At 41.2% G+C, this 88,044-nt stretch carries 76 protein-coding genes, 1 other RNA gene and 1 riboswitch; of the genes, 38 read left to right on the forward strand and 39 right to left on the reverse strand.

What is annotated here, in order from left to right:
- Positions 1 to 70: 70 nt before the first annotated feature.
- From C2M30_RS21035 to C2M30_RS21045, 3 genes are all read right to left on the reverse strand, one after another.
- On the reverse strand, positions 71 to 1,147 hold the full coding sequence (locus C2M30_RS21035; protein ID WP_100914273.1) for a trypsin-like peptidase domain-containing protein: 1,077 nt from the start codon (positions 1,145 to 1,147) through the stop codon (positions 71 to 73).
- 155 nt (positions 1,148 to 1,302) lie between these two features.
- Complete coding sequence (locus tag C2M30_RS21040; protein WP_105173202.1) at positions 1,303 to 2,667, reverse strand: DegQ family serine endoprotease; 1,365 nt, start codon at positions 2,665 to 2,667, stop codon at positions 1,303 to 1,305.
- A 118-nt stretch (positions 2,668 to 2,785) separates the two neighbouring features.
- Positions 2,786 to 3,244 carry a ZapG family protein gene (locus C2M30_RS21045; protein WP_054978160.1) on the reverse strand — a complete coding sequence of 153 codons (459 nt, stop codon included), beginning with the start codon at positions 3,242 to 3,244 and terminating at the stop codon, positions 2,786 to 2,788.
- Positions 3,245 to 3,350: 106 nt separating this feature from the next.
- Here C2M30_RS21045 and zapE point away from each other — a divergent pair, with 106 nt between their 5' ends.
- Positions 3,351 to 4,445 (forward strand): cell division protein ZapE, encoded by a 1,095-nt coding sequence (zapE, locus tag C2M30_RS21050; RefSeq protein ID WP_105173203.1) that lies wholly within the window; start codon positions 3,351 to 3,353, stop codon positions 4,443 to 4,445.
- A 46-nt stretch (positions 4,446 to 4,491) separates the two neighbouring features.
- Here the strand turns inward: zapE and C2M30_RS21055 are convergent, their stop codons facing one another.
- Together C2M30_RS21055 and C2M30_RS21060 are read right to left on the reverse strand one after the other, a co-directional pair.
- Positions 4,492 to 5,049: a hypothetical protein gene (locus tag C2M30_RS21055; protein ID WP_105173204.1), complete on the reverse strand. Its 558-nt coding sequence runs from the start codon at positions 5,047 to 5,049 to the stop codon at positions 4,492 to 4,494.
- Between the two features lie 442 nt (positions 5,050 to 5,491).
- Positions 5,492 to 6,166 (reverse strand): hypothetical protein, encoded by a 675-nt coding sequence (locus C2M30_RS21060; protein ID WP_234004812.1) that lies wholly within the window; start codon positions 6,164 to 6,166, stop codon positions 5,492 to 5,494.
- A 1,110-nt stretch (positions 6,167 to 7,276) separates the two neighbouring features.
- Between C2M30_RS21060 and rplM the strand changes: the two genes are divergently transcribed.
- The 8 genes from rplM (at position 7,277) to C2M30_RS21100 (ending at position 14,534) form a co-directional block, all read left to right on the forward strand.
- On the forward strand, positions 7,277 to 7,705 hold the full coding sequence (gene rplM / locus C2M30_RS21065; protein ID WP_010561590.1) for a 50S ribosomal protein L13: 429 nt from the start codon (positions 7,277 to 7,279) through the stop codon (positions 7,703 to 7,705).
- 12 nt (positions 7,706 to 7,717) lie between these two features.
- Positions 7,718 to 8,107: a 30S ribosomal protein S9 gene (gene rpsI / locus C2M30_RS21070; RefSeq protein WP_010561591.1), complete on the forward strand. Its 390-nt coding sequence runs from the start codon at positions 7,718 to 7,720 to the stop codon at positions 8,105 to 8,107.
- Between the two features lie 224 nt (positions 8,108 to 8,331).
- The gene (locus tag C2M30_RS21075) at positions 8,332 to 10,407 is read left to right on the forward strand and encodes a TonB-dependent receptor plug domain-containing protein (protein WP_105173205.1); all 2,076 of its coding nucleotides are present in this window, start codon (positions 8,332 to 8,334) and stop codon (positions 10,405 to 10,407) included.
- Between the two features lie 414 nt (positions 10,408 to 10,821).
- Positions 10,822 to 11,412, forward strand: coding sequence for a ubiquinol-cytochrome c reductase iron-sulfur subunit (petA, locus tag C2M30_RS21080; RefSeq protein WP_100914267.1), 591 nt, complete (start codon positions 10,822 to 10,824; stop codon positions 11,410 to 11,412).
- Positions 11,412 to 12,677, forward strand: coding sequence for a cytochrome b (locus C2M30_RS21085; RefSeq protein WP_100914266.1), 1,266 nt, complete (start codon positions 11,412 to 11,414; stop codon positions 12,675 to 12,677). Before petA ends, C2M30_RS21085 begins: the two co-directional genes overlap by 1 nt.
- On the forward strand, positions 12,674 to 13,411 hold the full coding sequence (locus tag C2M30_RS21090; RefSeq protein ID WP_105173206.1) for a cytochrome c1: 738 nt from the start codon (positions 12,674 to 12,676) through the stop codon (positions 13,409 to 13,411). Before C2M30_RS21085 ends, C2M30_RS21090 begins: the two co-directional genes overlap by 4 nt.
- 77 nt (positions 13,412 to 13,488) lie before the next feature.
- Positions 13,489 to 14,112 carry a stringent starvation protein SspA gene (gene sspA, locus C2M30_RS21095; protein ID WP_010561596.1) on the forward strand — a complete coding sequence of 208 codons (624 nt, stop codon included), beginning with the start codon at positions 13,489 to 13,491 and terminating at the stop codon, positions 14,110 to 14,112.
- Positions 14,112 to 14,534: a ClpXP protease specificity-enhancing factor gene (locus tag C2M30_RS21100; RefSeq protein ID WP_010561597.1), complete on the forward strand. Its 423-nt coding sequence runs from the start codon at positions 14,112 to 14,114 to the stop codon at positions 14,532 to 14,534. The genes sspA and C2M30_RS21100 overlap by 1 nt, the downstream gene beginning before the upstream one ends.
- Before the next feature lie 63 nt (positions 14,535 to 14,597).
- Here the strand turns inward: C2M30_RS21100 and C2M30_RS21105 are convergent, their stop codons facing one another.
- The 7 genes from C2M30_RS21105 to C2M30_RS21135 are packed head-to-tail and all read right to left on the reverse strand — an operon-like array spanning position 14,598 to position 20,727.
- Positions 14,598 to 15,860 carry a TRAP transporter large permease gene (locus C2M30_RS21105; protein WP_105173207.1) on the reverse strand — a complete coding sequence of 421 codons (1,263 nt, stop codon included), beginning with the start codon at positions 15,858 to 15,860 and terminating at the stop codon, positions 14,598 to 14,600.
- Positions 15,847 to 16,311, reverse strand: a complete 465-nt coding sequence (locus tag C2M30_RS21110) for a TRAP transporter small permease (RefSeq protein WP_158683613.1) — start codon at positions 16,309 to 16,311, stop codon at positions 15,847 to 15,849. The genes C2M30_RS21105 and C2M30_RS21110 overlap by 14 nt, the downstream gene beginning before the upstream one ends.
- A complete protein-coding gene (locus C2M30_RS21115; RefSeq protein WP_105173209.1) occupies positions 16,301 to 17,266 on the reverse strand; it encodes a TRAP transporter substrate-binding protein in 966 nt (321 codons plus the stop codon). Before C2M30_RS21115 ends, C2M30_RS21110 begins: the two co-directional genes overlap by 11 nt.
- A 44-nt stretch (positions 17,267 to 17,310) precedes the next feature.
- Positions 17,311 to 17,874 (reverse strand): division/outer membrane stress-associated lipid-binding lipoprotein, encoded by a 564-nt coding sequence (gene dolP / locus C2M30_RS21120; protein ID WP_010561601.1) that lies wholly within the window; start codon positions 17,872 to 17,874, stop codon positions 17,311 to 17,313.
- Positions 17,874 to 18,461 carry an SIS domain-containing protein gene (locus C2M30_RS21125; RefSeq protein WP_010561602.1) on the reverse strand — a complete coding sequence of 196 codons (588 nt, stop codon included), beginning with the start codon at positions 18,459 to 18,461 and terminating at the stop codon, positions 17,874 to 17,876. Before C2M30_RS21125 ends, dolP begins: the two co-directional genes overlap by 1 nt.
- 1 nt (position 18,462) lies before the next feature.
- Positions 18,463 to 18,834 carry a YraN family protein gene (locus tag C2M30_RS21130; protein ID WP_010561603.1) on the reverse strand — a complete coding sequence of 124 codons (372 nt, stop codon included), beginning with the start codon at positions 18,832 to 18,834 and terminating at the stop codon, positions 18,463 to 18,465.
- Between the two features lie 15 nt (positions 18,835 to 18,849).
- Positions 18,850 to 20,727, reverse strand: coding sequence for a penicillin-binding protein activator (locus C2M30_RS21135; RefSeq protein ID WP_158683614.1), 1,878 nt, complete (start codon positions 20,725 to 20,727; stop codon positions 18,850 to 18,852).
- Positions 20,728 to 20,790: 63 nt separating this feature from the next.
- Between C2M30_RS21135 and rsmI the strand changes: the two genes are divergently transcribed.
- From rsmI to rnpB, 4 genes are all read left to right on the forward strand, one after another.
- Positions 20,791 to 21,672: a 16S rRNA (cytidine(1402)-2'-O)-methyltransferase gene (gene rsmI / locus C2M30_RS21140; protein ID WP_105173211.1), complete on the forward strand. Its 882-nt coding sequence runs from the start codon at positions 20,791 to 20,793 to the stop codon at positions 21,670 to 21,672.
- A 76-nt stretch (positions 21,673 to 21,748) separates the two neighbouring features.
- Positions 21,749 to 22,117 (forward strand): hypothetical protein, encoded by a 369-nt coding sequence (locus tag C2M30_RS21145; RefSeq protein WP_105173212.1) that lies wholly within the window; start codon positions 21,749 to 21,751, stop codon positions 22,115 to 22,117.
- 87 nt (positions 22,118 to 22,204) lie between these two features.
- Positions 22,205 to 23,248, forward strand: a complete 1,044-nt coding sequence (locus tag C2M30_RS21150) for an OmpA family protein (RefSeq protein ID WP_105173213.1) — start codon at positions 22,205 to 22,207, stop codon at positions 23,246 to 23,248.
- Positions 23,249 to 23,320: 72 nt separating this feature from the next.
- Positions 23,321 to 23,684: RNase P RNA component class A (rnpB, locus tag C2M30_RS21155), an RNA gene on the forward strand.
- A gap of 58 nt (positions 23,685 to 23,742) precedes the next feature.
- On the opposite strand, the gene C2M30_RS21160 is transcribed toward rnpB, so the two are convergent.
- The 6 genes from C2M30_RS21160 to C2M30_RS21185 form a co-directional block, all read right to left on the reverse strand.
- A complete protein-coding gene (locus tag C2M30_RS21160; RefSeq protein WP_105173214.1) occupies positions 23,743 to 24,165 on the reverse strand; it encodes a group I truncated hemoglobin in 423 nt (140 codons plus the stop codon).
- Positions 24,165 to 24,986: a DUF3034 family protein gene (locus C2M30_RS21165; protein WP_105173258.1), complete on the reverse strand. Its 822-nt coding sequence runs from the start codon at positions 24,984 to 24,986 to the stop codon at positions 24,165 to 24,167. Before C2M30_RS21165 ends, C2M30_RS21160 begins: the two co-directional genes overlap by 1 nt.
- Positions 24,970 to 25,791, reverse strand: coding sequence for a putative bifunctional diguanylate cyclase/phosphodiesterase (locus C2M30_RS21170; RefSeq protein ID WP_158683615.1), 822 nt, complete (start codon positions 25,789 to 25,791; stop codon positions 24,970 to 24,972). The genes C2M30_RS21165 and C2M30_RS21170 overlap by 17 nt, the downstream gene beginning before the upstream one ends.
- Positions 25,743 to 27,299, reverse strand: coding sequence for a sensor domain-containing diguanylate cyclase (locus C2M30_RS21175; RefSeq protein ID WP_105173216.1), 1,557 nt, complete (start codon positions 27,297 to 27,299; stop codon positions 25,743 to 25,745). Before C2M30_RS21175 ends, C2M30_RS21170 begins: the two co-directional genes overlap by 49 nt.
- A complete protein-coding gene (locus tag C2M30_RS21180) occupies positions 27,277 to 27,930 on the reverse strand; it encodes a methylamine utilization protein (RefSeq protein ID WP_105173217.1) in 654 nt (217 codons plus the stop codon). The genes C2M30_RS21175 and C2M30_RS21180 overlap by 23 nt, the downstream gene beginning before the upstream one ends.
- A gap of 152 nt (positions 27,931 to 28,082) precedes the next feature.
- Entirely contained in the window at positions 28,083 to 29,267 is a 1,185-nt protein-coding gene (locus C2M30_RS21185) for an MFS transporter (protein ID WP_105173218.1), read from the reverse strand.
- 114 nt (positions 29,268 to 29,381) lie between these two features.
- Between C2M30_RS21185 and C2M30_RS21190 the strand changes: the two genes are divergently transcribed.
- A complete protein-coding gene (locus C2M30_RS21190) occupies positions 29,382 to 30,269 on the forward strand; it encodes a LysR substrate-binding domain-containing protein (protein WP_105173219.1) in 888 nt (295 codons plus the stop codon).
- A 6-nt stretch (positions 30,270 to 30,275) separates the two neighbouring features.
- Here C2M30_RS21190 and C2M30_RS21195 read toward each other — a convergent pair whose 3' ends face one another.
- From C2M30_RS21195 to glnA, 5 genes are all read right to left on the reverse strand, one after another.
- Positions 30,276 to 34,535: a PAS domain-containing protein gene (locus C2M30_RS21195; protein WP_105173220.1), complete on the reverse strand. Its 4,260-nt coding sequence runs from the start codon at positions 34,533 to 34,535 to the stop codon at positions 30,276 to 30,278.
- A 143-nt stretch (positions 34,536 to 34,678) separates the two neighbouring features.
- Entirely contained in the window at positions 34,679 to 36,073 is a 1,395-nt protein-coding gene (gene glnG / locus C2M30_RS21200) for a nitrogen regulation protein NR(I) (RefSeq protein WP_105173221.1), read from the reverse strand.
- Positions 36,073 to 37,149, reverse strand: a complete 1,077-nt coding sequence (gene glnL, locus C2M30_RS21205; protein ID WP_105173259.1) for a nitrogen regulation protein NR(II) — start codon at positions 37,147 to 37,149, stop codon at positions 36,073 to 36,075. Before glnL ends, glnG begins: the two co-directional genes overlap by 1 nt.
- Positions 37,150 to 37,249: 100 nt before the next feature.
- On the reverse strand, positions 37,250 to 37,780 hold the full coding sequence (locus tag C2M30_RS21210; RefSeq protein WP_105173222.1) for a DUF4124 domain-containing protein: 531 nt from the start codon (positions 37,778 to 37,780) through the stop codon (positions 37,250 to 37,252).
- 224 nt (positions 37,781 to 38,004) lie between these two features.
- Positions 38,005 to 39,411, reverse strand: coding sequence for a glutamate--ammonia ligase (gene glnA, locus C2M30_RS21215; protein ID WP_010561620.1), 1,407 nt, complete (start codon positions 39,409 to 39,411; stop codon positions 38,005 to 38,007).
- 461 nt (positions 39,412 to 39,872) lie between these two features.
- On the opposite strand from glnA, the gene typA reads away from it, so the two are divergent.
- Positions 39,873 to 41,699 (forward strand): translational GTPase TypA, encoded by a 1,827-nt coding sequence (typA, locus tag C2M30_RS21220; protein WP_100914247.1) that lies wholly within the window; start codon positions 39,873 to 39,875, stop codon positions 41,697 to 41,699.
- 242 nt (positions 41,700 to 41,941) lie between these two features.
- Here typA and C2M30_RS21225 read toward each other — a convergent pair whose 3' ends face one another.
- From C2M30_RS21225 to dapA, 5 genes are all read right to left on the reverse strand, one after another.
- Complete coding sequence (locus C2M30_RS21225; RefSeq protein ID WP_105173223.1) at positions 41,942 to 42,946, reverse strand: phospholipase A; 1,005 nt, start codon at positions 42,944 to 42,946, stop codon at positions 41,942 to 41,944.
- A 108-nt stretch (positions 42,947 to 43,054) separates the two neighbouring features.
- Positions 43,055 to 44,167, reverse strand: a complete 1,113-nt coding sequence (locus C2M30_RS21230; protein ID WP_105173224.1) for a succinylglutamate desuccinylase/aspartoacylase family protein — start codon at positions 44,165 to 44,167, stop codon at positions 43,055 to 43,057.
- Positions 44,168 to 44,169: 2 nt separating this feature from the next.
- On the reverse strand, positions 44,170 to 45,375 hold the full coding sequence (locus tag C2M30_RS21235) for a PLP-dependent decarboxylase (RefSeq protein ID WP_105173225.1): 1,206 nt from the start codon (positions 45,373 to 45,375) through the stop codon (positions 44,170 to 44,172).
- Positions 45,375 to 46,115, reverse strand: coding sequence for a 2,3,4,5-tetrahydropyridine-2,6-dicarboxylate N-succinyltransferase (locus tag C2M30_RS21240; protein WP_010561625.1), 741 nt, complete (start codon positions 46,113 to 46,115; stop codon positions 45,375 to 45,377). The genes C2M30_RS21235 and C2M30_RS21240 overlap by 1 nt, the downstream gene beginning before the upstream one ends.
- Before the next feature lie 12 nt (positions 46,116 to 46,127).
- On the reverse strand, positions 46,128 to 47,009 hold the full coding sequence (gene dapA / locus C2M30_RS21245; protein WP_100914243.1) for a 4-hydroxy-tetrahydrodipicolinate synthase: 882 nt from the start codon (positions 47,007 to 47,009) through the stop codon (positions 46,128 to 46,130).
- A 125-nt stretch (positions 47,010 to 47,134) separates the two neighbouring features.
- A riboswitch (Lysine riboswitch) is annotated at positions 47,135 to 47,329 on the reverse strand.
- Between the two features lie 175 nt (positions 47,330 to 47,504).
- Here dapA and C2M30_RS21250 point away from each other — a divergent pair.
- A complete protein-coding gene (locus C2M30_RS21250) occupies positions 47,505 to 48,443 on the forward strand; it encodes a Solitary outer membrane autotransporter beta-barrel domain (RefSeq protein WP_082428454.1) in 939 nt (312 codons plus the stop codon).
- Between the two features lie 186 nt (positions 48,444 to 48,629).
- Positions 48,630 to 49,679 carry an energy transducer TonB gene (locus tag C2M30_RS21255; protein ID WP_105173226.1) on the forward strand — a complete coding sequence of 350 codons (1,050 nt, stop codon included), beginning with the start codon at positions 48,630 to 48,632 and terminating at the stop codon, positions 49,677 to 49,679.
- Positions 49,680 to 49,729: 50 nt separating this feature from the next.
- Here the strand turns inward: C2M30_RS21255 and C2M30_RS21260 are convergent, their stop codons facing one another.
- Both C2M30_RS21260 and C2M30_RS21265 read right to left on the reverse strand, forming a co-directional pair.
- On the reverse strand, positions 49,730 to 50,350 hold the full coding sequence (locus tag C2M30_RS21260; RefSeq protein ID WP_105173227.1) for a hypothetical protein: 621 nt from the start codon (positions 50,348 to 50,350) through the stop codon (positions 49,730 to 49,732).
- Positions 50,351 to 50,441: 91 nt separating this feature from the next.
- Complete coding sequence (locus C2M30_RS21265) at positions 50,442 to 51,338, reverse strand: TraB/GumN family protein (protein WP_105173228.1); 897 nt, start codon at positions 51,336 to 51,338, stop codon at positions 50,442 to 50,444.
- Positions 51,339 to 51,868: 530 nt separating this feature from the next.
- Here C2M30_RS21265 and ilvG point away from each other — a divergent pair.
- From ilvG to C2M30_RS21305, 9 genes are all read left to right on the forward strand, one after another.
- A complete protein-coding gene (gene ilvG, locus C2M30_RS21270; RefSeq protein ID WP_105173229.1) occupies positions 51,869 to 53,518 on the forward strand; it encodes an acetolactate synthase 2 catalytic subunit in 1,650 nt (549 codons plus the stop codon).
- A complete protein-coding gene (gene ilvM, locus C2M30_RS21275; RefSeq protein WP_010561632.1) occupies positions 53,515 to 53,763 on the forward strand; it encodes an acetolactate synthase 2 small subunit in 249 nt (82 codons plus the stop codon). Before ilvG ends, ilvM begins: the two co-directional genes overlap by 4 nt.
- A 25-nt stretch (positions 53,764 to 53,788) precedes the next feature.
- Entirely contained in the window at positions 53,789 to 54,703 is a 915-nt protein-coding gene (locus C2M30_RS21280) for a branched-chain amino acid transaminase (RefSeq protein WP_010561633.1), read from the forward strand.
- 64 nt (positions 54,704 to 54,767) lie between these two features.
- Positions 54,768 to 56,624, forward strand: a complete 1,857-nt coding sequence (gene ilvD / locus C2M30_RS21285) for a dihydroxy-acid dehydratase (protein WP_105173230.1) — start codon at positions 54,768 to 54,770, stop codon at positions 56,622 to 56,624.
- The gene (ilvA, locus tag C2M30_RS21290; protein ID WP_105173231.1) at positions 56,624 to 58,171 is read left to right on the forward strand and encodes a threonine ammonia-lyase, biosynthetic; all 1,548 of its coding nucleotides are present in this window, start codon (positions 56,624 to 56,626) and stop codon (positions 58,169 to 58,171) included. The genes ilvD and ilvA overlap by 1 nt, the downstream gene beginning before the upstream one ends.
- Positions 58,172 to 58,276: 105 nt before the next feature.
- Entirely contained in the window at positions 58,277 to 58,588 is a 312-nt protein-coding gene (locus tag C2M30_RS21910) for a hypothetical protein (protein WP_234004813.1), read from the forward strand.
- Positions 58,589 to 58,599: 11 nt separating this feature from the next.
- A complete protein-coding gene (locus C2M30_RS21295; RefSeq protein ID WP_234004816.1) occupies positions 58,600 to 59,451 on the forward strand; it encodes a methyltransferase in 852 nt (283 codons plus the stop codon).
- Positions 59,452 to 59,476: 25 nt separating this feature from the next.
- Complete coding sequence (can, locus tag C2M30_RS21300) at positions 59,477 to 60,127, forward strand: carbonate dehydratase (RefSeq protein ID WP_010561637.1); 651 nt, start codon at positions 59,477 to 59,479, stop codon at positions 60,125 to 60,127.
- Complete coding sequence (locus C2M30_RS21305; protein WP_157813514.1) at positions 60,078 to 60,851, forward strand: substrate-binding periplasmic protein; 774 nt, start codon at positions 60,078 to 60,080, stop codon at positions 60,849 to 60,851. The genes can and C2M30_RS21305 overlap by 50 nt, the downstream gene beginning before the upstream one ends.
- 8 nt (positions 60,852 to 60,859) lie before the next feature.
- Here C2M30_RS21305 and ubiK read toward each other — a convergent pair whose 3' ends face one another.
- Entirely contained in the window at positions 60,860 to 61,120 is a 261-nt protein-coding gene (ubiK, locus tag C2M30_RS21310; protein ID WP_010561639.1) for a ubiquinone biosynthesis accessory factor UbiK, read from the reverse strand.
- A gap of 130 nt (positions 61,121 to 61,250) precedes the next feature.
- Between ubiK and rep the strand changes: the two genes are divergently transcribed.
- Entirely contained in the window at positions 61,251 to 63,263 is a 2,013-nt protein-coding gene (gene rep / locus C2M30_RS21315) for a DNA helicase Rep (RefSeq protein WP_010561640.1), read from the forward strand.
- A gap of 3 nt (positions 63,264 to 63,266) precedes the next feature.
- Here the strand turns inward: rep and C2M30_RS21320 are convergent, their stop codons facing one another.
- The 4 genes from C2M30_RS21320 to elbB all read right to left on the reverse strand — a co-directional run bounded on the left by C2M30_RS21320 (position 63,267) and on the right by elbB (position 67,262).
- Positions 63,267 to 63,755 carry an EAL domain-containing protein gene (locus C2M30_RS21320; protein ID WP_158683617.1) on the reverse strand — a complete coding sequence of 163 codons (489 nt, stop codon included), beginning with the start codon at positions 63,753 to 63,755 and terminating at the stop codon, positions 63,267 to 63,269.
- Positions 63,756 to 63,796: 41 nt separating this feature from the next.
- On the reverse strand, positions 63,797 to 65,779 hold the full coding sequence (locus tag C2M30_RS21325) for a sensor domain-containing diguanylate cyclase (protein ID WP_105173233.1): 1,983 nt from the start codon (positions 65,777 to 65,779) through the stop codon (positions 63,797 to 63,799).
- Between the two features lie 279 nt (positions 65,780 to 66,058).
- On the reverse strand, positions 66,059 to 66,454 hold the full coding sequence (locus C2M30_RS21330) for a c-type cytochrome (protein WP_100914232.1): 396 nt from the start codon (positions 66,452 to 66,454) through the stop codon (positions 66,059 to 66,061).
- 157 nt (positions 66,455 to 66,611) lie between these two features.
- Entirely contained in the window at positions 66,612 to 67,262 is a 651-nt protein-coding gene (gene elbB / locus C2M30_RS21335; protein ID WP_105173234.1) for an isoprenoid biosynthesis glyoxalase ElbB, read from the reverse strand.
- Positions 67,263 to 67,753: 491 nt separating this feature from the next.
- Here elbB and polA point away from each other — a divergent pair, with 491 nt between their 5' ends.
- On the forward strand, positions 67,754 to 70,492 hold the full coding sequence (gene polA, locus C2M30_RS21340; protein WP_105173235.1) for a DNA polymerase I: 2,739 nt from the start codon (positions 67,754 to 67,756) through the stop codon (positions 70,490 to 70,492).
- Between the two features lie 282 nt (positions 70,493 to 70,774).
- On the opposite strand, the gene yihA is transcribed toward polA, so the two are convergent.
- Positions 70,775 to 71,422, reverse strand: coding sequence for a ribosome biogenesis GTP-binding protein YihA/YsxC (gene yihA / locus C2M30_RS21345; protein ID WP_105173236.1), 648 nt, complete (start codon positions 71,420 to 71,422; stop codon positions 70,775 to 70,777).
- A 343-nt stretch (positions 71,423 to 71,765) separates the two neighbouring features.
- On the opposite strand from yihA, the gene C2M30_RS21350 reads away from it, so the two are divergent.
- The 5 genes from C2M30_RS21350 to hemN all read left to right on the forward strand — a co-directional run bounded on the left by C2M30_RS21350 (position 71,766) and on the right by hemN (position 76,234).
- Positions 71,766 to 72,398, forward strand: a complete 633-nt coding sequence (locus C2M30_RS21350; RefSeq protein WP_054978105.1) for a c-type cytochrome — start codon at positions 71,766 to 71,768, stop codon at positions 72,396 to 72,398.
- A gap of 578 nt (positions 72,399 to 72,976) precedes the next feature.
- On the forward strand, positions 72,977 to 73,624 hold the full coding sequence (locus C2M30_RS21355) for a class I SAM-dependent methyltransferase (RefSeq protein ID WP_105173237.1): 648 nt from the start codon (positions 72,977 to 72,979) through the stop codon (positions 73,622 to 73,624).
- Positions 73,625 to 73,660: 36 nt separating this feature from the next.
- A complete protein-coding gene (gene yihI / locus C2M30_RS21360; protein ID WP_105173238.1) occupies positions 73,661 to 74,242 on the forward strand; it encodes a Der GTPase-activating protein YihI in 582 nt (193 codons plus the stop codon).
- Positions 74,242 to 74,745 carry a DUF2489 domain-containing protein gene (locus tag C2M30_RS21365; RefSeq protein ID WP_010561649.1) on the forward strand — a complete coding sequence of 168 codons (504 nt, stop codon included), beginning with the start codon at positions 74,242 to 74,244 and terminating at the stop codon, positions 74,743 to 74,745. The genes yihI and C2M30_RS21365 overlap by 1 nt, the downstream gene beginning before the upstream one ends.
- 118 nt (positions 74,746 to 74,863) lie before the next feature.
- Entirely contained in the window at positions 74,864 to 76,234 is a 1,371-nt protein-coding gene (gene hemN, locus C2M30_RS21370; RefSeq protein WP_105173239.1) for an oxygen-independent coproporphyrinogen III oxidase, read from the forward strand.
- A 4-nt stretch (positions 76,235 to 76,238) separates the two neighbouring features.
- Here the strand turns inward: hemN and C2M30_RS21375 are convergent, their stop codons facing one another.
- From C2M30_RS21375 to C2M30_RS21385, 3 genes are all read right to left on the reverse strand, one after another.
- Positions 76,239 to 76,730 (reverse strand): DUF1285 domain-containing protein, encoded by a 492-nt coding sequence (locus tag C2M30_RS21375; RefSeq protein WP_105173240.1) that lies wholly within the window; start codon positions 76,728 to 76,730, stop codon positions 76,239 to 76,241.
- A gap of 31 nt (positions 76,731 to 76,761) precedes the next feature.
- Complete coding sequence (locus C2M30_RS21380) at positions 76,762 to 77,331, reverse strand: YceI family protein (protein ID WP_105173241.1); 570 nt, start codon at positions 77,329 to 77,331, stop codon at positions 76,762 to 76,764.
- Between the two features lie 68 nt (positions 77,332 to 77,399).
- Positions 77,400 to 77,867 (reverse strand): DciA family protein, encoded by a 468-nt coding sequence (locus C2M30_RS21385; protein WP_010561653.1) that lies wholly within the window; start codon positions 77,865 to 77,867, stop codon positions 77,400 to 77,402.
- 348 nt (positions 77,868 to 78,215) lie between these two features.
- Here C2M30_RS21385 and secA point away from each other — a divergent pair, with 348 nt between their 5' ends.
- The 5 genes from secA to nagP all read left to right on the forward strand — a co-directional run bounded on the left by secA (position 78,216) and on the right by nagP (position 87,617).
- Positions 78,216 to 80,927 (forward strand): preprotein translocase subunit SecA, encoded by a 2,712-nt coding sequence (gene secA, locus C2M30_RS21390; RefSeq protein WP_105173242.1) that lies wholly within the window; start codon positions 78,216 to 78,218, stop codon positions 80,925 to 80,927.
- Between the two features lie 68 nt (positions 80,928 to 80,995).
- A complete protein-coding gene (gene mutT / locus C2M30_RS21395) occupies positions 80,996 to 81,385 on the forward strand; it encodes an 8-oxo-dGTP diphosphatase MutT (protein ID WP_105173243.1) in 390 nt (129 codons plus the stop codon).
- Between the two features lie 143 nt (positions 81,386 to 81,528).
- Positions 81,529 to 83,217 carry a gamma-glutamyltransferase gene (gene ggt / locus C2M30_RS21400; RefSeq protein WP_442792819.1) on the forward strand — a complete coding sequence of 563 codons (1,689 nt, stop codon included), beginning with the start codon at positions 81,529 to 81,531 and terminating at the stop codon, positions 83,215 to 83,217.
- Positions 83,218 to 83,420: 203 nt separating this feature from the next.
- Positions 83,421 to 86,006 carry a family 20 glycosylhydrolase gene (locus C2M30_RS21405; protein WP_105173244.1) on the forward strand — a complete coding sequence of 862 codons (2,586 nt, stop codon included), beginning with the start codon at positions 83,421 to 83,423 and terminating at the stop codon, positions 86,004 to 86,006.
- A 312-nt stretch (positions 86,007 to 86,318) separates the two neighbouring features.
- Positions 86,319 to 87,617 carry an N-acetylglucosamine MFS transporter NagP gene (gene nagP / locus C2M30_RS21410; RefSeq protein ID WP_105173245.1) on the forward strand — a complete coding sequence of 433 codons (1,299 nt, stop codon included), beginning with the start codon at positions 86,319 to 86,321 and terminating at the stop codon, positions 87,615 to 87,617.
- Positions 87,618 to 88,044: the final 427 nt, after the last annotated feature.

The following is an 88,044-nucleotide window of genomic DNA, read 5'->3' on the forward strand; positions in this document are numbered from 1 at the left end:
TAATAACCTAGATTATTGAAGAATCAAAAAAGGCCGCATATGCGGCCTTTTTGTTTATAGAGTCACGATTTTAGAACTGTAACTCACCAACAGTGACTGGCACTTCAATAACTTTACCTTCACGAATAATTGTAAAGTTTAATACGCTACCTGGAGGTGTGTTCGTTACTAATTCCAATGTTGTATTGGTATTCACGACTTTTTTACCGTCGATTTTTGTCACGATATCGTTGAGTTCAAAGCCGGCTTGCCATGCAGGGCCTAACGGGTCAAGGCGAGCAATGCGCATGCCATATACAGGAGTGTGATTGTTTCTCACAAAACGACCTGAACTGTCTACAGGATCGGCATCAAAGCCAATATAGCCACGAATAACACGGCCATACTTGATGATTTTATCCATCACTTCTTTGGCAAGCGAGTAGGGCACAGCAAAGAAAATACCTTGCACTTCTAAATTGCGTGCATGCTTAAACTTAGCTGAGGTAATGCCCACTAGCGTACCGTTAGTATTAATCACTGCGCCACCCGAATTACCGGTATTAACCGCGGCATCCATTTGTAAAAAGCGGGTATGGCGGGTTTGCGCAATATTAGTTTTATCGGTGGCACTAATAATGCCTTGCGTAATTGTTTGACCTAAGTTTAATGGATTACCAATTGCTAAAATAACGTCGCCCACTTGTGGAACAAAGTCGTTATTGGTTGGGATTTCCGGTAGATGTTCAGCGGTTATTTTTAATAATGCCAAATCCGTAGGCACGTCAAAACCAATAAGCTGTACATCAGTAAATTGTCGGCCATCGTTTAGTACAACTAAAATTTGGTCCGCGTTATTAATAACGTGATAGTTAGTGAGAATATAGCCTTTTTTGGACATGATAATGCCAGAGCCAAGCTCTCTTACAGGCGTTGATGGACGCAGGCTGCGAGGGCGATTGCTAACTGATTCTGAATATATGTTCACAACAGCAGGCGATGCGGCTTTTACCGCGTTAGCAAAGCTTAAATGACTAGCATTAAGTGGCGCTTTATTTGTTGAAAGCTGTTCACGCAATAACTCTGGTGAAAATACCAATAGGTAGATAAAGGCAAAACCAAGTCCTAACAAAATAGGGGTGAGCAAAAACTGTAGCTTCTTTAACACGCTGCGCCGTTAATTATTATTTTCAAAGGGTGTTTATTGTGGCAAGAATATGACTATTCGGCAAGTTGCAGGTTTTAACACTAATCCATAAAAAACGCCCAAATTACTTTGGGCGTTTGGATTAGCAAGTTGTATGATTTTTTGAACCGCAGAGATTACTGAATTTGTACGTTAAAAATACGAGAACCACGTTGAACTCGTAGGAAAATATAACCTTGTACATCTTCAACTGCCTTGGTTAAGTCGCGCACAGAATCTACACGGGTGCGGTTAACCATTAAGATTACATCGCCTTCCTCTAATCCTACGCGTGCAGCTGGTGCACGGTTAGAATCAATCGATTTAACCAACACACCTTCTTTACCATCGCTCGTTTCACCGGCCTCTAGCGTTGCACCTGTTAAATTGCGATGTAGTTTATCTGCAGAGGTTGCAACATCTGAAATCCCGCCAAGTTTAACCTTAACGGTTTTGCTCTTACCGTCACGAATAATTCCCAACTTAACCGTTTTACCTTCGCCAGCGGTTGCGATTTTACTGCGTAGCTCTAAGAAACTATGGATTTTCTTACCATCGATACTGGTGATTACGTCATTCACCTTTAAACCTGCTTTTTCAGCAGGGCTATCTTCATCAACCGCGTTTACGAAAGCGCCCTGTTTTGTTTCTAGGTCAAATGCTTCCGCTACGCCTGCATTCACATCACCACCGCGAATACCTAAGCTACCGCGGCGAACTTCACCGAACTCTAAAATTTGGTCTACAAGACTTTTCATCATGTTTGATGGAATCGCAAAACCAATACCAACGTTACCGCCAGAAGCGCCTAAAATTGCAGTGTTAATACCGATTAGTTGACCGTTTAAATTTACCAGTGCACCGCCAGAGTTGCCTTGGTTAATTGCCGCATCGGTTTGAATAAAGTCTTCGTAACCTTCAATGTTTAAGCCCGAGCGACCAAGCGCACTTACTATGCCTGAAGTTACTGTATGGCTTAGCCCAAATGGGTTACCAATCGCCACTGAAAAATCACCGACACGTAGCTCGTCTGAATCAGCCAGTTTTACTTCAGTTAAATCATCGCCTTCTACTTCAAGTAATGCGATATCAGACTGAGGATCGCTACCAACTAACTTGGCTTCAAATTCACGGCCATCTTGTAAGGTTACAATAATTTTTTCAGCGTCTTGAATAACATGGTTATTAGTAACAATATGACCGTCTTTTGCGTCGATAATTACGCCAGAGCCTAAGCCACTAAACGGGCGTTTTTCGGCGCGGGGTTGGCGCTGCGGGTTACCAAAAAAGAAATCAAACGGGTCAACGCGTTGGCGTACTTGTTTTGAACCAGAGACGCGAATACTTACAACACCCGGGGTTACGCGTTCTAGCATAGGCGCTAGCGTTGGCAGTTGTTGTCCGTTAACCGAAACAGGTAATTTTGCATGGCTAATTGCCGGTGAAACTAAAAGAGTTGCAGATAGTATTGCTGCACTTAAAACGGTAAATTTAGTTTTCATAGTCAAAATAACGCTCCTTAAATCAAAAGGGTAGCTGATTTGCTTTTTGTTGTTAGCGGCAAACCAGCCAGTTACTTATAATGACTATGGGGTCAAAAAAAAGTTCATCAAGATGCGATTAAGCACTTTCTGTTTGCTTGTTTTCTGAGCTGTTACCTCTAAAAATGCCCGATTCGCCAGTGACAAAGTCGGCTGGTGCTGCTTGTAATTCAGCGTTTCGTGCTAATAACTCAGAGCGAGTTTTGTCGTTATTACGTGTCTCAGACAAAATCTCGGTCGCTTCTTGTGAGAAGAAAGGCACGACTTCTACGTTTTTTTCAGCAACTAATAACTTGTTAGTTTCTTCCATATGCTTAACTAGCTGCACGTAGCTGTCTTGCATTTTATTAACAAGTTTATTGGTGTGAGCAACGTGGTCGGCCACATCTTGTTTAAATTGCTCAAGGTCACCTTGTGCTTTTTCTACTTCTTTTTCGAGCTCATCATGTTCGTATTGACGTTTGGTAATTAGGCTTCCGATAAAAAAGCTAGCAACGGCAGTGACTACTAATAGGGTGATCCAAATGGCTGTACTCATACTATTAAGCCTTATAATTTTTCAAAATAGATAGTTTAAATATACGCTTTGATTGCGCTCGTGTTAATATTTTACATCAAAATTTCAGTAACGCTTTGTATTTATCATGACCCCTTGGCAAAAATATCAACAAGATTTAACTCGCGATGACTTCCACCATGATGCTGCGCAGGAAAATGCAGTGCGTCATTTGCAACGTTTGTACGACGATTTAACTGCACAGCCACCGGCTAAAAAAGGCTTTTTTGCCAGCCTTTTTTCAAAACAAGAAGTAAAGCCGATCAAAGGCCTGTATTTTTGGGGCGGGGTTGGGCGTGGTAAGACTTATTTGGTTGACACGTTTTTTGATTCGCTGCCGTTTGAGCGTAAAATGCGAGTGCACTTTCACCGTTTTATGCACCGTGTACATGATGAATTAAAGCAGCTAACAGACGTAAAAGATCCGCTTGAAAAAGTTGCTGATAAATTTAAAAGCGAAGCGGATATCATCTGCTTTGATGAGTTTTTTGTGCAAGATATTACCGACGCCATGCTATTGGGCGGTTTAATGCAAGAGCTGTTTAAGCGCGGCATAGTACTCGTTGCTACATCCAATATTGTGCCTGATGAGCTCTATCGCAATGGTTTACAGCGTGCACGCTTTCTGCCAGCAATTGATTTAGTTAATGCGAATACTGAGGTGGTTAATGTTGATTCGGGCATTGATTACCGTTTGCGTACGCTTGAGCAAGCAGAAATTTATCACAGCCCGTTAGATGCGCAGGCAGATAAAAATTTATTTGAGTACTTCGATAAATTATCGCCTGAAGCCGGTTGCTTGGATAAGGTGATTGAAATTGAGGGACGTAACCTTACGACGCGCAAAGAAGCTGACAGCATAGTGATGTTTGAGTTTAAGGAGTTGTGTGAAACTGCGCGCAGCCAAGTAGATTACATGGAGTTAAGCCGCATTTATCATACTGTGCTACTTTCAAACGTAAAATACATGGGCTCAGAGCATGCAAATGATGATGCAGCGCGCCGCTTTATTGCATTAGTCGATGAGTTTTACGAGCGTAATGTTACCTTAATTATTTCTGCCATCGCACCATTAGAAGAGCTTTATACTGGCGGTATTTTAGACTTTGAATTTAAACGCTGTATTAGCCGCTTACAAGAAATGCAAAGCTTAGAGTATTTAGGGCGCGAGCACTTAGCTTAATCTCCAAAAAGAAGCGAGATCTGACGATCTCGTTTCTCAATACTTTTTATTCTTGATTCAACTTTACGTTTTTTATTTTTATCCAGGCGTTGCCGCCTTTCTCATCGGTTATATTTGGCACAAAATAAAGTGCAGAAACATTGGCTTTTAAAATGCCTTTATCCTTTGACCAGCTTGGCGTCCAATCTGGGCGGTTGAAATTATCTAAGGTTAACGTGTGCGTTTGCCATTGATTAGCGCTTGGTAAAAGCGCTTGATAGTGTGCATAGCTTTTATCACCTTTTCCACCATAATCTTTCTGCGATAACTTAACCACAAGCGGTTTATCACTTTGATAAGTGAGCTCAATACTATTAATGCCGTTTAATGATTTTTTAGGCAGATCGTAAATTAACTCTACCCACGAATTATTCTGAGCATCAACGCGAGGTACACGGTTGAACGCTATACCCACATACTCTTCTTTAACTAAGGGCTTTTCATAACTCGCAGTACTGCCATGCGGGTCTACAGCGTAACGCCATTGTTTCGCATCGAGTGTGTGTGCCTCGTAAAGCGCAGAGCTTGAAAATAGTATTGCTGTAAGCAGTGATTTTAAATACATGATCTTTTTCTTATGGTGATTATTTTATGTTAGTAGCAATACAGGGGAGGTTGCTGGGTGAGCATTCGATTGTAGGGGAAGTTAGGTTTTAGTAGAAGTAAGCGTTTAGTCGTAGCGGTAGGGTTTGTTTTTGAATTTACTTCCCTGTAATTATCTTGCGCCATCCATGGCGCACTCGTTCTTTCTTTTTAAGCGGCCAAAAAGAACGAACCAAGAAAAAGCCCCCCCGAAATCAAACTTTTTCCAAGCGAAATTATTTTATTCAAAGCTAAACGTCATAAATCGATATCCCTATCTCAGTATGACTTGTTCGACTCGCTACGCTTCCTGTCTCACATTAGCAATAAAATAACCCCACTTGGGTTTGATTTAAGGGGAAGTTGAAGCCCTTGAATGAAGTTCGCATATTGAAAAGCTTGGCTTTAGTCATGCTCGGTACCATTTAATTTGTTTTGATATATGCAACTTCGTTTGGGTAATCGACAATTACATGCAGATATTTGAGAAGTGAGCCACCAATAGCGCCATCGATTTTTCTGTCCATCATTGACGACATATAACTATGGAAGTTGTGATCTTGACGTCGCGTAAACCAAACAGGACCAATAGTTTTACCAGCTATTGAAAGCTTTGGAACTTGGATCATGGATTCCCCTGCTAGTAGGTCGCCGTTTTCGATTACAAGCCATTGAGGGTTAGATTGTCGCCACCTTTCAAATGTTGATGCGCTAATAAAAGATGTGCCAATTTTTTGAGCTTTGGTGTTCAGTGTTTTCTGAGCGTTATTTGAAAGGTGTGCCGTTGCGCCTGTATCAAATAACATAGGAATGATCTCGTTATCTACGGTTATCTCGATACTTGGAAAGGCGGTTGTATAATTACCTGAACTGTCTTTTTGAAATCCTAATTCTATCTTTGTAAAAGACTTAATGTTTAGAGATTGTATTTCAGTATAAACAGCCATTGTGCGATTGAGATAATTAAACCCAATGACTTTTTCAGCATGCCAGCGACCACCTAAAAAGCCATCTTTACCGTCAATTTCTTCGCGATTCACTAGGAATAAGTTTCCTTTCATAAAGTTATTTAAGCCACCTAAAGGAATTCCTTTACTCAATTTATAATTCGGCATAGGTGTAAGAAGTAAGGTCTCATTGCCTTCTTTTTCTGTAATCGTTGGCCACTTATATTTAGTGTGAAAGTCTTTTGCAATGGCATTGAAGCCACCGCCTGTATCGGTAAAAAAAGTAATTTCTTCACCGCTATCTAAAGTGGGGTTAAATAAATTAACTGGTTATCGAACTTGGCTGGCAATTCTTTGCCAAACACATTGAAAGTTAAAAAAAAGGTGATTAATAAGACAATTGATTTCATAAACATTTCTTTGTTAGCTGTAATCAAATTTATGGGTTAATACTATTTTATCAAGGTCATAAATCGCGATGGGAGCCCTTCCCCCTAATCAAACCTGAGAAAGAAATTTAAATGGTTAATGCGAGACAAGGCGCGAAGCGGTCGAGCAAGCCATGCTGAGGCATAGGGGAATAGCGTTTTTAAACCAACTAATTTCGGCTAGTCATTCCGTTTCAATCAAACCCGATAAGTGGGTTTTAATTGATAATACGAGACAGGAAGCGGAGCGTATCGAGTAAGTCATACTGAGATAGGGATATCGATTTATGACGTTTATCTTTAAATTAAAAGCTGCTTTGAGGACTAAGTTTGATTGTACGGTCGCGTTTCTTTTACTAAATACATCCCTATATTTCGCCCTACGGGCCAGCTTCGCTGTTCAAATTTATTCCCTATAAATTTGTGGTTACTTTATCTTTGGCGAAGCACTAATTTGTCGGGAGCAAATTAGAATGCCGTAGGCAGTCTTTAGATGTAAAGAGGGACCTTGCAATAAAGAAAAGTGACATGAGCCCCATGGATGGGGTTTATTAAAATACAAGGAAGTAAATGCTGAGGTTTTGTTCAATCTTTCAAAATCCTACCAAACCCCATGCTAGTAGCCAAAAACCTTTATTTTCCTCAAATTATTAGTAGAAAAACTATCCAGCTCTTGCTATACTCCGCGTCCGCCACTTACCGTTCTACCTCGGTTAGTTTAGCCACAGCTGAGGGTTTTAAGTCTTGAGCTCGAAGGGGTTGAAGCAAGTGTAATAGAGCAGCAGAAATTTTTCTGCTTGTGGTTTTTAAATTGTAAACATTGGATTTTTAATAAATGAAAACGTTTGTTGCTAAGCCAGAATCTGTAAAACGTGACTGGTACGTAGTTGACGCTGAAGGCAAAACTTTAGGTCGTATCGCTACTGAAATCGCTCGCCGTCTACGCGGTAAGCATAAAGCTGAATATACTCCTCACGTAGATACTGGTGATTACATCATCGTTATTAACGCTGAGAAAGTTACTGTAACAGGTAACAAAACGACTGATAAAATGTACTATGCTCACACTGGTTTCCCAGGTGGTCTTAAGTCTATCACTTTCGATAAGCTTCAAGCTAAAAAGCCTGAAATGATCATCGAAAAAGCAGTTAAAGGTATGTTACCAAAAGGCCCTCTAGGTCGTGAAATGTACCGTAAACTAAAAGTATACGCAGGTTCAGAGCACGCACACGTTGCTCAACAGCCTCAAGTACTGGACATTTAAGGAGCATAACTCATGGCAAATCAATACTACGGTACAGGTCGTCGTAAAAGTTCAAGTGCTCGCGTATTCTTACGCCCAGGTACTGGCAACATCGTAATCAATCAACGTTCTATCGAAGAATACTTCGGTCGCGAAACTTCTCGCATGGTTGTTCGTCAGCCACTAGAGCTAGTTGAAATGACTGAAAAGTTTGACCTTTACATCACTGTTGAAGGTGGTGGTTCTACTGGTCAAGCGGGTGCTATCCGTCACGGTATTACTCGTGCGCTTATGGAGTTTGACGAGTCTCTTCGTTCTTCACTTCGTAAAGCTGGCTTCGTTACTCGCGACGCTCGTAAAGTTGAGCGTAAGAAAGTAGGTCTTAAGAAAGCACGTAAGAACACTCAATTCTCAAAACGTTAATTTTTTACGTTTACAAGAATTACAAAACCCGGGTTTATACTCGGGTTTTTTATTGCCTAAAATTTATGTTTGTCAGCGAGTTACTGTTATTAAAAGTTACTATTTAAAGGCTTTGTTACGGCACCCTACATTTCTCAACATTTTCCCACAGTCACTTACAGAGAGTATGGGTATTATTTCCCGCGTTAACTTCTTACTCAACTAATCCGTATCAAGGAAGTGATATGACTTCATTTAAACCGATCTCTTTAGTCGCGCTGGCTGTGACGAGCGTATTTGCTACTAGTGCCTTGGCTGAACAAGCTAAAGGCGAAGAAATTGAACGTATTCAAGTAGTATCGAAGCGTTCAAGTGTACTTACTGAAATTACCGAAGATGCTGAAAAGCTGATTAATATGCCGGGTGCTTTGGGCGATCCTTTGCTAGCTGTATATGCATTGCCTGGTGTAGTAGCGGCTGGAGGCTCAATGGGTGAACCCGCTGTACGTGGTTCGTCGCCAGATGATAATTACTTTGAAGTCGACTTTATGCCTGCTGGCTATATTTTCCATGACTTTGGCAGCTCGATTTTTAACAAGTACTTAGTGCAAGATTTTCGCCTTTATTCTGCTGGTTATGGCACTAGCTTTAGTGATGCAACAGGCGCTGTATTTGATGTCACACTGCGCAACCCAAAAAATCAGGATATTAAAACCACGCTTGATTTTACTATGTTTAAAGCGGGGGTTTTTGTTGAAGGTGCAATCACCGACGATATTTCATTTTATCTTTCTGGGCGAAAAAGTACGCTTCCGTTGTTTTTCTCAGAGGGTGAGGAAATTGAAGACGAAGATGGCGAAAACACAGGCATTACAATAAACGATGCTCCCGATGACTATGATTACCAGAGTAAATTTGTTTGGGATATTAATAACAACAATGTGTTAAGTGTGTTGTTTACTGGCGCAGAAGACAGTGCGGCAGCAAGTTTTAGTGAACGCGCGGATTTATCACTTAAGAATCCTGATTTTCAAGGCGATGCAGATTTTGCGCGTTCCTTCGATAGCCAAAATGTTATTTGGGATCATTATGGTAAAGGTTATCAAGCAAAAGTGGGGATTGGCTCGTTAACACATTCGGGCCGATTAGATTATGGCCGCAGCAAGTTAACACCCAAAGGGTATTTTGAAGAAGAAAAAGAAGAACTACTTACCTACAAAGGGCGTGTAAGTGTAAATGTGGTGGGTGATGACTTACTTACATTTGACGCTGCTTATTTTGATAAAACGATAAGCTATGAATATGATACTTTTTTGTACGTGTGTACTGAATTAGATCCAGATTGCGAGCTTGCTAAAGGAGAGCGCATAACAGGGAAAAGAGAGGTGGATATCGGTAGTTATTTTGTTGGTGCAAATTATCAATACACGATAACCGACTCGCTAATTGCCGACATTGGCGTACAACATCAAAAAAATGATTACAGCGATGAGTCGTTTACTCACCCGCGTTTAGGATTGACCTACCACATTAATCAAGATCAATCAGTGTGGGTTAAATATGGCAGTTACAATCGCCTGCAAGATATTGGTACGATCTTAGAAGACACAGGTAACCCCAACTTAAAGTCGCAAACAGCAAATCAGTCGGTTGTTGGTTATCAGCAGTTTTTGGCGGATGATTGGAGTTGGTCAATTGAAACCTATTACAAAACCATGGATGACTTACCATTAGCACTGACTGAAAACGATGTGGATCAGCATTTACGTTATAGCAATGATGTTACGGGTAGAGCTTATGGTATTGATTTACTGATTAATAAAAACAAAACCGATCGTTGGTACGGCTGGATGAGTTTAAGTTACGGTAAAAGTGAACGTACTGATGAGCGCCGTGATATCACTCGTGACTACTATGCCGACACACCGCTTGTGTTTAATATGGTGTTTAACTACCAAATTAGCGAACGCTGGAATGGTGGCTTTAACTTCACAGCGCGCAGTGGTCAATCTTACACGCCTATTGTAGGTGTGCGTGAAAACCCTGAATTTGAGGGGAATTTTTTACCGGAATACGGTGAACCATTTTCTGAGCGTTTTGATGCTTATCACCGTTTAGATTTACGCTTTGAACGCAAAACGGATTTCTTTGGACTCAATGCCTTGCTGATTTTAGAAGTAATGAATTTATACGCTAAAGACAATACTGCGTATATCGACCTTGATTACGCTAAGGTGAAGTCGACCGATGATTTGATTTTGCAAGAACAGAGCGATGACTTTGAAATGCGCCCGTCAGTTGGTTTTAGTTTCACATTTTAGTCACAAATTAGTCTAAAGCGAGGAATTTCCTCGCTTATTTCATTGGTTAATCCTCCCGCAGGTTGCTATACTCTGGCATGCATCAAATGTGGCTCGAAAAGCATAATTTAGCGACTAATTACTTTGAATTTCACGCACACTTCTACGGAGTTTTGATCTCTATCAGGACACGCTCACTCAATTTTGGGTAAGCTCTGTAAAAGCACAGAATTTTCACAGTTTTAGGCTGTGTGTTCGTGATTTCAAATAAATCGAACTAAAATACAATTTAATTGTGCTTGAAGACCGGTATAACCTTGTTTTAATCAAGGCTTTTATTTATGATCGCACCTATTTTGTAAAGTCAAAATTTAAACTGCTGTAACTGATGTTCTCAATATGGCAAGTGTTGAGAATCATAGTGGAGATGAGTGGATGAGCAATGCGCCAGTAGACAATAGCCGCCGTCGCTTTCTAACTATCGCAACTTCTGTTGTTGGTGGTGTGGGAGCTGTAGGGGCTGCTGTTCCTTTTATCGCGTCTTGGAACCCAAGTGAGAGAGCAAAATCTGCAGGCGCGCCTGTAGAAGTTGATATCTCGAAGCTTGAGCCAGGACAATTAATTCGTGTTGAGTGGCGAGGTAAGCCTGTTTGGGTTATCAATCGTACACCAAAAATGCTTGAGCAGATGAAAGCTCACGAAGGTCAACTTCGTGATCCTAATTCTGAAGAGCCACAACAACCTGAGTTCGCAAAAAATGCGTACCGTTCGCAAAAAGAGAATATCTTTGTTGCTGTTGGTATTTGTACTCACCTGGGTTGTTCACCAACTTTCCTTAACGGTGGTTTTGGTGAAAAGGTTGAAGGTACTGAAGATGGTTTCTTCTGTCCTTGTCATGGTTCTAAGTTTGATATGGCTGGCCGTGTTTTCCAAGCTGTACCAGCGCCATTAAACCTAGAAATCCCTCCTTACTCATTCATTGATGACACCACTATTATTGTTGGTGTGGAAGAAGGGGCTGCGTAATGTTTGCAAATATTATCGATTGGATTGATCAACGTATTCCGATGACACGCGTATGGAATATGCACATTGCTCAATATCCTGCGCCGAAAAACTTTAACTTCTGGTACTTCTTTGGCTCATTAGCCATGTTAGTACTTGTTAACCAAATCGTAACGGGTATTTGGTTAACAATGAACTTCGTACCATCAGCTGAAGGTGCATTTGCATCAGTTGAATACATCATGCGTGATGTTGAATACGGCTGGTTACTGCGTTATTTACACTCAACGGGTGCTTCTGCATTCTTCGTTGTTGTATACCTGCACATGTTCCGTGGCATGATCTACGGTTCTTACCAAAAACCACGTGAACTACTGTGGTTATTCGGTATGTTTATCTTCCTAGCGCTAATGGCTGAAGCATTTATGGGTTACTTACTACCTTGGGGACAAATGTCTTTCTGGGGTGCGCAGGTAATCATTTCACTATTCGGTGCGATTCCGGTAATTGGTGATGACTTAACGCTTTGGATCCGTGGTGACTACGTAATTTCAGGTGCAACGCTTAACCGCTTCTTCGCACTACACGTAATTGCATTACCATTAGTACTTGTTATCTTAATTTTCTTACACATTATTGCACTTCACGAAGTGGGTTCAAACAACCCAGACGGCGTTGAAATCAAACGTAAGAAAGGCACTGTTGCTGAAGAAGATAAAGCTAAATTCAAGTTCCATGAATACTACACAGATAAGAAAGATATCGTTGACGCGATTCCGTTCCACCCTTACTACACAGTAAAAGATATTGTGGGTGTGGTTGGCTTCTTAATCTTGTTCTGCTGGGTTGTTTTCTTTGCACCAGAGATGGGTGGTTTCTTCCTAGAGGCGCCAAACTTTGAAGCGGCAAACCCGTTGAAGACGCCTGAGCATATTTTCCCTGTTTGGTACTTCACACCATTCTACGCAATCTTACGTGCTATCCCTGATAAGCTACTAGGTGTAATCGCGATGGGTGCATCAATTGTTGTGCTTGCGTTACTACCTTGGATTGACCGTGGTAAAGTGAAATCAATTCGTTACCGTTGTGGCTTCCACAAGTTAAACATTGCTCAGTTTGTTGTTACTTTCATCATCCTAGGTTGGGTTGGTGCGACACCACAAACAGACTTTAAAACTGTGTTATCACAAATTACGACTGTAACTTACTTCATGTTCTTCGTATTACTGTTCTTCTACAGTAAAAACGAAAAGACTAAGCCAGTGCCAGAGAGGTTAACGAAATGATGAAAAAGCTAATTATTGGTTTATTCGCTTTGTTGCCTTCACTAACAATGGCAGCAGGCCCGTCGGTTCCACTTTTAGAAGCGAATCATGATCTAACGGACGAAGCATCGTTACAACGTGGTGCTAAAACGTTCATGAACTACTGCTTAGGTTGTCACCAAATGCAGTACCAGCGTTATGAGCGTACATTCCGTGATATCGGTATTCCAACTAAAGTGGGCGAAGAGCAACTTATTTTTGATGGTTCAAAAGTAGGTAGCCACATTCTTAACGCAATCGAGCAAGACGATGCTGCAAAATGGTTTGGTGCTGCGCCACCAGATCTAACGTTAGTAGCACGTGTTCGTGGTGCAGATTGGATTTACACTTACCTGAAGTCTTTCTATGTTGATGAAAGTCGTCCATTTGGTGTAAACAACACTGTATTCCCATCGGTTGGTATGCCACACGTATTGCAAGAGTTGCAAGGTGTACCTACTGCGCGTTTCGAAGAAGTTGAAGAACACGGCGTTAAAGTTAAGAAAGTTGTTGAAATTACGACTGATGGTTCAGGCGAAATGAGCGATGACGAGTACGACCAAGCGGTACGTGACTTAACTAACTTCTTAGCGTATGTTGGTGAACCAACACGTTTACAGTCAGAAGCGATCGGTTATAAGGTATTAGGTTTCCTAGTAATCCTGTTTATCCTAGCGTTCTTACTGAAGAAAGAATACTGGAGAGATGTGCATTAATTTGCACACTTTTTAGCGCAAAATTTGTAATAGGGGCTTAAGCCCCTATTGCTGTTTTTAATATACTGGAGGAAAGCATGGCTGTAGCTGCCAATAAGCGCCCTGTGATGACACTGTTTTCTGGTGAAAACTGTATGTATAGCCACCAAGTGCGTATCGTACTTGCAGAGAAAGGCGTAAGTGTTGATATTCACCTAGCAGAAAAGGACAATTTGCCAGAAGCGTTACATGAAATTAACCCTTACGGCACTGTACCAACATTGATCGATCGTGAGCTTGGTTTATACGAAGCAAACATCATCATGGAATACCTTGACGAGCGTTTTCCTCACCCACCACTAATGCCTGTATACCCAGTTATGCGTGGTCGCAGCCGTTTAATGATGCACCGCATCGAAAACGACTGGTATAGCCTTGCTAAGAAAATTGAAGCAGGTGTTGATGTTGACGCGTCACGTCGTGAATTAACAGAAGGTTTATTAGCGATTGCACCTATTTTTGGTGAAGCGCCTTACTTTATGAGCGAAGAGTTTAGCTTAATTGATTGTTACCTAGCACCACTACTATGGCGCTTACCTGAGTTCGGTATTGAACTTACAGGTCAAGGTAGCAAAGAGCTTAAAGACTACATGATGCGTTTATTTGAGCGTGAGTCGTTCCAAGCATCATTAACTGAAGCTGAGCGCGAGATTCGACTTTAATGACTTCTAATCGCCCTTATTTACTGAGAGCTTTCTTTGATTGGATTGTAGATAATCAATGTACGCCGCATTTAGTGGTGAATGCTGAATTTCCAAATGTCACTGTGCCAATGCAGTTTGTGCAAGACGGACAAATTGTGTTGAACATCAACCCAAGTGCGGTTGCACAGTTTCATATGGATAATCATGAAGTAAGCTTTAATGCACGTTTTGGTGGTCAACCAATGCGTGTGGTGGTACCAATTGGCGCCGTACTTGCTATTTACGCAAGAGAAAATGGCGAAGGTACAGTGTTTACCCCTGAAGACTTTTCAGAATATGAAGAACCAGCAGAGGTTGAATCACAAGAAACACCATCTGAGGGTGATGGTAATGATGAACCACCGAAAAAGCGTGGTTCTCATTTAAAAGTGGTTAAGTAATCGAAAAAAAACCGGCAATAGCCGGTTTTTTTATAACCTGCGATTTTACAACCTACTATATTGCTATCTTGTAACAATCTCTGGAAACATCACTAATAAACCAAGCATTAGTAGCATAATCAAAAAATACGGTAAGCAGGCTTTTGCCAGCTGAGCCAAAGAGGCATTGGTGAGTGACTTTAAAACAAACAAGTTAAAGCCAATTGGCGGCGTGATTTGCGATATTTCTACCACCACAACCAAGTAAATACCAAACCAAATGAGATCGATGCCAGCTAGCTCTACAATAGGTAAGAGTATGGCTGCGGTCAGCACAATAATCGAAATACCATCTAAAAATAACCCTAATAAAATAAATGCCAAGGTTAAATAGATTAGCAGTTGATAGTTACTAAGTTCTAGACTGGCTATCCAAGTGGCAAGTGTTGCAGGTAATTGCAAAAAGCCCATTGCGATGGTAACAAAACTCGCACCGAGTAAAATTAGTAAAATCATAGCTGTGGTCATCGCCGCATCAATTAAGCTTTGCTTAACCAGCTCTAGTGTCAGTCGTTTTTTTGCTTTAATTAAAATAAAACTACCCAGGATACCTAACACTGCCGACTCACTAGGTGTCGCAAAGCCGAAGTAGATGGCAGTAATAACAAATGTGATTAACGAGATAATTGGAAGTAACGTTAGTGGATTACCTGAGCTTGCAATGAGTTGGCTTTTATCTACCGGTTTTAAGTAGCTGCGAATCGCAATATAGGTGGAAAACAGCGCTAATAAAATTAACCCGGGCAGAATGCCGGCAATAAATAGGTCTGCAATGGAAATATCCGCAGCAACGCCATACACAATCAAAATAATCGATGGTGGAATTAGCAGCCCAAGAGTAGCAGAGCCAGCAAGCGAGCCATAAATATCTTGCTCGTTATAACCGCGTTTTTTTAGCTCTGGAATAGTCATACGGCCAATTGTTGCGGCTGTCGCCGCAGAAGAGCCTGAGAGCGCAGCAAAAATACCAGAGCCAAACACATTAATGTGCAAGTGTCCCCCCGGTAACTTTGCCAGTATCGGGCTTAAACCATTAAATAAGTCATCGGCTACTTTGGCTTTATATAGCAGTTCGCCCATCCAAATAAATAGCGGTAAAGCGATTAATGACCACGGTGTTAAATGCGCAAATGCAGTGCCTGAAAATATCAGGTCGATAGCCGAATTGTTATTAAGAATAAGTGCTACCAAAGCAACGCCGATTAAACTAAAACCAATCCATACGCCTGTTAACAGTAAAACGGCAAAAATAACCGCCAAAATAGCGCTAAGGCTAACTATGTCCACGTAGTACCTCCAATCCCTTAAATGCAATGGTAATCGTTGTTACGCAGCTGGCATAAGCCATAATAGCTTGAATGGGCCATTCTAAAATAGCAATCTCACCGCTCGACACTTCATGAAAATGGTAAGAGTCGATCGTTAGCTGAATACATGCATAGCTAATAAAGGTGCAAATTAAGGTCGCTGTTAAATAGCTAACTACTTGGGCGTAATGACTTAGATTAGGGTTGTCGAATTCAAACACCAGAGCCACACGAATATGTTTCTCTTGTTCAAAGCTATAGCCTAGCGCCAAGAAAAAGCTGCTGATCAGCAAATATCCGCATATTTCATTGAGTGACGGAATGTACAAATTAAACAAACGTAATACGATTTGGCTGAGCACTAACAAAAAAATCGCAACGATGAGTAAAATGCTCACTTTCATGTTGAACGCATTTAATTTATTGAGCATTTTGTTGCTCCTTAAATTTTTGCAATACGTGTAACTCGCTTTGCGTTGCATTGAGTGCCCATTCTTGTGCCATGTTAGCGCCAACAATTTTTAAACTCTGCGATAAACTATCGCTCACAGGCGAAATAATCATGCCGTTATCCGCTAATAGCTTGGTCATCTGTGTGGTTTGCTGCTCAGCTTGTTGCCACGCGCGCTGCTGATACTTGTTCACGACTTGCTTCAGTTTCTGTTTTTGCGTTGGGGTTAAAGATTGATACAAGGCATGGTTCATTAGCACCATATTTTTTGGGATCCATGCATTGATTGGTGTGTAATAGCGACTAAATTGCCATGCTCTGCTCGAAACTCCCGTCGCTGGCGAGGTGATCATTGCTTCAATCATACCGGTAGCAAATGCCTGTGCAATCTCAGCGCTTGAAACGGCGGTTGGGATCATTTTAAGGTGGTTTGCTAATTTTGCCGTCATTGCACTATAGCTTCTAACCTTAAGGCCACTTAGGTCGTTTGCAGTTTTGATTGCTTTACTAGTAAATAAGCCCTGTGGCGGCCAAGGGTTGGTAAATAACAGGTGTAATCCGTGCTCGGCAAATTGGCTGCGTAATTCAACGGCTTGTTGGTTAGCTAGTTGTTGAGCGCTGCTAAAATTTGTGGCTAAAAACGGTAAGTTGTCGAGTTGATAGATAGCGGCGTGATTGCTCAAACGCGCGATAAATATTTCACCAAGTTGTATTTGGTTTGTGCGCAGTGCGCGGTAAATTTCATTGTGCTTATAAAGGCTTTCGCCGCTATGAAAAACAATGTTAAGCCCTAACTCTCGATTTACTTCATCAGCAAATGCTTTGGTGATTTGGGTAACATAAACACGTTCGCTATAGGGAGTTGCGAAATGCTGCTTGGCGTGTAGGGTGAATACTGCAAATAGCAGTAACGGTAAAATTAAATAATGGCGCATGTTTTTATTCTTATTTTTATAATAAAAAAGGCGCTAACTGCGCCTTAAAGGTATTCAAATACTTTTATTACTTTTTCGACTCCCGAAACATGACGGGCAACGTCGGCTGCTAAATTAGCTTCTTGTTCGGTAACGAGTCCCATTAAAAAGACTTCCCCGTTTTCGGTAATCACTTTGATATCATTAGCACTGACACTTTCTTCAGATACCAACATGGTTTTAACCTTTGAAGTTAGCCAAGTATCGTGTGTTTTGGTGCTAACACCTGTGATATTACCTATGCGAATCTGATTATGGATTTTTTCAACGCCACGTATTGGTTTTACTATCGCTTCGGCTTTCGCGCGCATTTCTGTGGTTGGTGTTTGGCCAATCAGTAATACACGGCCATTTAAGCTCACCACAATAATATTGCTAAATTTCGCTAACTGCTCGTCGTCTTTTAAGGCCAGCGTGGCTTTGATCTCAAGGTTGTTATCATCAATCTGCGTGCCAAGCGTGCGGCGATCGGTTGCTGATGTTACTGCACCTGCAGTACCAGCGACAATGGCAGCGCTACACCCTTGTAAAAGAACAATAGATGCAACAACAGCTAATTTAAATTTCATTAACTATCATCCTGTGGAAAAAGGGTTAAATCGATAAGCTCACTTAAGCAATGGATATTAAACAAGTGAGATTCGATAATTCGGCTTGGTCTTTTTGAGGGCACGCGTATTTCAACATCGTTTGGCCCTAATAGTCCTGCCAGCTCGCCGCCATCATCACCACTTAATACAATTACTTGCATATCTTTGGTTAGAGCAGCTTCAACGGCGCTGATCACTTCTTTCTCGTTACCAGTTACCGTGATCACCACAAGCAAGTCACCGCTTTGTCCGTAGGCACGTACTTGGCGTGAAAAGCTTTCGTTGGCATCGGTTGTGGCATAGCTCGACAGGTGTGTTAATTCGTTGCTTAATGCAATTGCTGGCAAGCACGGGCGCTCAGTTTCATAAAAATTAACTAGCAAATTGGCAAAATGCGCTGCTAACATATGATTATTGCTGCCACCGCAACACAGTACTTTATTGCCGTTAATTAGGCTTTGCACTATGGTAAATGCCGCAGCTTCTAAAGCGCTAGGTAATGCTTCACCAGCGGCAATTTGAGCTTGAATGCTTTCTGTGTATATTTCTTTAACGAGTTCTTGCATACTAAAATGCGCTTTTAATCCAAGTAAATTGTTCTGAGTTCTGCCCGCTTATTGCGACATAGTCGACTCTATATGGACAATCCTCTAGCCTATTTTGTTTCAAATAATAAAACAAGGTGCGTGTTAATTTTTGCTGTTTAGCGTGTGATAACGCGTTAATTGCACCGCCAAACGCTTCTGACTTGCGGTATTTAACTTCAACAAACACTAAAGTGTTACCGTCTTTCATTATCAAGTCGAGCTCACCGTAACGGCAATTATAGTTACGTGTTACCGGTGTTAAACCTTGTTTCTTTAAATATTGTTCAGCTTGCAGTTCGAAAAAGTTTCCCTTTTCTTTACTGTTTTTAAATAACTTAGAGGTCCATCCCATGCTATTCCTTTTGCCTTACAAAGCCGCTTCCTGCGTTTCTTGTTGGTGATTTTTAATAAACAACGGCGTTGGTTTTTGCGATTTAATATCGAGCGTTACGATTTGTTTTTCTCGATATTGTGCCCACTTTAATGCGCGTTCAATGTCGCCATCTTGATTGACCGTTAGATCACCTGTTAGGCCTGTTAATGTTTTGCCAGGTACCATTTGTAGTTGGCGCAATTGCGGAATTAACTTAACCGCATCAAAACCCATGGCGAACAACTGTTGCTCTAAGGTTGTATGCTCAGGCCAGATTTGATCAAATTCACTGCGTAAAGACTGTTGTTCGCCTGTTAATGGCAGCATCCACGGAATTTCTGAAAAATACAAACCGGCTAAGTCTTTTTTGTCGGTTTTGTCGGATTTAATATCGTGGCTACGTGAGCTGGCAAAAATAGGAATGCGCTTAGCAAAGGTTGAAATATTCACATCAAAAGACGGTTTCAGCAGTCGTGTTTGTGCGGCATCGGCAATAATATAAATCGCATCAATATCACGGCGAGAGCGCGTTTCTTCATGCAGCTTGCCTCTGAACATTAGACTGATTTCTCTGATGCGTTGTTTACTCTTATCGACTTCAAGTAGCTCTTGCACCAGCTTTTGCATATCACGCTTGTTTGCATAAAAACCTACTTCCGGCTCATTATCAGAAAACTCCAACCACTGGTTGGTAAAATGGTTGGCTAATCGTTTACCTAAACGATTGCCCGGTGCAATAACAAGTGGCTTTTTAAACTCTTTATTTACAAAGTGATAAACCGCTTGCGTTACTTCATGCTCAGGATTAAGTGCAAAGGCAAAGTGGTCAATTGACTCAAGTGCCTGTGGTGTGGTGTTAAGGTACATAGCCGGGTAAGCATCGAGCGTACCCGCTTGTTGTAACTTATCAATGTTTTCTTTTAAAAGTGGGCCAATAACAAAATCAGGCGCAAGTTCATTTAGTTGCTCTGCGATTTGTTCTGCGCTCAATGCTGAATTAATAAAGTGCAATTCACGGTCAGGATGTTTTTCTGATGCCGCTAAAATGCCCGCCTTTAATGATTGCGATAATGCTTTTTGTTTACTTTGATTGCTTGGTAAAATAATTGCGATGCGGTTCACATTAATCGGTTGTACATCGATAATCTGCTGCATGTTATCAGGTAGAGCAAAGCTTGCCGGGTGGTTTGAATAGGCATAATTCCACTTATTTAACGCGGCTTGTAATGAGGTTGCATCGCCAATATAAAGCTGGGTATAAAGTGCCAAACTAACCCATCCTCGTTGAATACTGCTACCTGAGTTAAGTGCTTCAAGCTGTTTAATTGAAAGTTGGTTTAACACCTGCCACAGTGCTTTATTTACTTTGTCGGCCTTAAAGTCGTGTTTATTTGCGGTTTCTGACGCGCGAATTAAATACGGTGCCGCCTGATGAGGTAAGGCTTGAGCTGAGTATATATTGCCGTAAATTTCTTGGTGTAGAAAAAAATGCATTGGGGATGTGAGTTTGGCATTGAGTGACTCAAGCGTTTTTAATGCCGTGTGATAATCTTTTTGCTGGGTGTAAGCCAAGGCAATATAAAGCTGATTACGCACACTATCTGGGCCACCCGATTCGATTAGTTGTTCGCAAATGGTAATAACAAGCTGCCAGTTTTGCTCTTCAATTGCACGGTCGCGTGCAGTATAAAGCAACTGAATCTTATCAAAATCACGTTTTGATAAGGCTTTTTGATATAAATCTTGTGCGCTGAGATCGACCTCAACAGCGGGTTTGGCTTTTACCGTTTCAACAACCGGTGTTTTTTCGGTTGTACTACACGCTGATAACAAGGAAAATATAGCTGTTAACCCTAATAGTTTTAGTCGCACGCTGATCTCAGTATTTTTCTATCCAATTAGGTCATATATTACAAACTGTTGTAGGAGAGCTCAATGGCAAATAGCCAGAAACCAACCGATTTAGGAACATCAAATCACCAAAGCGCTAAAGGGCAGTTATTTGTAGTAGCAACACCCATTGGTAATTTAGAGGATATTACGCAACGTGCACTCAGTGTTTTATCAAGTGTTGATATTATTGCAGCAGAAGACACACGCCATACCAACAAGCTATTAAGCCACTTTTCAATTAAAGCAAAAGTGATTGCGGTACATGATCATAATGAAAAGCAAAAAGCGAGCGAGCTACTAGATTGGTTGGAGCAAGGATTAAATGTGGCGCTTGTATCGGATGCAGGCACGCCGCTGATTAGCGATCCTGGTTATGCCGTGGTTAACTTATGTCGTGAAAAAGGCGCAAAAGTAAGCCCAATTCCAGGAGCATGTGCTGCAATTGCTGCGGTTTCATGTTCTGGCCTAGCGACAGATCGCTTTCAATTTATTGGTTTTACACCAGCTAAAAGCAAAGCGCGCCAAGAGTTCTTTATTGATGCGTACAATTCAGGCATGACAAGCATTATGTACGAAAGTACACACCGTATTATGGCCAGCTTAGATGACTTAAAGCTCGCGCTTGGTGATGAGCAAAAAGTAGTGTTGGCAAAAGAGTTAACGAAGAGCTTTGAAACTTTCTTTAGTGGCACAGTGGTGGAATTAATCGACTTCCTAACGGAAGACACTGCACGTCAGAAAGGTGAAATTGTGTTAATGTTGCCTGGAAAACAAGCGGATAAAAATGCAATACCACCTGAGGCGATAAAACTGATTCAATTGCTACAAGCAGAAATGCCACTGAAAAAGGCTTGTGGTATTGCCGCAGACTATTTAGATTTAAAGAAAAACGCGCTGTATAAAGCAATGCTCGAACTGGAGTAAAAAACACATATTCACATGTAAAGCGCATTAACCCTGCGCTTTTAAATATTAAACAGCAATAGATTAAGGAAGATAGATGTTTAAAAAAGCACTCGCATATTCATGCACACTCTTACCATTGGTTGCAATGGCCAGCTCAGATGGCTTAGTCGTGGCAAAAAATGAGAGCGCCAAAACTCTTAGCAGTGCGCAATATGCGTATGTACCTATTGTAATAATGATGGACAATGAAGGTAAGCAATCTGTTGAAATTACAGGTCAATACAAGTCTTATGTTCAAGAACAAAAAAGTCAGCCTAGCATTAGTTACTCGCATTACCTTAAAGAATTAGCAAATAACCTAATTGCAGACGGTTTTACGATTGCCACAAAATGCCTTACAGATTGCAGTACAAAACCTTACCTGAAAACGGTTGAAAACAGCTTTCGTTATAACAATATTTAACAATTAGGTTACAAAAATGTCAGAAAAAATCGCTTTGGTTACCTTTCGGCGGTAAAAGAAGAGAAAGGTGGTCGCCAAGCAATTCAAGTGTTTGCAAAAAATGATTATCGAGATGCATTAAAGTATACCTATGAACAGATTGTTGAAACGAAAATGCCAGATATTGGTATATCTATTGATAACAATTTTGAAATACAATCGCTTGATTTTTCGAATTTAAAAGCGTTTAAAAAAGATGCCAAAGGCAGTGCAGACCACCCAATGATAGAGCGCTTTCCTGGCAGTTATATTGTTCATTCAGCGGTTAATGATTTTGAGTCATACCCTTTAATAATTGGCCCGTATAAAAAGTCGATACCGACTAAAAAAGTAAGTGGTAAAATTACAACGATTAACTACAGTATCGATAAAAATGTTGGCCCCTACGCAGTGCACCAGAATTACATTAATGCATTACAAAAAGCAGGGTTTAATTTAATTTATGAGTGCAGTGCAGTCGATTGTGGCAACTATATTCTTCGCGATAACCTTCAAGACACAATTCATGCCAAGAATCACCGCTCCGATTTGCATAATTTGACCCGCAAGAGTCATTACTATTTATTTAGTGCTGAGAAAGTAACACCTCAAGGTAAGATTTATATAACCATGTATAGCACTCAAAAACGCGCTCAATTTAATGTAGACATGGTGGTTGATATTATTGAAGAGCGTGCAATGAGCCAAGTTGCACTTAATATTGATAGCGATACCCTAAGCAAGCAAATTCAAGCGACAGGCAGCGTGTCTTTGTATGGCATCGAATTTGATTTTGATAAGCACACACTAAAAGCCAGTTCAGATAAGCAACTAGCAGAAATAGCAGACTTTTTGAAAAAGTCGAAGCAAGTGTCGTTATATGTGGTGGGACACACAGATAACAAAGGACAATATGATTACAACCATGATTTGTCTAAACGCCGTGCTGCAGAGGTGGTTAATACGCTGGTATCAAACTACAAAATTGATAAGCAACGTTTGACGCCTGTAGGTGTAGGCCCAGTAGCGCCAAAAGCAGCAAACGATACCGAGTCGAATATGCAGCAAAATAGACGTGTTGAATTAGTTTTAAAATCGCCGCAGTTTCTTTGATTTAAGATGAATGGTTTTACGGGGGCGCTAATAAAACTAGCCGCAGACGTTAAAATCCGTATAATGGCGCCCTGAGTCAGCCAGATAATCGCTGCTTTATCGTTGTATCTTCGGATATACGGGTAAAGGGGAGGAAAGTCCGGGCTCCACAGGGCAGGGTGCCAGCTAACGGCTGGGAGGCGCGAGCCTACGACAAGTGCAGCAGAGAGGAGACCGCCAACTTCGGTTGGTAAGGGTGAAAGGGTGCGGTAAGAGCGCACCGGGCCACTGGTAACAGTTGGTTGCAAGGTAAACTCCACCCGGAGCAAGACCAAATAGGGTTCCTTATGGTGTGGCCCACATCGGAACCGGGTAGGTTGCTTGAGCTTAAGAGTGATTTTAAGCCTAGACGAATGATTATCCACGACAGAACCCGGCTTATAGGCTGACTCAACAAATACAATAAAAAAGCCCAAGCGTTTTAGCTTGGGCTTTTTTATGCGTGGAATTAACCACTAGCGCTTAATAACTTCAGCGCGATGCGGTGCGAGCTTTGCAAGTACTTGGTTTTGGACTGGGTAGCTTATGTTGTTGTCTTCCATTGCTTTTACCAATAGCTCGACAATGCGGTTAAAGTCGGCTTCATTAATATTCATGCCGGTGTGAATGTCGACCATATTATCGCCTTTGTATTCACAAGGTCCGCCTGTGACATCACATAAGTGCGTAATAAACCCAGCACGGAAGTGGCTTACGCTGGCTTTTGCAAAGTAATGAAATATTTGTTCATCATTAGCGATATGTTGAATAAAACTATCAACAATATTTTCTAGCCCTTGTTCGCCTTTTAATTGGCTATAGAGTGTTTGATTTGCGTTATTGGCGGCACATGCTGTTAGCAGGATAGCTGTAAGAAAAAGTGTTAAGAGCTTAGCCATTAATAATACCCCGTGAGAGAAAGATACCAGCCACGTTGCTTTTCGATACCCGCAATCGTGCCTAAATTGATATAGGCCGCGGTAACGCTAATGTGTTTGTTGGGAAACCAAGCGACAAACACATCATGCCAATCATCTTCTTTTAGCCCCAGGTTGTCAGGCTTTTGCCGATACTCAGTGCCAATGGCAAGGTGTTTATTGACTAAAATGGCTGCGGAGGCTTCAAACTGAATGTGGCTTTTTTGTTGTGGTCCACCAAAACCAAGCAACCCAATTTCATTTGCGCGTGTGTGTCTAACGGTGGCGTTCCATAACAGGTTATAGCCGGCGACCGCGCCTAAATGTAATTTGCTGGCGGCAAGGTAAAAGTCAGTAGCAGAATCATCTTTTGCACCTAGGGCAAAGGCAATATCCGCAGTCTCGAGTCGCTTGTGTTGCATACCAAATGATACTTGTGGGTAGCGACTGTAAACAAGGTCGCCGTAGAGTTTCACTTTAGCGCCATAAATTGATTGCTCGAGTGTTGTTGCAAGCGGCAGAACATCAAAGCGTTGTGCTGTATAAGAGAGCTCAATACGGTCATACAAGTTACCTTGTACGCCACAAGTACTCAATTCAAAGTCATCAACATTTGCCTGTGTGCAATATCCTGAAATCGATACTTCATCTTCGCTTGCGTAGCCCGCGAGTTGCGCCCATGGCACTAAGCCCCCGCCAGCGGCCCCTTCAATTTGTGAAACGCCCGGCGTTGCCAGTAATTTACCGTTGCCATAACAACTCGTGGCAATCAGTAATAATATAAAGCTAATGATTTTTGACATAGTGTGCATACCATTCGCTAAGCTGCTCCGCCTTTTGCGGTTTAGCTAAGTAGTAACCTTGGATATAGTCGCAGTTAAATTGTGTTAATAAATCTAAACTTGGCTGATTTTCAACCCCTTCAGCAACTACACGCAGCCCTAGTTTGTGACCAAGCGTAATGGTTGATTCGACAATATCTTGATCTTGTGAAGACTCATTTAGTTTAAGAATAAAACACTTATCGATTTTTAGTTCATCAACAGGTAAGTTTTTTAACTTGGCAAGTGACGATTGCCCGATACCGTAGTCATCGACTGAGATTTCAAAACCGAGTGATTTTAAGTGGGTTAATTTGGCGATTACTAATGCTTCGTTTTCGGCAATGTCGCGCTCGGTTAGCTCCAAGATTATACTAGAAGGGTCAACACAATAGTGCGTTGTTGTTTCTAATAAAAAATGCACAAATTGCTCATGCTGAATATCTTGCGCAGAAAGGTTGACCGATACATTAAAATAAAGCCCTTGCTGGTTCCAAATTTGTATTTGATGCGCGGCTTGGCGAATAACCCACTGGGTTAAGGTAACAATAAGGCCCGATTGTTCGGCGAGCGCAATAAACATTTCGGGATTTACAAACTCATTGTTTTTATCGACCCAACGAATAAGCGCTTCGGCTTTATCTACTTGTTTTGTTTTTAAGTTGAGCTTAGGTTGATAGGTTAAAAATAAATTTCCGCTATCTTGCTCTAAGGCGAGTTTTAACTCTTCAATTAAATTCAATTTATATAGGTAAGCTTCGTCGTCGCCAGTTTGGTAAAACTGCAACGTGTTATTACTTTTAACTGCATTTGCTGCGGCCAAGAGGCACGGCGAATTAACTTTTCTCCATCGTTACCGTGTTCAAGCGAGTTTGCAATGCCGTAATAAATTTGCAGTGATAAATCGATGCCATCTAAATAAAAAGGACGCTCTAATTCATTACGTAGTTGAGATATAAGGCCATTAATTTGCTGTTCTTCTGAAATGGTTATCGCAACAATAAACTCATCAGCGTTGGGGCGTGAAAGCAAGCAGTGTTTAGGTATTTGGCTTTGTTTATGAAAGTTGCCAAGCCTTAGTGCCATTTCTTTTAAAATGATATCACCATTGGTAATGCCAATAGTGTCGTTAAGTGCTTTAAAGCCTTTAATATTCAGGTTAATTAAGGCTATTTGCAGGTTTAGCTTAAGCAATACATCAATATCATTGATTATTTTGTAGCGGTTGTATAAGCCAGTCAGTAAGTCGCGTTCAGCTTGGTAGGTGATTTTTTCTTCCCTTTGTTTAATCGCGCTGCTCATCAGGGAAAAGCCACCATAAAGTTTCTCTAGTTCTTTAGGAAAGCGGCTCTCTAATTTTGGTACTAAAAAATTACCATCACTGATGCTTTTTGTGACACTCATTAACTTATCAAGTGGTTGTGTAATACGTTTCGATAAAATGCGCGATAAGCTTATAGCGATAAATAAGACAAATAAAATAGCCAGCACAGTAGCGACAATAAGCCGTTTTATATCGCGGTGCAGCGTATCAAGCGATGCTGACAATACGGCAGAAATATTGTTAGCTGTCGCAATCTCAATTGGTTGATGAAAAAAAGAAGCTGATGATAACAGCAGGCGAATGCCTGTTAAGTTTTCGCCAAGTACATTTTCATTCGCTAATACCTCTTTTGAAAGGCTTGATTGAACAATATGCTGATTAGCTAAGAACGTGATGTCTAAAGATAATAGTTCACGTAATTGCGATAAGGTATTTTGATCAATACGAAAACCAATTATTGCGTAGGCAATGGTGCGGGGCGCTTTTACTGGGGCAAGTATGATTTGATATATACTGTCGTTAATTGCGAGCATTTGCGCGTTAACCGCTTTCAGTGGAAGTGCATTAAGGTGTTTACTCAGTTGCTCTAAAGAATATGAATTATTGTTGCTGGCAATAAACTCGCCGTTTAGATCAATTAACACCATAAGATCTGCATTTATACGCTGACCATGGTTAAGCAGCGCGCTTTGTAGTGTTTTGGTGTCTTGTGTCGCAACAGCTTGCTTAAAGCCAAAGTCGGCAGTCAGTACGTTGGCCGATGTAATCAGCACTTGCTCTTGTTGTTTAAGATTTTGCTTGAGTACATTCTGTGCAAAATACATCTGTTGCTGTAATTGTTGTTCGACATAACTTGCCGTGGTTAGCCAGTAATTAATGGTTAGCAATAAGGTTGTCATAATAATAAGACTGGCAGCTAGCCATGTAATTTGCGCCCGCAGGCTAAGTTTAATTAGCTGTTTTAAAAACATCTTGGAAGCTACCTGTTGCTTTTGCAGGTGAAACTGTTAACGCCAACTTTATAGCCCCTTTTGATTGTTTCAGCTTGGTAAGATCAATCACTTGTTTATGATTTACCCCCTTTGCGTTTCTCGGATGCCAAAGCCAAGCTTTTTTTATTTCAGAGGGTGCTAAATCAATTATTGCTTCGCCTTTAGTACCCGATATATAAGTGCGATTATTGTTGTGCACATAAATATATCCCACCATCGCATCATGGATATTGCATCCAAGTACGACTACGCCTGTATTTTCAAAAATAATGGGTGATTTTGGCTGACCCGCATAGAGTTTTAATTCAAACGGTTTAGCCTTAGAAAAAGAATAGACATGATGACGAATATCATCGCTATTAGGAAAGCTAACATAGCTATTTATTGGCACAGCGAGTACATGTGGATCGAATGCTTTATTGACTTGATCCATAACCAGAGTTTTTTTTGAGTTTGACTGTGGTGCTGGAGCTAAAACTTCAACTTCGATAATGGCATGTTCTAGTGCTTGGTCATTTTGATCTGTGATTTGCAGTGAAATGGTGGCACTTATATGAAAGGAAAATAATAAAGTACCGACTAAAAAGCAGTGTTTAATTAAAGCAAGCACGCCAATATTCTCTTAAAATTTTGCATACAAATAATACTAGTCAGATAAACCAGACGCGTCCAATGAATAACTAAAAAAATCAATTATTTTAAAGTCTTAGTTGTAGTGAAACTATACCATGAAAAGACATGGTATAGTTGCTTTTTTTGGGATTATGTACGGAGGTTAGCATTAATGTTTGAACGTTGATCTAACCGGCCGCTGTAGCGAGTGACTAGTAACGCAAATGCAGAAATTAGTGCGCCAATCCATGCGGTATCTTGCAATGTCAGTTGTTCCACAATAACGCCTCCTAAAATAGATCCCAAAGCAATGCCAATATTGAACGCTGCAATATTAAGACCCGATGCAACATCCACCGCATTTGGGGTAAACTTTTCGGCAAGCTTAACGACATAAACTTGTAATCCTGGTACATTACCAAATGCAAAAGCGCCCCAAACCAATACCGTAAATACGGCACCTATTTTCGATGTCATGGTAAACGTTAGAGCAAGTAAAATCAGTGTTAAGGCGCTAAAAATTATGGTTAACGCATTAATTGGTCCTTTTTTATCGGCGAGTTTTCCACCGTAAATATTTCCCACAGCAACCGATATGCCATATACCAGCATAATCAAGCCGATCGTATTTGCTGAAAAACCACTTTCACTTTGTAAAATTGGAGCAAGGTAGGTAAATGCAGTAAAAGTGCCGCCATAGCCTAAAATAGTCATTAAATACACTAACAACAATCGAGGTTGTATTAACACTTGCGCTTGCTCTTTTAAACGAGCAGGGCGGTTTTGTTTCAGATTTTTAGGTACCAGCAATGCGCTGCCAATAAGCGCGATTACGCCTAACGAAGAGACTACTAAAAACGTTGCGCGCCAGCCAAAGTGTTGCCCTATCCAAGTGCCAAGTGGTACGCCCGTAACTAACGCTACCGTTAATCCGGTGAACATAATCGCTATCGCGCTGGCTTCTTTTTCTTTACTTACCAAGCTGGTGGCGATGGTCGAGCCAATAGAAAAGAACACTCCATGTGCAAGGCCTGTTAATATTCGAGCGATTATTAAACTTTCATAGCTAGGTGCTTGCCACGCCAGCAAATTACCCACAACAAATAATGCCATTAAACTAAGTAGCAAATATTTTCGATTCCATCGCCCTGTTAAGGCGGTTAAAACAGGGGCCCCAATTGCTACGCCAAATGCATAAAGGCTAACCAATAACCCTGCACTGGGTAAGCTAACCTGTAAATCGTTGGCAATGGTGGGCACAAGCCCGACAATCACAAATTCAGTTGTGCCTATAGCAAAGGCACTCAGCGTTAACGCAAATAATGCTAACGGCATAAAGTTTCCTATTTTAGTTATCTACTAATGAGAGGACTATTGTGAGTGTTAATTTATTTGCAAAAAATAGCGGTAGTGACAAAATACTTTTGTGAAAAATGAAAAGGTGGGTGTATGTCTGTTTCTGCTAAAACTGAAGATTTAGAAGCATTTATAACTGTGGTTGATAGCGGTAGCTTTTCTACTGCAGCAAACTTGCTTAATTTACAAGTCGCTAAAGTCTCTCGGGCGGTAACGCGTTTAGAACGAACTCTTGACGTAACCTTACTTAATCGCACCACAAGGCGATTAGAACTTACTGAAGAGGGGGCGCTCTTTTTGCGCCATGCGCGTGATGGCCTTAATGTTTTGGCAAAAGGCGAAGAGGCACTGCGTTTACTAAAACGTTCTCCTTCTGGCAGGCTGCGAGTGGATGCTGCCAGCCCGTTTGTGTTACATCAAATTGCACCGCTAATAAACGAATTTAGTGAGCTCTATCCAGATATTCAGTTAGAGCTTACTAGCCACGACAGCATTATTGATTTACTCGAACATAAAACAGATATTGCGATTCGTATTGGTGAGTTAAGCGATTCAAACTTACATGCGCGTTTACTGGGAAAAAGTAAATTACATATTGTGGCAAGCCCTAAATATTTAGCCAGCGTAGCGCTTGAAGATGAGCAAATCGCTGCTCAAAATCATCGTTTAATTGGCTTTAGTGATGCGCCTCATTTAAATAATTGGCCGCTTAAAAAGCCACAAAAGCTGGATTTTGCAATCAGTGCTTCCAGCGGAGAAACGGTGCGACAATTGTGTATTGCAGGGCAAGGGTTAGCGTTACTTTCTCACTTTATGATTAAAGATGATTTAGCCGTTGGCCGTTTAGTGAGTGTATTTCATGATCACATTGTATCGCCCAACAAACGCGAGAGCGTTCAGGCGGTGTATTATCGCAATAGTGCGGTATCGTCGCGGATCTCGGTATTTCTTGACTTTATTTCGGCGCGGCTAAGTTTATAGCCTTAGTTACGTAAATAAAGTACGTAACTTACTTTCTACATCATTCAGTGAAATGGGCTTTGAGATATACTCATTCATGCCTGCTGCTAAGCACTTTTCTTTATCACCTTCCATTGCATTGGCGGTCATCGCAATAATGGTTGTGTGCTGGTGTTGTTCACCACATTGGTTTTGTCGTATGGCATTTGTTGCTTGGTAGCCGTCCATTTCAGGCATTTGTATATCCATAAAAATAACGTCGTACGGTGTTGATTGTGCTTTTAGTTTATTCACTGCATCAAGACCGTTTTCAGCGATCTCACAAGTTAGCTTTAGCTTAGCCAAAATGCCTTTAGCAACCATTTGGTTTACTTTATTATCCTCTACTAACAACACATTAAGTTGTGGTAATTCCTCACTGGTAGACTGAGCCTTGGTGTTGTTTAGTTCATTAATATAGTGGCGTGTTAACAGTGGTTCAGCGTGTTTTAACGGCTCGCCGTTATCGACAATAATCTGCAAAGCTGCGCGCAGATCCGCACTGGTTGCAGGTTTTGGAAAATAGCCATCAAAGCCAATCTCTGCAAAATGCTTAGCATCGCCTTTGTGCTGCATTGAGGTCATCATAATCAACTTAATAGCTGCTAGTTGGTTGTCTGCTTTTAGCTCTTTAGCCAGCATTTCACCGCTCATTTTTGGCATTTGCATATCAAGTATCGCTACATCAAATAACGTTTCGCTCGCTTTGAGTGTATTACATAGCGCTAAAGCTTCTTGTCCGTTTGAAAAAGTAGTGACCTTGGCGCCCCAGCTTTTAAGCTGCTTTGCTAATATTTCACAGTTAGTTTCATTATCATCGACAACTAAAATATTTAATCCACTTATTGCTACATTGGGCTGAGAAAGCGAGCTTTGATTTGCCTTTTTAATACGTAAATTACAAACAAATTCGCTGCCTTCGTTTGTTGCACTGGTTAAGCTAATATCGCCATCCATGTGATTACATAATCGTTTTACGATGGCTAAACCAAGCCCCGTGCCGCCATAATTACGTGTGGTTGAAGAGTCTTCTTGGCTGAATAGCTCAAATACATGTTGATGTTTTTCTTTGGAAATACCAATGCCAGTATCTTTTACCGCTAGGGTGAGACGCCAATAGTGTTCACTGTCATCATGCAGAGCAGCACTCACAATGATTTCGCCTTGGTGAGTAAATTTAATGGCATTGCCGATTAAGTTACTTAGAATTTGACGAATCCGTCCAGGATCGCCTATTACGAAATGCTCATTTAAATTGACCGTATCTAAAATAAGCTCAAGCTGTTTTTGTTCTGCGCGAGTAGCAAATAACTCAACAAGTTCAGAAAGTAGCAGGTGCAAATCAAATTGAATTTGTTCCAACTCCAGTTTATCTGCTTCTATTTTTGAAAAATCGAGAATATCGTTAATCAGATTTAACAGAGAATTTGCACTGTTTTTGGCGATAGTTAAGCGGTGTGTTTGCTCGTCATTGAGTGGACTGTCTTGCATTAATTCAAGCATGCCAATAACGCCATTCATTGGCGTGCGAATTTCATGGCTCATACTAGCTAAAAACTCATCTTTGGCAATCATGGCAGCTTCGGCGTTAACTTTGGCCTTAGTGAGTGCTAACTCATTTTCAACGCGCTCGGTTATATCGTAGTTTACACCGATCATATTGGATACGTGCCCGTTGCCATCGAGCTTATTAATTGCAGATGCTTTGATATAGCGTGTTTCACCTGCGGGTGTGATAATTCTAAATTCAGTATCAAATTTAGAATTGGTTTCTAACGCGTGTGTGAGCGCTGCAACAGCATCGGCTTTGTCATCGGGGTGCAATCCATTTTCCCACGCTTCATATGCCCCGATAAATTGGTCATCATCAACGCCGTACAACTTAAACATCCACGTATCCCAAGTTAATGCTTGGGTTTGTACGTTGTAGTCCCAAATACCAATGCCTGCGGAATCAGCGGCAAGCGCCATGCGCTCATTTTTATCTTGAATTTCGAGTTCAGCTTGTTTCGACTGATGAATATCGAGGTGTGTGCCGATCATCCGTTTTGGCGAACCATCGGCATGCCGCTCAACTATTTTACCGGTGTCGAGTACCCAAACCCATTCGCCATTTTTATGTTTCATACGGGTTTCACAGCTATAATGTTCGGCTTCTCCCTGCCAATGACGCTGTAATTGCTTTTCTGCTTTGGCTAAATCATCGGGGTGTAGCAAGCTCATCCAAGTATCAACAGAGGTGGGTGCTAATTCATCAAGCGTGTAGCCAATCATGGTCGCCCAGCGATCATTAAAGATGGTTTTTCCGCTATCAACGTCCCAATCCCAAATACCCACGCTGGTAGATTGCAGCACAAACTGCAAGCGCTGGTTAGTATCGGTTAAATTATCTCGCGCTAAAACTCGGTCGGTAATATCTTGGAATGAACCAAATACACGTAGGCATTGACCATTGTGCATTTCTGGTTGAGCGCGTGCCGCAACCCATTTCTCGTTGCCTTTAGCTGTGATTAGTTGAAGCTCTTCTTGAAATGGGGTGCCATGCTCTATTGCGTTTGCCATTAATTTGGCGATGCGGTCACGGTTTTCACCAGGCTTGTAGTAGTCAATGGCTGTTTCAACTTGTGGTTCAAAGTTGTCACTGACTTCGTGGATTTTTTTGGTCATATGTGACCAATACAGCGAGTTGTTCGTTACATTATATTCCCACGCGCCAATGAGTGCTTGCTCGCTCATTTCTTCCATTAACTGACGTTGTGAAAGCAATTTGTTTTGTTGCGCTGTGCGCGTTAACTCAAAGCCAATCCAGTGAGCAAATAAGCGGATCAATTCGAGATCGCTATTAGTAAACGGGTGCGATGATGCATCGGGACTTGAAAAGTTTAATGTGCCAAAGCGCTTGCCATCGACAAAAATCGGGCAACCGATATAGCTTTCTAGGCCAAAGTTTAAGTAACAAGGATGCGTTGCGATTTCACTTTTTGCTACATGGTGAAATGCAATTGCTTGGTCAGCATTAAAGGTGTGAAAGCAGTAAGTATTCTCAAAATCAAATTGGTCATTTGGTGAAATTTCATTATTTGGGCTTTTTGCGTACAGCACTTTATAGTTGTTTGAAATTTCACTTACTATGCCAAGCGGTAGCTGAAAAATATCACAACCGAGCGTTAGCATGGCATTCATTTTATCATCAAGGCTCGCATTGATATCACTGGTTATTTCGTGCAGGCGTTTAAACGCTAACTCGGCATGTTTTTGCTCAGTAATATCGTTTTGAATAATAATTGAGGTGTCTTTTTGCGCGTCATTACTGCGCAGCGGCACTATGGTGGTGCTAAACCAATAAAAACGCCCATCTTTAGCTTTATTGCATAGTTCGCCATGCCATACCGTGTGTTTTGTGATGGCATCGGTTATTTCTTGATAAAGGGCGTCATCATGGTAATAACTTCTGAGCGTACGCGTTGAATGGCCAATAATCTCATTTTGCTCATAACCATAAAAATGTGTGAACATTTTATTGCAGTACAAGATGTTTGTTTGGTTATCAACTCGCAAAACCGCAGAATGTTTATTGATTGCGAACTCAAAGTCAGATGCCCGATTACGTTGTGTTAGCAGTTTAGAGTAGGTGTCTGCAAGCCAAGATTGCGTTGGTTTCAGTAGCGCAAAAGCAAGCCCGAGCAGGCATAGCAGAGAGCCAATCCAAGTAATATAAATCAGCTCATTCTGTTGTTGTTTATCAAGTATTACGGCGTGTTCAAAGACACTTACAATTTGATCTAATTGAGTGAGTATTTGGTCGGTTTTATCTGTGGTAAATAAACTACTTTGCGAGGTTGAAAGCGCTGTTCCTCGCGAGAGAGATAACGCAGCGTTGGCGTAGGCTTCAAGGGTTGCTTGCAGCTGATTATCAGCAAAGTAAATTTGTTTAATTTGTTGTTGAGCATTTTGGTCAAATAGCTCAAGTTGTTTGAGTAGCTGTGTTTGATTACTTAGTAGCTTCTCAGCGGCTTTCGCAAGTTGTTGTTGATGGTATTCGGTCGGCTCACGTTGCGCTAGTAAGGCAATACGCTGCGACAACATTCGTTGCTCGCCGGCACTGTTAACAATACTGGCATAGCTCTCTTGCTGCTGTTGTTGCAGGGTAATAATTAAAAACGCACATGAAATGAGCACCGCAATTGCAAAAAGCGCCGTTTTATAACGCTTGGAAAAGTTAGTAAGTAAAGACTCCGTGCTAAGCATTCAACTTCCTGAGGCGGTGCTGTTTTATTAGAACCTTAAATATTGCACTAAATGGCGCGTCTTGCCAGCGCAAAATGATTAAAAACAGGTGGTTACTTTAGATTTAAGTGCCTTTACTATTCTTTATCTAAACCTGAAGTTAGTTAATCGATATTGAGCTCTTTAAGTTTACGGGTTAGGGTATTACGCCCCCAACCAATCAAGTGCGCGGCATCTTGCTTGTGACCATTACTGTGTTTAAGCGCACTTTTAATAATTTGGCTTTCAATTTTGTTTTGTATATCGGGCCAGATATTGTGTTTGCCTTGTTTTAGCTCGTTTTCAAACCATAACTGAAATTGTTGTTGCCAGTTTGCATCATGACTATTGTCACTGTGGCTTACTTTTTCGGTAATTTCGCTTGGCAAATCTTCAACGCTAATAAGCTGACCTGGGGTCATCACCGTGAGCCAACGGCAGGTATTTTCGAGCTGTCGCACATTCCCCGGCCATGCAAATTCCATCATTTTATTAGCTGCTTCTTTAGACAGGATTTTGCTGTCGACTTTGAGCTCTTTTGCACTGCGGCTTAAAAAGTAGTTGGCTAATTTCTCAATATCGACGCTGCGTTCGCGCAGTGGTGGCAGTTTTAAACGAACGACATTTAAGCGGTGGAATAAATCTTCGCGGAATTTTCCTTCACGGGCCAGTTTTTCTAGGTTTTGGTGGGTTGCGGCAATGATGCGTACATCTACTTTAATGCTTTGATGGCCACCGACACGATAAAACTCACCGTCGGCCAGTACGCGTAGCAAACGAGTTTGCACATCAAGCGGCATATCGCCTATTTCATCTAAAAACAGTGTACCGCCATTAGCTTGTTCAAAGCGGCCTTTACGCACGCTATCGGCACCGGTAAACGCCCCTTTTTCATGGCCAAATAGTTCTGATTCAACTAAGTCTTTTGGAATTGCGGCCATATTGAGCGCAATAAAGGTTTTTTCGCGGCGTGGACTGTGATTATGTAGTGCACCTGCAACCAATTCTTTACCCGTACCGGATTCACCGTTGATAAGTACACTCATGCTTGAGGCACTGAGTTTGCCTATCGCGCGAAAGACTTCCTGCATGGCAGGCGCTTCGCCAATTATATCGGGAGCTTTTTTCTCGACTTTTTTCGGCTTTACTTTAACGCGTGTGTTGGCGCGACATGCGCTTTCAACAAGTGAAACTGCTTCGTTTAAATCAAATGGCTTTGCTAAATATTCAAATGCCCCTTTTTGAAAAGCCTGTACAGCAGAATCAAGATCGGAGTGGGCGGTCATAATAATCACCGGCAAGCCTGGATTTTGCTCTACAATATTTTCAAGCAGTGACATGCCATCTTGGCCTGGCATACGCACATCTGAAATCAGTACGGTTGGTTGATCGTATTCAAGCGCAGAGGCTGCCGCTTCAGCACTGGCGAATGATTCGGTATTAAAACCTGCACGCTTAAGTGCTTTTTCTAGTACAAAGCGAATCGAAGCGTCATCGTCAACTAACCAAACGGTTTTCATTATGGCTTCTCCATAGACAGAGGTAGATAAATATTAAATTCGGTGTGGCCTGGCCAACTATCACATTCAATATAGCCTTGATGTTGGTCAATAAGTGTTTGTGCAATGGCTAGCCCTAAACCTGAGCCGCCGTCTTTGTTGGTGACCATAGGAAAAAATAGGGTTTCTTTTAGCGCGTCATCAATGCCTGGGCCGTTGTCGATAACTTGAATGATGAGGGCATTTTTAAATGCTTTGTTATGCAAACGTACATGGTGTTTAACTCGGGTTTTTAACGTTATAGTACCAAGCTCTGCCAGTTTATTGAGCGCATGTTGCGCATTTTTAACGATGTTGAGCAGTACTTGCTGAATTTTACCGTTATCAATAAATACATCGGGAATGCTTGGATCGTAATCTTTAACGAGCTTTATTTTGTGCTGATTGTCTAACAAGCTTAGTTTTATCACTGACTCTAAGGTTTGGTGAATGTTTATCCACTCTTTGTTTGGTAGTTGGTTTGGCCCAAGTAGTCGGTCAACAAGCTCAGTGAGACGATCGGCTTGTTCGATAATTAAGTTGGCGCATTGTTCGCGTTCTTGTTGATCGCTTTCATATTGTAGTAATTGCGCTGCGCCACGAATTCCGCCTAGCGGATTTTTAATTTCATGGGCGAGGCCACGGATTAAATTACGCGCTGCACTTTGTTGGTGCATTTGATGTGAAGCCTGATCATGCTTGAGTTCTTGGTTAAGTGAACGGCATTCAAGCAGCATTAAAAGCTGGTTATCTAATTCGACGCGACGCGCTGAAAGGCTAATGGTTGCGTGCCGACCATCGTTAAATACCACATTGGCGCGATGTTGAACGCAGTCGTTACCACTGAGAAAGGTATTTTCTAGGATCTTATGCAGATCAATCGAGTGATAATGAAATAATTGTTTAAAATTGGTTGTGACAATGCGTTTGGTACTGATGCCAAATAATTCGCTTGCGCTGGTATTTGCGTAGTGAAGTTTAAAGTCACCATCGACTAACAATACACAGCTTGTGAGATTTTCTAGTAGTTTAATGTAGCTGGATAAGTCTTTAAGCATCATTGCACCATTTTAGTGCGCTATTTTAATTAAAATCAATTTAAATTGATGTTTAATTAAAAAAAGCAAGAAGCGTTCCGCAATGAGCTTATTTAGAGAGTTATTTTGCGATACTGCTTGCGCGGTGCATAAAGAAGGTGATTTGCTCGCTGGTTGCAACAGCATTACCTTTTTCATCAAATAGTTGCGCTTGAATTGTATGTGCGCCGCGGTCCACATTACGCATTACAAAAACCGATTTAGACTGCGGCGGGGTGTTGCGTTTGCCATTAAATAATAGCTGTACTTTATATTTGGGATTAAAGCTTGGTGTAATGCGAATAGAAACATGGAGAGAGCCAGTGTTATCACGAATCGTTTCTTCATGACTTGGCGATACAATCTCAACACCGTATTCTATTTTTTTATTGAGGTCATCCGGTTTATCAAAGATGGATGTATCCGCTTTTTTCATGCTGGTTGCTTTATCATCAGCTAAAGAGATCACTTTTGCACCCGGACGTTTCGTATCTGAGAATACTAAAACGCCGTTTTCGTCGCGCCACATATAAATTTCTTTCGCAGCGAGGTTTGTTACCGGCAGTAACATAATAAAAATTAAAAGTGATAGCAGCGCGCTTCTAAAAGCCACATCAGCTCCTTGCTTAGATATGTTGTTTTTATTTTAGTACTGAACGGAAAAATTCGCCTGTTTTACAGAAAAACTAGCTACAAAATACCCAGCGAAACAATATGATAAGGTTCAGATAGTATAAATGTATAATATATATATTCATTTTTCCACAAAAAAAGCCCGCAGAACGGGCTTAGGAACACACATTGAAACAATAAATTGATTCTGGAGGCGTGAAATTATTACACGCTGTAGTACATTTCAAACTCAACTGGGTGAGTTGTCATGTTTAATTTTTCTACTTCTTTCGACTTAAGTGCGATGTAAGCATCGATTAGGTCGTCAGTGAATACACCACCTTGAGTTAAGAACTCACGGTCAGCATCAAGTGCTGCAAGTGCTTCGTCTAATGAAGCTGCAACAGTTGGGATTTCAGCTGCTTCTTCAGCTGGCAGATCGTATAGATCTTTATCCATTGCTTCACCTGGGTGGATCTTATTTTTAATACCGTCAAGGCCAGCCATTAACATTGCTGAGAATGCTAAGTATGGGTTAGCTGTCGGATCTGGGAAGCGAACTTCGATACGACGTGCTTTTGCAGATGGTACTACTGGAATACGAATTGATGCAGAACGGTTACGTGCAGAGTATGCAAGCATTACCGGAGCTTCAAAACCAGGTACTAGACGCTTGTATGAGTTAGTTGACGCGTTGGCAAATGCATTGATTGCGCGAGCGTGCTTGATAATACCACCGATGTAGTAAAGTGCTTCTTCAGAAAGACCGCCGTACTTGTCACCAGCGAAGATGTTTTGACCATCTTTAGCAAGTGATTGGTGACAGTGCATACCTGAACCGTTATCACCAACAATTGGCTTAGGCATAAATGTAGCCGTTTTACCGTAAAGGTGAGCCATGTTGTGAATAACGTATTTCATTTCTTGAATTTCGTCCGCTTTGATTACCATTGTATTAAAGCGAGTTGCAATTTCGTTTTGACCAGCTGTTGCTACTTCATGGTGGTGAGCTTCAACAACTTGACCTAATTCTTCTAGCACTAGACAAGTAGCTGAACGCCAGTCTTGTGATGAATCTACAGGTGCTACCGGGAAGTAACCGCCTTTAACACCTGGACGGTGACCTGAGTTGCCGCCTTCGTAGTCTTTGTCTGAGTTCCATGACGCTTCTTCTGCATCGATTTTGTACATAGAACCAGACATGTCAGTTTTGTACTTAACATCGTCAAATAGGAAAAATTCTGGCTCAGGACCGAAAAGTACAGTGTCTGCGATACCAGTTGAACGCATGTATTCTTCTGCGCGTTTAGCAACAGAACGAGGGTCGCGCTCATAACCTTGTAGTGTTGAAGGCTCTACTACGTCACAACGTACGATTAGTGTTGCTTCTTCAGCAAAAGGGTCTAGTTTAGCTGAATCTGCATCTGGCATTAATACCATGTCTGATTCGTTAATGCCTTTCCAACCAGCAATTGAAGAACCATCGAACATTTTACCATCTTCAAAGAAATCTTCGTCAGCTTGGTGATGAGGAATAGAAACGTGCTGCTCTTTACCTTTTGTATCTGTGAAACGTAGGTCAACAAACTTAACGTCGTTTTCCTTGATAAATTGTAAAACCGTGTGTGACATATAGTCCTCCAACCGTGTGTTGTTTTTAATTGTGAAATCGCTATCTATAAAGCGGCTTTTGTGCCAGTTTTGTAACTTGATGAATATTAATGGTTTTTAGTAAATTCAATTTGCTTTGCACCATTTTGATGCACCAAAAAGATCCCTGTTTGCACTGATATGGTGCGCGATAAAGTCTAGAAAATACGGCTAAAATCGCAAGGCCAAAATCGTTTTTTTAAAATAAACCTGCAATGTGACAAAAATATCGCAAAAATCAGCTATTTTTATTCTGTCTAAACTTTCATCTGTCACAGTAATAGGGGATAATATGCCACTTTTTTGCAGGCGCAGACCCTTTTGAGGTCATCATTAAGATGACATAAAAGGTGTTTAGCTTAGATTTTTAGCGGGCTTTGATGGGTATTGTGCCTATTAGATAATCCGTAGCTTCTATCCAGAGCACTAACTTGAGTAAAAATATGAGTATCGAAAAATTACGTAATATTGCGATTATCGCGCACGTTGACCACGGTAAAACAACACTAGTTGATAAGCTACTTGAGCAATCAGGTACATTAGAAACACGTGGCGGTAATGAAGAACGTGTAATGGATTCAAATGATATCGAGAAAGAGCGCGGTATTACAATCCTAGCTAAAAATACAGCAATCGAGTGGAATGACTACCACATTAATATCGTGGACACTCCGGGACACGCTGACTTCGGTGGTGAAGTAGAACGTGTTCTTTCAATGGTTGATTCAGTATTACTACTTGTTGATGCACAAGAAGGTCCAATGCCACAAACGCGTTTCGTAACGCAAAAAGCATTCGCATTAGGTCTTAAGCCTATCGTTGTTATCAACAAAATCGACAAGCCAGGCGCGCGTCCTGATTGGGTTATGGACCAAGTATTCGATCTTTTCGATAACTTAGGTGCAACTGATGACCAGTTAGACTTCCAAGTTATTTACGCATCAGCAATCAATGGTTGGGCAACGTTAGATCTAGACGAGCCGTCAGACAACATGCAACCTATGTTTGAAGCAATTGTTGATCAAGTTGAAAAGCCAGATGCCGATCCTGAAGGCGCATTCCAAATGCAAATTTCACAGCTTGACTACAACTCATACATCGGTGTTATCGGTGTAGGTCGTATTAAGCGTGGTACGGTTAAAGTTAACCAGCAAGTAACAATTGTAGGTGCTGATGGTTCTAAGCGAAACGGTAAAGTAGGTCAGGTACTTACTTATTTAGGTCTTGATCGTCACGAAGCTGAACAAGCGCAAGCTGGCGACATCATCGCAATTACAGGTTTGGGTGAGCTTAAAATCTCAGACACGGTATGTGATGTAAACCAAGTTGAAGCACTCCCTGCACTTTCTGTTGATGAACCAACAGTTACTATGACGTTCTCTGTAAATACTTCACCTTTCTCAGGTCAAGAAGGTAAGTTCGTTACTTCACGTAACATTCTTGAGCGTTTACAAGCTGAATTAGTTCACAACGTTGCACTACGTGTTGAAGAAACAGATAACCCAGATAGCTTCCGCGTATCAGGTCGTGGTGAACTTCACTTAGGTATCTTAATCGAGAACATGCGTCGTGAAGGTTACGAGCTTGCAGTATCTCGTCCAGAAGTAATCCTTCGCGAAGTAGATGGTCAATTAGAAGAACCATACGAAACAGTAACAGTTGACGTTGAAGAAGAGCACCAAGGTTCTATCATGGAACAACTTGGTCTGCGTAAAGCTGAAATGACTGATATGGCACCAGATGGTAAAGGCCGTATCCGTATGGACTTTATGATGCCTTCACGTGGTCTAATCGGTTTCCAAACTGACTTTATGACACTAACGTCTGGTTCAGGTTTAATGTACCACACGTTCGATCACTACGGTCCTCACAAAGGCGGTAACATTGGTCAGCGTAAGAACGGTGTACTTATTGCTAACGCAACAGGTAAAGCGCTTACTAACGCACTATTCAACCTACAAGACCGCGGTAAACTATTCATCGGTCACGGTGTGGAAGTATACGAAGGTATGATCATTGGTATTCACGCGCGTGATAACGACCTTACAGTTAACGCGCTTAAAGGCAAGCAACTTACTAACGTTCGTGCATCAGGTACTGATGAAGCACAAAACCTTGTGCCACCAATCATTATGTCTCTTGAGCAAGCGCTTGAGTTTATCGATGATGATGAGCTAGTAGAAGTAACGCCTGAAAGCATTCGTATTCGTAAGAAACTTCTTACTGAAAGCGAGCGTAAGCGTGCTAGCCGCGAATCGAAAAAAGCGTAATAGCGATTTCGTTTTGTAATAAAAAAACCAGCCGAGGCTGGTTTTTTTTATGTTTGAAATTTAACGAAATGCTCTGATACCAATTCGCTTAAGTAGCTAATCATCCTAGCGAGCTAAATATCATGCTAACTACGTTAGAATTTATCAATGTAGAACAACTACATAAGAAAAATCCCGCCTTGTTAGCATTTCATTTATCCAGCGCTATCCCTGATCACATACTTAACAGAATTGGTATGAAATTATAAAAAGTCAGTTAATAAAATACCTACACCAAAGCGTTCAATGTGTTGGTTGTAATCAATTAAACTTTCGCCATAACCATTGTAATATTGCGCGTAACCTCGTAAACGACCCCACGCAGGGAATGACCAATCAAGCTGTACTGCACCTTTGTTATCTGACTTTAAGTTGTTGCGTAACATTACGGTAAATTCATGTTCTTCGTAGCGATAAATCGTTGCAAATTCAAAGTGTCCCATGTAGTCATCAATATCTGGGTTGTCATCACCAGTTGGGTCATCTTCGTTGCGTCTTTCTTCTTCAGGGATGCGGTACCAAGGCCTAAAGCTAAACACAAAGCCATCTTGCTCCCAAAATAGGTTCGCATAAATTCGATTCCATGAACGTGAAAGTGGAATATTTCGGCCATTTGATTGGTGTTCAAAACCAAGTACTATGCCCATTTCGTCACCCCATAAACGATTTTCATCGTCCAGTAAATTCATCCAAAATACTTCAGGTTGATAGTTGGTTTCACGAAATGGCGATGAAATATCATTATTGTAGAGTTGCCAATACGACTGCATGGTAAAACCAAAATAAAATGCTTGGTCGATATCAGACTTAACTTGGTATAGCGGCACTTTTAACGACAGCTGAAACTTAGCTTCTAACTCATCTAAAGGCGCACCTTTTAAGTTAGGATCGCTTTCTGCAGGCGTGTTCTTGGGGCGATCCATGTAAGTCACAGGTAGAATATAGTTGCGATTATGTGGCGTAATTACATTGGGATTGTTGGTGGTAACTTTTTCTCGGATAACGCGTTTATCAATTGCCGACATGTCATCCATATCTGTTATTTTCAAACACTTTTTCTTAACTTCGGCAAGTGTTTGCGAATCATCGCCTGCAGCAAGTTCGTTAAGAATGCATTGCTTGGCGAGTTCTTTTTCAGAGGGGTCCTCGTTTGCAAATGCAAGTGAGCTGGCCAGTGAGAGTATTAAGCTAGAAGCTAAAAGGCGCATTAATTATATCCCTAAAATGAGTGAGCTTTTATTATAACCATTTTAGAAACATAAAAAAGGCGGCATATTTGCCGCCTTGTGCCCCAATGGGGACTTCTCACGCAACTGTTACAATTCAAAGTAGTTTGTAAAAAATTTATAAAGCTCAGTGCCTTGATTTACGCTAGCTGATGCAAAGTGCAAAATTGCTATGCCATCTTGCTCTAAGGTAATTTCATTTAATGGCTGCTCAGACAAATAGCGTTCCATACGTAAAATTTTGGCAATGGTATCGCCTGCTCTTACGTGGCTACCGAGCGCTGCTGTGTATTCAACCATGCCACCCATTGGCGCGTAATACGCAAGATAATCATCTAAATAACAGGCGTAGCGGGTAATGGCTTGTGGCTGGTAATGAGAATCTTGCAATGCTTCTTTATACGTTAAATAACTTAGTATGCTGTTTGCATCGTTAGCGGCCTCTGTCAGGTCAATCTTTTCTTGTGAACCGAGCTCAACGGTAAAGGCTTCCACTAAAACGGGAATGTCGCGACCTGCTTTTTTATAGGCTTGGCTTAGTTGCCACCATGGACAAAAATTCGCTTCATCCATTGCGCCGTCAAATTCATTTGGAATAAGTAACACATGCTCAATATCAAAATAACGGGCGCTGTCTTTGGCATATTCAGGGCAATATAAATGCTTAGCTGAGATTGGCCCTGTGTGTAGGTCGAGCACAATGTCTGCCTGATGCGCTAATTTTTGTAAGTTTAAAGCAATTCGCTTACCCGTATTGAGTGCGTAACTAGGCCCTTCTAAAATATCGGTTGTTGCATTTATTAAACGCGATTTAAACGCACTTTTAATTGTTGCGATATCAGCTTCCTGATATTCCGCAACAAAGCCATCGACCAAAGCCGAGTGGTTTTGATACATACGGTTCCAGTTGGTACCCGTAATTGGGTCAAATCGTCCTAGGGTAAACTCTCCAGATTTTTGGTTGCAACCAATTGGGTTTGCATAAGGCACTAGGGTAATGTTTGATGCCAACGTCTCGCGCTTCAGTTTTTCAAGTAACTGATATATTACCGCGTTGCCTTGTACTTCTGCACCGTGCATATTGGCTTGAATATACACATTTGGTCCTGTGCCGTTTCCTTTGAGGCGATAAACCGGAATAGTCAGCGGTAAGCCGTTGGCAATTTCACCAACTTGAATGTTTTCTTGGGTGATTAGGTTCATAGTTACCTCAAGTAATAATCAGCGCTTTCGCTTTGTCTGACACATGTTACGACGCCGTTTTTTACGATAAATTCTGCGGGTAATTCATGGCATAAAAAGTACGGCATACTTTCAGTAAAGCCATACGCGCCACATTGAGCAAAAATAAGCCAGTCAGTGTCGTTAATATCGTTGGCTAATTCAAATTCGCCTAAGCTATCTAGTGCTGTACAAAGCGGTCCGTGCACTAGATAGGGTTTAGTTTTGCTGTCTGTTTCACGCAATAACTCAGCAGGGAATGCCTGATTGGTAACCGCAGGGCGTAAAATGTGGTTAATGCCGCCAGCAACAATAAGTTGATTAGCACCGTAGTTTTGCTTTTGTTCAACGACAGGATTGGCATAAAAACCCACTTCGCCAACCGCATAACGGCCGAGTTCCATCCAAAGCTCTTCGCAACCTACAGCGTGCTTTATTGTTGCCAGTGCATCTACTAATTCTTGCCAGACAAGCTCTGTACTTGATGCGCAATAAGGAATACCTAGGCCGCCGCCCAAATCTAAAATACGTAGATCAAATCCGAGTTGCTTACTTAAACTTTGTAAAGGTGCAATCATGGCACGCCAAAGCTCAGCTAGCTTCTCTGTGCTGAGCATATTGCCCCACTGAAAAATATGTAAACCAGCAAAGTCGAGCGCTGGGTAATCGGCAATACTCAATGTGGCCCAGTCGTCACAGCCAAGGCCAAACGGTGTTAAGCTATCGCCACCAAGAGGGTTTTTTTCACTGTCTGGCCAGCGCAATTGCACTCGCAATAAAATGCGCAGGGTTAGGTTATGTTCACTTGCAGCTTGGTTTAACCAAGCCACTTGGTTGTGACTTTCAGCGACAAAGGTGCGAACACCTTTATCGAGAAAATGCCGGATCTGCTTTTTCGATTTTGCAGGTCCAGTGTTGAGCACACGTTTTGCGTCTATGCCTTGGGCTAAAACTTGATTTAGTTCACCGCTACTTGCTACATCAAAGTCAAAGCCACATTTATCTAACGTTTGGATGATCGCTGAAAGCGGGTTTGCTTTTACTGCGTACCACAGTTTCACCACATTTTGTGATGTAAGCTGCGTTAAATGTGCTTCTAGCTTATCTAAATCGTATAGATAAAATGGCAGATCTGTTTGTTGGCAAAGCTCTGCAAGTAATTGACGTTGTGGTGTGCTCAAAAAGCTCATTAACGTAAAGCCTCTTCCAGTTCTAATGATGCATCGCTTTGTTCATCACGATATTTAACGATAAGCGCACATGACATGCTTAAGCCTTGCTCGCGGCCCCATTCACTTGATGAAGGGCGTGAACCTGGAATAACAATCGCATTTTCTGGAATTGGTTCGCCTTTTTCTAAAACGCGCTCATTTACACAGTCATAAACAGGAATAGTCGCAGAAAGACGCACGCCTGGTGCTAGTACCGCACCTTTTTTAACTACAACGCCTTCAACGATGACACAACCTGCGCCGATAAATGCATCATCTTCAATTACTACAGGGCTTGCGCCAACAGGCTCTAATACACCGCCAATTTGCACTGCAGCACTTAAATGTACGTTTTTACCAATTTGAGCGCATGAGCCTACTAATGCATGGCTATCAACCATAGTGCCGGTATCGATGTAAGCGCCAATATTCACATAGGCTGGTGGCATAATCACTGTGCCGCTTGCAACATAGGCACCTGGGCGAACACTCGTACCACCTGGCACCATGCGTACACCTTCTTGTGCAGAAAAGCCGCGTACAGCAAGGTTATCTTTATCTACAAAACCACCTGGAAACTCAGTGTTAGTACCATTTTTGAAAACATCTAAAATGCCTTTTTTAACTTCAACGTTCGCGTGCCAGTTACCATTTTCATCTTGGTTTGCTGCGCGTAAGGTGCCGTTTTCTAGGTTTTTTAATAGTTCTTGCCAGTTCATAGTACTTCTCTCTTAATTCCAAGATAAAATTGTTTGATTAGCAGCGAGAATTGCTGCAGGTGATTCCAGCTCATGATGGGTAAGCGGTGGACGTAAATTAGGGGTGTTGAGCTTGCCTTGTTGGTGCATTAGCACTTTTACCGGCACAGGGTTAGCTACTTCAAATAAGCTATTTACCGCGTCGCTCCAAGTAGTAAACAGGTTTGGTGTGCCTAAAAGCGATCTGCGAACAAACTCTGCGGTTTGTTTAGGCCATGCGTTAGCAGCAACCGATACTAAACCTTTTGCGCCAGCTTGGGCAAAATATGGCATTAAGGCATCATCGCCACTGTAAATAGCTACATTAGGATTGCTGCTTCTAAATACTTCAAATTTACTAATGTCACCACTGGCCTCTTTTAAAGCCCATAAATTAGTGTGATGACTTAATGCGGATAACAGTTCAGGTGCAAGTGCCACGGCGCTGCGTCCTGGCACGTTATACAACATGCAAGGAAGTTCTGTGGCACTGAGTAAAGCATCAAACCACTGAATTTGGCCTTTAATGCCGGGTTTAGCGTAAAGTGGTGAGCCTAGTAATAGTGCGTCAATCGGTTGTTGGTTACAGAACTCTAACCATTCAAGTTGTTGCGGTAAGTTAACCCCGCCTACGGCAACCATCAAGGGTACAGTCGGCGATAAGTCACAGACAAAACGCACGATTTGCTGCTGCTCTGCGATGGTTAATGCTAAACCTTCACCTGTGCTGCCGAGTAATAAAATGCCATTGTTGGCATCTTGTTGATCTGCTACTAATTGCGCAAGATTGTCATAGTCAACTTCACCCGTCTCAGTGAAGGGGGTGACTAATGCAGTCCACAGCGGGTACTGCGTCAAATTAAATTGTGATTTCATCTCTAGCGAACTTAATATGTGTTCGAAGAAGGGATAAGAGAAAGGCTTAGTCCAGCTTCGAACAACTAAAAATTCGAAGAGCAATGGACTTAAAAAATAGATAAGGCGAATGGCCTTATTTTTCTAAGACCAGAAGCTCTCCACCAAACATATTTACTTAATACAAGTAATTGGTGACAGTCGCCGGGATTCAGCCCAAGCGCCCGAGATAAGTTATCAGCAAAAAAGCTTATCTCTCGGCGTTAATTCCCCTCATTCAGTGTCTTTGGAGTTTGCTCCCCTCAACTGAACTACCTGAATAACGCACCTCTTCCAGCCCTAAGCTAGCCGCTATTTTAAATAGCCACTAACGTAAAATAGGGTGATTGAGCGGCAATTGAAACATTTTGGACGTCTAAATGTCAATAAAATTTATTTTAGAGCACTGCAATCGCATGATGTTTAATGATATAACTAGCGGCTATTGCCGTTGAAATTAAGTAAAAATCGTTAGTTGTGAGAAAGTTAGTATTTCTGTTGTGCGTTTTTATAACCTTGCCATGCGATGCATCGGTGAAAAAAGCCTATGAGGAATCGTTTGCGTCCTCGGTAGTATTAAGTGACTCTGACGTAGTGCGCTTTGGCTTTGGTAACTTTGACCCGGTTAATATTTTAGAGCAACTCGGTGATGATGCGGGCGATAAAAGTGTTGATTTAAGAACTCAGCTACAAGTATTTGCACTGCCTTATACCTACACGTTAGACGAAGATTCACGCATAAACACGCACTTTTCTTATATTTCACAATCGCAAGAAATATTGCTGGATGATGTGACCATTCCCGACGATAGCCATGATCAAATCTTCACCGCTTATGCCGATTATGAAACAGCGCTGTATCGTTACGATAATTGGTTGTTAGAAGGCTCAATTGGTGCGCATGTGATGCACTACGACAATATTCATGACTACAACAGCCCTGAAAGCCGCGCGGCTAAAGCAGAAGTGGAAGGTATTTATTTTAATACAACTGCAAACTCAGTGTTAACCGATATGGGGTTAACTCTCAGTCGCAGAAAAGCCAGTCGTTGGGGTCATTGGTTAGTTAAGTCGAGCTATAACCACTTCTTTGGTAAAGGGTTTGGTGGTGATGATGCAACACGTGATTCAACCCCATCAGGTTGGTATTTTGCGAATAGCGTTAGGGCAACCATTAAGCTCGACCAAAAATTAAAACATACAGAGTCAATCTATCTTAAATTTCAGCGTGTTGATTTGGGTGGAGACGCACGTAGCGCCTTTAGCACAGGCCATTATTATGAGTACGGTGGCGGCTTATTAATTGACACTCGGCCGTGGACATCTTGGTTTGATAATATCGGCATTGGCTTGCATTACAACGAGGGTAGTGTACTTAGTGGCGGCAGTATTGTAATCTACTTCAATGAAGAGTAACTCCAACTCACTGTAATTGTTATTATTCTAGTGCGCTAAAAGCCATACTAACTAGGCCCAAATTATCGATGTGACATAGCACTATCAGATAAATTCCGCCTTATTAGTATGTCATTTTCTCAGCGCAATATTTGAACATAGACGTAAAGAGTTGGTGAACGCCACGAATATAAAAGGACTTAGATAATGATTCTATTACCGCTTATAACGCTGTCTGCAAGTGCCTTGAGTGCAGCTGATACATCTGATTTAGCAAACAAAACCGAACAGCTTCACTTAAATACCATTGTCAATGCTGAGGCAATTGAACGTGTGCCGCCTAAATATCCAATTAATGCTGCGCGTAACGGTAAAGAAGGTTGGGTGCAACTAAGTTTTGTAGTCGAACCAGACGGTTCAACATCTAATATTATTGTTGAAGACTCCTCTAATGAGGCATTTGAAAAGTATGCACTGCGCTCAATCAAAAAGTGGAAATACTCACCAGCCACTAAAGATGGTAAGCCAATTCAGCAATGTCGAAATCAAGTACAGTTGGACTTTAAATTAAGCAACATCCCCAAAGGTGCGTCAAAGTGGTTCTTTAGGCAATACCGTTTAGCAAATAGTTATCTTGAAGAAAATAAACTAGAAGATGCAAAAGAAATTGCTAAAAAAATTGAAGAAAAAGGGCGCTGGAATGCCTATGAAGATATGTATTATGCAATTCTTAACTCATTGATTGCAGAACAATCAAAAGATAACGAAGCCGAACTTAACGCGATTAAGAATGTATTAGGGTATAGCGAGTTGCAAAAAGAAGAGCAGTACAGTGCCTTTGCTACACGTGCGTTTAGCCTTGCGGTTGAATTGCAGCTTTATGGTGATGCAAAATCAATATTTGAAAACTTGCAAACGCATTATTCTGACAACCCGAATGTAGCGAAATTAATTCCTTACTACGATCAAATAACCGCTTATTTAGCCAGTGATAAGCCATTAGTGATTGATGCCGAAATTGGTAAGCGTGACTTTTGGAGCTACCAGCTCGAACGCAGCGCTTTTATCATTGATAATGTGGATGGCAATTTAACTAACCTTGAAGTGCGTTGTGATAATCATCACTCACAATTTTTGGTTGAATCAGGCAATAAATGGCAAATTCCTGAGTCTTGGGGAAGCTGTTCTGTGTATGTGTTTGGCGATACCAATGCCAAGTTTACATTGGCCGATGTTCACGGCGAACAAAAAATCTAAATAATAAAAAAGGCGCTTAACGCGCCTTTTTTAATTACTTGCTGCGTATTTTATTTACGCACTTTGATATCACCCACACCTACTTCGGCTTCAATGCTGTGCTCGCCTGCGCCAGAGTAACGTGTTTCAGAGCTAACAATATTACGTGTGCTTTCTAAGTCGCCACTAAAGCCTTTAATGCTAGTATCGCCAACGCCTGTTGATAGTTCGATGCGCTTAAAGTCATCAAGTACTGTGTCGACACGAATTGAACCAACACCTACTTCTGCTTCAAGTGAGTTTTCAAGTTTTTCTACATCAATGCTGCCAACGCCAATTTCAATGTCGATCGCTGCATGCCTTGGCACTTTTACAACCCACTCTTGACTTAAGTTTTCTTCGTCAATTTCCAGTGAAATACGGTTATCACGAACGCGTTTACTTAGCTCTACATTTGATACATCACGATTCTTTGAAAACCAGCCTTCGTCTTTGCCCTCAATTTCAATTTCAATGCTCAGCTCGTTGCTATCTACTGTGATAATTTCGATGCTGCCCACAGGGAAATCAATTTCAAGATTTTGGCCTTGGTTTAATGTAAGAGTTTCAGTAATACGTTTTTCATCACCAGCATAAAGATTAGTTGAGATACTTGCGGCGATTAATGTCATGGCTAACGCTAATTTTTTCATGATGATTATTCCTTTTGATGACTGCGCTTAATCAGTTTTAACTGTTTGTTATTTAGTTAGACGCAGACATCAATTAAAAAGGTTTAAAAAATTATTTATTTTTTTTCGAAAGTTTAAATCCTTCCTTTTCAAGAAGCTTTAATAAACCTTGTGGGCCGTATAAATGAAGTGCGCCAACAGCAATAAAATGTGGTTGTTTGGTTAGAGGAGCCTTTAACTGATCTACCCAGTTGTTATTGCGATCAGTAAGCAGTACTTTTTCGGTTAGCGCGCTGTAGCTGTCACCCGTAAAGGTTTCGCGGTAGTAGCTTTCAAGTGCGCCATCGTTGCCTCGTTTCCAGTTACCAATCAGACGATTAAAGTACTTATCCATATCAGCCAGTTCTTTTAAACCGTCTTCAATCATTTTGTTGTTATGTTTGCTAAATCCTTTAAACATGCCCATTTGTTGCTCTAGCGTTTCTAGTTGCATAATCGGAATTTGTAAACGTTGCGCGACATTCATTACTTGCTTGTCGATACCAAAGGAATCTTGGTAACCTGCTTTTTGATATTCCATTAAGGTGATCTGTAGCATTACAGCAAAGGGCTGCATCTGCTGAAATAGCTCCATACCTAGGCCTAATTTCGCCATATAATTGCTTAGCGCTTTGTAATTTTTAGCGGATAATTCTGATTGTAACGTCTTACCTGCAGGAAGCAGCATATAGTTCATCATTACTTGCTGCTGTTCTATTGGGTTTACCTTAGATAGATCAACCTCAACAACCAGTTTATCGGTTTTTTCAATCGCGCTTTTTACGTAGCTAGGTAATCCCGCCATTTGTTGATCACCCAGGTGAACGGTTCCTAGTAAATAAGATGTCACGCCATTTTTTTCAATTTGCCAAAGGCTTGGGTTGATATTGCTGTTTGCAAATACTGGTTGAGCTAAACCGAGTAACAAAATGGGTAGTAGCAGTATTCGCGTAATTAAGAAAAGTCGCATTGCAGATCCTTGCGTTAATAATTAATTTTGCGTATCAGTGTACTTGATAGTGCAATATTAGTCTTTGCCTAATTATTAACAAAAAAGTTATAAGACTTTTAAAAATAAAGCGATATTCAAATAAGCTCTAGTCTTAGCATACATAATCTTTAAAATTGTATAAAATGGATTTTTTATTCTTTTTATGTGTTTTTTTATGCTTATCTTGGTTTTAAGTTAATTCTATTGATTTAAAAATGCATAGATTTCTTGATTGACTTTTTTGCTCATAAACGATACTAATAAAAAAGAAGCCAAGCAGACGAACGCTTGGCTATTTTTGTAAAGAATTTATGGTTGCTTACACACATGTTTAAAACAGTAAACGTACTAGTCCTAATTATTAACGTGGTGATTATTATTACCGCGGGGGCTTCGTAGTGCTGTAGCAAAAGTTAAGCATTGAGAGAGCCCCCGAACTGAAAAGTCCGGGGGCTTTTTTTTTGGCAGTAAGAAAATGAGCAAGTAGTAAACATCACAGGGTAGAGAAAATGACAGGTGCAGAGTTAACAATCGATTTATTAGCCAAACATGGCGTGAAAGAGGTATTTGGATACCCTGGTGGTGCGATTATGCCAATTTACGATGCGCTGTATGGCTCGCCTGTTACTCACTATCTAACCCGTCATGAACAAGGCGCTGGTTTTGCCGCTGTTGGTTACGCAAGAAGCACAGGCAAACTGGGTGTTTGTTTTGCAACTTCAGGCCCTGGCGCGACAAACCTTATCACTGCACTTGCCGATGCCATGATGGATTCTGTACCACTGCTTGCAATTACCGGCCAAGTACCTACCGCTGCGATTGGCTCAGATGCTTTTCAAGAAGTTGATGTGTTAGGTATGTCACTGAGCTGTACTAAACACAGCTACATGGTAGAACGAGCTGAAGATTTAGCCGAGGTTTTACAAGAAGCGATGCATTTAGCGCAATCAGGCCGACCAGGCCCCGTGCTTGTTGATATTCCAAAAGATATCCAAATGGGCGCTGTTAATTATCATCCTTGGCTTGCGGCAGACGACTACAAACCTGAATTGAGCCAATTGGAACTAGCCAAAGCTAATGAACTACTAAGCCAAGCGAAAAAACCACTGGCGTATGTGGGTGGCGGTGTACAAATGGCAGATGCACAAGATGAGCTTATGCAATTCTTAAAAGCGACTAATATGCCTGCTGTAAGCACATTAAAAGCGCTTGGGTCTGTGACACCTGATTATGCCTATAACCTCGGAATGCTGGGCATGCACGGTGGTCAAGCGGCTAACTTAGCAGTGCAAGAATGCGATTTGCTAGTGTGTATTGGTGCTCGTTTTGACGACCGTGTAACAGGCAACCTTGCTAAATTTGCCAGTAAAGCTAAGGTTATCCATTTAGATGTTGATGCTGCTGAGGTCGGTAAGCGTAAACCAGTTAATGCCTCACTGGTTGCTGATCTAAAAGATTCATTACCACATTTAGCGACACACAAAAGTAATCCAGAATGGTTGGCGCATATCAGTCACATGCAACAGCAATATGCATGGCGCTATGACTACCCTGGTGAAAAAGTATATGCCCCTTATTTATTAAACCGCTTAAGCCGTTTAATGCCAAATAATGGGGTGGTGTGCTGCGATGTTGGTCAGCACCAAATGTGGGTTGCGCAACACATGACGTTTTCACATCCAAGTAATCATTTAAGCAGTGGTGGTGCAGGCACTATGGGATTTGGTTTACCCGCCGCAATCGGTGCGCAAATCGCTCGTCCTAACGACTTTGTATTAACCGTTTCTGGCGATGGTTCAATCATGATGAACATTCAAGAGCTAGCCACAATTCGTCGTAACAACTTACCCGTTAAACTACTTATTTTAGATAACCAGCGTTTAGGTATGGTTAGACAGTGGCAGCAACTTTTCTTTGATGGTCGCTACAGTGAAACAAATCTTTCAGATAATCCTGACTTTGTACAATTAGCCGCTGTTTTTGGTATTCCGGGTGAAACCATCACCCATGCAAACCAAGTTGATGAGGCGATAGATAAATTAGTGGCGAGTGAAGGCCCTTATATTCTTCACGCGTGTATAGATGATAAAGAAAATGTTTGGCCATTAGTTCCGCCAGGCGCCGCAAATGATCAAATGCTAACTGAGGTGGCAAAATGAAGCACAACTTATCAATCGAAGTGAAACAACAAAGTATCGCATTAGAGCGGTTTTTACGTGTAACACGCCACCGCGGGTTTAATTTAACCTCAATGAACATTGAGACTAGCGAAGAAAAGTATATTGTAAATATGATGGTAGACAGTGACCGACCTATTTATTTATTAACACAACAATTAAAAAAGTTAGTTGAAGTAAACCAAGTTGAAATACTTGAACAACAATCGATAGCAGCAACTAGCTAATTATTATTTTTTAAGGTTTTACAGAATGTCAGATTTAATTTGGTTCAACGGCAAAATTATTCCACAAGAACAAGCAACTACTCACGTACTTAGTCATGCACTGCATTATGGTAGCTCAGTATTTGAAGGTGTACGCGCATACGAAACGCCAAATGGTCCAGCCATTTTCCGTTTGCAAGATCACACCAAGCGTTTATTTGATTCAGCAAAAATTTACCGTATGCAAATCCCTTACACAGCTGATGAAATTAATGAAGCGTGTAAAGCAGCGGTACGTGAAAACGGTTTAAAAAATGCTTACCTACGTCCGTTTGCGTTTTTAGGTAATGTGGGATTAGGCGTAAATCCTAAATCTCATAAAGCAGACGTTGCCGTTGCTGCAATGGAATGGGGTACGTATTTAGGTGACGGCGCATTAGAAGCGGGCGTTGATGCGTGTGTTTCATCATGGAACCGTTTAGCACCGAATACCATGCCAACAGCAGCAAAAGCTGGTGGTAACTATTTGTCATCGCAGCTAATTTCAGGTGAAGCAAAACGTAACGGCTACGTTGAAGGTATCGCACTTGATGTAAATGGTTACCTTAGTGAAGGTGCAGGCGAAAACCTATTTATTGTTAAAAACGGGGTGATTTATACGCCACCAACAACCGCTGCAATTCTGCCGGGTTTAACACGCGATACCATGATGTATCTTGCGAAAAAAGCGGGCTTTGAAGTACGTGAAGAATCAATCTCGCGTGAAGCGCTTTACCTTGCAGATGAGTTCTTTATGACAGGCACAGCAGCAGAAGTAACACCAGTGCGTAGCGTAGACCAAATTGAAATCGGTACAGGTAAGCGCGGTGAAATCACCGAGCAATTACAACAAGCGTATTTTGATTTAGTGAAAGGCCAAACAGAAGATGAAAATGGCTGGTTAACATTAATCAACGAATAATAGAAAAACACGACATATTTATTGGGAATGAGGAATGGGGCAGAGCCCTAAAATGAGGTAAACCATGGCAAAATTAAGAAGTGCAACAACAACTGAAGGTCGTAAACGTGCTGGTGCTCGCGCATTGTGGCGTGCAACAGGGATGACAGATAAAGACTTTGGTAAACCCATTGTTGCTGTGGTGAACTCATATACCCAGTTTGTACCGGGTCATGTTCACTTAAATCAACTAAGTGAAATGATGGCTGAAACCATTCGTGATGCAGGCGGTGTTCCGCGCGAATTTAATACTATTGCGATTGATGATGGTATCGCTATGGGTCATGGCGGCATGCTTTACTCACTGCCTTCACGTGACCTAATTGCCGATTCTGTTGAATACATGGTTAATGCACACTGTGCGGATGCCATGGTGTGTATTTCAAACTGTGACAAAATCACGCCGGGAATGTTGCTAGCTGCACTTCGCTTAAATATTCCAGTGATTTTTGTATCAGGTGGTCCAATGGAAGCGGGTAAAACTCGCCTTGCAGAAATTGATATCAAGCTCGATTTAGTTGATGCCATGGTAAAAGGTGCCGATCCATCGGTAAGTGATGAAGATTCAGATAAAGTTGAGCGTAGTGCTTGCCCAACCTGTGGTTCTTGCTCAGGTATGTTTACTGCAAACTCAATGAACTGTTTATTAGAAGCGCTTGGTTTAGCGCTGCCTGGTAATGGTACCACATTAGCAACACACAAAGATCGCAAACAACTTTATGTCGAAGCAGGTCGTCGTATTGTCGATCTATGTCGTAGCTACTACCGTGATGAAGATGATTCAGTGCTCCCTCGCAATATTGCCGATCGCAGTGCGTTTATCAATGCCATGACACTCGATATTGCAATGGGTGGTTCATCAAATACCGTGTTACACATCATCGGTGCGGCACAAGAAGCGGGCGTTGATTTTGATATGACCCATATTGATCAGCTGTCACGTCAAACCCCATTTTTATGTAAAGTAGCGCCAGCAACACCTGAATATCATATTGAAGATGTACACCGTGCTGGTGGCATCATGGGTATTCTTAACGAGCTTGGTAAAGCAGGCAAGTTAGAACTAAATGCAGGCCATGTGGCTGGTGGCACCTTAGGCGAATTAATTGAAAAGTGGGATGCAACCAATTCTGACAATAGCGCTGCGCAAAAATTTTATAAAGCGGGCCCTGCAGGTATTCGCACCACTAAAGCAATGAGCCAAGAAACGCGTTGGCCTGAACTTGACCTAGACCGTGAAAATGGTTGTATTCGCAGTGTTGAACATGCGTTTAGTCAAGATGGCGGCTTAGCGGTGCTTTACGGCAACCTTGCGCCAGACGGTTGTATTGTTAAAACAGCCGGTGTTGCTGATGGCATGTTGGTTTTTAAAGGGACTGCAAAAGTTTTCGAATCTCAAGATGATGCAGTTGACGGCATCTTAGGTGGTCAAATTGAAAAAGGGGATGTGGTTATCATCCGCTATGAAGGGCCAAAAGGTGGTCCAGGTATGCAAGAAATGTTGTATCCGACCAGCTACCTAAAATCGATGGGGTTAGATAAAGATTGTGCGCTATTAACGGATGGTCGTTTTTCAGGTGGCACATCGGGCTTATCAATTGGTCACGCTTCGCCAGAAGCCGCTAGCCAAGGTGCAATCGCGCTGGTTGAAAACGGTGATGAAATCGTCATTGATATCACTAAGCGCAGCATTGATATGGTGTTAACTGACGAAGAACTTGCCGCGCGTCATGAAAAGCAATTAGCCCGCGGTAAAGATGCGTACAAACCAGTGGATCGTGTACGCAGTGTAACGCCAGCATTAAAAGCCTATGCATTACTCGCAACCAGTGCGGATAAAGGCGCGGTACGTGACCTTAAAAAGTTAGAGGAGCTCAGTTAATGGTCTCCCAAGAGCTCGATTATTTTCGCGCTATAATCCAAGCCAACATGGAGCCCTTGGCAAAAGTAACTGAGGTCAGCCCAGTTACCAGCCTTGAGCAAAAACTTGGCAATCATATTTGGCTAAAGCGTGAAGATCAGCAGCCGGTATATTCGTTTAAATTACGCGGTGCGTATAACAAGTTAAAGCAGTTACCAAAAGGCTCGCAAGTAGTTACTGCATCGGCAGGTAATCATGCACAGGGTGTAGCACTTAGTGCAAGTCACCTTGGTCATACAGCACGTATTGTAATGCCAGTAACTACACCGGAAATCAAAGTAAATGCGGTGCGCAATCTGGGTGGTGAGGTGATTTTACATGGCCATCACTTTGATGCTGCAAATGCCTATGCACTTGAAATTGCTGAAAAAGAAGGCGCGGTGTTTGTACCACCGTTTGATGATAAAGATGTGATCATCGGGCAAGGTACCATTGCACGCGAACTGATGCAGCAGTTGCCATTACTTGATGCGGTGTTTATTCCGGTAGGCGGCGGTGGCTTATTAGCAGGCATGTCGATTTACTTAAAATCACTGCGCCCAGATATAAAAGTAATCGGTGTTGAAGCTGAAGATAGTGCCTGTTTAAAGGCCGCAATGGAAGCAGGCGAACCGGTTGAACTAGAGCGCGTAGGCAGTTTTGCCGATGGTGTTGCAGTTAAGATCATTGGGAAAGAAACTTTTCGTTTAGCGCAAAAATACTGTGATGAAGTCATTACCGTTTCGAGTGATGAAATTTGCGCCGCGATGCAAGATATTTTTGTCTCAACCCGCGCTGTCGCTGAGCCATCTGGTGGTTTATCACTGGCAGGGCTTAAAAAATGGGTAGCACAAACGGGTTCAAAAGGTAAAAACCTAGCGGCAATTTTATCAGGTGCAAACCTTAACTTTGATAGATTGCGTTATGTGGCAGAACGTACTGCGCTGGGTGAGCATAACGAAGCGCTTTTAGCGGTGACTATTAAAGAAGAAAAAGGCAGTTTTAAAAGTTTCTGCAAGGCACTAAATGGTCGTTCAATTACGGAATTTAATTACCGTTACACAGGCCCAGGCGATGCTGAAATTTTTGTTGGTGTTGGCTTGCGCAATGGTGAAGTGGAACTGGTGAGCTTAAAACAAGAGTTGACTGATAAAGGATATGCTTTTGTTGATATGACCAATAACGAGCTTGCTAAATTGCATGTGCGTTATATGGTTGGCGGTAAACCGGGTGAGCAGTTATCAGAGCGCTTATTCCGTTTTGAGTTTCCCGAATATCCAGGAGCGCTTGAGCGTTTTCTTGATACCTTAGGCGCAAATTGGAATATCAGCTTATTCCACTATCGCAATCATGGTGCCGCAACCGGAAATGTATTGGCTGCATTTGAAGTACCTGAGCAAGATAACGCAGCCTTTAGCGAGCACTTACAACGTTTAGCTTATGCTTATCAAGAAGAAACTGACAATCCGTGTTATTTGCAGTTTTTGTCGAGTAAAGCACAAAAGCTTGCGCAGGTAGCAAACAGCTAACGCAAAAACTTATCTAAATGCCCCAACTATTGGGGCATTTTCTATTCTGAACATCACAGCAAGATTTGCTATCATAGCGCTATTCAAATTTAGCTTGTGTTGAAGATGTCTCACACCGCACTTTTTACCGCAATCGATACGCTATTAACTAAAACACAAGCCTATTGGCAATGTGTTGCTTTTGCGTCGCGCGAAATACCTTGGCCGCATTTAACAGAAATCCTGCTGGCGGTATCTGACGATGATGTTGAAAAGCTTGAAAGCAATCAAGTTGAGTTACAGCGTTACTTGGCAAATCTTATTCCTGAGTTAGACAATGTTGAAAGCGTGTTGCAACTGCCAAGCGCAAATAAGCAGGCAGCGGAATTTCCGTTTTGGCTTACCAATGGCATTAAAGGCAGCAAAATTGCGCAATAGAAAGCTTTGTGATGCAAACAGCTGAGCAAGATTTACCGCTGCTGGAGTGGTGCGCAGGTAAAGGACATTTAGGGCGGTTATATCATTTTGCCCACAAAGTGCCGGTACAAAGTGTTGAAATACAGCCTCAGCTGGTGGCTGAGGGGCAGCAGTTAGCACAGCAATTTGGCTTGGATATTAAACTGGCTGAATTGGATGTTTTATCCGAACGTGCCGCTGATTATTTACACAAAGAGCAACATGCGGTGGCACTTCATGCCTGTGGCGGGTTACACCAAGCACTGATTAAACATGGTGTTGCCAAAGGCACTAAATTAATGAGTATTTCACCCTGTTGTTATCACTTATTTCAGCAATCTGAACAGTATGAAGCAATGAGTGAGATTGCCAAGCAGTCTCAGGTTGCCTTTACTGCCAGTGATTTAAAACTCGCGCTGCAAGAAACAGTCACCTCAGGTAAACGCATTTCACGTTTACGCGAAACTGAAACCGTATGGCGCTTAGCATTTGACTGTTTACTTGATGATGTACTTGAAAAAGACAGCTATCTTCCGGTGCCGTCCGCCAAAAAGGCATTATTCAGTGGTGAATTTAGCGATTTTTGTACATGGGCTGCCAAGCAAAAATATATCACTTTACCAGAGCAAATAAATTACGCAGCTTATTTAGCACAAGGCAAATTACGACGTCAGATTACGCAGCGCATTGAGTTAGTGCGCCATGGCTTTAGGCGTTTGATTGAGCTTTGGTTAGTGCTTGACCGTGTTTTATATTTGGAGCAATTTGGCTACCGAGTTACACTCAGTGAGTTTTGTGAAAAGCAAATCACACCAAGGAATATACTAATTCAGGCAAAAGCCTAAAAAACTATCAGGAACGCAAATACTGATGAATAAATTAGCGCATCTTTTTGTTAAGAATCGCTCGTGGGCAAAAGAAACAACGGATCGGGATCCTGAGTTTTTTAAGATTCTTTCAATGCAACAAAACCCCGAATATTTATGGATCGGCTGTGCCGACTCCCGTGTACCCGCTAACGAGATAGTGGGTTTATTACCGGGCGAATTATTTGTTCATAGAAATGTAGCAAATATGGTAGTACATACCGACCATAACTGCTTGTCTGTACTACAATATGCAGTAGAGGTGTTAAAAGTTAAGCACATTATGGTTGTAGGGCACTACGGCTGTGGTGGCGTAAAAGCAGCGCTTGACGGCATTCGACTTGGTTTAATCGATAATTGGCTGCGTCATGTTGTCGATGCGCGCGATAAATATGAGACTGAACTTAGTAGCTCTGTTAGTGAGCAGCAAAAGTTTGATCGCTTATGTGAAATAAACGTCATTGAGCAAGTGAAGAATGTGTGCCAAACAAATATCGTGATGGATGCGTGGGAAAGAGGGCAAGCATTAGAAGTCCATGGCTGGATATATGGGTTGGCCGATGGCCATATTAGAGATTTAGAAACCAGCATTAATGGGGCGAACGATGTGGCAAAAATTTATAACAATGCCGTTCAAGGTGTGTTTAGTCGTTAGTGCGTATTTTGCCTTAACAGCTAATAATGCCTATGCCGAGCAAGTTGTACCACAAACGACAGAGCAAAAAATAACACTGCGTTTTGCAGTGCCGCACTTTCCACCGTACATTTATTTAAATGAGAATAAAAAGCTTGCAGGGCAAGGTATTGTGCGAGTAACGCAAGTACTTAATAACTTGGAAGTAAACTACGAGTTTGAACTTGTTGCAAATTATGGTGTGGCGCTGCGTGAAATGCGAAGTGGCAATGTTGATGGTTTTTTCTTAGCGACGCAAAACCGTTTTCGCGACCGTATTGCAAAAATTAGCGATGCGGTACTCATTAACAATTGGAGCTGGTTTTATAAAACATCTAATGTAATCGATGTGAAACACAGTGGATTTCGCGAACAAGCAAAAATAGGCACTATTTTAAACACCAATACGCAGGTGTGGCTGCAAGATAATAATTATCCTATAGCAACGCTTAGTAATGATGTGGATACGCTAGTTGAAATGCTGTTGGCTGACCGACTAGATGCGGTGTTTTTATCGGAGAGTGTGTTTGTTCATGCGTTATCAAAGCGCTCGCAAAACCTTGATAATATAGAAAGTATTACTGAAGCAAGCAGAGATTTCTCTGTTTACTTTTCAAATAACTTTTTAGTAGAGCATCGCTGGTTTTTAGACGCATTTAACAGCGAGTTAGCAAAATTAAAAGCACAAGAAAAAGAAGCGCTTTAGCTTCTTTTTTACTCTGCGTCTTTATCGGCAAGCTTTGCTTCTAGCTCGTTCACACGTTGCTCTAAAATCGCCAATTTCTCACGTGTTCTTAATAATACTTGGCTTTGTACTTCAAAATCTTCACGGCTAACAAAATCCATTTCACTTAATTTATTTTGAATAGCTTGTTTCGTTTTGCCTTCCAATGTATCTGCTAAGTTTTTAACACCTTGTGGCATGTTTTCAGTAATTTGCTTGGCAATTTCTTCAAGTTTAGCTGGGTTAATCATAGTCAAATTCTAGTAATAAAAACTGTGTTTAGTTTAACCCATCAGGGCGTGCAGGCAAAGACAATCCTTGCGCCTGACATAGCTGCATTTTAAAATCCCTTTCTTTGTTGTATTAATGCAAGCGATTTTAATGAAACTCAATCCTAAACAAGATGAAGCGGTTAAATATATCAGTGGTCCATGCCTAGTGCTGGCAGGCGCTGGCTCAGGTAAAACCCGCGTAATCACAAATAAAATTGCCTACTTAGTGCAAAAGTGCGAATACAAGGCACGCAATATTGCGGCGGTAACCTTTACCAATAAAGCAGCAAAAGAAATGCGCGAGCGTGTGGCACAAACACTGGGTAAGCAAGAAGCGAAAGGGTTATGGGTTTCTACGTTTCATACGCTTGGCTTGGAAATTGTTAAAAAAGAGCTAGATGCACTGGGATATAAACCAGGGTTTTCATTATTTGACGACCAAGACAGCAACAAACTTTTGGCTGATTTAACAGAACCCGAATTAAAAGGCGATAAAGACTTACTTAATCTGTTAAAAATGCAGATTTCGAATTGGAAAAATGACCTGATTTTGCCACAGCAGGCCATTGCAGAAGCGAGAGAGCAACAAAAAGTACAATTTGCTCAGCTTTATGCGCGTTTTCAAAATCAATTGCGTGCCTATAACGCGCTCGATTTTGATGATTTAATTATGATCCCAACTTTGCTGCTAAGCGCTAAGCCAGAGGTGCGTGAACGCTGGCAAAATCGCTTTCGCTATTTGTTGGTGGATGAATACCAAGATACTAACACCAGCCAATACCAATTAGTTAAACTGTTAGTCGGCGAGCGAGCGCGCTTTACCGTGGTAGGCGATGATGACCAAAGTATCTATTCTTGGCGCGGGGCAAAACCACAAAACCTAGTGCTGTTGAGTAAAGACTTTCCCGGATTACGTTTAATTAAACTTGAGCAAAATTATCGTAGTGCTGGCCGAATTCTTAAGTCTGCCAATATTCTTATTGCAAATAACCCGCATGTGTTTGATAAAAAGTTATTTAGTGAATTAGCATACGGCGAACAGATTAAAGTTATTGCGACAAAAGATGAAGAGCATGAAGCTGAGAGAGTGGTTGCTGAGATTATTTCGCATAAGTTTATGAAGCGCACCAGCTATAAAGACTACGCAATTTTGTATCGTGGTAATCACCAAGCAAGGGTATTTGAAAAAGCCTTAATGGGAAGCCATATTCCGTACAAAATTAGCGGCGGTATGTCGTTTTTCTCACGGGCAGAAATTAAAGACATTATGGCGTATTTAAGGTTATTGGTGAATCAAGATGACGATAATGCCTTTTTACGTATCGTAAATACGCCACGCCGTGAAATTGGCCCTATCACACTTGAGAAATTAGGATCGCTGGCGAATGAAAAGCACATTAGTTTGTTTGCTGCGTGTTTTGAACCTGAACTATCATCGCGATTAGCTGGGCGTGGTTATAATGCGTTAATGGGTTTTGCCCGTTGGGTGGTTGAACTTTCAGACCGCGCAACTCGCGGAGATACTCTTGAAGCTGTAAAAGACATGGTACGCGAGATTAATTACGAAGATTATTTGTATGAGACCTCAACTAGCGCTAAAGCTGCTGAAATGCGTATGAAAAACGTGTCGGAGCTGTATCGTTGGATCACTGATATGTTGGTTGGCAGTAGCGATAACCCGCCGCTGACCTTACCTGAGGTTGTGATGAAGCTTACTCTGCGCGACATGCTAGAACGCAATGAAGAAGAAGACGAGTCAGATGCGGTGCAATTACTGACATTACACGCATCGAAAGGCTTGGAATATCCTTATGTGTTTATGGTGGGTATGGAAGAGGGGTTGTTACCACACCAAACCAGTATTGATGAAGATAACGTTGAAGAAGAAAGGCGTTTAGCTTACGTAGGCATTACTCGTGCGCAGCAAGAGCTGATTTTAACCTATGCAAAAGAGCGCAGAATGTTTGGTGAAACGGCAACGCCAGAGTTAAGTCGTTTTGTTGCTGAAATGCCACAAGATGATCTTGCTTACGAAATGCGAAAACAACCGCAAAACCAACAACAACGTATGGAAAAAGGCCAAGCGCGCGTTGCTAATTTACGCGCTATGTTAAAGAAATAACGTTTACTTTTTATTGGTTTTACTGAGCAGAGATTGGCTTTTATCGAACTGCGATAGCTGCTCAGAGCCTTGCGTTAGCGGGCTTAAGAATAAGTTGATACCAAGTATTTTGAGCGCCGACTGAAAATTCACTATAGCAGGTCCGGTTGCGATAATTTTACACTTACTGCCTTTTGTTAGTGCAAGTAAGGCTGCAAGCTGTTGCTGTGCTATTTTCTCTGTGACTAACTTTCGACAAAAGTTAAGCTCTAACTGCATAAAATCAAATTCTACACAGGTTAGCTTTGCAAGATCGATCTGCTGACGAGCAACGTCAATAACACCTATCTTAAATCCTAATTTTTTGAGCTTTGCTAGATTATCAACTTGGGTCGTCGACATTTCAGCAAGGTTACTGTCGTTAATTAACCAGCAAATATTATTTGCTGACTTACTTAGTTCTTTGTAAAAACGATCAAATTCACGTGCCAAAATACTGGTGTGCAGTTGCAAAAACACCGTACCATTTTGCACAACATGAGGGAGAATTTGATTTAGTAAGTAATCCAGTAATCAATTGCTGCATGTTGTTCTTGTAATAAATGAGCAAGGGCTATTGTTGCACCTGACTCCAGTGTTAGCTGTGGATTGTAAAAAGTAGCGACACTGTGATCTTTATGCAGATCAATCACATTTGATTTGGCAAAACTTAGTTGCCCAGCGTTTATTTCTGTGGGGCAAATTAGGCTACTTCTTGGCTCTAGGTGTTCAGCGCTGAGCTCAATGGTACCTTTACCCGATTTCTTCGCTTGATACATAGCACTGTCTGCATCGCGAATAATTTGGTCTGTGCTGGTATAGGCTTTATTGCTGTATGCAATACCAATGCTTGCCCCACTTTTAATGCATAATTCATTAATACAAAAAGGCTTGTTCATTAGTTTGATAATGCGCTTAGCGATAAGCTCAGCTTCGTCTTTGTGCTGTAAATGGGTTAGTAAAATAACAAATTCATCACCACCAAAACGTGCCAGTAAATCATGCTCACGAATACAGGTAGAAAACTCATTAGCGGTCGATTTTAAAAATTTATCGCCAGCGTGATGACCGAGAGTATCATTGATATCTTTAAAATTATCGAGGTCAATAAACATCACAGCAAAGCCGTGTGATTTATCCCGCTTATGGCGTTGCAGGGTTTTATCTAATTGAGAAATAAACAAACTTCGGTTTGCTAAGCCTGTTAAATTATCATGGTGGGCATCATGAAATAATTGACGTTCAATTTTCTTACGCTCTTCAATTTGCAATTGCAAATGAATGTTGGCTTGCTGTAATTCAGCCGTTTTTTCTTTCACTCTTTGCTCTAATTGGTTATCTGCCAAATGTTTTACGATTACATTGGAAATTTGCTCAGAGACAAATGAGATAAGTTCAATATCAGATTGTTTGTAGCTGTATTCGTTATTAAACGCCTGACAAGCCAATACACCAATTACTTGTTGGCGGTGATAAAGCGGCACGCCAATCCAAGAAGTCGGTAAAGGAGAATTATTAAATTTAGCGGGCAGCTCAACGTGACCTTTTGCCACTTCATTTAGCACACGGTTTTGGTCAAACAATTCCGTTTTACCTGAGCGAATAACAAATTCAGTTAACCCTTTAGAGAAGGTACGAGGTTGATAATCAACAGACATTTCATCCACTGCGTAAGGACAGCTGATCATATTTTCGCTGTGATCGTAAAGCGCGATAAATAGGTTTTTAGCGAATACTTCTTCGTTAACAATATTGTGAACTCGCTCAAAAAAATCTTGGTTGTTAAGACTTTTTGTTGCTAGCTTAGAAATCGCGTACAAAATATTTTGTTTGCGAATAGTGTCTTGGTTTCGAGCAATTTCGCGGCTTAACTGTTCAGTGCGCTCAGCAACTTGTTGCGCCATATACTGGCGCTTTTTAACGCGTTCAACTGCGGTACTAAAATAGAATGCAACCGTTTCGAACAGTGCTATCTGACTGTCATCAAACGGCTGATTTACATTATAGCTTTGTGTTGCCATAACGCCGATCACGCGACCGTCGTGATGGATTGGCACACCTAACCAGTATTCACAGGGCGTGCCCATAACACGGCATACACCTTTAATTTCGCAATCGGCAATTTGTTCTTTATTAAATAATTTGGTTTTACCGGTCTTAAATACAAGTCCGGTAAGCGAATTATCGAGCATTCCTGTTTGTTGGGCTTGAATTGGTAAATGAATGCCATCGATCTCGTCGACAAAATAAGTAAGTTCGAGTTCGCCAATATCAGGGTTGAATAACACCACATAAAAGTTTCTACATGGCAGGCTGCTTTCTAAAATTTGCTGAATAGCGGGGTAGAGCAAGGTAAGTTCTGATACTTTACTTGCTTGTTCGGATAGTTGTAATAACGCAGTTTGCGTTTGCAAAGAGGTTTGATATTTCTTTACTAAACTTTTTAAGCGCTTTATTTTTCTTTGCTGTGAGCCGCTATCGGCATGAGCATCTTCCATTGCTATTTCTTATTATTAGGTAGAATTTATAGCAGTGTGAACCCAACCGAACCACACAGTTAATCACTGCCTATTTTTTAACCTTATTTTTCCATTTTTCGTTTTAAATAGCAATCTTGTCGATGAAATTGCTATGATGTTTAACTCATTGATAAATTTGAGTTTTCAAATAAATTGAATATTCTTTTTTATTCTAACTTGTGTTTTCTTAGTTATATAAATGTTAACCAATAAAAAAGCCGCTTAGTTAAGCGGCTTTTTTTAAAATGCGTTTTATGTTTAGTGACCTTTTGCCATAAACTCAATTGCATCTTTAATTTCATCATCAGAACAGTTCATACATGTACCACGAGGAGGCATTGCATTGAAACCATTAATTGCATGCTGCATTAGTACATCCATGCCTTTCGCCATGCGAGTATCCCAGTCAGCTTTTGTCTTTGGCGCGCCTAGAGCACCTGTACCGTGACAACCAAAACAACTTGCTTGATACACTTGTTGTCCAGTACGTGGACCTGTTGGCTCAGCAACAACTGGTTCTGCACCTGCTAAATAAACAGAGCCAACTGGAGCGATACGTTTTTTAATTGCTTCTTCAGTTAACGAGTTATCAAAAGGTGCTGCAACTGCGACAGTTGCACTCATCATTAGTAATGCTGCTGTTAATTTTTTCATTTTTTACTTGCTCACAAATTGAGGTGATCAATCACAATAGACGGAAATTAGCACAATTATAACGTTTGCTGCGAATTTATAAAATGGTTAGTTATGGCTATTTAGTCGTAAAATATGAAAAAGTTGCGCTAGCGCAACTTTTTCTTTTGTTACAGGGTTAGCTCATTTTTACTAATTGTGCGATGGCTTTTTCAATACCGCTTGCCGCTTCGCGAATATTTGTCGCTAACATATAAGCTGGTGTGCTGATTACTTTTGCACTTTCGTCGATAATAATATCGTCTACCGCACAGTTGTGGTGTGCTGCGCCTAATGCGTTAACAACATTTGCTGTATCTAGGTCATTGCCAATGGTTGCAAGTGTGCCTGCGGCGTAAACTTGTGGAATAATTGCCGGTGCAATACAAATATAGGCTGCCGGTTTTTGCGCATCAGCAAATGCACGACACGCGTTGGCAACGTCTTCATTGATCTCGCACTCAGCGCCTTTTAATGCGAAATCACATAAATTTTTCGCAGCGCCAAAACCACCAGGTAAAGCGAGTGCATCAAACTCTGAAATGTTGAGCTCTTTAAGATCCTTGATCTCACCTCGTGCAATACGCGCAGATTCGACTAGTACGTTGCGTTTCTCAGGCATTTCTTCGCCAGTGATATGATTAATTACATGGTGTTGATCTATATTGGGTGCGAAACATTGGTAACTTGCACCCTGCAGTTCAATATTTAACAGCGTTAATACTGCCTCATGAATTTCAGCGCCATCAAATACACCACAGCCACTTAAAATCACTGCTATCTTTTTCATATATCTATTCCATATCTCAAGATTAGTTAAGCATTATATTCTAGCTATAAAGAAACGATGTAAATAAAAAAAAATTATAAAAAGATCGCTAGGATCTTTGATCTTTTATTGGTAGAGTAACTGCCCTGCTAAAGATTAGGATGTTCCTTGCCAAGCTTTAAGGATAAAAAGTTTAGCAGTTTCCACATCTTGGAAAATTAATAATAATAACAATACGCTAGTAAATTAGCCTTGTTAACTCATTGTATATTAAGCAAAAATTTAGATTCTCCATTTGTTTTTTCAAATTCGGGGAAGGCTCTGTTACATCTTTACTAACAAACTTATCCACAGGTTACAACCAATTGACCTGAAGAATATTTCAACAATTCGTTTACTGCTTGCACCGCACTGATTATTTCTGTTGTTTATAGAGCTGAATTCTCGTTTTCTTATCGGGGATATGGCATGCTATCGGCAATTTATGTTTAATCGTTTTAAGGCGAGTGCTAATGGCTCAGATCCCTGAAAATCCGTTAATCTTGGTTGATGGTTCATCATACTTATTCCGTGCTTACCATGCTCCACCACATCTAACTAACTCAAAAGGTGAGGCTACCGGTGCTATCTATGGTGTAATTAATATGCTTAAGAGTTTAGTTAAGCAGTATTCGCCAAGTCATATGGTGGTGATCTTTGACGCCAAAGGTCCAACTTTTCGCAATGATATGTATTCTGAATACAAGGCAAACCGCCCACCGATGCCTGATGATCTGCGCACTCAAATTGAGCCTATTCACAATATAATTAAGGCAATGGGTTTACCGCTTATTAGTATTCCGGGTGTTGAAGCCGATGATGTAATTGGCACATTAGCGAAACGCGCGTCAGAACAAAAACGTCATGTACTTATTAGTACAGGCGATAAAGATATGGCGCAGTTAGTTGATGAGCATGTAACACTTATCAACACCATGACTAATACGATTATGGACCCTGCTGGAGTTGTTGATAAATTTGGTATTGGTCCTGAGTTAATCATCGACTATCTCGCACTAATGGGCGATAAAGTCGATAACATTCCAGGTGTACCAGGTGTGGGCGAAAAAACGGCTCTTGCAATGCTGCAAGGACTCGGCTCTATTGATTCACTTTACGATAACTTAGACAAAATCGCAGATCTTGGTTTCCGTGGTTCAAAAACCATGTCGAAGAAACTAGAAGATAATAAAGAACAGCTTCAGCTTTCTTATGAGCTTGCAACGATTAAGTTGGATGTAGAAGTTGAGCAAAACTTGGATTCTTTCGAAGTTGCGGCGCCAAATACTGATGAATTGATCAAGCTTTATGGCGAGTGTGAATTTAAGCGTTGGTTAAGTGAATTACTTGATGGTGACACCGCACCTGCTGCGGAAGTTGAAGTGGCTACTAAACCTGTTGAAACAAATTACGAAACTATATTAACTGAAGCACAGTTAGATAGTTGGGTTGCTAAATTACAAGCGGCAGATCTTTTCGCATTTGATACTGAAACCACCAGTCTTGATTACATGCAAGCTGATCTAGTCGGTATGAGCTTTGCGGTAACAGAAGCGGAAGCAGCTTATTTGCCGCTTAAACATGATTATTTAGGTGCGCCAGCACAACTAAGTCACGAGCTCGTATTTGCTAAACTTGCGCCAATTTTAGCTGATGAAAATAAAGCAAAAGTAGGGCAAAACCTTAAATACGATAAGAGCGTACTCGCGCGAGCGGGTATTGAACTTAATGGTATTCGTTTTGATACCATGCTTGAGTCTTACGTACTCAATAGTGTTGGTACTCGTCATGATATGGACTCACTTGCGCTAAAATATCTCGGCCATAAAAACATTAGTTTTGAAGAAATTGCAGGTAAAGGCAAAGCGCAGCTAACCTTCAATCAAATTGAGCTAGAAAAAGCGGCACCTTATGCGGCGGAAGATGCCGACATAACCTTGCGATTGCATAATACGCTTTGGCCAATGTTAGAAAAAGAGCCTGAGCTAGTTGATGTTTTCAATTCAATCGAATTGCCGTTGGTAAATGTGTTATCAGATATGGAACGTACAGGTGTTCATATTGATAGCCAAATGTTGGCACAGCAAAGTGTTGAAATTGCAGCGCGTCTTGAAGAGCTAGAAAAAGAAGCGTATGAGATTGCAGAAGAGGAGTTTAACCTAAGCTCAACCAAGCAATTACAAGGTATTCTGTTTGAAAAACTTGGCTTACCAGTATTAAAGAAAACACCAAAAGGTGCGCCGTCGACAGCGGAAGAAGTGCTGCAAGAACTTGCTCACGATTATCCATTGCCTAAATTGATTATTGAGCACCGTGGTTTAGCCAAGCTCAAATCAACGTATACTGATAAATTACCTAAAATGATAGATGAAGTAACGCAGCGTGTGCATACTTCGTATCATCAAGCGGTTACCGCAACAGGTCGCTTAAGTTCAAGCGATCCTAACTTACAGAATATTCCAATTCGTAATGAAGCAGGTCGCCGAATTCGTCAGGCTTTTGTTGCGGCTCCCGGCAAATTAATAATGGCGGCTGACTACAGTCAAATTGAATTGCGTATTATGGCGCATTTATCGCAAGATAACGGCCTATTAAGTGCGTTTGCTGAAGGTAAAGATGTTCACAGCGCAACGGCTGCGGAAGTATTTGGTGTACCACTTGAAACCGTTACATCTGATATGCGTCGTAAAGCTAAGGCTGTAAACTTCGGTTTAATTTACGGCATGAGTGCCTTTGGCTTGTCACGACAATTAGATATCCCGCGTAATGAAGCACAACATTATATGGATACCTATTTCGAACGCTTCCCAGGTGTACTTGAGTATATGGAACGCACGCGTGAAGATGCCGCTGAGAAAGGTTACGTTAGTACCTTATTTGGTCGTCGTTTATATTTGCCAGATATTAAAGCGCGTAATGGTGCGCGTCGTAAAGCAGCTGAACGAGCAGCAATTAACGCGCCAATGCAGGGCACTGCTGCCGATATCATTAAGCGCGCAATGATCAATGTAGCTGGTTGGCTGAAAACGCAATCGTCAGATGATATTGAAATGATCATGCAAGTTCACGATGAACTAGTGTTTGAAATTAACGCAGATAAAGTGGACGAATTTAGCGATAAAATTTGTTCATTGATGAGTGAAGCAGCTCAGTTGGACGTGCCATTGTTAGTGGAAGCTGATTCAGGTGACAACTGGGAGCAGGCTCACTAATTAGCGCGTAAATTAACAACAATTTTAAATAGCCAATAATTAATGTTGGCTATTTTTTTATATTAAATTTAAGTTTGCTGAATTTTAGCGCAGATTGTTACATTTCTTTGCAATTTGTCGCGATATAACTTTATTTTGCAAATCTGCTTTGTTAAAGTGCGCGCCGTCCTATAAGGACATCCTGTTGATGATGTATCTCTTACGGGGTACAGCGTTTTAATAGCTTCTCCCCAGATTGCTATACCCGGTTGGTTTTTACCAACCGGTTTTTTCTCAAACGTTTTATTCTGGCTCGTCTGACTCTTGTTCTGGCGCTACCGCGTCAATTTCACCTAAGTACCAAACATCCAGTGTTTTTGCCAATTCTGGTAAACCAATGCCTTTTAACGATGAAAACGCGTGAACAGTAATTTTGTCACTGAGTTCTTTTAACTCACGGCGAACTTTTAGCACTTCACTTTTACGCTTGCCTTGTTTCAGTTTGTCGGCTTTCGTAAGTAGCGCAAGAATTTCTAAATCACTTTCAACGGCCCAGTTAATAAGGTCCATATCAAGCTCTTTTAATGGATGACGAATATCCATTAAGACCACAATGCCTTTTAAACTTTCACGCTTTTGCAGGTATTCACCTAGTGATTTCTGCCACTTCTTTTTCATTTCAAGTGGTACTTTGGCAAAACCATAACCTGGTAAGTCGATGATGCGCATATCTTCACCCAGCGAGAAGGTGTTGATTAGCTGCGTACGACCTGGTGTTTTACTTGTGCGCGCAAGTTTTTGATCGGTTAATGTGTTTAGCGCACTTGATTTACCCGCATTAGAACGACCTGCAAACGCAACTTCAACACCCGAATCAGCAGGCAGTTTAGTGATGTCTGGTGCACTTGTAATAAAGCTCGCTTTTGAATATTGAACCCGTGACTTTAGCAAGGTTAGCTCCTTAAAACGCTTTCTTAAGATTAAAGGCGAATCCCTATTTTCAGAGATTTTTGCTACACTGCCTTTAACATATCTTTTATTTCTGGGCGCGTATTTTATACTAACAATAGCCAAATAAGTAATGCTTTGTCTTTTTTAATGGGCCAAATTAACCTTGAGAAAGATCAAAGAAATGCGCCTTTACGGAGTTTTTTAGTAAAAACCCCTATATTTTATATGTTTTATCAAGGCACAAGAGGTGTCAGATAAAATTTAATCGTGTAGAATATGGCTACTTTAGCTGGTATTCATTCCTGCTTGTCAGGTTTTAACAGGGTCGAAACAGAGAAATAGCATGAAAAAAATAGCTTTATCTTTAATGATGGTTGCTGGTGCGTTCAGCGTCAATCAAGCTGCTGCTTTTGAGGGCGATATAGAAGCTGGTAAAACAAAAGCTGCGACATGTGTTGCTTGTCACGGTGTAGATGGAAACAAACCTCTTCCTAATCACCCTAAACTTGCAGGTCAGCACGCTCAATACTTATTTAAGCAATTAAAAGAGTTTAAATTAGGTATGACATCAGGCGGTGCAGAAGGTCGTATGGACCCTGTAATGAGTGGTATGGCTATGCCACTATCAGAGCAAGATATGCGCGATATCGCGGCTTACTTTTCAAGTCTTAATATGGAACCAGGTAGCACACCAGAAGAAGTGGTTGAGCTAGGTGGTAAACTATACAAAGCAGGTGATGCGGAACGTGGTATTCCGGCATGTGCAGCATGTCACGGTCCTCGTGGTAACGGTACATCATTAGCGGGCTTCCCGAAAGTATCATTCCAAAATGCTGATTATGTAAAAGCGCAACTTGAGAAATTCCGCTCAGGTGATCGCAATAATGACCTAAATGGTATGATGCGCGATTTAGCGACAAAACTAACAGATAAGGACATTGAACTACTTTCTAAGTACGTTTCAGGTCTTCATTAATAACACTTATTCCTATAAGTGATGAAAAAAGCAGCGCAAGCTGCTTTTTTTATACCTTAGTCTGTAAGATATTTCTCACAATCATAGTGAGATAATGACTAATGTTAACTGTAAGTTAATTCGCTATTTTGTCACTAGCTATGGCTTAAGTGTCTGTTTTTTATTGTTAACACGATTTTTAAAGAAATCTTTTTTTATTTATTTTAGTTAAATTAGTTGTAACAAATTTATTAACAAGTAAATTATTCACCTGTCGCAAGGGACAAAAAAATAACAGGGAAAGCAGTAAAATACGGAAGTGCAGCGACAATTATGTGCGTAGGGGAAAGTAACCATAGGTTACATTAATGGACTGCTAAGAAAGCGTCAGGAAGACCGAAAATAAAAAAAGCACGGATGAAAATAATAAAAATACGGATAGTAAAATAATAATAAAATTAGACTCGTTGGTTAAAACAGTCGAAGGGAGAAGTGTCATAAGACACTCAGATTAGTAAGCGGCAGAGATTCTCTGTCGCTTTTTTATTTGTCGCAATAAAATTGCTATGATTACGACAAATAAATTTCACGTTTAAACCATGTCTGAACCTTGTCCATTATGTCTGCATTCTAAAAGCACCTTTTATAGCGAAGACAAACGCAGAGCTTACTATCAATGTGAGTTATGTCAGTTAGTATTTGTTGCGCGCAGCCAGTTAATTTCACTCGAACAAGAAAAACAAATCTACGATAGTCATGAAAATGATGTAAATGACGCGGGCTATCAGAAATTCCTGAGCCGCGCTTTAACGCCTTTGCTGCCAGAATTGGCAGAAGCGAGCCTGGGTCTCGATTTTGGTTGTGGACCGGGCCCTGCACTTGCCAAAATGCTCACAGAGAAAGGTCATGCTACAGCGCTTTACGATATCTTCTATTATCCAAACACTGAGGCGTTAAATCGTCAGTACGACTTTGTAACCTGTACTGAGGTAATTGAACATTTAGCCAATCCAAACGAAGTGTGGGCGCAACTACTGAACTTACTAAAGCCAAATGGCGTATTAGTTGTGATGACAAAGCTCGTCATCGACCAAGCCCGATTTAAAAATTGGCATTACAAAAATGATATTACGCATATCAATTTTTTTTCGCGGGCCACGTTTGATTATTTAGCACAGCACCATGGCTTGTCACTGACATATCATGGTGATGACGTGATGCTATTTAAACAGTCAGCAATAGTGTAAAATAAGCTTAGTTTTGTAAAAATTTTAGATTTAATTATGACCAGAAAGAAAAAGTCACGCAAAATCGGTACCGGTGGCAATGGAAGCTTCCGCCTTAGCAAAGAGAAACTTGCCGAACTACGCGCTTTGAAAGAGCAGCGTGTTAAAAAGCGTACTGGTAATAAAGCGGGTACGCGCAACGCACAAGATGCTTTAAATGAGCAGCAAGGAGCGGGTAAGCAACGCAAAGACAGCCGTTTAGGCAGTAAAAAGCCTATTAGTCTTGTGCCTGAAGCAGAGGTTACTCAGCAACAGCCAGAGTTTAAGCGTCATCTACAGCCGCAAGTAGAGTTACGTAAAGTAGGTGAGCCTGAACTAACACCAGAGCAAGAGCTTGAGCAAATTGAAAACGATCAAAAGCTAATGTCGTTACTTGAGCGTCAAAATGCAGGTGAAGTGTTAGTAGGAAAAGACATTAAATACTTAAACGCAAAGGTAGAGCGTCACCAAGCTCTTTGCGATTTGTTAGGCATTGAGGGTGAAGATGAGTTTGACGATGAAGACATGCTTGACCAATTTATGTCGAACGATCTTGCCGATGAATGGTTAAGTGATGATGACGAGGAGGAGCTTAAGTAGTGAATGCTATTTGGGTTATCGCCATTATTATTGCCGCTGCTATTGTTGCAGGGTTAGCTTTTTACGCTGGTAAGTTGTTATTCCAACTGAAAGTGCAAAAAGAAAAGCAACAAGCGCAAATTGAAAAGTTAAAAGTTAAAGCGGCTGAACGCAATGCAAAAATTGCCGACAGCATTAACTTGATTGCACGCGCGATGAAAGAGAAGCAGTGTGAGTATTCAGAAGGATGTTTACGTATTTGGGTGTTGATGTCGCAGTATCAATTCTCCGAAACAGTGGATCTTGAAACGGAATACCAGCACGTTTTCAAAATGTATGATGTGGTAAAGGAAATGCCGACCCACGATGCGCGTAAGAAATACAGTAAGAAAGAAGTCTTCCAAATGGATAGCAAGCGTTGGCGTGCTGAAAAAGAGCTTGAAGAAGGCATTTTGGCCGAAGCAGCTAAGCTAGAAGCTTACTTCCCAGCTGATCCGAATACCAAACACGTATTCGCTAATTAGTCACCTTATCTAATCTGTAAATAAAGCCAGCACTCGCTGGCTTTATTGTTTTGGATCAAAGCCGATTTCTCGTTCCTTTTGTACACTTGCTTAACCTTAATATTGTTAGGTTTCAGTCGTGCAAAATTTCGTTGAATGGGATAACACCCTTATAAAAAAATACAATGTGTCAGGTCCTCGTTATACTTCGTATCCAACGGCGTTGTCGTTTGAGCCTGGCTTTTCTGTTGATTCGGTAACACAGGCGATCGCCAAAAGCGATAATACGCGCTTGTCGCTGTATATTCATATACCGTTTTGTCACCAGCTATGCTATTACTGCGGCTGTAATAAAATAATTACTCGCCACCAACATAAAGCAGATGTGTATTTAGACTTTTTAGAGCAAGAAGCAAAAGCACAAGCAACTCTTTATAAAGATTACAAAATCGAGCAGTTACATTTAGGTGGTGGTACACCCACGTTTTTAACAAAAGAACAAATGAGCCGTTTAATGGCGATTGTTAAAACGTATTTTAACTTTTCAGATAAAGTGCAAGCCGGAATTGAAATTGACCCACGCTCTTTACCTGAAGATATGCTTAGTCATTTACGCTCGCTTGGTTTTAATCGTGTGTCTTTTGGTATTCAAGATTTTAATGATGATGTGCAAAAGGCTGTAAACCGTGAACAATGTGCTGATAACGTTGCAAACTTAGTTACTGAAGCGCGCGCACTCGGTTTTTCTTCAGTGAATGCCGATATGATTTACGGCTTACCATTGCAAACGCCAGAAAGCTTCCAAGAAAGCATGGCGCGTTTAATAACCCTGTCGCCTGATCGTGTTTCGGTATTTAACTATGCCCATTTACCTGATCGTTTTGCTGCACAGCGCAAAATTAAAGATGAGCAATTACCTAGCCCAGAGCATAAGCTAACAATGTTTAAAAACACCTTGGCGCAAATGGTTGAGGCTGGATACGTTAATATCGGCATGGATCATTTTGCCAAAAGCACTGATTCGTTGGCGATTGCGCAGCAACAAGGTAAATTGCATCGTAACTTCCAAGGCTACACTACACACGGTGAGTGTGACTTATTGGGTTTAGGTGCATCCTCGATTTCGCAAGTAGGCGATAGCATTTTCCAAAACCCGAAAGATTTGAAAGATTATTATCAAACCGTTGAAACGGCGGGCGTACCTGTTGTTAAAGGCCTAACGTTAACCACAGATGATAAAATTCGCGCATTTGTGATTAAAGAAATTATTTGTCACTTTAAGTTAAATTTCGCAGATGTTGAGCGTAAGTTTTCGATTAATTTTGCAGATTATTTTGCTGAAGAATTATCAGGGCTTTCGTGTTTTGCCGAAGATGGCATGATCTCATTAAACGATGAACAGCTTGTGGTTGAAAATAAAGGGCGTTTGTTTATTCGTAATATTTGTATGACCTTTGATGCGTACTTAAAACAACAAGCAAAGCTAACACGCTTCTCGCGAGTGATTTAAAAGTTTAACCAATATAGAAGTCTTGGCCGCCAGAGCAAATAGCAAAGCGGCCTTTTTTTTGCTCTGAGATTTCAGCCCATTGATAAAATACGTTTCGTGACACTTTCGCCATTACACCATGATGTAAATGCAGATAAGGCACGTCAGCATTTATCTCTAAGGTGTGATTTTCACCAAGTACATACTCTCTTGCTAGGTTATCGCAGCAAACAATAAAGCCGTCTTTTTGATACCAATGCGTAATTAGAAAAGGCGCATCTTCTACCTGAATGCGCATTTTCTCAACGGGTGTTTTTAAATAGTAGTGGCCTTGCTCTTTGGTTAGTACTTTTGCAAACAGTTTTACCAAATTAATGCGATTGATTTTGCTTGCTTGGAAATACCAATCGCCATTGCGTTTGATAGTGATATCAATATCGCCACAACTTTCTGGCTGCCATGTTTCAAATGGCGCAATACTGGTTTCAATTTGTTGTGTTAATTCTGCAAGGTTCATTTTTGAACAAGACCTGTGTTTGCCGCAAAAATTACTTAGCGAAATGCAATACGAAAGTCACAGGAACAGCGCGCGCGATATTGGGTAGGCCTGCTACTTTTTGCAGCGCTGCTACGCCTGTGTCTAGATTAAAGTCGCTGGCATTAATTACAACAGGTGTCATTGCGCTGACAAGTAAATCATCTTGGCTAGTACGGGCAACAAATACTTCGATTGAAAGCGTTTTTTCAATGCCATTTAGCGACAACGTAGCAGGTACTGAAAATACATGTGTCGGTGCGTTTTTCATTGCGGCAAGTTCTTTGCTCACATCGGCGCTTAACGTTAGTTTTGGAAATGCTTTAGTATTGAATAGCATGCTTTGCATACGTTCATTGCGAATAGGGATGTTAGTTTCAACAGACGTTAGGTCAATTTCTAGAGATAATTTACCGTCGTCAGCAATCGTGCCAGATAATGTTTTAAAGTGGTGTACTTCACCGATTGTGTCTTTTTTTACCGAGACAAAACTGAGTTTAGAACCGTCGTTTTGTAGTTGCCACGCTGCAAGCGAACTAAAGCTTGTAGCCAGTAAAGCGATTGAAAAAAGTGATTTAAGCATAACGCATACCTAGGTTAGTAATAAAAATAATTGCGATTCTATAGTAACTTAACTATCGCTAAATTCCATTACCTATCTGCGAGCTTAGCGAGTTTTTCGAGTTTTAGCCTAAGAGAATCCGGTGCGTGCTGAGCAACTTCAAGCAGCGATTGCTGTGCACTTTTTGTTAGACGTTTCTTTTCTTGGCTTTGCTGCTGTTGCTGGTTTGCTTGTAGGCTTTTTGCGCTGCGTGGCGATGTTTGAATTTTAATCTGACACAACTCAGGCAGACCAAGGCGTCTAAAGTCACTGAGTAAGCTCATTTTCATATAGTTTAGGCGCATCGCAACTGCTGCAGATTGGGCGTTTAACACTAAGGTGCCATCTTGATAGTTTGCTATGGTGCACTTTTGTAGCATATTTTGATCAAGTATTTGTTCAAGCAAATTTTGTAATTGCTTGTTTTCTTGATTCTTATTTGAAAACTGCTGCAGCCGATTAGGAAGGTTAGTCAGTACATCCCCTAGCGGTTTAGGTGCAAACCTGTTTTTAGCCATGGTTAGATACCTCTTTTTTATTATTGTATTGGGCAAGAATAGTTACAGCAAGTAAAAAGCTGTAAATAAAGCAGAACAAAGGGCAAATTAAACTTGGCTCACTGTGATTAAACGAATAAAATATCGCCCTTGAATTTGGCAGTTTTGTCTCAATATATAGAAAAATATAGTTGTATCACACAAGGCTATATTGCTAGTTATCTCAAATAATGCAATTTCACTATTGTTAACGAGCCAGGTTTGGTCGGGTTAACTAGCAATATCGGTGCTCTGCTGATACTGTACGCACAATTAATTTGAAAAGTGGCATGGGTTTTGTCACTAAACTAAGGTTGTAACGGTTTTATCATGATAGCTAACTTACTTACCAAGATATTTGGTAGTCGCAATGATCGAATAATTAAAAACTTACGAAAAACGGTCGCGCAAATTAATGGATTAGAACAGCAATACGAAGGGCTGTCGGATGAAGAACTAAAAGCGAAAACAGCTGAGTTTCGTAAGCGTTATGATAATGGTGAAACCTTAGATTCATTTCTAGCTGAAGCATTTGCAGTTGTACGTGAGGCATCAAAGCGTGTTTATGGTATGCGCCATTTCGATGTACAGCTGATTGGTGGTATGGTTTTACACCAAGGTAAAATCTCTGAAATGCGTACTGGTGAAGGTAAAACCCTTACAGCAACTTTACCAGCATACTTACATGGTTTAACAGGCAAAGGCGTTCACGTTATTACGGTGAATGACTACCTTGCAAAACGTGATGCGGAAACAAACCGCGCACTTTTTGAATTCTTAGGTCTGACTGTTGGTTGCAACGTACCGGGCATGATGCCGCAGCAAAAGAAAGTAGCTTATGCTGCTGACATTACTTACGGTACAAACAACGAATTTGGTTTTGACTACTTACGTGACAATATGGCGTTTACACCAGATGAGCGTGTACAACGTCCTTTATACTACGCCGTAGTGGATGAGGTTGACTCAATCTTAATCGATGAAGCGCGTACGCCACTGATTATTTCTGGTCCTGCGGAAGATAGTTCTGAACTTTATCAACAAATTGATAAGCTAGTTCCAAGCCTAGAGCAGCAGGAAAAAGAAGATGAAGAAGGCGTTGAAGGTGATGGCGATTTCACTATTGATGAAAAAGCGAAACAAGTACACCTTACAGAGCGTGGCCAAATACGTGTTGAAGAACTACTTACCGAGCTAGGTTTAATTGATGAAGGTGATTCGCTTTATTCTGCTAATAACATCACATTATTAAGCCACGTATATGCAGCACTTCGCGCGCACAAGCTTTATCAAAAAGATGTTGATTACGTAGTAAAAGATGGCGATGTAATCATTGTTGATGAGCACACAGGCCGTACCATGGAAGGACGTCGTTGGTCTGAAGGTTTACACCAAGCTGTTGAAGCAAAAGAAGGTGTAAGCATTCAAAATGAGAACCAAACACTGGCATCAATCACGTTCCAGAATTACTTCCGTTTATACGATGTACTTGCTGGTATGACAGGTACAGCCGATACAGAAGCATTTGAGTTCCAGTCAATTTACGGTTTAGAAACCGTTGTTATTCCAACTAACAAGCCGATGGTACGTGATGATCGTGCGGATTTAGTTTATTTAACACAAGAAGAAAAGTACGAAGCAATTTTAGCGGACATTCGCGACTGCCAAGAGCGTGGTCAGCCTGTGCTTGTGGGTACTATTTCAATCGAAAGCTCTGAGTACTTATCGCAGTTTTTACGCAAAGAGAAAATTAAGCCCAATGTACTTAATGCAAAGTTCCACCAACAAGAAGCTGAAATTGTTGCCAATGCTGGTCTTGCAGGCGCAGTAACCATTGCTACTAACATGGCGGGTCGTGGTACCGATATCGTGTTAGGTGGTAACTGGAAGTTGGAAGTTGAACAACTTGAAAACCCATCTGATGAGCAAATTGCAAAGATTAAAGAAGAATGGCAAAAACGTCATGATGCAGTACTAGAAGCAGGTGGTTTACACATTATTGCCACTGAGCGTCATGAATCACGTCGTATTGATAACCAGTTACGTGGTCGTTCTGGTCGTCAAGGTGATGCGGGTTCGAGCCGTTTCTACCTATCAATGGAAGATGCGCTTATGCGTATTTTCGCTGGCGAACGCATGATGAACATGATGCGTAAACTCGGTATGCAACGTGGTGAAGCAATTGAGCACCCGTGGGTAAACCGTGCAATTGAAAATGCACAGCGTAAAGTTGAAGCACGTAACTTTGATATTCGTAAGCAACTACTTGAGTACGACGATGTAGCAAATGATCAACGTCGTGTTGTTTACACTCAGCGTAACGAACTGCTTGAAGAAGGCGATATTTCAGAAACAATCACAGCAATTCGCTCGGATGTATTAAACGGTATTATCGATCAGTACATTCCACCACAATCACTTGCTGATATGTGGGATATTGCAGGCTTAGAAGATCGCTTACGTGCCGATTTCTTAGTTGAAATGCCGATTCAACAGTGGCTTGATGAAGACAATAAACTTTACGAAGAAAAACTTCGTGAGCGTATCGAAGAAGGTGTTACAGCGGCTTACAAACATAAAGAAGATCAAGTGGGTGCAGATGTACTACGCCACTTCGAAAAAGCAATTATGTTACAAACGCTTGACCAACATTGGAAAGATCACCTTGCTGCAATGGATCACTTACGTCAAGGTATCGGTCTGCGTGGTTATGCACAGAAGAATCCAAAGCAAGAGTACAAGCGTGAATCATTCGAGTTGTTCTCTGACATGTTAGAAGCACTGAAAGTGGAAGTGGTTAGTATTCTTGCAAAAGTACAAGTACGTGCTGAAGAAGATGTTGAAGCGGTAGAAGAGCGCCGTCGTCAGCAAGCAGAAAATACGCCAAAGCAATATCAACACGAAGAAGCTGAGCACGTAGGTGGTGAAACACCTGAAGGTGCAGCGGTAACTGTACGCAATGATGCAAAAGTTGGCCGTAACGAACCATGTCCATGTGGCTCAGGTAAAAAATACAAACAGTGTCACGGTAAATTAAGCTAATAAAGCCAGACTCTGTTAAAAAAGCGACACTTAGATGTCGCTTTTTTTATGATTAAAGTGAGTGAAAAATGAAAAAACAAGTACATGTTGCAGTTGGTGTAATCAAAAAAGCTAACTTAATATTTATTGCAAAGCGTCACGATGAACAACATCAAGGCGGAAAATGGGAATTCCCAGGTGGTAAAGTAGAAGAGGGTGAAACAGTAACGCAAGCACTGGCAAGAGAATTAAACGAAGAAATCGGCATTGACGTAAAATCATCAACACCCTTTTTAGAAATTCACCACGACTACCCAGATAAATCAGTGCACCTTGATATTCACTTAGTAGAAGAGTTTGATGGGGAAGCGAGGCACCTTGAAGGGCAAGATCACAAATGGGTGGCTATTAGTGATTTAAATAATTATGAATTCCCAGCAGCTAATGTTGTGATAATCGAAAAGCTGCAAGCAAATTAGTTCCCAAGTTAGTAGCAGAGCATATACGGCTTTGCTACTAACCTGCATTTTATCTACAGATCTTCTCTATTTACCTCGAATTATTGTTTCCTGTTCAGAAAAAGCGCTATGTTAGCTATAACCAGAACAACAGGATAATAATAATGAAATGGCTTAAACCCTCTCTACTGATTATCAGTTTGGCAATTCCATCTATCGCCAGCGCTTACGACCGTATTACAGGTGAAATGTTTGCCAGTCGCTCAGAAGTATTTGCTGAAAATGGCATGGCTGCAACGTCACAACCGTTAGCAACGCAAGTTGCACTCGATATTTTAAAAAAAGGTGGCAGTGCTGTGGATGCTGCAATTGCTGCAAATGCAGTATTGGGATTAGTTGAGCCAACAGGTTGCGGTATTGGTGGTGATTTATATGCCATTGTGTGGCAACAAAAAGAGCAAAAGCTGCACGGACTTAATGCATCTGGACGTTCGCCGGCAACGTTAACGCTAGATACATTAAAAGCACAAGGCGGCAAAATCCCAAGTTATGGCCCTTTGCCGGTTTCAGTGCCTGGTGCGGTTGACGGTTGGTTTGAATTGCACGACAAATTTGGCAAATTGCCAATGGCTGAGTTATTAGCCCCTGCAATTCACTATGCTGAAAATGGTTTTCCAGTATCAGAACTAATTGCTTATTACCTTGATAAAAGTGTGACTGTACGTGGAAAGTACCCGGGCTTTAAAGAAGTCTTTATGCCAAATGGCCGTATGCCGAAAAAAGGTGAAATTTTTAAGAACCCTGCACTGGCACAAACTTACCGCAAAATTGCGAAAGGTGGTCGCGATGCATTTTATAAAGGTGATATTGCAAAAGAAATCGACCGTTATATGAAAGCTAATGGTGGTTATTTGAGTTACGACGATTTAGCATCGCATAAAAGTAACTGGGTAGAACCAGTAAGTACTAACTATCGTGGTTATGATTTGTGGGAGCTGCCACCCAATGGCCAAGGTATTGCTGCACTGCAAATTTTAAATATTCTTGAAGACTATGACATTGCAAGTATGGGTTTTGATAGCCCTGAGTATGTTCACACTTTTGTGGAGGCTAAAAAATTAGCTTTTGCTGATCGAGCTAAATACTACGCTGACTCATCATTTAATGACATTCCAGTAAAACAATTGATTAGCAAAGAATACGCAGCAAAGCGTCGTAAGCTTATTGATGTTAATAAAGCGAGTAAGCGAGTGGATGCGGGGCCAGTTGAAGGCGATACCATTTACCTCACCACTGCTGATAAAGATGGCAACATGGTATCACTCATTCAAAGTAACTATCGCGGTATGGGTTCTGGCATGACACCAGAAAAGTTAGGGTTTGTGTTACAAAACCGTGGCGAGCTATTTACGCTAGAAGATGATCACTTTAATGTTTATGCACCTAAAAAACGACCTTTTCATACCATTATCCCTGCCTTTGTCACCAAAGATGGCAAACCGTATATCAGTTTTGGTGTGATGGGCGGTGCAACACAGCCGCAAATGCATGCGCAAATTCTAATTAATATGATTGATTTTGGTATGAACCTACAAGAAGCGGGAGATGCACCACGTATTTTACATACTGGTTCGTCACAGCCAACAGGTGAAGTTATGACAAACGGTGGCTATGTCAGCTTGGAAGCAGGGTTTTCGGAAAAAACAAAACGTGAGCTTGTGAAAAAAGGACACACTCTTCAGCATGCGGTTGGCCCTTACGGTGGTTATCAAGCCATTATGAAGCAGCTTTCAAATGGCGTTTATGTTGGCGCATCGGAAACACGTAAGGACGGAATGGCTGCAGGGTATTAATATTTTCAAGATGTTAGAGGTATTTTGTGATGCCTCTAACATCCTGATTTTAAATTACTTCAGATAAAATTAAGGTTTTTTTTAAACTGTTTTGATAGCGCTGTCATTAAATAGTCATTATGATTCCTAATAACAAAAACTAAAATTAACGCTTTCGCTGTCTAATGTTAGAAAGCACACAATAAACAAGTAAAGGAAGTCTTATGCATTTGAGAAAAACCATACTTGCTACAGCTTTATTAGCAACGCCTCTGTTTGCTAATGCCAAGCTATCGCAATCCGACATTAAACAATTTGCAGCCCAAGCGGATCTTAAATTTGGTGTCGTTGATAACTTTCATGATAATGACGGTGGCTACATTGGAAAAATCCAACTTAAAAACACCTCGAAAGTAGCTTTACCAAAAGGCGAAAGTAATTGGCAGCTGTATTTTCACAGTATTCGTAAAGTAAAAACCCCTGAAGTAAAAGGTATCGCGATTGAGCATGTAAATGGTGATTTGCATCGTTTAGTGCCAACGAAATCATTTGCCGGTTTAGCCGTGGGTGAAACATTAGCGCTTGAGTATGAAGCAGCAGCTTATATTGTGTCTTATTCAGATGTGATGCCACGTGCGTTTATTTCACTCGATAATAAAGACGCAGAAGTATTTGCGAGTACAGATACTGAAGACCTAAAACAGTTTGTACTGCCAATTGTTGAAGAGCGCCAATTAAAGAAATTTAACACGCCAAAAGATTTAAGTGTGATTGCTGATGCACAGAACCGTCATGCACTTAATATCAAAAACGAAAAATATACACCAAGCCAAGAAGACGCTTTAAAGCGTATTATTCCTAAGCCGCTTGATGTTGACTTCTCTCGTGGCGAAGTAACGCTTTCGTCAGATTGGGTTGTTAGCTATCAAGGCAGCTTAAAGCAAGAAGTAAACGTACTGCTTGATGACTTATCGAAATTATATGGCCTTAAATTAGAAGCGAATGCAGACCATATCTCTGTAGCTAAAAAGCCGCATTTATCTCTAAAAGTAGATAATGCAATTCAAAATGGTGACGCCGAAAGTTATCACTTAGCAATTGATAAAAACAAAATTACGGTTGTTGGTAGTGATAATGCAGGTGTGTTTTATGGTTTGCAGTCATTATTGGCACTTTTCCCAGCAGACGCCAACGGTAGCGTTGAATTACCACGTGTAGAAATTAAAGATTCACCGCGCTTTAGTTACCGCGGTATGCATTATGACAATGCACGTAACTTTCATGGTAAAGATGCAATGTTCAAGCTGGTTGAGCAAATGGCAAAATATAAGCTCAATACATTACATTGGCACTTTTCTGATGATGAAGGTTGGCGTTTAGAGATCCCATCGTTACCTGAGCTTGCAGAAATTGGTGGTGTGCGTTGTTTTGATTTATCTGAAGATTCTTGTTTACTAACTCAGTTAGGTACAGGTCCGCATAAAGATGGTTCTGGTAATGGTTATCTTACGAAAGATGATTTTGTTGAATTATTAAAATTTGCAGATGCACGTCATATTAAGATCATTCCTGAGGTAGAGTCGCCAGGTCATGCCCGTGCATCGATTAAAGCGATGGAAGCGCGTTACCGTAAATTGATGAAAGCAGGTGATGAAGCGGGTGCGAAAGCATACTTGCTGAGCGACCCTGAAGATAAGTCAAAGTACATTACAGTTCAGAATTACACAGATAATTCTATTAATGCGTGTATGGACTCAAGTTATAACTTTATGGAGAAAGTGACGTACGAGCTTCAACAAATGTATCGTGAAGCAGGTGTGCGTTTAGAAAATCTTCATTTTGGTGGCGATGAAGTGGGTGCAGGTTCTTGGACTAATTCACCAGCGTGTCAAAAAATGTTTGAAGCGGCCGGTAATGGTGTTGCAGGTCCTGCTGATCTTAAGCCTTACTTTACCCAGCGCGTAGCAAAAATGCTTGCTAAACGTGGTATTGCTCCGGGTGCATGGGAAGATGGCTTAATGTATGACCGCGTGAATACATTTAATCGTGAAGAATTCCCGAACCCAGTATTTACAGCCAATGCTTGGGACAATATTTGGGAGTGGGGTGTAGCAGATCGTGCTTACCGCTTAGCAAACAATGACTATCAAGTTGTTTTATCGCATGGTACGCATCTTTACTTTGACCACCCGTATGAAGCACACCCAGAAGAGCGTGGCTATTATTGGGCAACGCGCTTTATCAGTAATGAAAAAGCATTTGGTTATATGCCAGACAATGTATATGCAAATGCTGACTTTACCCGCACTGGTGAAGTGATCAAAAACTTAGAAGACTTAGTTGGCCGTCCATTACCTCAGCTTGAAAAGCCTGAAAACATTTTAGGTATGCAAGGTCAGGTATGGTCTGAAACTATCCGTACTGAAGATCAAATATTGGCTATGTTGTTCCCACGCGTGTTAGCAGTAGCTGAACGCGCATGGTATAAAGCGCCATGGGAAGGTGAAAAGCCAGATGCACAAAAGCGTGCAAAAGATTGGATGACTTTCTCTGCTGCACTAGGTACTAAGGAACTTGCAAAACTAGCGAAGTCAGGTGTTAAAGCAAATCTTGATGTACCTGGCGGTGAAGTCAATAAGGGTACTCTAACTACCAGTGTTGCAACAGCTTACTTAAATGTTGAATACAGTGTTGACCAAGGCAAATCATGGCAAACATACCAACAACCAGTTAACGTAGGTGATAGGCAAGTGTGGTTAAGAAGTTCATTAAATGACCACGTTAAGAGTCGTATAACCACAATTAATTAACTAATTGTTATTAAAACTAAAGGGAGCATTTGCTCCCTTTTTGTTCTAATTAATTCAAAATTCAAACTGGCAATATTTATTCAATTGAATTAAAGTAAAATGACAGCGCTATCATTTTTGTGGCTTAGGGGAAGCGCTAACTTCCATAAATTGCCGTATTCAAAGTGATTAGCGTTAATAATAAAACCAAGAAATAAACTGATTGCGTTAACTATTTATATAGTGCGTCTGAAAGATGAGGCTACTTAACGCAAATGGTATTTTCATAGCGTAAAGCTATGACATAAGATTAACTGCAACAAGAAGAAGTTTATGGAAGCAACAGTGGAAAACGAACAAAATTCCCAGCAAAGCATCATTTTACCAATGGTACTAGCTGGCTCTATGTTTTTTATACTAGGTTGTATTACCTGGTTAAACGGTGCAATCACACCTTTCTTACAACAAATGCTTGAGCTGTCGCCGCTGCAAGCTTCATTTATTATTTCATCTTTCTATATTGCAGTAACCATTGCGGGTATTCCATCGGCAATGTTAATTAAGAAAGTGGGCTATAAGAATGGCATGGCAATTGGCTGTGCGATTATGGCGAGTTCTGCGCTGTTGTATATTCCAGCAGCGAAATTGCAAATGATTGAAATTTTCTTATTTGCTCAATTGCTCATTGGTGTCGGTCAAACTGTATTACAAACGGCAGTTAACCCTTATGTTGTTAAAATGGGTTCAGAAAAGTCAGCAGCAGTGCGTGTTTGCATCATGGGTTTACTAAATAAGTTTGCAGGTGTTGTTGTTCCTATTGTATTCGCTATGGTAACGGCTGCAGCAGTTGCAGGTGAAGGGGAAGTACTTTCACAAGCGCAAAAAGATGCAATGGCAAATAGCTTAGTTGCACCTTATATAGCTATCGCAGGATTAATCTTCGCGTTTGCTGCATTCGCAAAATTCTCACCACTTCCTGATTTAGTATTTGAAGATGAAAATCCAAATGCAAAAGGTGAAGTGCGTGAAGCACTCAGCCACCCTCATTTAGTATTAGGTGTAATTGGTATTGCACTTTATGTAGCAGTAGAAGTAATTGCTGCAGATACCATTGGTTCTTACGCACTCGCGATTGGCGTAGCTGATTATTCAATGATGACATCGTACACTATGGCATGCATGTTAGTGGGTTACGCAATTGGTATTGCGCTTATTCCTAAATACATGTCTCAACAAAATGCATTAGTGATGTCTGGTATCGCAGGTTTAATTACCGTTGCCGCTGTTGTATTTGGTAGTAACGAATCTACCGCTATCTCAAATGTGCTACTTGTGCCATTTGGTGGTCCTGAATTACCAGACCCATTAGTGTGTATCGCATTACTTGGTTTTGCTAATGCAATGGTGTGGCCTGCAATCTGGCCGCTGGCATTAAGTGGTTTAGGCCGTTTAACAGGTACAGCATCAGGTTTACTTATTATGGGTATTGCTGGTGGCGCATTAGGTCCGTTACTAATCGGTTTAGGTAACGTAGCGGGTTTAGGTGCTCAAGGTGCATACGCATTAATGGTGCCTAGCTATCTATACATTCTATTCTACGCATTAAAAGGTCATAAAATGCGTAGTTGGTAATAACCACTTTTTAATTAGTATTACACTCCCGTAAAACGCCAAACCTAAGTTTGGCGTTTTTTTATGCGCAAATGTAGCTCCTAAGTTAACGAAATAGTGCTTTTGAATATTAAATAATCAAACGATCAAAAAAGATCGTTTTTTTATAAAAAAGGGGTTGATCTGTTTTTCGATCTGCCTATAATGCGCATCCACCGACACGGAGCACGGCAACAACAAATGCTGAGTTAAGTGGAGGAAAGTCAAACGGAAAGTTACTTTGAAAAATAATTAATTTTCTAGTTGACTTTAAAAGTGAAGCGGTTAATATAGCGCTCCACTTCGCAGCAAGAGATGCTGCACTGTTCTTTAAAAATTTAAGCAATCATCTGTGTGGGCACTCGTACAGATTAAGTTCTAACATACGCTTTTAAAGCGTAACAAAATT

The sequence above is a fragment of the Pseudoalteromonas sp. T1lg24 genome, from assembly GCF_002964745.1.
Lineage (GTDB): Bacteria > Pseudomonadota > Gammaproteobacteria > Enterobacterales > Alteromonadaceae > Pseudoalteromonas > Pseudoalteromonas spongiae.

Bases quoted from the DNA above. Each gene is read 5' to 3' on its own strand.
- C2M30_RS21085 (WP_100914266.1), top strand. From the start codon at position 11,412: ATGTTTGCAAATATTATCGATTGGATTGATCAACGTATTCCGATGACA.
- C2M30_RS21350 (WP_054978105.1), top strand. From the start codon at position 71,766: ATGAAAAAAATAGCTTTATCTTTAATGATGGTTGCTGGTGCGTTCAGC.
- C2M30_RS21330 (WP_100914232.1), bottom strand. From the start codon at position 66,454: ATGAAAAAATTAACAGCAGCATTACTAATGATGAGTGCAACTGTCGCA.
- glnL (WP_105173259.1), bottom strand. From the start codon at position 37,149: ATGCTTAAAGACTTATCCAGCTACATTAAACTACTAGAAAATCTCACA.
- typA (WP_100914247.1), top strand. From the start codon at position 39,873: ATGAGTATCGAAAAATTACGTAATATTGCGATTATCGCGCACGTTGAC.
- elbB (WP_105173234.1), bottom strand. From the start codon at position 67,262: ATGAAAAAGATAGCAGTGATTTTAAGTGGCTGTGGTGTATTTGATGGC.
- glnA (WP_010561620.1), bottom strand. From the start codon at position 39,411: ATGTCACACACGGTTTTACAATTTATCAAGGAAAACGACGTTAAGTTT.
- C2M30_RS21090 (WP_105173206.1), top strand. From the start codon at position 12,674: ATGATGAAAAAGCTAATTATTGGTTTATTCGCTTTGTTGCCTTCACTA.
- rsmI (WP_105173211.1), top strand. From the start codon at position 20,791: ATGGCAAATAGCCAGAAACCAACCGATTTAGGAACATCAAATCACCAA.
- C2M30_RS21385 (WP_010561653.1), bottom strand. From the start codon at position 77,867: ATGGCTAAAAACAGGTTTGCACCTAAACCGCTAGGGGATGTACTGACT.
- C2M30_RS21075 (WP_105173205.1), top strand. From the start codon at position 8,332: ATGACTTCATTTAAACCGATCTCTTTAGTCGCGCTGGCTGTGACGAGC.
- C2M30_RS21405 (WP_105173244.1), top strand. From the start codon at position 83,421: ATGCATTTGAGAAAAACCATACTTGCTACAGCTTTATTAGCAACGCCT.
- C2M30_RS21380 (WP_105173241.1), bottom strand. From the start codon at position 77,331: ATGCTTAAATCACTTTTTTCAATCGCTTTACTGGCTACAAGCTTTAGT.
- C2M30_RS21325 (WP_105173233.1), bottom strand. From the start codon at position 65,779: ATGGAAGATGCTCATGCCGATAGCGGCTCACAGCAAAGAAAAATAAAG.
- C2M30_RS21130 (WP_010561603.1), bottom strand. From the start codon at position 18,834: ATGGGATGGACCTCTAAGTTATTTAAAAACAGTAAAGAAAAGGGAAAC.
- C2M30_RS21190 (WP_105173219.1), top strand. From the start codon at position 29,382: ATGTCTGTTTCTGCTAAAACTGAAGATTTAGAAGCATTTATAACTGTG.
- mutT (WP_105173243.1), top strand. From the start codon at position 80,996: ATGAAAAAACAAGTACATGTTGCAGTTGGTGTAATCAAAAAAGCTAAC.
- ggt (WP_442792819.1), top strand. From the start codon at position 81,529: ATGAAATGGCTTAAACCCTCTCTACTGATTATCAGTTTGGCAATTCCA.
- dapA (WP_100914243.1), bottom strand. From the start codon at position 47,009: ATGAAATCACAATTTAATTTGACGCAGTACCCGCTGTGGACTGCATTA.
- C2M30_RS21145 (WP_105173212.1), top strand. From the start codon at position 21,749: ATGTTTAAAAAAGCACTCGCATATTCATGCACACTCTTACCATTGGTT.
- C2M30_RS21225 (WP_105173223.1), bottom strand. From the start codon at position 42,946: ATGCGCCTTTTAGCTTCTAGCTTAATACTCTCACTGGCCAGCTCACTT.
- C2M30_RS21910 (WP_234004813.1), top strand. From the start codon at position 58,277: ATGTCTCACACCGCACTTTTTACCGCAATCGATACGCTATTAACTAAA.
- ilvG (WP_105173229.1), top strand. From the start codon at position 51,869: ATGACAGGTGCAGAGTTAACAATCGATTTATTAGCCAAACATGGCGTG.
- C2M30_RS21280 (WP_010561633.1), top strand. From the start codon at position 53,789: ATGTCAGATTTAATTTGGTTCAACGGCAAAATTATTCCACAAGAACAA.
- C2M30_RS21165 (WP_105173258.1), bottom strand. From the start codon at position 24,986: ATGTCAAAAATCATTAGCTTTATATTATTACTGATTGCCACGAGTTGT.
- ilvM (WP_010561632.1), top strand. From the start codon at position 53,515: ATGAAGCACAACTTATCAATCGAAGTGAAACAACAAAGTATCGCATTA.
- C2M30_RS21355 (WP_105173237.1), top strand. From the start codon at position 72,977: ATGTCTGAACCTTGTCCATTATGTCTGCATTCTAAAAGCACCTTTTAT.
- ilvD (WP_105173230.1), top strand. From the start codon at position 54,768: ATGGCAAAATTAAGAAGTGCAACAACAACTGAAGGTCGTAAACGTGCT.
- C2M30_RS21305 (WP_157813514.1), top strand. From the start codon at position 60,078: ATGTGGCAAAAATTTATAACAATGCCGTTCAAGGTGTGTTTAGTCGTT.
- C2M30_RS21185 (WP_105173218.1), bottom strand. From the start codon at position 29,267: ATGCCGTTAGCATTATTTGCGTTAACGCTGAGTGCCTTTGCTATAGGC.
- rpsI (WP_010561591.1), top strand. From the start codon at position 7,718: ATGGCAAATCAATACTACGGTACAGGTCGTCGTAAAAGTTCAAGTGCT.
- zapE (WP_105173203.1), top strand. From the start codon at position 3,351: ATGACCCCTTGGCAAAAATATCAACAAGATTTAACTCGCGATGACTTC.
- nagP (WP_105173245.1), top strand. From the start codon at position 86,319: ATGGAAGCAACAGTGGAAAACGAACAAAATTCCCAGCAAAGCATCATT.
- yihI (WP_105173238.1), top strand. From the start codon at position 73,661: ATGACCAGAAAGAAAAAGTCACGCAAAATCGGTACCGGTGGCAATGGA.
- C2M30_RS21125 (WP_010561602.1), bottom strand. From the start codon at position 18,461: ATGCAAGAACTCGTTAAAGAAATATACACAGAAAGCATTCAAGCTCAA.
- C2M30_RS21230 (WP_105173224.1), bottom strand. From the start codon at position 44,167: ATGAACCTAATCACCCAAGAAAACATTCAAGTTGGTGAAATTGCCAAC.
- C2M30_RS21235 (WP_105173225.1), bottom strand. From the start codon at position 45,375: ATGAGCTTTTTGAGCACACCACAACGTCAATTACTTGCAGAGCTTTGC.
- can (WP_010561637.1), top strand. From the start codon at position 59,477: ATGAATAAATTAGCGCATCTTTTTGTTAAGAATCGCTCGTGGGCAAAA.
- C2M30_RS21175 (WP_105173216.1), bottom strand. From the start codon at position 27,299: ATGTTTTTAAAACAGCTAATTAAACTTAGCCTGCGGGCGCAAATTACA.
- C2M30_RS21100 (WP_010561597.1), top strand. From the start codon at position 14,112: ATGACTTCTAATCGCCCTTATTTACTGAGAGCTTTCTTTGATTGGATT.
- C2M30_RS21160 (WP_105173214.1), bottom strand. From the start codon at position 24,165: ATGGCTAAGCTCTTAACACTTTTTCTTACAGCTATCCTGCTAACAGCA.
- C2M30_RS21260 (WP_105173227.1), bottom strand. From the start codon at position 50,350: ATGAAAAAATTAGCGTTAGCCATGACATTAATCGCCGCAAGTATCTCA.
- ilvA (WP_105173231.1), top strand. From the start codon at position 56,624: ATGGTCTCCCAAGAGCTCGATTATTTTCGCGCTATAATCCAAGCCAAC.
- ubiK (WP_010561639.1), bottom strand. From the start codon at position 61,120: ATGATTAACCCAGCTAAACTTGAAGAAATTGCCAAGCAAATTACTGAA.
- C2M30_RS21265 (WP_105173228.1), bottom strand. From the start codon at position 51,338: ATGCGACTTTTCTTAATTACGCGAATACTGCTACTACCCATTTTGTTA.
- C2M30_RS21115 (WP_105173209.1), bottom strand. From the start codon at position 17,266: ATGCGCCATTATTTAATTTTACCGTTACTGCTATTTGCAGTATTCACC.
- rep (WP_010561640.1), top strand. From the start codon at position 61,251: ATGAAACTCAATCCTAAACAAGATGAAGCGGTTAAATATATCAGTGGT.
- C2M30_RS21045 (WP_054978160.1), bottom strand. From the start codon at position 3,244: ATGAGTACAGCCATTTGGATCACCCTATTAGTAGTCACTGCCGTTGCT.
- dolP (WP_010561601.1), bottom strand. From the start codon at position 17,874: ATGAAATTTAAATTAGCTGTTGTTGCATCTATTGTTCTTTTACAAGGG.
- C2M30_RS21295 (WP_234004816.1), top strand. From the start codon at position 58,600: ATGCAAACAGCTGAGCAAGATTTACCGCTGCTGGAGTGGTGCGCAGGT.
- C2M30_RS21110 (WP_158683613.1), bottom strand. From the start codon at position 16,311: ATGCTCAATAAATTAAATGCGTTCAACATGAAAGTGAGCATTTTACTC.
- glnG (WP_105173221.1), bottom strand. From the start codon at position 36,073: ATGAAAACCGTTTGGTTAGTTGACGATGACGCTTCGATTCGCTTTGTA.
- rplM (WP_010561590.1), top strand. From the start codon at position 7,277: ATGAAAACGTTTGTTGCTAAGCCAGAATCTGTAAAACGTGACTGGTAC.
- secA (WP_105173242.1), top strand. From the start codon at position 78,216: ATGATAGCTAACTTACTTACCAAGATATTTGGTAGTCGCAATGATCGA.
- sspA (WP_010561596.1), top strand. From the start codon at position 13,489: ATGGCTGTAGCTGCCAATAAGCGCCCTGTGATGACACTGTTTTCTGGT.
- C2M30_RS21240 (WP_010561625.1), bottom strand. From the start codon at position 46,115: ATGAACTGGCAAGAACTATTAAAAAACCTAGAAAACGGCACCTTACGC.
- C2M30_RS21055 (WP_105173204.1), bottom strand. From the start codon at position 5,049: ATGTATTTAAAATCACTGCTTACAGCAATACTATTTTCAAGCTCTGCG.
- C2M30_RS21195 (WP_105173220.1), bottom strand. From the start codon at position 34,535: ATGCTTAGCACGGAGTCTTTACTTACTAACTTTTCCAAGCGTTATAAA.
- petA (WP_100914267.1), top strand. From the start codon at position 10,822: ATGAGCAATGCGCCAGTAGACAATAGCCGCCGTCGCTTTCTAACTATC.
- polA (WP_105173235.1), top strand. From the start codon at position 67,754: ATGGCTCAGATCCCTGAAAATCCGTTAATCTTGGTTGATGGTTCATCA.
- C2M30_RS21040 (WP_105173202.1), bottom strand. From the start codon at position 2,667: ATGAAAACTAAATTTACCGTTTTAAGTGCAGCAATACTATCTGCAACT.
- C2M30_RS21375 (WP_105173240.1), bottom strand. From the start codon at position 76,730: ATGAACCTTGCAGAATTAACACAACAAATTGAAACCAGTATTGCGCCA.
- C2M30_RS21255 (WP_105173226.1), top strand. From the start codon at position 48,630: ATGATTCTATTACCGCTTATAACGCTGTCTGCAAGTGCCTTGAGTGCA.